Raw genomic sequence first — 115343 nt, forward strand, 5'->3', positions numbered from 1 at the left:
AAGGAGACAGAATTTCCCTAAAAAGACAAACTAAAAAGCCACCAACGGTAGCTTTTTGTCTCCTATAATAAATCATCAATCAAGTCATCAACCTCATCGTGGTCTGCTTGTGGAGTGATTGTTGTTACTTTAATACCTGCAACCGCACGTTCAACAAGCCCTTCAACGTCCATACGTTTTTCGTATTGTTCAACATCTTTGATTTTAGGATTTGTTTTTGGACGGTCAGGTGCAAAAATGGTACAGCAGTCCTCAAATGGTTGAATTGAAATATCGAAAGTATCGATTTTTTGAGCAATATCAATGATTTCTAGTTTATCCATTGTGACAACTGGACGAATAATTGGGGTTGCAGTTACCGCATTAATAGCACGCATGCTTTCAAGTGTTTGACTGGCAACTTGTCCAAGACTTTCACCATTAATAATCACCAAACCATTACGTTCCTCACGGATACGGTCAGTAATACGCATCATAAAACGACGTGTCAAAGTCATCAAGTAAGCTTCAGGTACTTTTTCTTTAATTTCTTCTTGAATTTCTGTAAATGGCACTTCGATAAAATCAATATTACCACCAAATTTAGTCAATTTACGTGTCAAATCTTGGGCTTTTTTAAGAGCACCTGGGCTTGTATAAGGTGGGCTAGCAAAGTGAACTGCCTCGATATCAACCCCACGTTTAAGAGCAAGGTAACCTGCAACTGGTGAATCAATTCCGCCAGAAAGCATCAACATTCCTCGTCCTGCTGTTCCGACAGGGAGACCACCAGCACCTTTGATATTTTCATAGGAAAGGTAAGCTGCTTCTTCACGGATTTCAACTTTTAAATTAACATCTGGACCTTTCATTTGAGCTTGGATATCTGGTAAAACCTCAAACACGGCAGAACCAAGGTATTGGTTCAATTCGCGACTATCCATTTCAAAGTTATGGTCGCTACGTTTACTTGTAATTTTAAAAGTTAGTCCTTCATGATAAACATCTTTCATCACATCTTGAACTGCTTTCTTAATGGTTTCAAGATTTTTCTCAACTTTGTATGATGGCGAGAAGCTTTGAATCCCAAAAATTTGTTTCAATGATTCAGCAACTGGTACGTAATCTGTGCCATTTAAATAAATGTGAGCACGGTCACGGTCAGCAACAACACGCACATCTGGATAAATTGAAAGAACGTGTTTCATGTTACATTTCAATTCATTGATGAAACGCATACGGTTCTTTCCTTTGGTTGATAGTTCGCCGTAACGAACCATAATTTCTGAATACTGCATAGTTTATTAAAGAGAAAACTCTCTTTATCCTTTCTTATTATCTTACTTTTTTGGTTTTTTCGTAAACTTGTTTGAAAATCGTTAGAAATTGCTCAACTTGTCCCATGTCATTATCGTCATCAAGACTGATTCGGACAGCTGATTGTGCTAATTTCGTTGGAACACCCATAGCAATCAATGTTCCAGCAGGTTTTCCAACTTTTGATGAACAAGCTGATGTGGTTGAAATGTAGATTTCATGTTCTTCAAAAGCATGAACCACAACCTCACCACGAACTCCTTTAATTCCAAAGGTTAAGATATTTGGGGCAAATGTGTCATCTTTACCTGAGAAAATGACAATATCTTTGTGCTTAGCTAGCTCGTCATAGATAACTTCTTTCATCTTGGCAATTTTCGGAAGAGCATAATCTTCTTTGTCAGTCACCAAGCGAAGTGCTTTAGCCGTAGCCGCAATTCCCGCCACATTTTCAGTTGTAGAACGAAGGTCACCTTCTTGACCGCCACCAGCTAGTAATGAGTTTAATTTTTTACCTTCTTTTTTATAAATGAAACCAACCCCACGAACGCTGTGGAATTTATGCCCTGAAAAGCTTGCAAAATCAACACGGTCAGTTAAATAATCAGCCACTGGAATTTTTCCGATAGCTTGAACAGCATCCACATGGAATGAAATTCCTAGCTTATCAGCTAATAATTCAGAGATTTCTTTAATTGGTTGGATAGAGCCAATCTCATTATTCACTGCCATGATTGATACCAAAGTTGTATCTGGTCGCAAAAGCGCAGCTAATGCTCTAACATCAACAAAGCCTTGGTCATTAACAGGTGCATATGAAACGTCAAAACCGTGTTCGCTTAGCCATTTTGCTGACTCTTTAACCGCTGGATGTTCGATATCTGAAACGATGATGTGTTTCCCATAACGTTCTTTTTCAAAGGCAACACCTTTAAGTACCCAGTTGTCACTTTCTGTACCACCAGACGTAAAAATAATTTCAGTGCTCTTAACTCCTAATAAATCCGCGATTTGCTTGCGACTAGCTTCTAAAATACGACTAGCCTTTGTTCCTAAATTATGCAAACTTGAGGGATTTCCAAATATCTTGCTAGCAACTTCCTGATAAGTGCGCAACACTTCAGGATAGGGAATTGTTGTAGCTGAATTATCAAAATATATCATCTTTTCTTCCTTCACAAAAATCAATACTACCATTATAGCACAGACTTTTATGAGTGTGAAAGTTTTAATTTTAAGTTTTTTTAAGGTTAACTTTAAGAATTTGGCGTACAATAATTTTTGAAGCAAAAAAATTCTAACGCTGGACATTTAAAAAGAATATTTTATAATAGAGTTATATGCTAAAAAGGAGTTAATCATGTCTCAAAAATACTCAAGAAGTCAAAAATCATCATCAAAAGACGATAAGTCAGCTGCCCCAACAAAACACATTAAGACAGGCTTTTCTGCCCTTCAAAAAACAGTTGCTCTCATTGGTTCTATTCTTAGTATCATTGTGGCAAGTATTACCATTAACAATGCCTTAAAGGGGTCAAACTCAAAGACAACAGACAAATCAACAACGACAACAACTGTTGTCATCAAAGAAAGCGACAGCGATAGTAAAACAGATACTTCCGCTTCGACAACTTATTCAAGTTCTGCTTCTGCTAATAATAACTACAACAGTGGTTCTAATAACAATACTTACAGTTCAAGTTCAGATACCACTTATAGTTCAAGCTCTGGCTCTGCTACAAGCCAAAGTTCAACAACACCATCAAGTTCAGATACAACTTCTGACGATACAACTACAAGTAGCAACACTGAAACAACTGAGTAATCGTTACTAGTGGCAATATCGTTTTCAACGAGCATTTGCTGCCCATATTGATTTTTAGACTGTCTTAATCACATTCAAAAGAGGTAAGTACACTAAGTTCTCACCTCTTTTTTACGAATTTAATCAAAAAGAAAAGTTATGAATTATATTGAAACATTAAACTGGATTCATTCTCATAAAGCCAACGGACGTCGTCCAAGCCTTGAGCGTATGCAGTATTTACTCGCATTACTCGACAATCCGCAAGATAAATTTCCTGCGATTCACGTCGTCGGAACCAATGGCAAAGGTTCAACAACAAGCTTTTTACAACATATTTTAACTGCTTCTGGTTACAAGACTGGGACTTTCACATCGCCATTTATTACTCGTTTTAATGAGCGCATTGCTATTGATAGCGTTGAAATACCTGACCACGATTTGGTCAAAACAGTTCAAGCTATTAAGCCGATTGTCGATAGCGCAGAATTTCAAGACAAGGTCGGCAAAGTGACCGAATTTGAATTAGTCACTGCTCTCATGTTTTATTATTTTGCAGTCATTAATCCCGTCGATATTGCGGTCATCGAAGCTGGGATTGGTGGCACTTACGATTCAACCAATGTTTTCACAGCCAAAGCCGTCATTTGCCCCTCAATCAGCATCGACCACCAAGAAACACTCGGTAATTCCCTAGCTGAGATTGCCCAGCACAAAGCAGGTGTCTTAAAAACAAACGTTCCCTTTATTTTTGGAGAAATGGCAGAGCCCATTCGCCGCATTTTTTATCAGAAAGCCGAAGAGACAATGTCCAGCATTTATGAATTAGGAAAAGGTTTCTCGTTTATGGAAAATGGCAGAGCTTTTGATATGATTTATCATCAGACTATTATTCCAGATATTCAGCTTAAAATGTTTGGTAAACACCAAAAAGCTAACGCTTCTTTGGCAGCTATGACTGCATTGATTCTTCAAAATCAATTGCCAGCTATTACACCAATTACAATCAAATCTGGTCTAGAAGATACTGTTTGGGCAGGACGTTGTGAACTCATCAAGCCCAATCTAATGCTAGATGGTGCTCATAACGAAGATTCTATCGCCAAATTAGTTGACTTACTAAAGAATGACTTTGCTCAACAGAAAATTCACATTTTATTTGCAGGGCTAAATCGCAAGCCTTTAACACAAATGCTGGAAGAATTGTCCGTCTATGACTTAACCGTCACAACATTTGATTTCTACCAAGCACAGGCATTGTCAGACTACCCAGAACAATACCCAAAAGTTGCTGATTACAAAGACTGGCTCTCAATGGTAGATGACAATTTAGAAGACTTATTTGTTGTGACAGGGTCACTTTATTTCATTTCTGACGTTCGAAATCACTTGCTAAATCACTAATCCCACCTGATTTTCCAGATGGGATTTCTTTTTTCTTTAATTTAGACTTTCTGCAAATTTACGTTTAATAAAGTTGGCAGAATTTTGAAGTTTTACTTCTTCTTCTGCTGGTAATGTCAATTTTATTTGCTCGATAATTCCTTCACGTCCAACAATGGCAGGATAGCTAAGGTAAGTATCAAGCGGTTCATAATAATTTGACACTGGTAATTCTTCATGGCTATCTGACACAACAGCCAAAGCTAAACGGATTGCCGCACTTGCAATGCCATAGCTAGTGTATTTTTTACCATAGAAAACAGTATGTCCACCAATCATCGCTTCATGAGCAATTTCATCCAAAGTCTTAGCATCTGTAAATGTTGAAATAGGTTGCCCCTTCACACGCACTTGACTCCATGCTGTGAATTGAGAATTCCCATGCTCACCTAAATTATAGCCATAAACACTACGAGCATCTACACCGAAACGTTCTGAAACTGCACGTTTCATACGTGCTGTATCAAGCAACGTACCCGTACCAATGACGCGTTCCTTAGGAAGCCCTGAATAATGTTGATAAAGGCTAGTCACAACATCAACAGGATTAGAAATCGCGATAATAATACCTTTAAAACCAACTTCTTTTAATTTTTTAGCAACAAGTGGTACTTGCTTTGCTGTAAAAGGCAATTCTGCAAAACGGTCCGCATCTGAATTGTCCTGCAAAGCAATATTTCCCAAAGCTGAAATCACAACATCTGCATCTGCCAACGCTTGATAATCATTAACAACGATATTAGCATGTTGATTGAGATTAGCTGCCGCATCTGAAAAATCAACAGCATCCGCCGTAACTTTCTTTTCATTAATATCTATCAAAACATAATCATCAAATGCACCTTGAGCAATCAAACCATGAGCAACTGTTGACCCAACATGCCCCATTCCAATAATTCCGACCTTACGTGACATACAACATTCCCCCTTATAAAGTTATCACTCATTATAGACCTTTGATTCAGAAAATACGAAAACAACCTAACAAAGAATGTCAGGTTGTAAAATATCATTATTTCAAAAGGTCTTGCAAAGGTCCAAAGACAATTTTTTCAATGTCAGATACATAAACTGACAAAGCTTGTTGCGCATCGAGGTAAGCTTTCAGAACTGGATTAGCTTCAATTTTAGCTCCTAATTCTTGCATTTTAGCTTGTTCATCACCAGTAGGCATTTGTCCAGATTGCAATTTAGCATAAAGCTCTTGTTGAAAATCTGTAAATTCTTTGAAAAGTTCTTTAGCTGCCGCATCTGCTTCAATCGCTGCACGACTTTCTTCAGCTTTTTTATACTCTGGAAGGGCACGAATGCCACGTTCTAATTCATTTGCTAAATCATAAATATTTGCCATAGTAGGTCTCCTTAATTAACATAAACTTTATAATCAGTATTTTCACTGATAACTTTCTTAGCGTGTTCCAAATCTTTGATATTCTTAAAGGAAATTTGTAAAATACCGTTAATATCCTCACGGTTTTCCTCGTTAATATGAATGTTAACCAAAGATGTTCCACGAAGTAATTCCAAGATTTCCAAGATAACATCTTCTTCATCAGGAACGTCAACAAAAATATCAAAGCTGCTTTCAACACCACCACGTCTGTGAATGTTCATTTCCTTACGGGTTTCTTTGGCATGGTTAAAATAATTCCAAATAGCATCGGCGTCATTTTGCGAAATAAGCTCCGCAACGCCATCAAGTCTGTTTTTAAAATCATCAATACGTTCTAAAACCGTAGCCTTATTGGTTAGTAAAATACTAGTCCACATACCTGGTTCGCTTTCCGCAATACGTGTCATATCACGAAAACCTCCAGCCGCAAAGTGGTTAGTCATCTCATGTTCCAAAGCATAATCCCCAGCTTGTTCCATTAAACTAGCTGCCAAAATATGTGGAAAATGCGAAATTTGACTTGTAACACGGTCGTGCTCAGCAGCATCAATTTCAATGTAGCGCGCATGAAGCCCTGACAAAATAACTTTCATGTCAGCAATTGTGCTGGCATCTGTCAGCCTTGACGGTGTGAAAATATAATAAGCATTTTCAAATAAATTGACTTCAGCAGCAATAGCACCAGATTTATGAGAACCTGCCATAGGATGAGAGCCAACAAAACGAACCTTTTTTCCAGCAAGGTATTTTTCACCAGCTTCGACAATTTCACGTTTTGTAGAACCTGCATCTGTAATAATGACATTGTCTTTCAAATCCATATCAGCTAAAGCCTTAATAAATTCGATAGTTTGCTTAATTGGCACAGCTAATATAATGACATCGGCTAAGGGCGCAAATTCCTTAAAATCAGCAGTCGCTTCATCCACAATTCCGCGTTCAAGGGCAACGTTGCGTGATTTATCAGAGCGATTATAACCAAGGATTTTATAATCAGGGTGGTCACGTCTGATTCCCAAAGCAAAGGAACCACCAATCAAACCTAAACCTGCAATATAAATCACTTTGTTTTCCATAGTTACTCCATTTCTGGTTTGCAAATCTTTATAGCAATATTGGAGAGCACACGCCCTCCAATTGTCAAAATGTTATGTTTTTAAAAATGTTTGACATAATCACGATGACGAGCAACAGCTTCTTTTAATTCTTCAAGATTATCAGAAGAGAATTTTTCAAGGATTTCATCTGCCACAACAGTTGCAACAACTGCTTCCATAACAACACCTGCTGCTGGAAGAGCTGTTGGGTCTGAACGTTCAACCGTCGCTTTGTATGGCTCATGTGTTTCAATATCAACTGACATCAAAGGTTTATAAAGTGTTGGAATAGGTTTCATGACTCCTCGAACAACAATTGGTTGTCCATTAGTCATACCACCTTCAAAACCACCAAGATTATTGGTACGACGAGTGTAGCCATCTTCTTCGTTCCAAAGAATTTCATCCATTACTTGGCTTCCTTTGAGGTAACCATCTTTAAATCCTAAACCAAATTCAACTCCCTTGAAAGCGTTGATTGAAACGACCGCACCTGCAATTTTTGCATCAAGTTTCTTGTCCCATTGAACATAAGAACCAAGACCAACTGGAACGCCACCAACAACAGTTTCAACAACACCGCCAATAGTGTCACCATCTTTTTTGATTTGGTCAATATAATCTTTGATTTCTTGTTCACGCTCTTGATTGACAATTGAAACTTCCGATTGACTAGCTAATTCTTTAATTTGTGAAACAGTCAGTCCCTCTGGAACATCAATCTCTTTGCCACCAAAAACAACAACGTGATTAGCAATTTCGATATCAAGCTCTGCTAAAATACGTTTTGCCACCGCTCCAACGGCTACACGCATTGTTGTTTCACGCGCAGATGAGCGTTCAAGAGAATTACGCAAATCTTCAAAACGGTATTTCATCCCACCAACAAGGTCAGCATGCCCTGGACGCGGATGAGTAATTTTACGTTTTGTTTTTAAGCTATCATCAATATCCTCAACTGCCATAATATCAAGCCATTTTTCATGATCTTTATTGATGACATGAAGGGTAATTGGAGCACCAGTTGTTTTTCCGTGACGTACACCAGATGTGATTTCTACCTTATCTGATTCGATTTTCATACGCCCACCACGTCCATAACCACCTTGACGTCGTTTTAAATCAACATTAATATCCTCAGCAGTTAAAGGAAGCCCTGCAGGAACTCCTTCGATAATTGCTGTCAAACGCGGTCCGTGGGATTCACCAGCTGTCAAATATCTCATTTTACTTCTCCAAATACTCTTTCATCTCTTCAAGTGGGATCTGATTGATTGCTGCGCTACCAAGCTCTGGTACAATAACTGTCTTAATCGTTTTACCGCGAGCTTTCTTATCATGTACTAAAGCACCATAAAGTTCGTCAACATGCCATGGTTTGTAATCCGTAGGCAAACCAAATTTTTGGCACATGTCAAAAATTTCTTTTGTAATGCCTTGAGGCATCAAGCCTTTTTTCTCAGCAACACGCGAAATTTGTACCATTCCAATGGCAACAGCTTCACCATGCATGACTTTTCCATAACCAGCAGTCGCTTCAACCGCATGACCAATGGTATGACCAAAGTTAAGATAAAGGCGAACACCGTTATCAAGTTCATCTTCAACAACAACTTTACGTTTGACATTGCACGAACGATAAATGATGCTCTCAGCGTGTTCTAAGATACTTTCAGGAGAGCCATCCATAGCAGATAATTCTTCCCAAAGTTCAACATCATCAATCAAACCATATTTGATAACTTCACCCATACCTTCAATGAGTTCACGTTTACCAAGACTTTGTAAGGTTTCAGGATCAATTAAAACACCATCTGGTTGGGTGAATGTTCCCACCATATTTTTGGCAAACGGCGTATTAACCCCTGTTTTACCCCCAATAGATGAATCAACTTGAGCTGTTAAACTTGTCGGAATTTGCAAGAAATGAATGCCACGCATATAGGTAGATGCTACAAAACCTGCCAAATCTCCTACGACACCACCACCAAGCGCAACAATACCGTCACTGCGTGTCATGCCATTTTTGACAAGAAATTCATAAGCTTTGTTAACTGTTTTTAAATTTTTAGAAGCTTCACCTTCTAAAAAGTCAAAGACAATCACTTCAAAACCAGCATTTTCAATGCTTAGCTTAACCTTTTCAGCATATAAACTGCCAACATGATTATCAGTAATAATAGCGATTTTTTGCGGTTTCCAAAGTTTTTTGACCCAATCGCCAGCTTTTGATAAGACACCTTTTTCAATCACAATATCATAAGGTGTTTGTGGGAGATTAACATTCAATTTCATTCGCGTCACCTATCAGTTGTTCTTATTTCGTGTTGTATTTTTCTTCAAGCGCTGACCAGATTTCAGCTGTAGGCATTGTTTCACCAGTCCAGATTTCAAAAGCTTCAGCAGCTTGGAATAAAAGCATTCCTAAACCATTAAGAGCTGTTAAACCTTTGCTACGAGCTAATTTCAAAAATGGTGTTTCAAATGGTTGATAAATCGTATCAGCAACCAACAAACCTGCTGGGAATTCAAAATCTTCTGTAATAATCATTGATTTTCCGTCCATACCTACGCTTGTAGCATTGACGAAAAGTTGTGATTCTAAAATTTTTTCTTGAATCGTTTTTAAATCTTCAACTGGATAAACAGCGATAGATACACTTGTTTTATCGGCAAACTCTTGCGCTTTTTCACGTGTCGCCTCTAAAAACTGAGTTTGGTTAAAAATGTTAATATGACTAGCACCATTAAGAGCAGCTTGCGCAATGAGTGCTGTGGCAGCTCCTCCACCACCAAGAATCGTCATCGTTTTATCTTTAACATCAAAAACAGCAAACGTCGCTAGACTTCTAAAGAAACCAATACCATCTGTATTGTGACCAATTAATTTGCCATCACGATTGATAACCGTATTAACAGCCCCAATCAATTGGGCAGAATCAGTCAATTCATCGATGTAAGGGATCACTTTTTGTTTGTAAGGCATTGAAATGTTCACACCAAACATATCGTAACGTTTTACATTTTCTAACGTAATTGCCAAATCTTCTTCAGGAATATCCCAAGCGACATAAACACCATTAACACCCGTTTTATCAAAAGCATAGTTATGAATAAATGGTGAAATAGAGTGTTTAATCGGTGTTGCAACAACCGCAGCTAAGCGTGTGTATCCATCAATCTGCATCAAGTACCTCCCTAATATGTTTCATATCTGCAAGAGCAACCTGTCCAGGCGCACTCGCTTGCTCCAAACTAGCAAATGACCACGAAGAGCCAAAAACATCAACAGCAAAACGTGAAACGCGTCCAAGTTTTCCCATAGACATTGTTGCGTATTCTTGCTCTGGATTTAATGTTTTGAAACCACGTGTGTAATTCATCAAATCCAACACATCTTGTTCACTCTGTGGCATAACAGCAACCTTAACCACACGCGGAGCAAGGGATGTTAGTTCAGAAAATGACTCCATCAAGTTCTCAGGTGTTTCATCAAAATTATGATATGACAAAACAAGATTTGGGAAGTCTAACATTTGTTGAAAAGCTTCTTTATGAGAAAAATATTCAAAATCAACATAGTCTGGGTGGTAAATAGCATTAATATTTTTCAAAAGCTCAACATAGTCACCGTCAGATAAGTTAATGTTGCCACCTTCCTTATCCGTACGAATGGTAAAAATAATTTCTCGACCTGAAAATTTTTCAAAAATAGCTGGCGCAACAGTCATAATGTCATCTTTATCTAAGAAATCTGCTCGCCACTCAATAATATCGACTTCATCGAATTTCGAAATATCAATCGACTGTGCCTCTTCTAAATTTTTAGGCATTATAGGTACTACTATTTTCATTTTTTAACCTTTATTGTAAATACTTTCAAATAATTACTGTTGACATCTGCTTTGTTAACCGTGAAATCACTTGGCAATTGTTGCAGACGAACATAGTCATGCTTAACAGAAGCAAAGCCTTTTTCTAACTGCTTTTTAAATTGTGCGACCGTCAGGTTAGCTGCATTGGTTGAAGCAATAATGGTGCCATCTTCTGACAGAACTTCCAAAGCTTGACTAATCAAGCGGTGATAATCTTTAGCTACAGAAAATGTTTGCTTTTTATTCCGTGCAAAACTTGGCGGATCAACAACAATCAAATCAAAAGTCAATTGTTTGCGTTTTGCGTATTTGAAATACTCAAAAACATCCATTACCACAAAATGGTGATTACTCAAGTCAAGACCATTCGCCTCAAAATGTGCTTGTGATAATTCACGTGAGCGTTTTGCAAGGTCAACAGATGTTGTTTCGATAGCGCCACCCATTGCTGCCGCTACTGAAAACGCTGCGGTATATGAAAACATATTAAGGACACGTTTTCCAAGACCAAGTTCATTAATCAAAGTATCACGAACGCCATGTTGGTCTAGAAAAATTCCTGTCATCAACCCGTCATTCATAAAAACACTGTATTTGACACCATTTTCTAAAATGGTAAATGATATTGGTGCCTCTTGACCATAAATGTGAGCTGATTCGTAATCAAGTCCTTTAAAACGAATTTTCTCATAACCGCCTTTGATAGCTGGATAAACTTTTTGGAAGGCATTTATAATGACATCGCGATACTGATAAATAAACGTATTATACCAAGAAAATACAACAAAACCAGCATAACGATCTATCGTCACACCACCAAAATTATCTCCATCTTGATTAAATAATCGATAAGCCGTCGTCAAATCTGAATTTTCAAAGTTTTGGCGTTGTTTTTTAGCTTTCGTAAACAAGTCCACAAAATAAGATTCTGTCAATTCAATTTTTCTTGAACCCAAGAACCAACCAATTCCCTTATTTTGTTGAGACAAGTAAGCTGTCCCTAAAAACTGATGAGAATGATTGTAAACAGCGACTAACTGATTATCAAAATCAAGTTGATGAAAATCTCTTCCATCCAAAAGTTGAATACCACGCTTAATTTTCTTTTCAACGAAAGAATCCACGTATAGTTTGTTCATGAAGCCCATTATATCAAAAATTCAGAATTTTTCCCACTAAATTTTATATTTCTCACACATAACAAAAAAAGTCTTTATGATATAATTGAAACTACGTGCAAAACTGAATCACGTTAAAAGCTGATAGGAGAAAATTAATGAAAAAGAGCGGACTAGGAAAAATCATTCTGATTATCCTAGTAATTCCTTTAGTCATCACTGTTGCTGTACTTTTAATGCCAGTAGCTCTTATTGGTGGTATTGGTGCAATTTGGTACTTTACTAAAAAGAAACCAGATATTAAAAAGAGAAACATCTCTATTGCAGTTGCTGCCGTTGGCTTGCTAGGAACTATCTTTATTACGCCAGCCGTTTTTAAAAGCAACAATAACACTTCAACAACTACTGCTTCTTCAACTATTGCAACATCTTCTAGTTCATCTAAAACCAAAGAAAGTTCTTCTAAGACAGAGGAATCAACTGAGCCAACAACTCAAAACAATGGGCCAGAATACACCGAAGAATCTAATGCAGCATTTGCAACAGCATTCATGAATGCGCTAAATCAATCTCTTGCAGATAACGGTACAAATGTTAGCGTTAGTGTACAATACTACGGCGATAACCTAATTTATGTTATTGTTCCGCAAGACTTCAAATACGAAACGAATGTAAATCTTCAAAAACTAGCTGATACAGTTCTTGATGCCAAAGAAAATTATTTCAATAATTGGGCAATCGAAAACGGTTATGATTTAAGCTATACAAACTCACCAAATCTCTACCTAAAATCCGAAGATGATACTACTTTAGCCGAAGAAAGTGGTATTTTCAGCAAAAAAATGAAATTAAAAGTAGATAATAGCTAACAGTATTTAGAAACAAAAAAATCCCTCACACTCTCCATCGCCAAACTTTGAGTGCAGGGGTAAAAATAATTAGTATAGTAAAGAGCCATTTAATGGGCGCTTTTCTAGTATCCTATTTTATCAAATTAGGAGGTGATGTCAAGAATTTCTCTAAGTTAAAAAGCCTTGTCCAGAAGCTAAATTTTTAACAAGGAGAAACAAATGAAATACATAAAAACAAAATATCCAAATATATATACATATGAAAATAAAAAAGGGCAAACGCTACTACGTTCGCCGAAAATTTAAATTCAGTGGCAAGAAGAAAGAAATCACTAAAAGCAATCTGAAAACTCTTGCAGAAGCTAGACACGCTCTTGCCGAAATAGAAGCTAAAATTGATAACAACGAATACGACCCACGTTTAAACGTGACTGTCAATGAATATTGGGAAATATACAGCGAAAACCGTATCAAGACAGGGCGTTGGGCGCCAGATACGATAGCAAATAAAGATACACAGTACAGACATTGTTTTCAAAAACGTTTTGGTAATATCAGACTAAAAGATATTGAAAGACTTGACTACGAAGAATATATTACACAATTGCTAAATAAATATGCCAGAGTAAGCGTCGTTCAGGCTAACGGTATTTTTGAAGCAATGGTAAATGATGCTGTAGTCAATGGTTATCTTGACAAGAACCCTATTTTAAAAATCTACATTGGCGAAAATGGAATCAAACCAAAGAACAAACAAATTTCTTTGAAGGAGTTCAGAAAATGGGATAGCTGCGCTAAAAAAGTATTATCTCAATACGATTACGTAATGGTGCGACTTACCTACTTTGGAATGCGACGAAGCGAGGTGCTCGGTATTAAATTTAGCTCTTTAGAACTAGTGGGCAATCGTTTTAAAATATTTTTAGACGAAAGTCGAACATATCGCCGTCCAAATGGAAACGGAATGAAAACAAAACATCAAGGCGCTATGTAGTCGTTGATGAAGAAATTAGTGCGCTATTGAAAACGGCAATAAACACTTCTAACGAAATTGCTAAAAAAGCTGGTCGGATTCTTTCAAAAAGTGACTTTCTTTTTTTAGATGCTGGCGAGAGAGTTCGAAAGGACGCTGGAAAACCAGTCGCTTGTAGTCGTATATTTACAAATTTTAAAAAAGTAAACAGAAATTGCGATATTCACGCCACCCCTCATATGATGAGACACTTTTTTGCTACACAAGGACAAATTGCTGGCGTTCCGATTGAGCACATGGCAGCTGCTCTTGGTCACTCAACGTCTTATATGACACAGCAATATACACATATCCAAGACGAAGTAGCAAGCAACGTTACTGATTCATTCTTGCGTGCAATCAAGTAAAAAATTCCCCGCCTTTGTCCACTCCTAAAAATCAAAAAACACCAAAAAATAGCAAAAAGACATCATTTTTATTTTTTAAGAACCCTTTTAAAACGCCGTTAAAATAGGGTACGGCTAGTTATGTTAAAAAACTTTCCTTTATGATATAATTGAAGCTGAGATTTTATCTTTAGGAAAAAAAATAAAGGAAGTTCCTACAGTGAAAAAATTGAAACAGGTTATCTCACACGTGCTAAACACACGCTTGGGATTCATTTTGACGCTTTTGTTTATGTACTGGCTAAAAACCATGTGGGCTTACCACGTTGACTTTAGTCTTGATTTGGAAAATTTATATCAAGTTTTCCTTTCAATAATCAACCCCATTTCGCTTGGTTTGCTTTTACTTGGATTAAGTCTTTATATTAAGAGGACACGTGTTTTTTATGCCGTTAGTTGGATTATTTACACTATTTTAAATATTCTACTTATCGCTAACGCCATTTATTTCCGTGAGTTTTCTGATTTTATTACTGTTAGTGCAATGCTTGCAAGTAGTAAGGTTTCTGCTGGTTTAGGGGATTCTGCCTTAAATCTACTGCGAGTTTGGGATATTGTCTATATCTTTGATTACATTATCTTAATTATTTTATTTGCTACAAAAAAAATAAAAACAGATAAACGTCCTTTCAACAAACGTGCTAGTTTTGCGATTACAGCATTATCGACTCTGCTTTTCTCTATCAACCTTTTTATGGCAGAAATTGATAGACCTGAATTGCTAACTCGTGGTTTCTCAAATGTCTATGTCGTTAGAGCGCTTGGTTTACCATCTTTCACCGTCTATAGTGCTAACCAAACTTATCAAGCTGAAAAAGAACGTAGTGAAGCAACTGCTGACGATTTGACCGAGGTTAAGAAATACGTTTCAGAACATTATGCAGCACCAAACTCTAAGTATTATGGTATTGCTCAAGGAAAAAATGTTATCATTATTCATTTAGAAAGTTTCCAACAATTCTTGATTGACTACAAACTGGAAGTTGATGGACAATCTTATGAAGTAACACCATTCCTTAATTCGCTATATCACTCAAACTCAACTATTTCTTTCTCAAACTTCTTTAACCAAGTTAAGGCTGGTAAGACTTCCGATGCCGAAACATTAATGGAAACATCGCTTTTCGGACTCAGCAGCGGGTCATACATGGTTAACTACGGTGGAGATAATACAGCGTTTGCTGCTCCTTCTATTCTTGCTCAAACAGGCGGATATACTAGCGCTGTATTCCATGGTAATGTCGGTTCGTTCTGGAATCGTAACAATACTTATAAACAGTGGGGATATGACTACTTCTTTGATTCATCATATTTTCAAGAGCAAACTGATGAAAATTCATTCCAATACGGCTTGAATGATAAATACATGTTTGCTGATTCTATTAAGTATTTAGAACACCTTCAACAACCATTCTATACGAAATTTATCACAGTAAGTAACCACTATCCTTACACTAGCTTGGCCGGAGAATCTGATGAAGAAGGTTTCCCACTAGCTCAAACTGATGATGAGACCATTAATGGTTACTTCGCTACAGCTAATTACCTTGATTCTGCTATTGAAGCTTTCTTCAATTACTTAAAAGAATCTGGTTTATATGACAATTCTATTATCGTGCTTTATGGGGATCACTACGGTATTTCAAATTCAAGAAATACTAGCCTAGCTTCCCTACTTGGTAAAGACTCAGAAACTTGGACAGAGTACGATAATGCTATGCTCCAACGTGTTCCATTTATGATTCACATTCCAGGGTACACAGACGGCTTTATTAGTGACACCTATGGTGGTGAGGTTGATGCTTTACCTACACTTCTTCACTTGCTTGGTGTCGATACTAGCAACTATGTTCAACTTGGACAAGATTTGCTTTCTGAGGATAACGATCAAACTGTTGCTCTCAGAACAGCTGGATATTATATCACACCTACATATACAAGTTATAGCGGACAGCTCTACTACACAGCGACTGGTGAAGAAATCACCAATCCAGATGAAAGCACTACTGCGGCAACAAAAGAAATCCGCAATGCCGTTGCTAAACAGCTTTCCGTTAGTGACGAAGTCCAGACGGGAGATTTACTCCGCTTTGACACAGATACTGGTTTAGAAACCGTTGATAGTTCGTCGATTTCCTACTCCAACTCCTTGAAGAGCCTGAAATCGATAGAGAAAAAACTAGGTGATGAATCGACAAGCTTGTATAGCGAAAATGGTAACCAATCTACCGTTGACCTCTTTAAAGCTCCAAGCTATATGCAACTGCACAGTAGCTCATCATCATCAAGTTCAAGTGACGGCTCCTAACCCATAATTAACATAATCAAAACAACCAATCACTATTACATTTAGTGATTGGTTGTTTTTTGCCTTATACCAATAAGTGAAAATAATCCTTTTCTAGTACTCCTACGATTACCTTTCAAGTCGAAGTTACATTCTAATTTCTCTAGCAGACTCAAAATCGAACTCACAAGTAAATAATAAATCCTGTCTTGCCAACAATATCTTATCACCGTTTTTCGACGGTAATCCCGAACACGCTATTTCAAAATTCTTAACGTCTAAATCATAGCGCACCAGGTAACGATATAAATAGTTCACATGTTTTATTCTATTTGAATAATCGAGTAGGGGCTAACTTGTAGTCCCTCTCACACCACCATACGTGCCGTTCGGCATACGGCGGTTCCATTAACTGTTAACATGTCGTTCCATGTAGTAGTCTAAACAGCTGACTAATCCTCGTTTTGTGAGGATTGGTTTTGATATAGCTTGATTAAGGACAGACTGACAGGTTACCAGTTGATAGTGGTTACCCCAACCCGATACCTTGTCTGCTAACCACCTAGGAACACCTAATTTAAGCAATCCCAAACGCCGTTTAGCTTTGGTTTTCCACTGCTTCCAGATAATCACTCGTAAATGAGTTCGCAAATGCTTATCTATCTTGGTGAGAGTTGTTTTCATCACTCCGATACGGAAGTAATTTATCCAACCCCTGATTAGCCAGTTAAGCCGTTGAATTCTCATACCTAGTTCTATACTATGCTTACGGCTGGTAAGAAGTTTTAACTTTTCCTTGAACCATCTAACGCTATCTTGATGAGGACGACTTACCCATTGGTTTATTTTAGGTTGATACCAAAAGCCAAAGCCGAGATAGTTTAGACGAGTTGGCTTAGGGATTTTGGTCTTTCTAGCGTTAACCTTGAGACCGAGACGTTTCTCAATATAGCGAGTAACAGAATGCATCACTCGAATAGCTGATGCTCTACTTCCTACAGCCATAACACAGTCATCTGCGTACCTCACAAAACGTAACCCTCGTGCCATTAGCTCCTTATCCAACTCATTAAGCATGATATTGGATAATAATGGGGAGAGATTACCTCCTTGCGGTGTACCAACTGGTGTATCATGGTACTTTCCTTGTATTATAACACCAGCTTGTAGGTATTTACGGATGAGAGATTCTGTATCTCCGTCATTGGTGATGTTGTGTACATAGGACATCAAGCGGTCTTGGGGAACATTATCAAAGAATTTCTCTAGGTCAATGTCCACTATCCAAGTATAACTGTCATTAAGATAGTCTAATAGCTTCAGGGTAGCCATTTCACAAGAGCGGTTCGGACGAAAGCCATAACTCGTCTCTTGGAAATGTGGTTCACACAAGGGTGTGATAACTTGGACTATCGCTTGTTGGATAATTCTATCCACTATGGTTGGTATACCTAGGTTACGCTTTACTCCCTGTGGTTTGGGTATTTCTACTCGTAAGACAGGTTGTGGTTTGTACTTTCTCGCAAGTATCTGGCTTTTAATCATACACCAGTTCTTATTGAGGTACAAGCCAATATCTGTTACGGTGATACCGTCTACACCAGCTGACTCTTTATTAGCACAAACTTTGGTGAAAGCAGTCATCATATTCTCTTTAGATAAGATTTGAGTTAACAATGGCGACATGTGTGTGATTCTTTTCTTGTTTCGTTACCTACGGGACACCTTGTATTAAGATAGTTCGCTGCCTATACGGGACAGTTACTATACCTATCAGACCGACGTTTCAGGTACAGGCGAAGTGGAAACACCTCTTCAGTTAATAGTTCACCCCTTCGCTCCACTTCCATTACAGAAGTTTCAACGCTACTATGGGTTCGGCTGACTTCTCATTGTTGTTACTAGGATAGTTTCCTCAATGAGACCTCACGGGATAAGTCATACATCTTTCCTCGATTACTCTCGTGATTTACACCAACAGGTTACGACTACCTTCTTGGACTTTAGTGTTTTTGGCCACCTCATCCGCTGTTAACGCCTTGTATCACGTTTCTATTCGTAGAACCTCGATTTCGCTATCCCTTCCTCTCCCCGCTACCTCACGTCCCCGCTACCTCACGATAGTCAGGATGCAGAGTCGCTATTGGGTTCACCGGTAGCAGGTACCCAGAGGACTTGCACCTCAGATGTACGACATGCCCGTCGTACCAAAAAAGCACTAAGCTGTAAGCTTAGTGCTCTTAATTGATTTTAAGTAGAACTTACGTTTGTTTTAATTCTTATTTACCAAGTTTAGCTTTAGCTGCATCTGCAAGAGCTGTGAAAGCTGCTGCATCGTTAACTGCTAAATCAGCAAGCATTTTACGGTTAACTTCGATTTCAGCTAATTTCAAACCGTGCATCAATTGTGAGTATGACAAACCATTCATACGAGCTGCTGCATTGATACGTGTGATCCAAAGTTTACGGAAATCACGTTTTTTCTGACGACGGTCACGGTATGCATAGTAGTAAGAGTTCATTACTTGTTCTTTTGCAGTACGGAACAAGATATGTTTTGCACCATAGTAACCTTTAGCAAGTTTCAATACACGTTTACGACGTTTGCGTGATACAACGCCACCTTTAACACGAGCCATTTATATTCTCCTCCAAATAATTCTTAATAATATTGAGTAAATGCTTTATTCTTATTTAAGACCTGAAAGCATTGCTTTAATACGTTTGAAATCTCCTGGGTGCACCATAGCGGCTTTGCGAAGATGACGACGTTGTTTTTTAGTTTTACCGTGGAAACGGTGTGAAGTAAACGCACGGAAGCGTTTCAATCCACCAGAACCTGTACGTTTGAAACGTTTAGCTGATGCGCGGTGAGTTTTTTGTTTTGGCATTTTAGAATTCTCCTCTTAAAATATTTAAAATTGACAATTATTTTTTGTCAGGAATTGGAGCAAGTTGCATGAACATTTGACGTCCATCCATCTTAGCTCGTTGCTCAATAATAGCAATATCTTGCGTTCTTTCTGCAAATTCCGCCAATACCTTTGCTCCAATTTCCTTGTGAGTAATCATACGACCTCTAAAGCGAATTGAGACTTTCACTTTGTTTCCTTTTTCAAGGAATTTACGGCCATTACGAAGTTTAGTGTCAAAGTCACCTTTATCGATAACTGGGCTAAGACGAACTTCTTTAACAGTCACAACGCTTTGTTTTTTACGTTGTTCCTTACTTTTCTTTTGATACTCAAATTTGAACTTTCCATAGTCCATAATTTTTGCAACAGGTGGCGTAGCTTGTGGCTGAATTAAAACCAAGTCAACATTAGCGTTATCAGCAACAGCTTGTGCTTCTGATAATGGTTTAATTCCTAGTTGTTCACCATCAAGACCAACGAGACGAACTTCGCGAACGCGGATTTCATCGTTAATGAATAGATCTTTCTTAGCTATGATTTTCACCTCTTTATTTTTTTAGAGAAAAACAAAAACGGACTTGACAAACCAAGCCCGTACATACATAGTATTCCCGGAGGAATCTTTGACATGTTGGGCCAGACAACCTTAGTCGCAAGGCGAGAAGTTCTCACTTCTGCTTTTCTCATTGTCTCTATTCTATCATAGAGACTAATCCATGTCAATGATTTTTTCTGCTTTTTCTTGAATAAATTTGACAACACCGTCGATATCAACACCAGTTGTATCAAAAGTAATGGCATCATCAGCAGCTTTCAACGGTGAAACTTTACGATGACTGTCTTTGTAATCACGTTCTGCAATTTCACGCATCAATGTTTCAAAATCCGTTTCAATACCTTTTTCTTGGTTTTCTTTAAAACGACGTTCTGCTCGTTCTTCTACCGACGCAATCAAGAAAATTTTCAATTCTGCATCTGGTAAAACAACCGTTCCAATGTCACGACCATCCATGATGATAGCACCATTTTTAGCAATGCGACGTTGTTGCTCAACCAGTTCTTCGCGAACTTCTGGTATAGCTGCCACCCAAGAAACGTTGTTTGTCACATCATTTTGGCGGATAGCAAGTGTCACATCTTTGTCACCAACAAAAACAGTTTGACTACCATCTTCGGCACGTCCAAAAGAAATAGGGTGCTTAGACAAAGCTTCTAAAATTTCTTGGACGTTGTTTTCTGTTAATCCATTTTGCAAAGCTAGATAAGTTGCTGAACGATACATTGCTCCAGTGTCAAGATAAGTATAGCCAAGATTTTTAGCAATAATCTTGGCTACTGTACTCTTTCCACTTGAAGCAGGACCATCAATCGCAATTCTAATTGATTTCATGATTTCCTTTTCTTCCTAATTAATATAAACTTCATCTCCTGGGTTAGCATACCAATAACCCGATGTCATGTGGTCAGGGTTAAGCTCATAGAGTGTTTCAACTGAAATGCCTGCACGTGCTGCAATAGAAGCTGGACCTTCTCCTGGTAAAACAGTAATAGTGTCGCCGCTACCAGTAGAGCTTGAAGATTCAGTTATATCATCTGAACTTGCATCTGTTGAAGACTCATCAGTCGTTGTTTCAGCAGTTATCTCTGATGATGACGCTTCTGACGACGAAGAAACAACGCTAGATGATGATGCACCATAAAAATTCGATGTTTCTGATGCTTTATCACTATCACGATTTGAAGTGTAAAAAACAACAAACAAAATCGCAACCACAATGACAAAGAAAATACTAAGCAACGCTGTCAACAAAGGCGTACTAATAGCAGAGCCTTTTGTTTTACGGCTGATTTTAATTTCGTTGTCATCGACTACTTTTTCTTCCCACGGTTGTTTTGTCATAATGTCCCCTTGTTAAATAAATCAATTCATATTACAATAATACTATGAAAGTATCAATAATTCCCGAAAAATGTATTGCTTGCGGCCTATGCCAGACATATTCTAAACTTTTTGATTACCATGATGACGGTATCGTAAAATTTGCCGATTCTGAGGATTTAGAAAAAGTTGTTCCTAACTCAGATCAAGACACCCTCACTGCTATCAAATCTTGCCCAACAAAGGCTCTTACTATTTTGTAGGAGCTTTTTTGTTAGCCTTGTAAGCTTCAAAGTAATCCAGCTTGATAAAATTGTCTATCAATTCTACTGCGCCAAGAAAGTCAGGATGAACTGCCAAAGCATCTAAAAAGTATTTCTTAGGCCATTTTCTCATATAAAAAATACGGTCTGGCTGATTTTTAATTTTTATGATAATACCAGATTTGTTGACTTCAATCTTTTTAATCTGTGCAATCGCTACGCTTGATTTTTCAAAAGGATTCAAAGAAACAATCCGTAATCTTCCATTTTCTTCGATAACGAAATACCGATGAAAACCAAGACCAACCAGCACAATAAAGATAGCAAATAAGATAAAAAATTGACTTGGTATTTTTGTCCGCTCAAACAGTAATGATAAGCCGATAAACATTGGCGCTACAGCAATGGACCAATAGATAATTGACCAAGATAACTCAGGTTGCCAGTGGTATCGCATCTTTCCAAAGATTTTAATCATAACAGTCCTCCATTAATCTATTCTAACAAACAATACTTATGTAAAGCTTAAGGTTATTTTTGGACAATACCGATAATAACATCCACAGCTTTTTCCATTGTTTGAAGACTGACAAATTCAAAGCGACCATGCATATTTTCACCACCTGCAAATAGGTTTGGCGTAGGAATTCCCATAAATGAGATTTTTGAACCGTCTGTTCCACCACGAATTGGCTCGATAACTGGCTTGATTTCCAAATCTTCCATGACTTCCTTAGCAAGTTCAACTGGTGTCATGTCTTTTTCAATGATTTTCTTCATATTGTAGTATTGGTCATGAAGATTGACAATAACACTTTCTTTACCTAATTCAGCATTCATCTTATCAGCGATTTCTTGAACCATTTTTTTACGATTTTCAAACGAGCCGTCTTCAAAATCACGGATAATATATGAGCTGTGTGCTTTTTCCACAGTACCTTCCATACCATGTAAATGGAAAAATCCTTCATAGCCTTCTGTATTTTCAGGGCGTTCATTTTCTGGTAATTGGTTATGGAAATCAATCGCTAGTTGCAAAGCGTTAATCATTTGATTTTTAGCTGTTCCTGGGTGAACATTACGTCCCATGAAATCAACTTCCAAAGCAGCTGCACTAAATGTTTCGTATTGAATTTCGCCAAGTGGTCCACCATCGACCGTATAAGCAAAGTCAACGTTGAAATCATCAACATCGAATTTATCAGCACCGACACCGATTTCTTCGTCAGGACCAAAACCAACACGAATCTCACCATGTTTGATTTCAGGATGAGCTACCAAGTATTCAACGGCTGTCATGATTTCAGCGATACCTGATTTATCATCAGAACCAAGAAGGGTTGTTCCGTCAGTTGTTACCAAGGTTTGACCAAGGTAATTATTTAAATTTGGAAATTCTTCTGGGTTGAGGTTATAACCAGATTGACCAAGTTCAATAGCGCCACCTGCATAATTTTCAATAACTTGTGGCTTGATACCTTCAGCGTTAAAATCAGCCGTATCCATGTGTGCGATAAAACCAATTTTTCGTGTTTTTGTTGAATCGTTAGCTGGTAAAGTACCAACAAGATAACCATTTGTCAAATAGTGTACATCTTGCAAACCAACCGCTTCCATCTCAGGCTTCAAAACGTTTAATGCAAAGTCAACTTGAGTCTGAGTTGAAGGTGTTGTAGTACTGTCAGGATTACTACGCGTATTCACTTTCACATAGCTTAAAAAACGATTTAATAAATTTTCGTAAGACATTATTCACCTCTATTTTTTTCATTACCATTATAGCATAAAAAAACAGTCCAGTGGACTGTTTTTTCATGAGTCTTGAAATTAATGAACGAGTTCAGTCCAGTGGACTGTTTTTTTATGAGTCTTGAAATTAATGAACGAGTTCAGTCCGGTGGACTATTTTTTAACGAGTCATAAAATTAATAAAGAGTTCGTTTTAAAATTTAAAACTTTTATTCTGATACATGATAATAAGCTTTGTTAGCGATATCTCCAGAACTAATATCGGCAGAAGAAATAATACGGTCTTTTGATAACTCAGAATTATCACTTTGTCCGTTCAAATAATCACTAGAAAAGCTAGTATTAGCAGGTACAATGTAAAGTGTCACATTTGTTTTTGACCCTGTTTGAACATCTAAGAGTAAGATTCCATTTTGATCAATATCCAGAAAATCAGCCGTCAACCCTTCTGTTGCCAATCCCGCATCATCAAACGTCAAAGTTTCCCCAGAAGCATTCTGCCACGTTCCAGCCATTGTTGAATAGTCTGCTTTCAAAATAGCACCTGTATTAATTGGAGCTAACGTAACTTCTATTGATGATGAACTTTCTGTTGATGGTACTTCTTCTGATTTAGATGAAACAGTTGATGATGTACTTATCTCACTTGAACTTGTCGATTTCTTAACACTACTACTTACTGTAGTTAACGAAGAACTCTGATTGGTACTATTTTGCGAATGCGTAGAACACGCCGCTAGTAATCCTAAAGACAAAAGTAAGGTTAGGTAACATCTCAATTTCTTTTTCATTGGTAACCTCCTTTACCATGTGAAGCGACCAGTATAATCAATGTTTTCATCTAAATCATGTGATAATTTAGGTGATACATTTGTATATTGCCATGCCGCTGCTGATGAATAATAAGCAAGGGATTTAGCTGTTTCTTGGTCTAAATAGGTATATCCATAAACATAGTGAGCTACCCAGAAATTAGACATGCCAAATGTTGATGTGCTAACTTTTCCGCCCTTGATATCCAACCAACTTGCCATTGTATAGTAAACCAAGTCACCATAACCAAGGCGACTCATTTCTTCTTTCCAAGCTCGCGTGCTAACATTAATATCTCCATTTAGCATTTCTGAAGATTCCATATCATTAACCATAACTGTTGAACTTGAAAGTCCTAATGATTTTGCAACCGAAACAAAGTATTGCGCTTCGGCTTTAGCTTCCGCAGCCGTTTCATAATGTGAATAATGATAAGCTGAAACTTTCAAACCAGCAGCTTGTGCATTGCTAATTTGAGAACTTGCATATGGATTGGTATAACTTGTTCCTTCTGTCAATTTAACAACCACACCTGTAATTCCTTGACTCTTCAATGATAGGAATTCAGTAACTGAAATAACGCCATTATGACTACTGATATCAATGAAATAGGACGATTCTTGCTGAACAGGTTGGTCTGCATTAAAAGTATAGCTACCTAGATTATAACCTGATGTTGTCCCATCACTAAAATCAACATAGACATGCACCGTATAATCACCTTTGATGTAATCATGATACTTTTCATCTACTGTTAAGCTTGCGGTGCCATTAGTAATATCTGATGTTGTGTACCAGTAAAGGTTAGATTGATCACTTTCTGACCAAGCCACTACACGAATGAATTTCAATTGCTTACTTGCGCTTGTCTCAGAGACTGTAACAGTCAATACTCCACTATCTTTATCATAATTTGAAACAGTTATTGTTGGTGCTGTTGCACTTGTTTCTGTGACTGTAAAACCTTTGGTTACAGCTAAGCCGATAAACTGATTGCCGAGTTTGCTTTGCCCATAAACGTAAACATTGTAGTCACCTGAATCATAATGATGATCTTTCAATGAAATGGTACCAGTATAAGTTGATGAATCTTCTTTAGTCGCAGTTAACCAATCAATATCATCTTGTCCGTTTACCGTACTCCAAACTGGTAAAGATACTGATTTGATATAAATTGGCACATTTATCACCGTGACTTTGTAGGTATTGTCATCAACTTTGGTAATAGTTGTTTGAACATTTGACTTTTCAATAACAATATCTGTCGCATTCAAACCAACAGCTTTACCTGTTTCAAATGAATACGTGTGAATATGATAAGTTTCATATCCTGAATGATTTTCATATGATGCTAAAGCTGTTCCAGCAAAACTTGCATCAGACCAAACCAAATCATCTTGGTCATTATTATCAGACCAAGCCGCAAATTTTAGAGATTCTCCTGCTGTGATAGTTCCATTATATTGAATGGAAAGCGTATTTCCAGAAACAGAAGCCTCTACTAATGATTTTTGAGTCTGGGTTGAAGTCACTTTCTTTGCTGTTGCTTGCACCAATGACGTCGTAAGACTTGCTGTATTGACTTCAGAAACAGTATCAGTATTCACCTTCAAAGTTTCAGTCTCATTGTCATCTTCCGTAACTTCTTCATCCACAGCACTAGTGATTGTAGTGCTTGTTTCTGCTACTTCTGCTGTTTGAGAATCCTCGCTGACTTCTTCTGCTTTTGTATTGGCACCAAGATTATCAGACGTATCAGACAATGCTGACTCATTAGCTACTACTGTCGCATCTGTTGTGTCTGTAGTTGCTGAAGCTATTGAAGAATTATTTTCAGAAACCGTTGTTTCGTTATTGCTATCTTCTACAAGTGGCTGTTCAGATGACAATTCCGTTGCTTGTTCTACTTCAAATACAGATGTATCTGCAACATTGTTTTCTGTCGTTGATGAAACTTGCTCCGTTTGAACATTCTCAGCTGTTGTAGAAATCGTTGTGTTTTCATCTGCTAAAACTAAACTTGAACTTAGAAAAGCCCCAATAATCACTGGCGATAAAAGACAATTTCGCAGGACATTTTTTCAAATGCTCCCCTCCTCTTTCTTACTTCCTTTTCACCATTGTAACATGATTTTCAATGTCTACAAGCGCATACAAATTCCCTATCACAAATAAGGTAGCGATTTCAAAACCGCTACCTTATGATTAATCTGGATAAATGTAGGTTACACTTCCACCCCAGAATGAATCGAGTGGATTAAACCAACCACGGAAATTCGCTATGTATTGATTTCCAGCGTAATTAGATTCTTTAACTTGAATACGTGTATTACTCGCTACATCTGCCACATAAGCTACGTGACCATAACCGCCACCATCATTTGGCCAAACTGCAATCGACCCCACACGTGGCGTTGAGCCAGTCCTAAATCCCTTAGTTTTGGCATTTGTGGCCCAGCCGCCAGCATTCCCAAGCCAATTCGGAATCCATGGCGCTAGTGTTTTCACCGCCCAAGTACACTGACCAACAGGGTAAGTATTCGTTTCATTAATGTATGTCGTGATACGAGGGGATGGGGCAGCGCTTGGTTTAGAAACATTAACCACATTAAATCCCGATGTTACTCTTAACCCTTCAAAATTGTTACTAATAGCATTTTGGCCATAGATATGGACACTATAGTCTCCTGAAGTATATCCATGATTCGCTAAATTGACTTGAGCTTTATAGGTTCCTTCCCCTATTTTTGTTGTTGTATACCACTTGATATCATCTTGACCATTTACATTCGACCAGACTGGTACTGTAATTGAAGTAATGTATTCTGGTACATTAGTTACTAATACATCATAAGTTGTATCATTAATTTTGTTAATCTGATACGAAACATCTTGCTTATTAATTGTAATGTCTTGACAACTAATCCCCGACATTTTTCCATCTTGTGATACATATGTATGGATATTGTATTTGCCATATCCACTATGATTTTTTAAGTCAGCAATCGTTGTTCCTGTACCATTATCAGCATACCACTTAATATCATCCTGACCATTTTCCTCTGACCAAACAGCATAATATAGCGTTCCATTAGTTGGAGCATAAATATCCGTAGACATTCGAATACCACCATCTTTGAGACTGAGTGTCGGTGCCTTAGGACTGATCCATGTATTCTCCATAACAACACCTGATCTGCTGCCATCAGCGTAGTTAGTATAAACATGCGTGATATAATTTCCCGCATGATTACCATGATTAGCTAAATTAAACCGAACCCTAGCTTGACCATTCGAAATATCGGAAGTTGAATACCACTTAATATCATCCTGACCATTTTCTTCCGACCATACAGCTGCATCTACTTGTTTAATAGTCTTACCATTACTTGATTGTTGAGCAATAACTTCAAAAGTTTTACTCACTGAATCATAATTAGTTTTAGAAATCATAGCATTTCCTTGCTGATCAGCAAAAACTGGATGTGAAAGACAAGTTGCACCTAGTACAACCGTTGACAATAAAGCTGTTTTAAGTTTACTCAAAAAGCTGTTCTCCTTCTTTGTATAATGTGTTTACACTATATAATTCGGAAAAACAGCTATAAAATCTGGTATTATTTAATATAATTTATCCTTTTTCTTTTACGATGTAAACTGGACGTTTTTTGGTTTCAAGGAAAATTTTGGAAATGTATTTTCCAATGATTCCGAGAGCAAGCAGTTGAATACCACCAATGAACAAGATGATACAAACTAGACTAGCCCAACCAGTGACACTACCGCCAATAGTCAATTTTCGAACAATGATAAATAGAATTCCTAAAATTGAGAGTATGAAAGAAAATGTTCCTGCCCAAAGAGATAAATCAAGTGGTGCTTCAGAAAAGTTGATGAACCCTTCCATTGAGTATTTTAATAAACTCCAAAAGTTCCATGATGTTTCACCAGCGACACGCTCACGATTTTCATAAGCTATGTAAGTCACATCGTAACCAACCCATGAGAAAATTCCCTTTGAAAAACGATTGACTTCTCCAAATTCTAAAATGCTATCAACAACTTGTCTAGTCATCAGACGGAAATCACGCGCACCATCTACCATTTCAGTATCTGAAACAGCATTTATTATTTTATAAAACATCTTAGAAAAGAAAGAACGAATGACTGGTTCACCTTTACGGTCGGCGCGACGTGTTCCAACAACATCATAGCCTTCTAAAATCTTCTGATACATATTAATCAAAAGCTCGGGTGGATCTTGTAAGTCCGCATCCATAACAGTAATTAAATCACCATCAGCTGCCTCAAGCCCTGCTAAAAGCCCTGCTTCTTTCCCAAAGTTACGTGAGAAAGATAGATAATGAACGTTAGGAAAACGACTTGCAACATCACGCAATACGTTCAATGTCTCATCTTTTGAACCGTCATTAACAAAAATATAATCAAATACCAAATGATTTTTCAACTTTTGCTCAACTTTTTGAGTTTCTTCCAAAAATGGATAAATTGTTTCTTGCTCATTGTAACAAGGAACAACGATAGATAGTTTTTTCATTTATTTACCTTCAATCTGAATTAACACTGTATAAGTATAGTATACAATTTTTATAAAAATTTCTAAAAACAAAAATAGGAGAACGCTCGCCTTCTCCTATCCCAAACATCTATTTCTGTTTTCTTAACTTTTGTTTAATGCGATAAAGAGAGTGACTAACCTTACGCGCTCCTCTTTCAAGTTTGGTTGGTTCTGTATTCAAAGTAATCAAATCAGAAATGTGACGTAATGGTGTCTCGGATGTTGATGAATCTTGATTTTTAATTTTTTCAATGATCTCTCTATAGGTCGTTTCAACGCTATAAAGTTGTTTGGCTTTTTCTTTATCCTGACTAGCTTGGCTATAAATAGTTTCCTGATTATCCAACATTGATTTAATCATATCAGTTAATTCATCAATATCACCAAGATGGTACATGGAGCCAATTTCAAAAATATCATAAGCTGTTTTATGCCCTAAATTATCTGATAAAATTGTCGGAAGCCCCTTTAAAATAGCTTCAACATAAACTAAACCAAATGTTTCTTGAGCAGACGTAAAAATACAAATATCTTTATCCGTTAAATATTCCCAAGGATTCGATTTGAAACCTAAGAATGAAATATTTTTAAGCTGACGTTTATCAATATAGGTTTGACATACTTTTTTATAATCATTATCCCATGGACCGATAAAAACAAGTTCTAAATCAGAATGTTCTTTTGTTTGCAGACGCTCAAAACTCTTAATGAGTTCAAGTTGATTCTTACGTTCGTTAATTCGACCTACTGAAACTATCCTAACCTTATCTCCCTTAATCAATTCCATATCTGGAATTTGAGTATAAGGAACAAAACATCCAATCTTTCTATTTTGGAACAATTGTTGAAGACTATTATTCAAATTTCCTGATACGCTAAAAATCTCTGTAGAATACTCTGAAATAAAATCACATTTATCAAGATAATAAGAAAACTCTTTTTCAGGGAATTCATGAATCAACCAGTAATGTGGAATACCTGCAAGTTTTGCTGCCACTGCTCCTTGAAAGACATTAACAGTATTTGAAACAACTAAATTAATGGAATATTTTTCAATGATTTCACCAATTTCTTTAATATTTCGGCGATAAGATTCTACACGATGTGCTTTAGAGCCTGGTTTTCCACCAGGTGCATCCTCCCACCACCACTTGGCAGCAGGAAGGTATATCATCTTGATTCCAACTTCATCATAATGTTTTTGATGTTCGTCTTGCCGCGGTGAAGGAATTTCTTGACAGACACTATAAATATTATATCCTTGAGCTACCAAGTATTTCATTAGATAAAAAATAGATATTTCTGCACCATTATCAAATGTTGTTGTCGGTGTAACAAATAAAATATTTTTCATGTTTACCCTTTTATTTCTAAAAAATTCATTTTAATCGCTTTAGTAGTAGCACGTGCCATAATTGTTTGAAAAGCATTTTCAGCTATTTGACTCCGAGAAGCTTTATTGATAATTAGAACCTCTAATTTTTCTTCCCATTCAGTATCTGAAGCCAAAATACCATCAACACCATCATCAATCATATCCTCAAATGAACCTATCCTACTAGCAACGGTTGGCACCTTAACTGCTGCTGCTTCTAACCACTTGATTTCTGATTTAGCTTCATTAAAGGTTGAGTGAACCAGCGGAGCTAAGTTGATATCAATAGCAGAAATTAGTCGTGGTAGTTCTTTCCAATCAACATAGGGATGAGTCACGATTTGCTCACCAAAATAAGCAATGTCTTCAGGAATATCCAGATGACCAGCTAAATGTAATTCCAAGTATGGGTATTTCTTCAATAAAGAAATGATCGCTGGCTTAATCATTTCAAAGTTCTCATTATGAGTTATTGAACCTGAAAAATATGCCATCTTAACTTTATGATTATCTGAATCTTTATGTGGAGTTTTTCGACTAATTTCAACCAATTCTTTTGACAATACATTACGATTGATAATCACAGCCTTTTTATAATTTTTCAACTCTTTTGCCAACTGATTCGTTGAAGTGATGACCGCATCACATTTTTCAAGCATTCTACCATACCCTCGAACACTCTCATCATAATTATTTTTATCTACTGTTGACAAATTTTGAGTATAAGCAAGTTGGTCAGTGTATTTTGTATCAAAAACTAAATCATCAATATCGTAAAAAATTGGAACACCTGTTTTATTTGCTAACTGACAAACTTGACTTAAAATAGGAAGATCTGGCGCACGATAAATAATAATATGACTAGCACCCTTACAGTCTAACAATTGAAGTTTAGAAAGGTTAACGACCTTCACATCATATCCAAGTTTTTCAAGCTGTTCTGCTTTATTTAAGACACGATATCTCGTACACTGAGGAATGATATTTTCAACGCCATCAATGATTAGCACATACTTTTGTTTTGATTTTTTCTTAAAATCATCAATAATATCTGTGATAATTTCAACAGGATAATCTGTTTTTTCTTCAATATATGAGATGAGTTCAGGAATTTCACTCTGACGTTCCAAACCTTGCCAAATAAATTGGTCATCATTATAGTTTGACAAAGCTGAATATTTTACCAATGGAGATCCTTGATTAAGTACACGTAAAGGATGTATGTACATCGCACTATCAGTTGTATCTCTAGTCAAAGCATCATAACGAAAGCCTAAATTAGCAAAATATTTTGTAAAATAAGTCTCATGTCTACCAATAGCTTTTTGACGTGAATCAGTATCTCTTAGTTTCTCCCAATAACGATAGAATGATTTTTGATGTAATAAGCTACGTTCGATAACTAGGAAATAAGTTTGAATATGCTCTGGGATATAACCAAACGGATTCAAGCCAGTAAAATCGGGTTGGATTTCGCCAAGTGAAATACCCCAAAAATCTAACGATTTTGAATCTACTGATGAAAATACAGTTTCTAAATCTTTAAAAGGACCAATATTAGTATCGTTAACCAGTAACAATTGATCATATTCTTTTAAACGTTCTTGACCAAGATTTAAAATTCCAGCTCGAAAAGCTGCCACATCATAACCCTTATTCTCTCTCAGAGTAACCTTACCAATTGCTTCTAGACGTCTAATACCTGACTGAGATAGCTCACCATTAACAACAATATGAACCTCATCAACAATTTTAGCCAACGCTTCTAGAAAAATGACTTTGTATTCTTGAAGAGCTTCCTTTCCTTCGAAAATATTATAAATCAAAATACGTTTTGTACGTGGAAGATAATTGTTATTACGAAATTTATCTCGAAATATTCGTAGTAAAAGACATCTTAATTTTAAGACAGCTCTCCTCCCAAAATGAGCAATTCTTTTAAGAACTTGTGCTATTTTTCGCAATACTGCTTTCAGTTTAACTAAACGTTGTGTTTTACTAATAATCCTCATTTTCATTTCCAATCTATTTGCTGTTATCTATTTTACACTAAAGCTATTAATTTTTCATTAGTAAATCAATTTTTAAGCTGAAAAAAGGAGCCTTTCAGCTCCTAAATTCTTCTTATTTATTCAAATTCAAAGAAATCAGAATGTTTCAAAATATATCCTTTTCCTTCTGTTAAATCATACTGAATCATTTTAAGATCATTAGCAATTTGTTTACCCTCACCATCCAACTTATCTTTATCAACACTAGCTTTATTTAAAACTTCTGTTAACAAAGCATAGTATGGAGTCACACGCGAATTTGTATGAGCCAATAACTCAGCAGGAAAATCACTTGAATTTACTAATGGATAATCATCTTTGACAGTACCGTGATTTGACCAAATAAAGTAATCTGTCAAATACTGCAATTCCGGATTATCTTTAAAAATTGAATTTGGGTAAATACCAGGCAAGTGATCGCCGTAGAAAACAACTGTAATTTTCTTATCAATTCCTTCCAGTTGCTGTAAGAATTCTGCTGTACTGCTATCTGTATAACTCAAAAGTCTTGCGTAATTTATAAGGCTTGCATTTTGGTCACTTGTTAACTCTTCACCACTTGCCGTAATATCTGTCAAATCAGTCGCTAACCAAGGGCCGTGGTTTTGCATAGTCATTACAGAAAAAAATTGACTTTGACTTGTGTCAATTTGAGATAAAATATTGTCATAAGTTGATGTATCACTAGGATAAGCTCCTAAGGTATTAACCTCTTCAGCCTCATCATCTGAACCTGATGTAGCAATAAATTTACCAAATTTTAGTTTTGTATAAAACGAATTTCGAGCATAATGTGTTGTATCTGATAAATGAATAGCCAAGCGATTGTCAGGTTCAAATGCATTACTAATTGATGGAATATAAGTCATATCAGGAACAACTTCTGTATATAAAACAGAAATCATATCGTTAAAATTATACATGGGTAGCCCTGTCAATGTTTGAAATTCCATATTAGCCGTACCACCACCATAACCGTCTGATTTCATTAAACCAGAGGTTGTTTCAAACTGAATCTGTTGAATTTGTGGTAAAACAGGAGCGGAAAGCGACACCCCAGAGACACGTTCTGGATCTGCTAAACTTTCACTTAATATAAAAATAACAGTCTGGTCTGAAATATTTTCCGTTCTTGTTGCGTTTATTTCAGTAGCAATGTTTGTGTATTTTTTATACAATTTCTCAATTTCATTTTTGCTATATTTTGCTGTTTTTTCAATATCAGTAATTGTCATTTGTTTTAGCCAGACAAAGCTTAACGATTGAAATCTTGTATTAGCGTTAATACCTTGCCAATTTACATTATATAAATTGTAAACCGAAGAAAGAACGGGAATATGTTCAGAAATTCTACCATCTTCTTGATTTTTAAATATTAATAGGACTCCTGAAAAAGCCATAACAATAGTAGTTGCAATCGCTAATCGATGCTTCCAATTCTTAAAAATCTGACCAGGTAAGCATTTTTTTCTAATGTAATAGAGAATAATAATTATCCATAAGGCACCTGTTACAGTCAGTAAGAGAGTATTCTCACTGACATATTCTTTGAAGAATCCAATATCATTAAGCCAAGTAAAGTCAGCAACCAATAGAGGCTCACTACGCAATGCAAATTTTTTAGCATTAACAAAACTAACAAGAATGCCAAATACAAAATTAAAAACAGTCGCTGGTAAATAACGATTTATAATAATGTATACGGTCATAAAACAAGCAAAAATCACCAATATCTGAAATATTGGTGCTCCTGAGGCAATATAATAACCATAGGATTCACCTTTCTCAGTAACCCCAACCTGAATCGTAAAATTGAAGATAAAAGCAAACAATAAACTTGTTGCAACTGATAAGGAAGGTGTTGGTTTATTCCTAATAAGATGACTAATTCCCTTGACAGCTACATAAGTGATTAAACTGAAGAAGATATACATTCCAAAAGAATAATTGAACAATTGCACTGCATAAGGCGTCTTTTTAATATCCTCAACAACAAAAAGTGAATTTGAAAGAAAACTATCAATCATTTGATTACTCGTAACAATAAACATTGTTGTGATTTGGCTCATCACCAAAATATCGTAACGCTTCTTTTTCAAAGAAAAAGCATTAATATACCTTTTAGGAAAATAACTCAAGAAGTAATTAAAGACAAGAGCCAATAAAAGCAAACATGCTAAAGCAATTAAAAAGTTAATATCCCAAAAATGTTGGAATTTTGTCCAGTCAAATTTTTCATTGTTAAGATTTAAGGTGACTTTTACAAAATAAGCACCTATCACAAAAAGAAAATAAATGAGTGGAAGATATAACAGCCACCATTTATTATCCATCCTTTCTCGAATTTGAAGGGCGTATGTGACAATAAAAACACCTAATAAAATCCAAATAATCGGCGAAATAATTCTATGATTTTCCAAGCCAATTACTATCATAAGATGTAAATAGGTAATAAGAAAGGTCACTAAATAAGATAGTAAAACTCCTTTGTTCTTTTTACAAAAATCGCCTATTGATTTAAAAAATATCATTTTAACTTTTGAAAATCCTTAACCTTTAAATTTTTTATACAGACCAAGTAACTTATTAAACAAAGCAGCTGCCTTTTCTACTCCTATCCCTTTTGCTACCAAGCCAGTATATTTAAAACTTCTGTTTTCAACCTGTCTAGAATATTGTAACAAATATTCGCAATCTTTTAAATACTTTTTAATATCAAAGTTATTTTTATATAAATGAACAAATGGCAAGATTGAAATATATGAAATTGCAAAATAGACTTTTAATGCCTCTTGTTTTTCAGACGAAAATTTTTCGATATTATCGAGGCCGATTGAAATACTCTTTAAAATATCAAAAACATTTCTTTCTTTAACAACATTCGTTAAACTTCCTGCTCGATTTTGACGATACATATATTGAGGATCATCAAATATTTCATATGTATCTACTGTTTTTAGAAGATTGGCTCCCCAGATACAATCTTCAGCAACCAAAGATGTGTCAAATGATAATTGATTCTCATCAATACAACTTTTTTTAATACATTTATTCCAATTTGGACCATTAAAAAAACCTAATGCCGCATCCTTTACATAACTCCCTGAACTTTTTTTGTAGTGATGTGCTAATTTTTTATCATCATAAAGTTCTGTATAAGGAAAAATGACAATATCTTTTTTATCTGTTGCCAAAACTGCTTCCAGTGAAGATAAAAAGTTTTTTGATGACCAAAAATCATCTCCATCTAAAAAGAGTACATAATCACCGCTCGCCACTTGAATTCCTTGATTACGTGCGCTTGAGGCACCGCCATTTTCTTTATGAAGGACTTTAACTTTTTCAGACTGTTGGGCAAGATTATCAACGATTTGAGATGTTTCATCAGTTGCTCCGTCATCAACAACAATAACTTCATAGTTGTCGTAATCTTGATTTAAAACACTTTCCACACACTCTTCGATATATTGTGCCACATTATATGCCGGTACAATAATTGAAAATTTCATTTTATCTCCTCATATTATTTTTTATTTTTACAATATACTGATGCAAATAGTGGTAACAAGTGGTACTTATCTAAAAGACTAAAAACTAGCACCGCACAACGATTTGAAATTTTTTCACCCTTCAATCGAGGTGACAGCGGTGAAATTTTTCTAGAAATATTTTGCTCACGTAAAAATGCTTTGATTTTCTTATTATAGGCTAAAAATTGTTGCTTACTAGATGAACGCCCAGAAAACAAGAGATACCAGATGTAATATCTATAAATAAAATATGATAAATAATCATCTGGAGATGGATTACTTTCTAAAATTTTCTTCAATAAGACACAAATATCTAATTGATCATCTAAACCACGTTGAGAGGTATTCGATACGCTATCGTCATTAAACATCCATTTATAACCAGAATAGGAAATAATGTCAATCTTGTTTGCCTTAGATAAAAATTGTAAATTAAAGGCAACGTCTTCTCCTATTCCATAATCAAAGAATTCAATTACATTATCCAATAAAACTTGTTTGCGATAAAGCTTTGCCCAAGGTGCCATTACTATGTATTTTGCCCAGTCAGTCTGACTTAGAGACTCTTTAAATAAAACCTTTCCAGAGTAAGTCATTCGAGTATAGCCAGAGAAAACAGCATCAGCTTTTGATTGAGAAATCGCTATATATAGTTTTTCTAAATAATCCGATTCAACTAAGTCGTCATTATCAACAAAGGCAACAAATTCGCCTCTTGCTTTCTGAATTCCTAGATTTCGTGTTTTTGAGACGCCTTCATTTTCTTTATTAATGAAAATGATATTACTATATTGTTTTGCATAGCGTTCACATATTTCTGCAGACTTATCCTTTGAACCATCATTTAAAAGAATGATTTCATAGAAATCACTATCTAATGTTTGATGTAAAATTGAATCCAAACAGTCTGATAAATGTTCTTGAGCATTGTAAACTGGAACAATAACACTAATCATTCAAATTGTACTCCTATACCCAATAATAAGTCCAAATGACAGTTAATGAAATTAAAACATTAATTAAAATTAGAACAGTTGATAAAGCAAGTAAAGATTTCTGCTCCATTTTAATATCAAATTTCGATTTATATGCACTAAATAGTGGTGCTAAATAAATTAAAAATGGTGTAAAGTATCGCCCTTGCGCACCTTGTGAAATATTTGCATTTGGTCCTAAAATCTGTGGTGTCCATGCAAAATACATGCCAACGACAATTGCTAAAACCTGTAATGGAAAAATTAACGCTGAAGCATTTCCCTCAAGTTTAGTTACCTGAAAATCCTCACTTAAGAAAATAATAATCAGCGCTGCAATATCGATAAAAATCAACCACACCGGCAAAGCAGTTGCTAACCAGCCAAAATAACCAAAAATTCCAATCGTCAAGAAAGTATTTAGATGACCATTTTCTTGATTTAAGAAAAATGTATTAAACATCGCCCAGATAAAATGTTGTGTACCACCTCGTGATTTCAGGAAAAAGTATCCCCCCACTACTCCTAATAAAACAGTAGTAATAATAAAATATTTACGATTCTTTTTAAAGAAATCATAAACTGGATTCAATATCGCTAACACTCCTTCAAACTCAAAATCAATCATTGCTAAAAATGGAAGTAACAATAAATTATTATTCTTACTTCCCCATAAAGCAAGGATTAAAATTATTAATTTAATAAATCTTTTATTAGTAAATTTACGATCGGATAATAAATTAACATAAAAAACAAAAAAAGCGGCTATTATAACATAATTTAAAACGTCATATGATAGAGATGCTGCTTGCTGTAACATCATTGGTAATAACGAAATAAAAAGCATCGCTAATTTACCAACTTGTAAATACTTAATCAAAAAGTAAATACCAATGATATACACAAGCGCATTGACCAAACGTCCACACGTCATTATAACACCCAGTGATGGATAAATAACTTTTCCTATTAGCATTCCAATAGCTTGCGGCAAATGCACTATACTTTTAATTGAAAATTTGGGGCTAAATACGTCTGATGAAAAATCTTTTTTCTCAGTAAAAAACTTAATGTATTTATCTTTGTTAACATCTGCAGGTGTCGGAGACTCATTGTTAATAACATCAGTTTGATGAAGTGTCAACCACTCAAAAGTCTTACTGTTATCATAAAAAATATCCCATGCAATTCCAGCATGCATTCCTTCATCTGGTGCCTCAGTTACAGGCATTAGAAAAATGAACAATGCAATACAGGGGACTGCTAAGAATAAAAATAACTTTTCTATTTTCATTTTTTCTCCTTATATGAATCTTTTGCGCTAAAATAAATAACTAGTGATACCAGTAGCCATGTTAACATTGACAAAGTGAACGATATGGAAGCACCGTAAATGCCATAGTGTTCAACCAACGGATTAGCTGAAAGATATGAAACACAAAAACCACTAGCAAATGATATAACCAAGAGCTTTTGCTTACGCAAAACAGTCAAAATATTATCACAAACTGTCGCAAAAGTACTTGCAATTCCTCCAGCAATCAAAATGATAAAGGCAAACAAATACCTATTCAAATTAGTCGAATAAACAATATTTAAAATTGGAACTCCAATAACAGACACTACTGCTAAAATTAAGGATGAAATAACAACTAATGATTGCAATAATTTTCGACGATAATGAACAAATGACTCAAATTCTTTTCTTTCAAGAAAAATAGCCATTTGCGTCATCATCGGTCTAAAGAAAATCATTGTCAAATTCATAGCAAAAACCGGCATAAATAAAATATTAAAATCTGTTTGAACACCTACTTCAAGTAGGCCTCGTTCAAATAAATTATCTAGTGCATATTTTGGTTGGTTGTATATTGAAACTAGCATAAAAGCGTTAATAAATAGCGGACTACTTTCAATTAATAAGCCTTTGATTTGTTTAAATGAGAAATGAAAAACTTTGATTTTACTGAAGTATCGACTTAACCAAAAATCAAAAACAAAAACAAAAGCAAATGATAACACATTCATGATAATCAATGATAACAACAGCTCATGTGTAATAATTAATGCAATTGTAAAACCTACAAAGATAAATCCATTTCTAAAAAAAAGAGATTTTCCAGCAATATCTAGTCGCTCATGCTGTTGAAACATACCTTGAAAAACATCGGATAAAGCATCACTACTTCGATAAAAACAAATCAGTATAACACATAAAGATTTATAAAAATCGTATCCGTGAAGGACAACATAACCCAATGCAACTACTATCATAACAATGATAGTCAATACACGCGCATAAAAATAATTGTTAAAGGAATACTTCTCTTTAATATCTGTTGCTTGAAAGTCACGAACTTGAAAAGTAGCTACTGTAACCAATAGATTTCCAACAGCATAAGCAATACTAAAAACATCGGCATTATAGATATCCAATAAACGAGCTACAGACAACAGCAAAAGCGTTGACATAGCTGCTGAAGCTAAACTTCCCAAAATATTCCAAGCAAAGACTTCTTTTTGAGAGGCTTTCTGCCCTATTTTCAATAATTTAATCATCCTTCTTCTCACTCAATGCAATTTGTTGTGCCAAACTTTTAATTTTTGAGCTTTGAATAGAAACAATGCGAGTTAGTGAGAAAAGAATCCACAAACTTAAGCAAAATCCAACAAAGAAGACCAGATTAATTGGCGAATAGATTCCAAGGACTTTAGCTAAAATAACTAATAAATTTGGGAACCAAACCGCAATCAATAAAATCACACTTAAAATGTACCATGATAACGAATAACGAATAGATAGTTTATCCTTCTTAATCAAATGGAACGAATAAGCAACAAAAAGTACAATAACAATTGAGATAAAAAGGCTCGCTGTTTGTGTCATCTTATTTCCCCCTTAATTTTACAAATAAAATAGCCAATGTCACTTTAATCATATAATAAACGGATTTTGTTGCAGAAATTGATGAAACACCACCCTGCCTTTCATTCATGATGACAGGAATTTCTTTAACATAATAACCTTTATTTAACAATGAAACAATTGTTTCTGGTTCTGGATAGTCATCTGGATAATCACTCGCAAACAGTTCAATAATATTGCGATCTATCATTCGCAATCCTGAAGTTGCGTCTGTGATTTTCTTACCTGTAAGCAAGTGAATCAAACCCATAAAATAGCGAATCCCCAAACGACGCATAAATGATGATTGAAAGCCTTCTTTTTCTAAAAAACGTGACCCAATTACCATGTTAACATCACTTTCTATCAACTCATCAGCCATTTTGGATAAGAAAGCAGGGTTATGTTGCCCGTCACCGTCTACTTGAACAGCTAAATCATAATCATGTTTTTTAGCATATAAATACCCGGTTTGCACAGCACCACCAATTCCAAGGTTAATTGGAAGTGATACAACATTGAAATTATTTTTTAGACAAATTTCAAGTGTGTTATCTGTTGAACAGTCATTAATAATGACATAGTCAAAATCTGGTGCATCTTTTTTAATTGCAGCAACCGTACCTTCAATATTGCTGCTCTCATTGTATGCAGGGATAATAATTAATTTTTTTAACACGCGGCTGCCTCCTATTGATTTGAATTCTGACTTTTTTGATAAAACTTAATCAGTAAGTTAGCGATAACTTTTGGCCAAAGCAATTGATACATTTGTAAATCTTCGTTTGTGCGAGTATTGTTAGAAATCGTCGCTGTCGTTTCAGATTCTTCATGAATACGGTGGAACATCAACGACTCTTTAATATAAGAAAAACGTCCTTTATATTGTGCAGAGATAGTGTACCAAGCATACCAGTCCAAACTTGTTTTCATTTCTTCATCAAATTTAAAATCAGATAGTTTAGACATATTATATGAAACACTTGGGCAACAAATTGGATTACCAAATGATAAAACTCGATTGCGCCACCATTTTGAACCTGAACATACAGATAAAACATTAAGCATCAAGCGTTTGATTTTCAAATTTTGGTTGCTAGCTATATCTTTTACTCCTTCTGCTGTCATTTTTAATTCATGGTAATCAGTATAAACAATTGTTGAATCAGGGTGTTTTTTAAACGAAGCCATTACCTTTTCAGTGAAAGTTTCATCATATAAATCATCTTGGTGAACAATTGTTGCATATGTTGTCTTACAATGTGAGAGTGCTTGATTCCAGTCCGCGCCAATTGATTTACGTTCACCAACATATAATGGAAGATGATGTTTTTCTGCTAATGATTTAATGTAATCGTTTGGTGTTGATGTATACAGATAAACATCAGATGATACTGTTTGTTTCTCAACCGAACGAATACACTCTTCTAAATATGAACTTTCCCCATATGCACAAATGGCAATGGTATGTTTATTTTCACTCATTTATTATGTTTTTCCTTAACTAATTTGATTAAATTTAGACGTTTTAAAAAATAAGTCAGAGTTAATAGCGTTGCTTTTTTAAAGAACCTCAGAACTATTTTTGCACTTACTGGATAGTTAATGTCATCAGGTACCTCTAGTTCTGATGACAAAAGCATATCATTTGCTTTTTTGGCATCAATTAAAGCAGGTAGACTTGCCTTATTTGGTAGCAAAACAAAATCATAGCGCTCTTTCCAATTAAAAATTGGAAGAAGTTTCTCAAAATCTGAAAGCGTTAGGTTACCTTTGTCATTCCATAATTTTTGCAATCCATCTCCCCTAATCCAATAAGCCGACCAAGCTTTTTCTATCATAGAATTTTTTACTTCTGCTCCAGAAATATTGAATCTTTCAAAAACTTCTTTATCAATAGCCATTTGGCTATCTTTATATCTTTCATATGAAAGAAGATCTGGAATAGCTAGACCAACATTTTCATCATCAAGAAATGTTTTCTTAATGGCATTCTCTGACGAAAACATTATCTCAAGTAGTTCTTTTAGGCTATAGGAGTCAACCAAATGATTTTCAAAGAAATCTGAAACATGAATATAAGCTAAGCAATTGCCATCAATTATCTCATAAGAATTACTAATGACTTTTTGCCAATCTCTAACACTTTCAATATGTTCGTAAGCATAACTAATAACATCTTCTCGTTGAAACTGATCTTTTACCTCTTCTAAGAGCTTCTCTGATTCAGCACTAACTAAAGTTGTCATGTTTTTATGACTCTTCAAAAAACTAGTTAAAACTTCTATGCCATTTCGTGTTGAAAAATGTAGGTGCAAAACTGTCTTTGAAGTTTGCTTTAGAGTGTTATCTGACTGATTCAACTTTTTATAAGGTAATAAAAAAGATGTCGTTGGTGGTAATATAGTAGAGAGATGATTAACAATTAAATCACTTGAATACTCACTCTTCTCCTCAATTGCTTTCAAAACAAATGGTGCTAGGTTAGCTGCGTGACTAAACGCCTTAACTTTAACAAATGGAATTCCATTCTCAATGATTAAATCAGGTCTGAAGATAGAAACATTTCCAAGCTCTGGTTTGTTTGACAGGTCAAGCGCTGAATCATAATGAAAACCTGCTTCAACTAATTGTCCTGTTAATTTTGCTTCGTAAGCATCAATAACTTGTTGAACATCCCTGTAACTTTTAACATTTGACCAAAAATCAATAAATGCTTGACTCTCTACAACTTGCTTCTTAAAAGAGAGAAAATATGATTGCAAATGCTCTGCCACATAACTTCCTCCCTTTATTTTACAAGCCGCATGATTAGTTAAGCCCCAAAAATCAATGGCATCATCTGACTCAAATCGATCTATGATAGCTTTAAAATCCCATAATGGGCCAAAGCAAGTGTCATTCATCAAGGTCAATGAATCAAATGTCTTTATACTATCTAATGAAGAAAAAATACCATCTTTCCATGCTGCAAAATCATAACCTTCATTTTGACGTTCAAGTAAATCATCAATGAGCTTAGTCTCTTGTAATTTTTGGACTGCTTCCTTGCTTAACTTACTATTTGAAATGAAATAGATTGATGAAAATGACGGGCTTAGTTGTTCAAGTTGATAGAGAACATGGGGGCTTAGCTCATTAAATTTATTATAATGAACATAAAGTAAGATTCGATTCATCGATTTCTCCTGAATAAATTGATTATCTTAGTTGGAATTATCCAACGTTTAGAATGAACAACTTTGTTGTACTCTTTCAGCCAATGATCCCTTTCAGCGATCTGAACTTTCAGATTTTCTTCAGTTAATCTTAGTTTATTTCTTTCTTCAAGTAAGTTATTGAGAATGATCTGTGCATTATTCATCTGCGTTGCCAATTCCTGCTTATGGAGAGCAAGAATTTTCTCATGCTCCGTATTTTCTAAGAAAAGATAACGTGTTAATGCGTTGAAATCTATGCGAGAGTAATACTTATCAAGGTACTCTTCTTGAGTTTCTTGAAGTTTTTCAAAACGTTTTGACATTTTTTCAACAGATGCTGGGTGTGAATCTGAGCCTTCATGTAAGCGATAAACGGTTGTCGCTTCAGGCAAAAACGTCAACTCAGTTTTCGTAAACAATTCTAGTTGAAGACAAAATGTATCATCAACCGCATCTGGAGAGATAGCTTCATTCACTTCTAACATCAGTTCACGGTCTACTAACCATGTTGATGACATGGTCATTCCTCGAAATGCTAGCATTTCTTCAAAACTAGACATTTTTCGGATAATGCCATTTTTAATAGCTTCCTTATGACGAAGCTCCCCTGACTTAGAGATAATATCAAAATCACTACAAGACCAACTTGATGTTTCTGATTTATCCAAAATCTCAACTTGCTTCTGAAGTTTATACTCATCTGTCCAATAATCATCGCCATCACAGCGTGCAATATAATCACCCTGAGCTAACTTACAAACTTCAATCCATGTTTTTGTAATTCCAAGATTTTCTTGATGAAAAATAGTTTTAATTTTTTCTGGAAATAGTTTAGCATAGCGCTCAATAATTTGAGGAGAATGATCACTAGAAGCATCATCAACTAAAATGATTTCATATTCAAAATTACATTTCTGGTTCAAGAAACTTTGAATAGCTTCTTCTATCCATGCCTCTTTATTATAATTTGTGCAAATAATAGATACTTTCATTCTTTACCTCATTTATTAAACCATTATTTTAAAACTCCCATTGACCATTACGTTGAATGAGACCTGTTGCTGAATCAACTTCAGATTCGTTATTGTAATCAAGATCATCACGTGTTAATAAAATAATTGGTGATTTTTCAGCTGGGACAAAGCCAATCATTTGTCCATCTTTATCTCGAATTGTCACCTCCAATTTCAATTTCAAGTCATTCACATTTGGAATGTGGCAACTATATTTAACAGTTTTTTTACCAGCGCCTGTTGTCATATGTTCTTTTGAGTTATCATTATAAATCCAAATATTGCGGTCAATATCAGTAAATGATAACGCTACATATGTATCCATATCTTGAAGCATATTATATTTGACTTCAAAAGAAATTTCATCTTTTGGTGTTAAGCGTTTTTCAGAAAACAAGTTAATAGAAATATCTGAGATTTTGTCATCTTCTTTAACTTCACGTTCTTCTTGAACATTGTCATCATATTCTTTTTCAGTGTTATCATAACTGTACTGATTAGCGACGTCAAATGGGTTACCATAAGCTTTAACTAATCCATTTTCAATCAAAACGGCACGGTTACAATATTTTTTAACTGCGCCCATATCATGTGTTACAAGAATAGTCGTTTTTCCTGAAGCTTTGCGTTCCAAAAAGTAATCATTACATTTACGTTGGAAAGCTTCATCACCAACTGCAAGGACTTCATCAAGGATAAGCACGTCACCTTGAGCTTTGATGGCTACTGAAAAGGCTAGACGAACTTGCATACCACTTGAGTAATTTTTGAGTTTTTGATTCATGAAATCTTCAAGTTCCGCAAACTCAACAATGTCATCATACATGGCATCTACTTCTTCAGTTGTAAATCCAAGCATGGCACCGTTCATATAAACATTTTCACGTCCTGTTAGTTCTGGATTAAATCCGACACCAAGTTCAATGAAAGATACCATTTTACCATTTACAGTGACTTTCCCCTTTTCAGGAACATAAATTTGAGAAATGATTTTCAAAAGGGTTGATTTACCTGAACCATTTCGTCCAACAATTCCAAAGAAATCTCCCTTGTAAACATCAAATGAAATATCTTTCAAAACATGTTGTTTTCGGTACCCTTTAATTCCTTTAAAACGATTAACTAGCGCTGTACGCAAACTATGTGTTGCTTCCGTTGGCAATTTAAAATACTTACTAACGTGATCAACTTTTACTGCAATTTTTTTATCTGACATTATAAAATCTCCGCAAATTTCTTAGCATTTCTATGGAAAATATTATATCCAATAATAAGAATTAAGACTGGAAGGATATAAGGAATTACTCCCCAAATATGATTATTATAAAGATCCCAGCCACGCATACTACCTGAATAAACAATATAATGACGCATATCTTGAATAATTTGTGCTAATGGATTTAGCATCATCAATTTTGCGACTGTGACTTGACCACGTTGCAAAATAAATGTAAGGGAATAAATAATTGGTGTTGCATACATACCAGCCTGCATCACCACTTCCCAGATAGGACCAATATCTCTATATTTTACAAACAGAGTAGCAAGTACAAAGGCAATGCCCGCTGAGAATAGAAATAACTCTATAAAGAGAGGAAAGATAGTTAACCAACCGAAAGAAACTGTCACGCCATTAACTAATGCAAAAACAAATACAACAATCAAGTTAATACCATAATTAATAGCCGCACCAACAACTGATGAAATAACAATAATTTCTTTTGAAAAGTTCAATTTACGTAATAAATCACCTCGAGATACGATAGACATCATCCCCATATTAGTTGCTTCAGAAAAGAAGTTCCATGTCACCATACCAATTAACAAACTAATTGCATAGTGTGGTGTTCCATCATCGAATCGCAAGAACTGAACAAATACCAAGTACATGATTGTGAAGAGCATCAATGGTTTTAAGATTGACCATAAATGCCCAATTAAACTTCCTTGGTAACGAAGTTTAAAATCTGTTTTTACCATCTCTTTTAATAAGATTTTATTTTCTTTACTAAAGAATTTCATTTATTTCTCCTATAACCAAATTTGGTAATAATTAGTGTTTTAAAGACAAACGTATGGAAGTTTCTGTTCTTACGTAAACCATATTTGTTTAAAGTATGAATACGCTGAGAAAGTGACTTATCCATAATAGTTATAAAATTTTCAACCAATTCTCTGTTTTCTGGTGATAAATTTAAGTCTAGCAGAAAACGTGCTTGTGTTTGACTGGCATCAATTAACCACCAATATTTTTCAACGAGTTTATGTGGTTTTAACCAGTTTTTCATCCGTTTAGACCATGTTCTTGCCCCAAGAACATTAGTGTCATGCTGACGATACAATTCTGTTGGGTAATCGAGGTAAACCAAATGTCCCAAGGCACTAGCAATCAATGCTAAATACCAGTCATGCATTAAGAGATTATCCGTTGTTGTCCAAAGCTCGGCAAGAGCATGATTGATCATCGCTGTTCCACCAGTTACCGTATTTTCGGTTAATTCTTGAACTAGTTTAGTATTGGCATGGTCAGACTGTGTTTTAATCATGCTTTCATGCAAAACATTTAGCTCTCTATCAACAATTTTCAAATCCGTATAAACGAGCAATGGTTTGTCATTGCTATATTTTTCAGCTTCAGCTAAAGTCACCGCTAATTTATCTTCCAACCAGATATCATCTTGGTCAGAAAAGAAATAATAGTCAGCTTTGCTATGTTTTAAAAGCGTATAAAAGTTTTTAATGACGCCAAAATTTTCACGATTATCAGCATTGATAAAGACAATACGTGAATCCTTTTGAGCATATTGCCGAATAATTTCTGGTGTGCGGTCGCTAGAGCCGTCGTCTCGGATATATAATATCCAGTCTTTGACTATTTGTTTTTGAATACTTTTAATCTGCTCAGCCAAAAATTGTTCACCATTGTAGGTGGACATGAGAATATTAATTTTCATTTAAAAATAGTTCCTCATACTCTCCTACTATTTTTTCCCATGTGTAATTTTTTTCAACAATCGCACGGGCACGGTTTCCATATTCTGTAAAATCATAATGACCATCTGCATCATTTATCAAACATGATAAATTACCAGAGGTTTTATTCCAATAAAAGGCACTTGCATCAGCTACTGATTTATTGAAATCAACATTAAGGACAAGATTAAGTTTAGTATGTCCTAGAGCTTCAAGCAGACCTGGATTTGTTCCTCCAACTTCATGTCCATGAATGTAGGCAAATGCATTTTCTCGGATATAATTTAACAAATCACGGTCATAAACTGTTCCAACAAACTTCACACGTTTATCTCTTTCAAAATTCGTCAACCGTTTCAATTTGTCAAAATAAGGATTGTTCTCATGGTTACAAATGATAATCAAATCACGCTTAGTGTTTGATTTCATAAATTCTCGGATTACTGTTTCGTAGTTATTTTCTGAAACAAATCGTCCGACAATCAAGTAATAGCCATTTTCCTTTGTTTGCCAGTTTTCAAAGCATTTTCTAACCTTATAATCATTAGCAGTCAAGCTTGACCTTGTCAAGTCGGTTCCATAAGCAATAAACCGTGTCTTAGCTTCTGGATAAGACTCCTGAATATAAGTTTCAATACCGATATTATCTGAAATCACTAAGTCAGCCGTTTTAGCCATTGATTTTTCAGCATATTTTAAATAAGCTTGAACAGGTTTTGACCATTTAGATCGTTTCCATTCCAAACCATCGGGATTGACAAAAACTTTACCACCGACAGCGTGAATTTTCTTAGCAAAAGGCACGATAAAAGCACCAATCGTATTACCCAAAATATAAAAAATAGGGTGTTCAATGTGTTCTTTTTTTACCATTTGAAGTCCATAATTAATAGCCATCATATCATAAACGATGACCCGAGCAGGACCAATCTTAGGTGCCTTGATGGTAAAACAATCCCCGCTTTCATAGCTAAAGTGCGTTTGATGCTTATCGTCACTCAAACAAGCCACATGATAAACAATGTCTGCGCTCTGCTTATTTTTTACCAACTCCTCAACAAAAGTCTCGAAACCACCGTATTTTGCTGGTAATCCACGACTTCCGATGATGAATACATGTTGCATGGCACACTTCTCCATTCTAAAATACAATCATTTTCATTATACCATAATTTACATAAGCTGGCGAAAGAAAAAGGGAAAGTCTAAGCGACAGAATGTGATGAATTGTACAATTTTTAAATACTACAAAAGCACCTAGGGCATCACAATAAAAAATGAGGTTAGAAAATCTCCTAACCCCATAATCATGTTTTGAAACTGCGACGAACAGTTATTATTTTTTAACGTCTTGTTTGTAAAATTCTTGCAAAGCTTCTTGCCATGTTGGAATAACAAAACCAGTTGCTTTAGCTTTAGCAAGGCTCATTGTAGAGTTAAGTGGACGTTTTGCTTTAGCTGGGAATTGACTTGAATCAACTGGTTTCACCACAACATCAGTATCTTTCAAGATTTCTACTGCGAAATCATACCAAGTTGTATCTTCAGCAGCATCATTTGACAAGTGATAATAACCAAATTCTTTTTGATTTTCTATCAAATAAGTCATAAATTCAGCCAAAGTACGAGTCCATGTTGGACGACCATGTTGGTCGTTGACAACAGTTAATGTGCCATGTGTTTTGGCAAGGTTTTGCATTGTGAAAACAAAGTTTTTACCATAGTTACCAAATACCCAAGCTGTACGGATGATGTAGAATTTATCAGTGTATTTTTCAACAGCTTCTTCACCAAGACGTTTTGTACGTCCGTATTCTGTTTGAGGGTCTGGTGTATCATCAACTTCCCATTCTTGACCAACTGGTTTCTTTCCGTCAAAAACGTAGTCAGTTGAAATGTAAACAAGAGTTGCACCATATTTAGCAGCTGCTTTGGCAACAATTTCTGTACCTATTACGTTAATAGCATAGTTAAGTTCTTTACCTTCATCTTCGGCAGCATCAACGGCTGTATAAGCCGCGCAATGGTAAACAACTGTTGGTTTTACTTGCGCAAATACTTCATCAACTTTTTCAGCGTTTGTGATGTCCATTTCCGCAACATCAACCGCTACGTACTCTTCACCACGTTCATCTAATAAATAGCGTAATTCTGTTCCTAATTGTCCATTGGCACCTGTAACTAAAATCATGTTAGAACTCCTTTAAATTCATTCTCTACTATTTTACATTATTTTTTCAGAAAAAGCACTAGAAAAAGAGAAGAGACTTCTCTTCTCCTTAGTTATATTTTTCTTTTTCAGAATGATGTTTTCCACGCGAAATAGCTGTCTGCTCACTCATTTTAACAACATTGTTAAAGTTTGTATTACTAGGAATATTTTCGATACGATACCAATAAACATCCGAATTTCCACTAATTCATATTCAATAAAAAATTATATTTATTTATAAAAAGATCAACAATCTAATGATTGCTGGTGATATATTTATTAATAGTTATCTAATTCCTAAAGCAATGCGAGCGTAGCGACTCATCTTATCTACCGTCCAAGCTGGGTACCAGACCAGCTTCACTTCAGTATTCGTTACTTCTGGAATTTGGCGCATCACATCATGAATTTGATCTGTAAGAAGATCAGCAAGTGGACATCCCATTGTTGTCAACGTCATATCAATTTCAGTATGACCATTTTGCTCAAAGCGTATTTCATAGATAAGACCTAGATTGACAATATCAATGCCCAATTCTGGGTCAATAACCATTTCCAAAGCTTCAAGGATACGATCTTTGATTTTTGCTACTTCTTCTTCAGTATATTTTTGTTCTGACATAAGCGAACCTCACATTAATAATTAATCTTCGATAAAATCACGGAGTTGTTTACTACGGCTTGGGTGGCGTAGTTTACGAAGAGCTTTGGCTTCAATTTGACGAATACGTTCACGCGTCACATTGAAAACTTTACCAACATCTTCTAGTGTACGCATTTTACCATCATCAAGACCAAAACGCAAACGTAACACATTTTCTTCACGGTCTGTCAACGTATCCAAAACTTCGTCCAATTGTTCACGAAGTACGACACGAGTTGTGTAATCTACTGGGTTTTCAATAACTTCATCTTCAATGAAATCACCAAGGTGACTGTCATCTTCTTCACCGATTGGTGTTTCCAATGAAACAGGTTCTTGAGCGATTTTCAAAATTTCACGAACTTTGTCAGGCGTTATATCCATACGCTCTGCAATTTGTTCAGGCGTTGGGTCTTGTCCAAGTTCTTGAAGGAGGTTACGTTGTTCACGAACAAGTTTATTGATGGTTTCAACCATGTGAACAGGAATACGAATCGTACGAGCTTGATCAGCAATTGCACGTGTGATAGCCTGACGAATCCACCATGTCGCATAAGTTGAGAATTTGAATCCTTTTGAGTAGTCAAATTTATCAACGGCTTTCATCAAGCCCATGTTTCCTTCTTGAATAAGGTCAAGAAATTGCATACCACGTCCAACATAACGTTTTGCAATTGAAACAACCAAACGTAAGTTAGCTTCCGCCAAACGTTGTTTTGCTTGAAGGTCACCAGCAGCAACGGCAACAGCCAATTCTTTTTCTTCCTCGCTAGTGAGCAATGGCACGACACCAATTTCTTTGAGGTACATACGAACTGGATCATTAACCTTGGCAGAATTACTACCAAGTAATTCTTCGTCTGTCAATTCTTCTGGTTTTGGTTCTTCAACGACGTATTTTGTTGATGGATTTCCTTCTTTGTCCGTAATTGAAATACCACCATCTGTCAAACGTTCCAAAAGGTCATCTATTTGATCGGCATCTAGTGAAAATGGAATAACTAATTTTTCAGCTACTTCATCATCAACGGCAGTTCCGTTCTTTTTGTGATTACGAATAAATTCTGCAACTTGAACATTAAAAGTTGTAATTTCTTTTGCCATATTTTCCTCTATTCCATATTTCTTTTTTGGGCAATGAGATCTTCCAAAGCCTCTAAAGCTGCATCAACATCTCCAAGATTGCTAGACTCACGAATGAGTTTGCTTTGCTTTTGCAAATCTCTTTCTCGAAGAAGACGATCACGCTTATCAATAATTTCCTCTATTTCATTATTCGCAATTTCATCTGGTAAATTTTCCTCCAAAACGCGATAATACATCTGGCGTGTTCGGTCATCAAATTGCGCTAAATCATAAGAATTCACCTCACCTTGCTGCACTAATAAATCATACAAAGCTTGCAACTCTTGGGTATCAAAGGTAAATTCGCCACGATTTCTAAATTCATTGAGGAGATAATCGTGTGTCAAAAGTCGGTGCATTAACTGACTTTCTGCTTTGATAATTGCAGATATATTTTTGGAAATAGGTAATTCCACAACAGTCACTCGTTGTTTAACTGCTTCTAATTGCAGATTTGAGCGGTTTTGCAGACGTTCACTATTTACCGATTGCTCGACTTGATAGTAATCAAAGTCAGGCAATAAATCAGCCACCATATTAATATACGAATTTTGTGCTGTAATTGACGGCGATTGCGCAATAATTTTTGAAATTTGCTCGACATAAGCAATCTCTGCTTGGAGATTATCGCTATTTTCAGGTTTCAAGTAATGAATAAGAAATTCTGTACTACTTATCCTGTTATTCTCAAGCAAATTTGCCAAAGCTTGTGGCGAATTTTTTTGGATAAATTCATCAGGGTCCATTTGCTCAGGAACACGCACAATCTCAACGTTAAAGTCTTTTAGAAGCTCCAAAGACTTGGCAATCGCATTTTGACCAGCATTATCACCATCATAAGTCAAAATCACTTTTTTGGCATAACGTTTCAGATGTCTAACATGGTCTGGAGTCAATGCCGTTCCCATAGAAGCGACAGCATTTTCAATACCAGCACGGTAGGCAGCAATAACGTCCATAAAACCTTCCATCAAATAGACTTCATGTTTTTTCGACATTACTGGACGAGCTTTATCTAAATGATAAAGTTCATACGATTTATTGAACAGCGCTGTGGAACGAGTATTCTTATACTTCGCTTGCTTATTTTCAAGGTCCTCTTTGGTCCAAATCCGTCCCGAAAATGCAACAACCTGACCACTGTCATCGGTCAATGGAAACATAATCCGATTTTGAAAAGCATCATAGACACGATTCGTTCTTTCGGACAAACTAAAAAGACCTGAAGCCATTAAAGCATTCTCATCATAGCGTTTTGCTAGAGATTGGTATAAAAAATCAGGTTCGTTTGGCGACAATCCAATATTAAAATAATCAATCAGCTCATCTGTCAAACCACGTTGTGCTAAATAGTTCTTCGCTTCTTGCCCTTCTTTTGTCGTCTTTAAAACAGCATTGTAAAACTTAGCCGCGTCTTTATGAATGTCAATCAATATCTGATTAGGATTTTGTGGCTTTGTTTGTGTCTGTTGAACATCATCTTGCAAAGGGATTCCAGCGCGCTCAGCTACAAGATGAACACTCTCTAAAAAGCTAACCTGTCGATATTCTTCCAAAAACTTATAAACATCACCGGATTTTCCGCAACCAAAACAATGAAAAAATTGCTTGTCTTCTATGACATTAAAAGACGGCGTTTTTTCCTTGTGAAATGGACAAAGTCCAATATAGTTGCGACCAGCACGTGTAAGACTAACCACCTCGCCAATAACATCAACAATATTAACGCTATTTTTTATCTCGGAAATTAATTCTTTGTCAATTGCCAAAAGATCACCTCCACGCACTAATCCCATTTTAGTTTTGTATTTCATTATAACATTTTAAGCGGCATTTGTAAATCTAAAACCCCAAATAGTTGCAATAATTTTAGGAAATTGAATCCCTTTTTTTACTTTAGTTTCTTGACGTTTTCAATCTCAATAGAATCATTTTCAATATAAAAAGTATTTTTTGAAAAGCTCAACATTAACGTTTAATGAATAAGAATGGCATTTTTTGAATATTTCTCTAAATAAATACTAGATTTATTCACATTTTTAGGCAGATAGCTACCTTTTGTATGTTTTTTTTGCTATAATGATACTGTTAACGTTTAAATATAGGAGGTTTTTCTATGATTAAAGAACTCAAAGAGTTTTTGTTCAAGGCCAATGTCCTTGACCTTGCTGTCGCTGTTGTTATTGGTGCAGCTTTCAACGCTATTGTAACATCTCTTGTTAAAGATGTTATCACTCCACTTTTTCTTAACCCTGCTTTGAAAGCAGCTGGTGTGGAAAAAATTGCAGAACTTTCTTGGCATGGTGTTGCCTATGGTAGTTTCTTAAGCGCTGTTATTAATTTTCTAATTGTTGGTACAACCCTCTTCTTCATCGTTAAAGCTGCTAACGCTGCTTCTGCTTTTGGTAAAAAACAAGATGAAGTGGAAGAAGAAGCCGCACCTACACAAGAAGAACTTCTTACAGAAATCCGCGATTTGTTGAAAGAAAAATAATTTTTCAATCTAGAGCATAAAAAGAGACGCTTGGCGCCTCTTTTCTTGTATCTAAATTTAATTAGAATTTTTTACGTTTGCGAGCTGCTTCTGATTTGCGTTTACGTTTTACAGAAGGTTTTTCGTAGAATTCACGCTTACGTGATTCTTGAAGAGTCCCAGCTTTAGTCACAGAACGTTTGAAACGACGAAGTGCATCGTCAAGTGATTCGTTTTTACGTACTACTGTTTTTGACATGTGTTTCACCTCCTCAAGATATTGTAACATTTACACGTTCCTTACTAGGATACCTAATTTATCAAAAAAAGTCAATCCTTACGCGCATTAAAATGCAATAAAAACTAAAAAATACTTCCAAAGAAATTTTCACTATGCTTATGATTTTTTTAAGAATCACTCTCTATACTATAAACAATCCTAATAAACTTTCTTTTTCATAATCTCCTAAGAACGACTGCCTATGGTGGTCGTTTTTCTGGGATAACATAAAATAAAAGGAGCTGACTTTGAACTGCACCCCAAAAGTTAGACAACAAATCTAACTTTTGGGGTGTTTTTCTATGAAATTAAGTTATGAAGATAAAATTGAAATCTATCGCTTACGACAATCTGGTTGGACATGGTCTAAAATCAGTCAAACATTTAATATTAGTAAGTATAACCTTCAATACATGGTCCGTCTTATTGATATACACGGATTGGAAAGCGTTTGTAAAAGGAAAAATAGGTATTATTCTCCTGAACTAAAGCAAGAAATCATAAAAGAAGTTCTGATGAAAGGTAGGTCTCAGCTAGAGGTTTCTCTAGATTATGGATTACCAAATAAGGGAATGCTTCCTAATTGGATAGCGCAATACAAGAAAAACGGGTATACTATTCTTGAGAAATCAAGAGGGAGACCTGTAAAAATGGGACGCAAACCAAAGAAAAAACTTGAAGAAATGACTGAATTAGAGCGTCTTCAATATGAAAATGAGTACCTTAGAGCGGAGAATGCCGTACTAAAAAAGTTGAGAGAACTCCGATTGAGGGACGAAGCAAGGCTCAAAGAGCAACAGAAATCATTCAAGGACTAATCAATGTATTTGATTTAAGAATCCTACTTAATATTTTGAAGTTGTCTCGATCAACCTACTATTATCAGGTTAAACGTCTAACCCAGGTAGATAAAAACAAAGAATTAAAAGAAGCTATTCAAAATATTTATTCTGAGAACAAAGGGAGATATGGTTACCGTAGAATTCACCTCGAACTTAAAAATCGAGGCTATAAAGTTAACCATAAGAAAGTTCAACGTCTGATGACAGAACTTGGTTTGAAAGCTAGAATCCGTGCGAAACGTCGCTATAACTCTTATAAAGGTGAGGTCGGCAAGAAAGCTGATAATCTCATTAAGCGTCAATTTAAAGCTGCCCAACCACTTAAGAAGTGTTATACCGATGTAACAGAGTTTTCAATTCCTGCTAGTGATCAAAAATTGTATCTATCACCAGTTCTTGATGGCTTTAACAGTGAGATTATTGCATACAATTTATCTACCTCGCCAAACTTACAACAACTTAAAACAATGCTTTCCGAGGCTTTTCCTGAACAAACTTATCAGGACACTATTTTACATAGTGACCAAGGATGGCAATATCAACACACTTACTACCATCATTTTCTTGAGGAGCATGGAATGAGACCGTCCATGTCGCGTAAAGGAAATAGCTTAGACAACGGCATGATGGAATCTTTCTTTGGAACATTGAAGACAGAAATGTTTTATGGGTTTGAGAAGGAATTTACTTCTCTCGAAACATTGAAAACAGCTATTTCAGAATATATCAACTACTACAACACTAAACGAATCAAACTTACATTAAAAGGACTAAGTCCTGTGCAATACAGAACTCAATCCTTAACTTAAATATTTAGTCTAACATTTGGGGGTCACTTCACTTTCAGCTCCTTTTATTATTCGTCTTCATCAACCGCATCACCTGTAAGTTGTGCTGCGTCTGAAATGAATTGTTTGTATTTATCTTCTTTGGCTAATTTTTTGATGACTTTGTTAACTGTTTTTACCAATTCGCCGCTATCTTTTGGCATAGCTACTGCTTTGGCGTCACCTTCGCCTGTTTCAAGAGCAAAGCTTGCTAGAGCTAAGTCAGAATTTTGTGAAAGGTAACCTTCTGCGACTGGTTTTTCCAAATCGACAGCTTGAACTTGACCAGATTTTAATTCATTAATAGCTTCGCCCATAGCTGTTAACGAAACAATGTTAGAATCTGATAGTTGGTCTTTTGCCAAATTTTCTTCAATCGTTCCTTTTTGAACTGCCACTTTTAAACCTGACAAACTATCAACTGATGTGTAGGTATCAACATCACTCGCTTTAACTAAAATAGCATTTTCAGTTTCATAATAGGCATCTGAAAAGTCATACACTTTGGCACGTTCTTCAGTATAAGACAAACCAGAGATTGCCATGTCAGCTTTTCCTGTTTGAAGACTTGAAAGAACATTGTCAAAACTCATTGATGATAGTTCTAATTCGACACCAAGTTCATCAGCAATAGCTTGCGCCAATTCCACATCAGCACCAACAATGGTATCTTTGCCATCAACCAAAGCTTTGAACTCAAACGGGGCGTAGTCTGGGCTGATAGCCACAACTAATTTCCCTTTTTTGACAATTTTTTCTTGTAAATTTTCATTTGATGACGAGCCACAAGCAGCTAAAGTCAGCACAGAAATCAGCGCAAGAACCCCTAAAAATATTTTTTTGATTTTCATATTTATTCTCTTTTCTCTTAAACTTATCTCTATTTTAGCTATTTTTTTGCAATACGTCAACGAGTTTTTGAATAAAAATTCAGTTTTTCAGTCGGTTGTATTTTACAAGATTTCCTTAAAATTCTTTCAAACATGCCGATAATAACTGCAAGCCCTGTTTTAGTGTTTCTTGCTGGCAAGAATAGCCTAAACGAACATAACCTTCTCTATCAAAACGATTTCCTGGAACCAATAAAACACCATATTTTTGCAATAACGTTAAGCAAAATGTTTCGCTTGGAACATTAACATCAAGCTTAACAAAAGATGTCGGTACTTCTGCAGGACGAATGTAAGACGCTTTAGGTTCTGAGGCAATCCATTGATCAAGAATTGCCAAATTTTCTCTGACAATATGGCGATTTCGTGCCAAAATAGCTCCTTTATGCTCAAGTGCTAAACTGGCTACCATATCATCAAAAACGCCCGCACAAATCATGGTGTAATCCCGATAATCTCGTAAAATATCAGTTACCTCATCACAAGCTGCTACCCAGCCGACACGAATACCAGGTAGTGAAAATATTTTTGAGAGACTGTTAACCGAGATTCCCTTATCATACAAATCTATAATAGAAGAAACTTTTTTAGTCGTAAACGAACGATAAACCTCATCTGCCAAAATATAAGCCCCACACGATTTCGCAATCGCAACTAACTCTTGCAAATACTCATCGTCCATAACAGCTCCCGTTGGATTGTTGGCATTATTAATGCAAATCATTTTGGTATTTGGGCGAATTAGCTGATGCAATTCATCTAAATCAGGCAACCAATTATTTTCCTCTTTGACTTGCCAAAGGTCAACTTCGGCTCCCAATGATTTTGGAATATCATACAACTGCTGGTAAGTCGGATAGATAGAAATCACATGGTCTTTTGGTTCAATCAATCCATATAAAACCAACATATTCGCTCCCGTTGCCCCATTGGTCTGAAGAATCTGACTTTCTGCTACCGAATGGTAGAGATTACTAACTGCCCTTTTGAATTCAGGTGAGCCTTCAATCCAACCATAATTTAACTTTTTAGTTAATAATTCTTGGTAAAACTCTTCTTGCGAAATGCCAGCCAAGTCAAATAATTCTTGCAAAGTCAGCGCATCAATTGAAACGCCTGCCATATCATAGATTGCTTCCTTTTCATGGACATTAAGCCATTCTTCAACGCCAAAACGTGGTAATTTCATCTCAAACCTCACGGACTTTCTATTACTATCATCATTTTACTATGATGACATAAAAACTGAGAATGAAAAGCTCTCAGTCTTGACATTATTCATCTGAACTTGAACTACTTTGTGTGTAAGTCGCTGCTTTTTCAAGCCAAGCATCAAAATCACCAGAACCTTTAGCTTTTTTGATAACGTCATTGACGGTATCGATTAAGTCTTGATCTGTTCCTTTCGCAAATGCGACTGCGTAAGCATCTGTATCACTTGATTCTAAGGTCATATCTGCAATCATCAAATCGTCATTTTGTGAAACATAGCCTTCGGCAATAGTTTTCTCCAAAACAACTGCTTGAAGCTGATTATTTTTCAATTCATTAATCATTTCGCCGTTTGATGTTAAGGAAACAAGGCTCGAATCCGGCAATTGGTCTTTCGTAATGTTTTCTTGAATTGAACCTTTTTGCGCACCAACTGCTTTTCCTGCCAAACTTTCAAGTGTGGTATAGGTTGCCTCGTCCGATTTTTTTATGATGACAATATTTTCAGCCTCATAGTAAGCGTCCGAAAAGTCATAAGCTTTCTTACGTTCGTCCGTTACTGAAATTCCTGAGATTGCAAAATCTGCTTTCCCAGAAGTAACCGAAACCAATACATTGTTAAATGACATTACCGAAAAATCTGCATCAACACCAAGAGCATCAGCGATAGCATTTCCCAGTTCAATATCGGCACCAACAAGAGTATCTTTTCCATCAATTAGTGTTTTAAATTCAAACGGTGCAAATTCCGACTCTGTTGCAATTACAATTTTCCCTTTATCTTGAATACCTGATTGACTGACACCTGTCGAAGATGAATAAGCTGACAAACTTCCTACTATTATGAGTAAGATAAATCCCCTAAAAAACTTTTTCATACAGTATCCCCTTAGTCGTCAGAGTCACTAGAATCGCTAGAGTCACTTACTGATAATTCGTAAGCCTCTTGAATGAACTGATCAATTTTTCCAGATTCTTTTAACTCCTTGATAACTTTATTAACTTTCTTAGTTAATTTTGTGCTACCTTTAGGAAGAGCAACTGCGTAGGCATCAGCATCATCTGACGTTAACGTGATATCTGAAATAGTAAGGTCGCTGTTATTTGCAACATAACCTTCGGCAATTGGTTTTTCAAGGACGACTGCTTCAATTTGTGAATTTTTTAATTCGTTAATCATTTCACTGTTTTGTGTCAATGAAACGACTTTTGCACCTTTCAATTGTTCAGAGGCAACTGTTTCTTGGATACTTCCTTTTTGAGTACCAACTGATAGACCGTCTAAAGAGTCTGTATCTGTATATTTATCAATATCTGTTTTTCTGATAAGAACAACATTCTCAGCTTCATAATAAGGGTCTGAGAAATCATAAGCTTTCTTACGTTCTTCTGTTGCTGAAATTCCTGAAATAGCAATGTCTGCTTTACCAGATTGGAGACTTGCAAGAACGTTATTAAATGACATTGATGAGAATTTGACATCCACACCAAGTTCTTCTGCAATAGCTTTAGCAATCTCAACATCAGCCCCAACAATAGTATCTTTGCCGTCAATCAATGTTTTAAATTCAAACGGAGCGAACTCTGGGTTCAACGCAACAACAAGTGTCCCTTTGTCTTCGATGTCTGATACTGATGTATCTTCTGAACTGCTAGAACCACAAGCTGACAATAGGAAAAGCGAAGCCACCGCTACTGCTAAACCACCAAATAATTTACTTACCTTCATAATCATCTTCTCTTTTCTTTTTGATATAAATACATTATATTTAATATTTATTCATTTGTCAACTTATATTTTTATAAAAATTCAACATTTTTACATTATTTCTGTATAAAATAGTAAAAAGGCTGATTTATCAGCCTTTTTTGTATTTACACATTGCGCGTTATTGTCTTATTTGCTGTGCCAGATTTCGTTGTTGTATTGTTCAATTGTACGGTCTGATGAGAAGAAACCAGCTTTGGCAATATTTTTAACGACTTTTGTCATCCAAACTTTTTGGTCTTCGTAATCAGCAAGCATTTGTTCTTTAACAGCAATATATTCTTTAAGGTCAATCAAAGTCATGAACCAGTCTTTGTTAATCAATTCATTGTAAAGACGCTCAAGACGTTCTGCTTTACCATGTTTCACTAACTCATCACTAACGATGAAGTCAACAGCTTCTTTGATAACTGGGTCATTTTCATAGTAATCAGTTGATACATAACCTCCCGTTGCATAAAGGTCAATGATGGTATCAGAATCTTTACCAAATGTATAAATATTATCCATTCCTACCAATTCAGCAATTTCAACATTGGCACCATCCATTGTACCAAGAGTCAATGCACCGTTGAGCATGAATTTCATATTACCAGTACCTGAAGCTTCTTTTGATGCAAGAGAGATTTGTTCAGAAATATCTGTCGCAGGAATTAAGTGTTCAGCAACTGTAACGTTATAGTTTTCAACCAAGTGAACATTTAGGTATTGGTTAACTTCTGGGTCGTTGTTAATCACTTCTGACAAGCAAAGAATCAAGTGAATGATATCTTGGGCAATGATGTAAGCAGGTGCTGCTTTACCACCAAAGATAACAGTAAGCTTACGTTCTGGCAAGTTACCACGTTTGATTTCAAGATATTTATGAATGACATAAAGAGCATTCATTTGTTGACGTTTGTACTCGTGGAAACGTTTAACTTGTGTATCAATAATTGAGTTCTCGTCAAGTTCAATACCTTTATTTTCTTTGAGGTAACGTTTAAGAGCAAGTTTATTATTGTGCTTGATTTCAGCCAATTTAGCATGAACAGCTTCATCATCAGCAAAAGCAAGTAATTTTTCAAGCTTAGTCGCATCAGTCAAGTAGTCATCGCCGATAAGTTCTTTGATATAGTCAGCCAAATCTTCATTGGCAAATTCAAGCCAGCGACGGAATGTGATACCGTTTGTTTTGTTGTTGAATTTTTCAGGATAAATATCATAGAATGGTTTCAACTCACTGTTTTTAAGGATTTCAGTGTGAAGCGCAGCTACCCCATTGACAGATGTTGAGAAATGAATATCCATATGTGCCATGTGAACACGGTCAGCTTCGTCAATAATTTGAACAGCTGGGTCAGAGTATTCGCTAGCAATCAATGTATTCAATTTTTCAATGATTGTTACCAAATGAGGAACAACTTCGTTAAGGTAGTCAAGAGGCCATTTTTCAAGTGCTTCTGCCAAGATAGTGTGGTTTGTGTAACCAACCATATTTTTCACGATTGAAACAGCTTCGTCAAAGTCAATGTCATGTTTTTCAGTCAAAAGACGGATAAGTTCTGGAATGACCATTGATGGGTGAGTATCATTGATTTGCACATAAGCATAATCAGCCAAGTCATGCAAGTTTGACCCACGTTCAATAGCTTCATCAATCAATAACTGTGCCGCATTTGAAACCATGAAATATTGTTGGTAAATACGAAGCAATTCACCGTTTTTATCTGAATCATCTGGGTAAAGGAAGAGTGTTAAGTTTTTCTTGATTTCCGTCTTATCAAATGAAATACCGTCATGAATCAAACCATAATCAAGACCGTCAATATCAAACAAGTTCAAATAGTTTTTAGTGTCACGTTTATAACCCAAAACATCGATACGGTCAAGACGAGATTTAAGTGTGAAATCTTTAAATGGCACATCATAACTGATATCAGTTGGAATAAGCCATGAATCTTTTTCAATCCAGTAGTCAGGTTCTGCTTCTTGTTGGTTATCAACGAAAACTTGTTTGAAAAGTCCACAGTGATAGTTAAGACCGACACCTTCACCGTTGATACCAAGTGTTGACATTGAATCGATAAAACATGCTGCCAAACGACCAAGTCCACCGTTACCAAGAGATGGTTCAGGTTCAATATCTTCTACTTCAGCAATTGATTTCCCTGCTGCTGCTAATTCAGCTTTAACATCTTTGTAGATGCCAAGGTTAATAAGGTTGTTTGACAATAGTTTTCCGATAAGGAATTCAGCAGAAATGTAGTAAACTTTGCGTTTTGCTGTGTTTTTTGGTTTTTCAGCCGCCAATTCTTTAACGTAATGTAAAAGCGCTACATAAATATCTTCATTGCTCAATTCAGCAAGCGTTTGTCCTTTTGATTCGAGATAGTTTGTGAAATTAGTTGTCATTTTTAGTTTCCTTTTCTTCTTTAATTGTCGTTTTAAATGTATTTTTGCGGCAATAGAGTGCTGTAATGTCTTTCAAGAAAACTTTTCGCTCATCTGTCAAATCTTCCTTAAGCATACGCCATTGCCAGTTGCCACCAACAGTATTTGGAATATTCATGCGGCTATCAGCTGGTTTATCAAGTAGATCTTGCATTGTCGCAATCGCAACATCACTAACAGTCGCAAACAATGTCCGAAGCATAGCTTCTGTAATCGGTTCGTCTTCACTACGGTGAGTGTAAGCATTCACAAATGCTTTTTGCTCGTCAGTCAAGTTGTCATACCAACCGTTGACGACTTCATTATCGTGTGTACCATTGTAAGCAACACTGTTTTTATTGCAGTTATGCGGTGCATCAATACTCTTTCCTTCGGTATCATAGAAGCCAAATTCAAGAATCTTCATGCCTGGAAAACCTGTATCCGTCAACAACTGTTCAGCTTTTGCATCAATGTAACCAAGGTTTTCAGCAATAATTGGAAGGTCGCCAAGTTCGTCTTTGACAACATCAAACAAAGCACGTCCTGGACCTGGTTCCCAACTACCGTCATTTGCTGTTTCGTAGTCACCACGGATTTCCCAATAATCTGAGAAGCCTTTGAAATGATCAATACGAAGAAGATCATACAATTTGAAGCTTTCTTGAATACGGTAAACCCACCAAGCATAATTCGTCTTAGCATGGTTTTTCCAATCATAAATTGGATTTCCCCAAATCTGACCATCATCACTGAATTCATCCGCAGGAACACCAGCAATGCAAAGTGGATTTTTATCACTATCTACTTTGAACAGTTCAGGCATTGTCCACACTTCAACACTATCAGCTGAAACGTAAATTGGCATATCACCAATAATTTCAATCCCATTTTCATTAGCATAAGCTTTGAGCTTAGCCCATTGTTGATAGAAGAAATATTGAGTGACTTTATGGTAAAGAATAGCGTCTTTTAATTTAGCACGGTAAGTTTCGAGAGCTTTTTCTTCTCGTCTAACAACCGCTTTATCATCCCATTCTTGTAGAGCTTTGTTATCAAAAAATTCTTTAATTGCCATGAAATCTGCAAAATCTTGGAGCCAGCTAGTATCTTTTTCAAATTCAGCTAATGCTTCAACATTTTCCTTTTGGCTTAAGAAGGCTTTGACGGCTTTTTCCAAAATAGGACGGCGCAATTCAAAAATACGAGCGTAATCAACAGACTCTAAATCATCACCAAAATTAACGGTTTCAAAATCTTTTTTATCAAGGTAACCTTGTTCACTAAGGAGTTCAAGGTCAATCAGATGCGTATTCCCCGCAGTAGCTGAGAACGATTGATAAGGGGAATCACCATAACTTGTCGTTGTTAGTGGTAAAATTTGCCAATATGTTTGGTCAGTTTCAACTAAGAAATCAACAAAGTCATAGGCTTCTTGTCCGAATGTTCCCACCCCTTGCTTTCCAGGTAGTGATGTGATATGCATCAATACACCACTTGCACGTTTTTTCATACGTTTTCTCCTTTATCAACTATCTTTACACTGCAAATTATAACGCAACCGTTTGCGTAAGTCAACTGTTTTCTTAAAAAATTTTTACAAAAAATCGCCCTACTAACTAAAAAGCATTAGCTAATAAGGCGGCGATGATATAGGGTATTAAAACAAGGCTAAAAAGTTGTTGAACTCTTTTTAGTTAATCATTGACGTGTAATTGGCGTACACTTTCACGTTCTCTAAGCATAAATGGAACAATAATTTTTTCAGTAATAGCTGTTTTAGGCGATTTAATCAACTCTACTAATCTTCTGAAACTTGTTCGTCCAAGATTTGAAACATTGATATCAAAGGTTGTTAAATACGGGTGAACTAGGGTTGAATACGCTGAGTTATTGAAAGTAATAATCGAAATATCATCAGGTACACTCAATTGATGATAAGATAAAAACTGCGTAATTCTAACCGAAATCGTATCTGCAATAACAATTAAAGCGGTTGCTTTGCTCTCTTCGATTTTTTGAATTAGTTCTTCTAATACCATAGGATCTCTACGGTTAAATAAGAGTGCGGGATTGCTATCAAGCTCTAATTTCTCCATGCCACGTAGGTAACCAAAATAACGTTCTGATGACACTTCAGATTTTAAGTCATCTGTTACAAAAAGAATCTCACGGTGTCCTTTTTGGTAAAGGTATTCTACTGCTTTTTTCCCCATTAATTGGTTATCATTATCAATATAAGTAATGTCGTTTTCAAAACCTTCTGGTGCTCCTACGATAACAAATGGCACATCATTGTCCATTAAATACTTACGAACAGGATCTTCAGGATCAGAATAAAGGATAATAAAACCGTCAACACGCTTCTGACTATACATCAGCTTAACCTGTTCTTCAAGCTCATCAACTGTCATCCCTGTTGCGATTGATACTGTAAAATCATTCAGTTTTGCTTCACTTGTAATTGTTGACAAAATCTGCATAAAGAAAGGTTCATTCAAACGATCTGGCGTCATTAATGGTGGAAAAATCAAACCAACGTTATAAGTCAAACCGCTTGCTAACATTTGCGCAGCAACATTGGGCACATAACCAAGCTCTGCCATCGCTTTCCGAACTTTGTCTTTTGTTTTCTGAGAAATGGATTTATTATCTTTTAAAACACGGCTAACTGTTGAAGGATTCACGCCAGCTTTAGCTGCTACATCTTTTATTGTAACCATCTAAGTCTCCTTTTCACTTTTCATTTTATAATAGATTTACAGTGCTGACAAGGTTTTACTTGCAAAATCTTATTTTACTCCCTATTATATACATAAAAGCAGATTTTCTGCAATTGTTTGCTTTTATATCCTGCAACTCTTTTAACATAACAAAAAAATTTTATCATTATGAAATCGCTTAAATTAAACTTTTGTGACTATTTTTTGTTTAAAAACTCAATTTTTTTAATTTTTTTCAAAAAAAGCTTGACATTATTTGCAAACGGTTGCATAATATAACTGTAAAAATAATATTACTAATCTATCTCTAGGAGGGGAAATCATGAAGAAGAACACATGGAAAAAAATGGTCCTTGCTGGTGCAGGCCTTACACTCGCAGGTAGCGTATTAGTCGCTTGCTCAAATTCCTCATCAAAAAATAGTTCAAGCTCTTCATCAAGCAAGACTATTAAATTATGGGTTCCAACAGGCGCTAAAAAATCTTATTCAGAAGTCGTTAAAAAATTTGAAAAAGAATCTGGCTACACTGTAAAAGTTGTTGAATCAAACGATTCAAAAGCACAAGAAAATGTTAAAAAAGACCCAGAAAAAGCTGCTGATGTCTTTTCACTCCCACATGACCAACTTGGTCAATTAATAGAATCTGGTGTTATTCAAGAAGTTCCAGAAGAATATGCCAACGAAATTGCTAAAAACGATACCGACCAAGCAGTTGCTGGTGCTCGATACAAAGGTAAAACATACGCCTTCCCATTCGGTATTGAATCACAAGTTCTCTTCTATAATAAGTCTAAACTTTCTGAAGAAGATGTTACTAACTATGAAACAATTACAAGCAAAGCTACATTTGGTGCTACTTTCAAATCAATGAATGCTTACGCTACTGCCCCACTTTTCATGTCAGTTGGTTGCACATTATTCGGAGAAGACGGTGAAACAGTTGATGGCACAAACTGGGCTAACGAAGCTGGTGTATCTGTTCTCCAATGGATTTCAGACCAAAAATCAAACAGCGGATTTGTTAACCTAACAGCTGAAAACACTATGTCTAAATTTGGTGATGGTAGTGTTGCTGCTATCGAAACAGGACCATGGGATTTTTCAGCTGCACAAAAAGCTATCGGTGAAGAAAATCTCGGTATCGCTGTTTATCCTACTGTAACAATCGGTGGAAACACTGTTCAACAAAAAGCTTTTCTTGGTGTTAAACTTTTCGCTGTAAACCAAGCACCTGCTGGTTCTGATACAGACCGTATCGCTGCTTCTTACAAACTTGCTTCAATGTTGACTAGCGCTGAAAGCCAAGAAAACCAATTCACTTATGAAGGACGTAACATCATCCCAGCGAACAAAGAAGTTCAAGAATCTGATACCGTTCAATCAAATGAATTGGCACAAGCAGTCATCAAGATGGCGTCATCATCTGACTACACAGTTGTTACACCTAAACTTAGTCAAATGGCAACATTCTGGACTGAAAGTGCTGCTCTTCTCAGTGATGTCTATAATGGTAAAATTAAAAGTAGTGACTACCTCACTAAATTACAAGAATTTGACGCAAAGTTAGCTGCTGCTAAGTAAGACGTAATAAAGTGGGGAGTCACTTCCCTACTTTATTTTTAGGTTAATCATTATAGAAGGAAGTTATTGCTAAGATATTTAAGCTTAAAACTTTTAGCAGCGACTTCCAATAATATTGTAAAAGGAGTTGTGTATGATTAATTCACAATATTTTGACAGTGTACCTGTTAGAGAAGCTTTCAAAAAAGGTGGCTTTGATACTAAACTGTCATTTCTGATTATGGGATTTTCAAATTTCTATCATAAACAGATTATTAAGGGATGTTTATTCTTACTTTCAGAAATCCTATTTTTGATTGCTTTTGTTACTTCGATTATTCCGAGTCTTCAAGGGTTAATCACTTTGGGTACGCAAGAACAAGGACTTGTTGAGAAAACAGTTGGTGGCATTAAGATGAAAGTCGCTGTTGAGGGTGATAACTCAATGTTAATACTAATCTTCGGTTTAGCAGCCTTGATTTTCTGCCTTATCTTCGCTTACATTTACTGGTGTAACCTAAAAAGTGCGCGTAATCTTTATGTTCTAGATAAAGAAAACAAAAAGATTCCAACGTTCAAAGAAGATCTTGAAACACTTGCTAATGGTCGTTTCCACATGACTTTGATGGCAATTCCAATGATTGGTGTTCTGCTCTTTACTATCTTGCCATTAATTTACATGATTTGTTTGGCATTTACAAATTATGACCACAATCACCTACCACCAAAGAGTCTCTTTGATTGGGTTGGTTTCACTAACTTTGGTAATATCTTCAACGGTCGTATGGCAGAAACATTCTTCCCAGTGCTTTCTTGGACCTTGATTTGGGCAGTATTTGCCACAGTAACAAACTTCTTCTTTGGTATTATTTTAGCTCTTATTATCAATACTAAAGGTTTAAAATTGAAGAAAATGTGGCGAACAATCTTTGTTATTACCATTGCGGTGCCACAATTCATTTCACTTCTTATCATGAGAAACTTGCTTAGCGATGCTGGTCCAATCAATGCTATTCTTGAAAAAATTGGACTCGTCTCAGCTGCTAATCCATTGCCGTTCTTATCTGATCCGCTTTGGGCCAAGTTCTCAATTATCATCGTTAACATGTGGGTTGGTATTCCTGTAACAATGTTGGTTGCTACTGGTATCATCATGAACTTGCCACAAGAGCAAATTGAAGCTGCTGAAATTGACGGAGCAAGCAAATTCCAGATTTTCAAATCAATTACATTCCCTCAAATTTTACTGGTTATGATGCCAAACTTGATTCAACAATTTATCGGTAACATCAACAACTTCAATGTTATCTACCTCCTTACTGGTGGTGGTCCTACTAATTCTAATTTCTATCAAGCTGGTAGCACAGACTTGCTTGTTACATGGCTTTACAATTTGACAGTTACTGCAGCAGACTACAACCTTGCTTCTGTTATCGGTATCATTATCTTTGTTCTTTCTGCCGTGTTCAGTCTTCTAGCTTACACAAGAACAAGTTCTTATAAGGAAGGGGTTGCGAAATAATGAAAAACAAAAAACGATTAAGATTGACGTTTGTCTATACTTTACTGATTGTTTTATCAATCATCTGGCTCTTTCCAATTGTTTGGGTTGTCCTTACAAGTTTCCGTGGCGAAGGAACAGCTTATGTTAACTACTTCATTCCAAAAACTTGGACACTGGATAATTACATCAAACTATTCACATCGGATGCCTTTCCTTTTGGACAATGGTTCTTAAACACATTGCTAGTTGCAACAGCAACTTGTATCATATCAACCTTTATCACGGTTGGTATGGCTTACTCACTCAGTCGTATCAAATTTAAACACCGCAACGGTTTCTTAAAAGTAGCGCTTGTGCTTAATATGTTCCCTGGCTTTATGAGTATGATTGCCGTTTACTACATCTTAAAAGCCTTTAACCTTGACCAAACGCTTCTTGCCCTTGTCTTGGTTTACTCAGCTGGTGCGGCACTAGGCTTCTATATTGCCAAAGGGTTCTTTGATACAATTCCTTACTCACTTGATGAATCTGCCATGATTGATGGAGCAACACGCGCTGATATTTTCTTTAAAATTACACTTCCTCTTTCAAAACCAATTATCGTTTATACAGCGCTTATGGCTTTCATCGGACCTTGGATTGACTTCATCTTTGCTAAGGTTATCTTAGGAGATGCGACAAGTAAATACACCGTTGCCATTGGACTCTTCTCAATGTTACAACAAGATACCATCAATGATTGGTTCATGTCGTTTACAGCAGGTTCAGTTATTATCGCCATTCCAATCACATTACTCTTCATGTTTATGCAAAAATACTACGTGGAAGGTATTACTGGCGGTTCTGTTAAATAATCTAAAACTTAGCATTTCCCCTTCTAAATTAATTATCAAAAACAGCTTGAAACAATTGTTCCAAGCTGTTTTATTTTTATTATAATAGAAAATTTTGTTTCTTACCAAAATTCGCGTAAGAAATCATCTTTCAAACGTTCGCGGTAAAAGAGTTCGTTGAGGTCATCTTCCTCGAAAACGCGAAGCAAATTGAGCATATCATAAGCTAAATCTAGTTTTGGTAATTCCTTGCGAGGAACCCATTTAATTACGCCCTCATCAGTCGAATGAATATCACCGATGTAGTCAGAAGCTCGATATAAGAAAACAAGGTAGCGTTCATCTTCTTTAGTATACCAATGTTTCATTCCTACTAATTGTGGATCGTTAATTGTCAAACCAGTTTCTTCCTTAACTTCACGAATAACAGACTCAACCAAGCCTTCATGTGGCTCAATATGCCCTCCAGGAAGCGCATAACCAGACCAACGATAACGTTTTGGGTCACGAATCTGCATGACTACATTCCCCTGACCGTCCTCAATTAAGCACATATTTGTTAAAATCACACTCTGTGCACGTGACATATTTTCCACCGAATTCTATTCTCTACGCTAATACTTAATATTAATTGTTTTTAAGATGTTCTAAAGTGAACTTTTACATGAATCTCAATTCTAATCCATGGCTTTCAATTCTAATACCATATCACGCAATTGGGCAGCAAGTTCGAAATCGAGCATTTCTGCTGCTTCTTGCATTTGTTTTTGAAATTTCTTAATTGTCTCTTGACGTTCTGCTTTCGTCATAGCATTGTAATCTGGAGTATCTTCTGCGACATCTGTATCAGAACTTTTCGAAATGGCAATCAAATCGCGAATATCTTTTTTGATTGTTTGCGGAACAATACCATGTTCTTCGTTGTAATGCATTTGAATTTCACGACGACGCGCCGTTTCGTCCATGGCTTTTTGCATGGATTCTGTAATCTTATCAGCATACATGATAACATGCCCCTCGCTGTTTCGTGCTGCACGCCCAATCGTTTGAATAAGACCACGTTCATTGCGCAAGAATCCTTCCTTGTCCGCATCAAGAATGGCAACCAAGCTTACTTCTGGGACGTCAATTCCTTCACGGAGCAAATTAATCCCAATCAAGACATCAAAAACACCTAGACGCAAATCACGAATGATCTCCGTACGTTCCAACGTTTTAATATCTGAATGCATATACTTGACTTTGACACCCATTTCTTTGAGGTAATCGGTCAAATCTTCTGCCATTTTCTTAGTTAATGTTGTAATGAAGGTGCGTTCGCCTTTTTCAGCACGGCTATTAATTTCACCGAGCAAATCATCCATTTGTCCCATAGTTGGACGCACTTCCACTTCAGGGTCAAGCAAACCAGTTGGACGAATGATTTGTTCAACAACAGTATCAGTTTGTTCCAGCTCGTAATCCCCTGGGGTGGCTGACACGTAAACAATTTGGTGAACATGATTTTCAAATTCTTCACGGCGCAAAGGACGATTATCAAGCGCACTTGGCAAACGAAAACCGTAATTAACCAGCATTTCCTTACGCGAACGGTCTCCGTTATACATTCCTTTGATTTGACCCATGGTCATGTGACTTTCATCAACCATAATAAGGAAATCTTCTGGGAAGAAATCAAGTAAGGTAAACGGCGGCTCTCCTTCTGATCGACCGTCCATATGACGCGAATAATTTTCAACACCATTCGTATAGCCCATTTCACGAAGCATTTCAACATCGTATTCCGTTCTTTGGCGAATACGCTGCGCTTCTATCAACTTTCCTTCTGTCTCAAACTGCTTGACCTGCTCTTCCATTTCTTCCAAAATGTTGTGAATGGCGTGCTCCATATGTTCCTCGTTGGTCATGAAGTGTGTAGCAGGGAAAATCGCTAAATGTTCCACCTCCCCAAGAACTTTACCTGTCAAACTTTCGATTTCTCGAATACGATCAATTTCGTCACCAAAAAATTCCACACGAAAAGCGTGCTCATCACGACTGGCTGGGAAAATTTCGACAACGTCGCCACGCACACGAAAACGACCACGTTGAAAATCAATGTCATTTCGTTCAAATTGAATGTCAACCAAATCGTTTAACAATTGGTCACGTGATATTTCTTGCCCAGGTCGCAAACTAACCACACTATCAGCATATTCTTTTGGTGACCCCAAACCATAGATACACGATACCGACGCTACTACGATAACGTCATTACGTTCTAGTAGGGCTGATGTTGCTGAATGGCGTAATTTATCGATTTCATCATTTACCGAGCTATCTTTTTCAATATAAGTATCGCTAGAAGGCACATAAGCTTCTGGTTGATAGTAATCATAATAAGACACAAAATATTCAACAGCATTGTCTGGGAAAAATTCTTTGAATTCTCCATAAAGTTGCCCAGCCAAAGTTTTATTATGAGCAATGACCAACGTTGGTTTGTTGACCTTAGCAATAACTTGACTCATCGTATAAGTCTTACCAGTTCCTGTTGCTCCAAGAAGAATTTGAGCTTTTTCCCCACCTTCAATATTATCCACCAAAGCCTCAATGGCTGCTGGTTGGTCTCCAGACGGTTGGTATTTTGATACTAATTTAAATTGATTGTTCTCTACTCTATCTATCATGATAATCCTCAAAACTGAAATTTATTACTCTTATTGTAACACAAGTCAGTAAAAAAAGGATTTTTAGACTATTATTGATAAAACTATAGTATTCCATGTAAGGTTTTCTAACATCACTATTTCTTAAATTTGCCTTAATGTCTGAATTTTGGTATAATAATACTATTCTAACCAAAAGGAGACTAACATGAAGCACAAATTGAAAGCTCTTATGCTAGCAATATTCTCTGTATTCTTTGTGTTTGGTGTCAAAGCTCAAGCGGACACAATTAGCATTGTATCTGATACAGCTTATGCCCCATTCGAATTTAAAGATTCAGACCAAACTTATAAAGGGATTGATGTTGATATCATCAAAGAAGTCGCTGAACGAGAGGGATGGGACTACAATCAAACTTACCCTGGTTTTGATGCTGCAGTAAACGCCGTTCAAGCTGGGCAAGCAGATGCTCTTATGGCAGGAACAACCGTTACTGATGCGCGTAAGAAAGTCTTTACTTTCTCTGATCCCTATTATGATACTTCAATTGTTATCTACACCAAAAGTGGTAACACAGCCATTTCAAAATATAGCCAATTAAAAGGTAAAACTGTCGGCGTTAAAAATGGTACTGCCGCTCAAACTTGGCTTGACGAACATGCTGATAAATATAGCTATACTGTCAAAACATTTGATACAAGCGATTTGATGAATAACAGCCTTGATTCTGGTTCTATTGATGCAGCGATGGACGACACACCAGTTGTTCAATACGCTATCAATCAAGGAAAATCATATGAAATCAATATTAATGCAGAATCAATTGGAAGCTTCGCTTTTGCTGTTAAAAAAGGAAGCAGCTACGAATATTTGATTGATGAATTCAATGAGGCTCTTGCTGCTATGAAAGAAGACGGTACTTATGACCAAATCATGCAAAAATGGTTAGGTGATTCATATACATCTTCTTCAACAAGCTCATCATCTAATAGTTCAGCCGCTTCAAATACCTTAACATTAACTGGAGACGCTTCTGCTAAAGCTACACCCGTTAAAAGTACTTACAAAATCGTCATGGACTCTTCTTTCGCACCATTTGAATATCAAAATGATTCTGGTGAATACGAAGGTATCGACGTTGAATTGATTAAAGCTATCGCTGAACAACAAGGTTTCAACGTTGAAATTTCTAACCCTGGTTTTGATGCTGCGCTTAACGCGGTTCAAGCGGGACAAGCGGATGCGGTCATGGCAGGTATGTCAATCACAGACGCTCGTAAGGAAATTTTTGATTTCTCTGATGCTTACTACACTTCAAATATCTTACTTGCTGTAAAATCTGGTAGCAGCGTTAAAAGTTATAGTGATTTAAAAGGCTTAACTGTTGGAGCTAAAAACGGAACATCATCTTACACATGGTTATCTGAACACGCTGACGAATACGGTTATACCTTGAAAGTTTTTGACGAAGCCTCAACAATGTATGACAGCTTGAACTCCGGTTCTATTGATGCCTTAATGGATGATGAAGCCGTTCTACTCTACGCTATCCAACAAGGACGTAACTTTGAAACACCTATCGCTGGGGAAAAATCCGGTGAATACGGATTTGCCGTTAGCAAAGGTTCTAACCCAGAATTGATTGAAATGTTCAACAATGGTCTTGCTGCCTTAGTTGAATCTGGCGAATACGACGAAATCGTCAATAAATACCTTGGTACAAGCGATAGTTCAAGTTCAAGCTCAAGTTCAAGCTCAAGTTCATCAAGCGTTGATGAAACAACAATCTGGGGACTCCTCAAAAATAACTATCCACAATTGCTTTCAGGTTTAGGCAAGACACTTAGCTTAACACTGATTTCATTTGCAATTGCCATGGTTATTGGTATTATCTTTGGTATGATGGCCGTTGCGCCAAACAAAGTTCTTCGTACTATTTCAGCTGTCTTTGTTGACATCGTACGCGGTATCCCATTGATGATTGTAGCTGCCTTTATTTTCTGGGGAATTCCAAACCTTCTCGAGTCTATCACTGGCAAACAAAGCCCAATCAACGATTTCGTTGCAGCTACTATTGCGCTTTCGCTTAATGGCGGTGCTTACATTGCAGAAATCGTTCGTGGTGGTATCGAGGCTGTTCCTCAAGGTCAAATGGAAGCCAGCCGTAGCTTAGGTGTTTCATACGGTAAGACAATGCAAAAAATTATCTTGCCACAAGCTGTTCGCCTAATGCTACCAAACTTCATCAACCAATTCGTTATTTCATTAAAAGATACAACAATTGTATCAGCAATTGGTCTTGTTGAACTCTTCCAAACTGGTAAAATCATCATTGCTCGTAACTACCAATCTTTCCGTATGTATGCTATCTTAGCAGTTATCTACCTTGTAATGATCACCCTTTTGACACGTTTAGCAAAACGTCTAGAAAAGAGGCTTAAATAATGGCAGAATTAAAAATTGATGTACAAGATTTGCACAAATCTTATGGAGATAATGAGGTCCTAAAAGGAATCACAACTCAGTTTCACGAAGGTGATGTTGTTTGTATTATCGGTCCTTCAGGTTCAGGGAAATCAACATTCCTACGTACCCTCAACTTACTTGAAACAATCACAAGTGGAAAAGTTATCGTTGACGGTCATGAACTTTCTGATCCAAAAACTGATGTTGATAAAGTTCGCGAGAATATCGGAATGGTATTCCAACACTTTAATCTTTTCCCACACATGACAGTTCTTGAAAACATTACCTTCGCGCCTATCGAACTAGGTAAGGAAAGGAAAGAAGAGGCAGAAAAACATGCCATGGAACTTCTTGAACAAGTCGGCTTAGCTGATAAACGTGACGCAAAACCCGAAAGCTTATCAGGGGGACAAAAACAACGTGTAGCTATAGCTCGTAGTTTAGCCATGAATCCTGATATCATGCTTTTTGACGAACCTACTTCTGCACTTGACCCAGAAATGGTTGGAGACGTTCTTAACGTTATAAAAAATCTTGCAGAACAAGGTATGACAATGTTAATCGTCACTCACGAAATGGGATTTGCTCGTAAAGTTGCCAACCGAGTTATCTTTACTGACGGCGGTAAATTCCTCGAAGACGGCACACCAGAACAAATCTTCGACAACCCACAACACCCACGTCTAAAAGACTTCCTTGATAAAGTCTTGAATGTGTAACTGAGTAAGAAAACTTGACAGCTAAAGCTGTTGTTTTCTACGCTAAGTGCTATAACACTTAGCTAACCCACTTATTAGCAAACGAGTAGGTTAATATTGAACCTACTCGTTTTGCGTCATAATCTTTTTATATTGGTCGGATGCTAAAGCATCTCGACCTTTTACGTTACCTACTATTTGGTAGGTGACTAGATTTCTTACTAGGTTAAGTTAAAGTTATTAGGTTTCTACGCTAGGTATTACAGCACTTAACTAACTCACTTATTAACACTACTACCTACTATAACCTTTGACTTTTATAGCACCTTTTGATAGACTAATATCAAATTAACGTTCAGGAGGAAAAGGAGCAATGAACAACTAAGAACAGAATTTTTGATACTACCATATCAAGTTTTGTTTTTAGTGTACTCTTTAATAAACTTCCTCAGCTAATAGATGGCTATTTTCCGCCTTTATTAGTGCTATTTTGTTTTTATTAATAGAAAGCCTCACTCTCTACTTGATTTGGTAGAGAGTTTTTTATTGAAAGCGAGGTTCTTATGCTACAAATTAATCATTTAACAATTACACATCTTAAAGACTTAACACAACTTATCTCTGATTTAAATGTAATCATCAATTCTGGGGATAAATTAGCTATTATTGGCAAAGAGAGTACTGGGAAGTCAACACTTTTAAAAGCTATTTTGTCTCCGCAATTAATGGCTAACTACTGCATTCTCGAGGGAAAAATTGATAATCATTTTCCCAAAATTGGATATTTACCACAAGTTTTGTCACAAAAACAAGAAAAGATGACAGTTTCAGAATTTCTTTATGATAATTTAGATTATGTTAGTTTTGATTTCAATGCTTTTTACCAAATGGCTGCGCGATTAGATTTGGATATTCAATCCTTAGAAAATAGAAATCAGAGTTTGAAAAGTTTATCTGGTGGAGAAAAATTAAAGTTACAACTTGCTAAACTGGTTGGTGAAACCAATGATTTACTCTTACTAGATGAACCCTCTAGCGACCTTGATGCGCAGGCAATTAATACTTTACAAGCATTCATTCAATCATCTGACAAAACAATTATTTTTATCTCTCATGATGAAGCTCTGCTAGAAAAAACTGCTACTGCTATTCTACACTTTGAGTTAATAAAACGTTGTCAAGTTGCTCGCGCAAGCTATTTTTCAAGAAGTTACACAGATTATATGACTTATCGTCACAAAGCTTACACCAAACAATTAGAACAAGTCAAAAACGACCGCCGTATAAAAGCTAAAGGAGGCGCTAAAATACAACGGCTTCATGAGGCGGCAGAATACAATGTGCAAAATATTCATGATAGCACTATAGGAAGATTAGCGGCTAAAAAGATGAAAAATGTCTTATCTCTTGAAAAACGTATGCCAAAGAAGAAGAAAAAATGGTCGATTTTCCTGAAGAAATGGATAGTATAAAACTATTTTTCGATGATATTGTTCCTCTAGATAAAAAGAAAAAACTTCTGTCTTGGGACAATCATGATTTATTAACTGGCCAAAAAGTCAGTTTAACCATTTTAGGTCAAGATAAACTGGTGATTACTGGGAGAAACGGTATCGGAAAAACACGTCTGCTCACACAAATTTACCAAGAACTAGATAAAAATCATTTTTCAATCGGTTATATGCCACAAGATTACGATAGTGTTTTTAGCAAAGGAATGACCGCTCTAACATTCTTAACACAAATATCAGACAGCGAAAAAGCTCGAACACCCCTTGCCAGCCTTCAATTTACAAGACAAGAAATCGAACACTCTGTCCTTGAACTTTCAGGTGGGCAAAAAGCAAAATTATTCTTAGCACGTATGGTTTTCGCCCAAAATCATATCTTAATTCTTGATGAGCCGACAAGCCATTTTTCACCAACTAGTCAGCCATTAATCAGAGAACTTTTAAGAATTTTTAACGGCTGGCTGTATTATCAGTGTTTCTCACGATAGAAAATTCATTGACGACATTGCTAATCTACATCATCAATTAACTGACAAAGAACTTTAAAAATATTAAAAAAACTGTCCAGTGGACAGTTTTTTCACGAGCCTAGAAATTGAAAAGCGAGTTAAGTCCAGTGGACAGTTTTTTCACGAGCTTAGAGATTGGAAAGCGAGTTTTATGCAGGTAAGCAAGGCGAGTATTATGATTCTTGATCCTTTGCTTCATCTGCTTTTACTTTAGCTATTTTTTCGCGCTCCAAGCGCAAACGTCGATTTGGATTAAGGGTATTGAAAAGTTCTTCTAGCTTTTCAGCATTCCAAACATCCGCTGCTGATACAAAATTACCATCTTTATCTCGAAAAGATATCGGTTTATCACCCATAAGAACCTCCAGTAAAATGTAATATAAGCTCAATTGTGAATCATCACAATTCCTATTAATCTTTAAAATTTATAATTCTTCCAATTTAAGCAAACCAGCACAGCAATCAAACACGTCGTTAGAACATAAGTTACGACACGGAGTTAGGACAGTCAATACTTAATGCCTTAACGTAGTTAGTAAGTTGATAGCTAGTCCACTGTATAATGGCTAACATAGTAACTGAACACGTCATAATGGCTAACACAGTAACTGAACACGTCATTAAAACATACGTTACGACGTGAGAAAATGATTTCGATAATAAACCATTTTCGAGCTAGTAAGATGCCTAGGCAAACTCCGTATAGTGCTTGTTGTCTTGTCGTTAGATAGCTAAGCTATCAACGACAAGTGGCAGGTTAATCCACAAATTCAAATTCGAAGTTTCCGATTCGGACGATGTCTCCGTCTTTAGCTCCGCGTTCACGAAGGGCTTCATCAACCCCCATACCACGCAATTGGCGAGCAAATTTCATAATAGATTCATCACGTTCCATATTCGTCATGACAAAGAGTTTTTCAAGTTTTTCACCTGACAATACCCAAGCAGCATCGTCATCACGTGAAATTTCAAATGGACGTTCATCTGGGTCAAAGCCATAATAAACTTCTTCGTCAATCATGTCATCATCAGTGTAAAGCAAGAATTCATCTGTCTTAGCAAGCAATTCTGCTGTCGCTTCCATTAGATTTTCTAGCCCTTGATGTGCCAAGCTTGAAATTGGGAAAATCATTGGCATTTCTTCAAAATCATCATAATTCGCTGCCAATTTTTCTTTGAAAATTTTCAAGTTTTCTTCCGCTTCCGGCATATCCATCTTGTTTGCAACAATGATTTGTGGACGTTCCATCAAACGAAGATTATAGGTTTCAAGCTCATTATTAATAGAAACATAATCTTCATACGGGTCACGACCTTCGCTAGCTGACATATCAATCACGTGTAAGATAACGCGTGTACGCTCAATATGGCGAAGGAATTGTGTACCAAGTCCAACACCTTGTGAAGCGCCCTCAATCAACCCTGGAAGGTCAGCCATAGCAAAGCTATCACCTGATTTGGTACGAACCATTCCAAGATTAGGTACGATTGTTGTAAAGTGGTAAGCACCAATTTTAGGTTTAGCAGCTGTCACAACACTCAACAATGTTGATTTACCAACTGACGGGAATCCAACCAGACCAACATCAGCCAAGATTTTCAATTCTAATTGAAGGTCACGTTCCTCACCAGGTTCACCATTTTCGGCAATTTCAGGTGCTGGGTTACGTGGTGTCGCAAAGCGAATATTACCACGTCCACCACGTCCGCCACGAGCAACAACGAATTCTTGACCATTCTCAACAAGGTCAGTGATTACTTTATTGGTTTCCGCATCACGAACAGTTGTTCCTTGTGGAACACGGACAATAAGGTCCTCCGCACCACGTCCGTGCATTCCTTTTGTCATCCCTTTTTCACCAGATTTGGCTTTAAAAATACGATTATAACGGAAGTCCATCAAGGTACGAAGCCCTTCGTCAACTTTAAAGATGACTGAACCACCTTTACCGCCATCACCGCCCCAAGGTCCACCGTTAGGGACGTATTTTTCACGACGAAAGGCAACCATTCCGTCACCACCACGACCAGCTTTCACGCTAATTTGGGCAGTATCTAAAAACATACTCATTATTAATTCCTATTCTTTCATTATTGTAAAAATTGCTTTAAAGTTTGATGGGTTAAAGCATAAAAAAACGCCTCTTCAGCGTTCTTTAAATAATTGAACCAATTGCAGTCGCAATAAGACCACCTACGGTTACTAGAACCATTAAGATAACAACTACTAAAGTCAGTTTTTCAAACGCTGTTTTTTTACGTGGTCCGTTTTCACCAAATGCCACTTTAATACACCTCGCTCATTGAATTTATTACTATTATCTTAACATGATTGCCTCAAATAATCAAATAACTACTGCAGAAATTTACAATTCAACGTCAAATTCTTCAAGGCTTGCTAACTCATCATCTGTTAATCGACGCCACTCTCCAAGAGCCAATTGCTTATCCAATTGAAGTGGACCCATTCTGAGGCGTTGAAGATCTGTCACTTTTTTACCACAAGCCTGTACCATGCGTTTGACTTGGTGAAATTTTCCCTCTTTAATGGTAATTTCAACAACACTTGTTCTTTCTGCTTCATTTGTTTCAAGAATCACTAACTGCGCTGGCTGACATGTAAAATCTTTCAAGTCAATACCGTTGGTAAAAGCTGCCACATCATCGATCGTCATCAGACCAGCAACTTTGGCTCGGTAAGTTTTATCAACATGTTTTTTAGGAGATAGCATGGCATGCGCTAACTTACCGTTATTAGTTAATAGTAAAAGTCCATGCGTATCAATATCCAAACGCCCAACTGGAAAAACTTCCTTATCCCAAGCTGTTTTATCGAGCAAATCTAAGACGGTTTTATGATGATTATCCTCTGTTGCTGAAATCACACCTTTTGGTTTATTCAACATATAATAAACGTATTTTTCATAAGAAAGCGTCTGCCCCTGACAACTAATCTGGTCGGCTTTCTCATCAATCTGTGTTTTAGGTGATAATTCCACTTTGCCATTAACAAGCACTTGTTTTTTCTTTAGCAGTTGTTTGACTTCCGTCCGCGACCCTATGCCTGCTTCTACTAAAAATTTATCTAACCGCATCTTCTTTCCTTTACCTATTCTTACGTTTTTCAAACGATTTCCTATCTATTGTATCATTTTTCAAAGCACAAAGAAAACAAGGCGGGCAAAGCCCGAACCTTGTTTTACATTAATTTGATTGGATCTATTTTTTATATGCGTAAGTGAAATCTACTGACAAACCAGTTGAGTTACGAACAAGTCCTTTAAGGTCTGGATTTTGAAGTCCTTTACCACTACGGAAGTAGATCGGGTTATAAAGCGCATTGTCATAAAGTACTTTTTCAGCAGCTTTATAATCGTCTGCAGCAGCCGCTGGGTCTAAAGCATCTGTTGTGATTGCTTTTTGATAAGCCGCATCATAATCTGCATTTGAGAATTTACCGTAGTTGTAAGATGAGTTAGTAGTGAACAGACCATAGAAAGTAGAACCTTCTGGATAGTCACCACCCCAAAGCACAAGAGCTACATCAAAGTTTTGGTTTTTAGTATCTTCAAGACGTTGTTTGAAAGTAACAAATTTTTCTTGGACTGTCAAACCTGAAAGAGTATTTTCCCAAGTTTCTTTGATATAGTCAACTGCAGCTTTTGAAACTGGTGCATCTGAATCAGCTGTGATTGTCAATGTAACTGAATCAGTACCAAGTTCTGCCAAACCTTCTTTGAAAAGTTTAGCTGCTTCTTTTTCATCATGGCTATAACCTGGAGAAACATATTTAGCCAAATCAGTACCGTCTGGCAATGTTTCAAGACCCGTAGGCACAAGAGCTGTCGCAGCTGTTGAACCAGTATCGATAGCAGCTTTTACAATTCCTTCACGGTCAGTTGCCAAGTTAAGGGCTTGACGAATTTTAGTGTTGTTCAAAGCAGTTACAGTACCTGTTTGGTTATAAACCATGTAGGCTGTTGTAGCTTCTGGAACGTCAACAATATCATCACGATTTTTGTTAGCTTTGTATGTTGCTTCAGTATTTGAGATGTTTGCGTAATCAAGGTCACCATCTTTGTACATTTGCACAGCTGTATCTGGTTTCTTAATCGTTTGGATGTTTACTTTCTTATTTTTAACATCTTTAGCATCCCAATAGTATTTGTTTTTCACAAGAGTGAATGTTCCGCTTGTTCCGTTCCAATCTTCAACGGTATATGGTCCAGAATACAATGATTTTTCAGAAGTTGTTCCGTAATCATCACCAGCTTTTTTAACAAAGTCTTTGCTTTGCGGCATGAAGTTTGAAAATGAAAGCAAGCTCATAAACTGTGGTGAAGGGTTAGACAAAGTGAAAATAAGTTTATTTCCATCTGCTTTGACACCCAATTCATCAACACTTTTAGTTCCAGCAATAACTTCTTCAGCATTCAAAACGTGTGCATCTGATACAAGGTAAGCGTACTCTGAAGCAGTTGCTGGGTCAACAATACGTTGCCAGCTGTACACAAAGTCCTCTGCTGTCAAATTACTACCATCTGACCATTTAAGGTCATCGCGAAGTGTTGCTGTATAAGTCAAGCCATCATCAGATACTTCTACTTTTTCAGCCAAATCAGGTTGTAACTTACCATCTTCATCACGACGAAGAAGGTTACTTCCTGAGTTACCAATAGCAATTGATGAATAAGTATCTGTAACTTTTGAAATGTCCAAGGTACTAATTTCAGTTGGGATAAACCAATTGATTTCATCACTTGAAGAAGATGATGAACCGCTACTATTGCCACAAGCTGCTAGAACAGCCGCTGATAACAAAGTCACAGCTCCTAGACCTACACGTTTCCAATTTTTAATTTTCATGATGGATCCTCCTACCATAAACTTTCTTTCGGTATGTTAACTATTATAACACAGTATTTTCTAAAAATACAGAAAATTTTTAAATTAATTAATTTTTCAAAAAGCTTGGTTCCATTTATTTTTTACTCATTTTACACACTTTTATGAGAATCAATGCCAAAATAGGTAGTGTAAAATAAGTTGTGTAAACACAAAAAGGAATAAATCCGTTATAGTAGAGTTGCAAAACATTACTATAATTGCCATTTTCTCTACAATTGCTGGTACCTTAATCGGTTTGTTAGTCGGTGTATTTCGTAGTTTGCCAAACTCAGAAAATCCACTGGCTCGTTTCTTGCAAAAATTAGTGAATATCTTATTAACTGTCTATATTGAAGTTTTCCGTGGTACACCGATGATGGTATAAGCAATGGTTATCTTCTATGGATTAGCTCAAGCTTTCCAATTTGATTTAAACCGAACTGTAGCGGCCCTATTAATTGTTTCGGTTAATACCGGTGCCTATATGGCTGAAATCGTACGAGGTGGTATTTTCGCTGTTGATAAAGGGTAATTCGAAGCTGCTCAAGCAATGGGGATGACTCACAGTCAAACAATGACTAAAGTTGTCTTACCTCAAGTCATTCGTAATATTTTACCAGCCATCGGAAATGAAACTGTGATTAACATTAAAGATACTACTGTATTGAGCGTTATCAGTGTAGGAGACTTATTTTTCCAAGTAACAGCTGCCTCAGGTACAACGCTATTGTTCTTTGAAACATTTACGATTATCGGTATCATCTATCTAGTCTTGACAATCACTGCTACTCGTCTATTACGCTTAATGGAAAAAAGAATCGATGGGCCATCCGCTTATGTACAAGCTGATGAATCATTAGAAAAACAAACCTAGGGGGGAACGTAAATGTCAGCAATTATTGAAATCAATCATTTGAAAAAAGCTTCGGTAATAATGAAGTCTTAAAAGATATTAACGCAACTGTCAATAAAGGAGAAGTTCTGACAATCATTGGTTCTTCTGGTTCAGGAAAATCAACTTTATTACGCTGCATTAATTTATTAGAAAAACCAACAAGTGGTGAAATTCGTTACGAAGGAACCAATGTCTTAGAAAAAGGCTATAGTTTAACCAAATATCGCACATACTTGGGAATGGTGTTTCAATCCTTTAATTTATTTAACAACATGAACGTCTTAGAAAATTGCCTTTCTGGACAATTGACCGTTCTTAAACGTAATCGCCAAGAAGCCAAAGAAATTGCTTTGGAAAACTTAAAAAAAGTTGGAATGGAGCGTTATGTCAACACCAAACCTTCTCAACTTTCTGGTGGACAAAAATAACGGGTAGCTATCGCTCGTGCCTTGTCAATGAATCCTGATGTTATGCTTTTTGATGAACCAACTTCTGCACTAGATCCAGAAATGGTCAGCGAAGTTTTAGCCGTAATGAAATCTTTAGCTGAAAATGGCATGACTATGGTTGTTGTAACGCACGAAATGGGCTTTGCTAAAGAAGTCTCTGATCGTGTCATCTTTATGGATCAAGGAGTCATCGCTGAAGAAGGAACACCAGAAGATATCTTTGTTCATCCAAAAGAAGTCCGCACCAAAGCATTTCTTCATCGGGTATTAAACGACTAAATTTTTAATAACACAAAATGGAAAAGAAGGACTTCGTGAAGTGACCCCCAAATGTTAGACTAAATATTTAAGTTAAGGATTGAGTTCTGTATTGCACAGGACTTAGTCCTTTTAATGTAAGTTTGATTCGTTTAGTGTTGTAGTAGTTGATATATTCTGAAATAGCTGTTTTCAATGTTTCGAGAGAAGTAAATTCCTTCTCAAACCCATAAAACATTTCTGTCTTCAATGTTCCAAAGAAAGATTCCATCATGCCGTTGTCTAAGCTATTTCCTTTACGCGACATGGACGGTCTCATTCCATGCTCCTCAAGAAAATGATGGTAGTAAGTGTGTTGATATTGCCATCCTTGGTCACTATGTAAAATAGTGTCCTGATAAGTTTGTTCAGGAAAAGCCTCGGAAAGCATTGTTTTAAGTTGTTGTAAGTTTGGCGAGGTAGATAAATTGTATGCAATAATCTCACTGTTAAAGCCATCAAGAACTGGTGATAGATACAATTTTTGATCACTAGCAGGAATTGAAAACTCTGTTACATCGGTATAACACTTCTTAAGTGGTTGGGCAGCTTTAAATTGACGCTTAATGAGATTATCAGCTTTCTTGCCGACCTCACCTTTATAAGAGTTATAGCGACGTTTCGCACGGATTCTAGCTTTCAAACCAAGTTCTGTCATCAGACGTTGAACTTTCTTATGGTTAACTTTATAGCCTCGATTTTTAAGTTCGAGGTGAATTCTACGGTAACCATATCTCCCTTTGTTCTCAGAATAAATATTTTGAATAGCTTCTTTTAATTCTTTGTTTTTATCTACCTGGGTTAGACGTTTAACCTGATAATAGTAGGTTGATCGAGACAACTTCAAAATATTAAGTAGGATTCTTAAATCAAATACATTGATTAGTCCTTGAATGATTTCTGTTGCTCTTTGAGCCTTGCTTCGTCCCTCAATCGGAGTTCTCTCAACTTTTTTAGTACGGCATTCTCCGCTCTAAGGTACTCATTTTCATATTGAAGACGCTCTAATTCAGTCATTTCTTCAAGTTTTTTCTTTGGTTTGCGTCCCATTTTTACAGGTCTCCCTCTTGATTTCTCAAGAATAGTATACCCGTTTTTCTTGTATTGCGCTATCCAATTAGGAAGCATTCCCTTATTTGGTAATCCATAATCTAGAGAAACCTCTAGCTGAGACCTACCTTTCATCAGAACTTCTTTTATGATTTCTTGCTTTAGTTCAGGAGAATAATACCTATTTTTCCTTTTACAAACGCTTTCCAATCCGTGTATATCAATAAGACGGACCATGTATTGAAGGTTATACTTACTAATATTAAATGTTTGACTGATTTTAGACCATGTCCAACCAGATTGTCGTAAGCGATAGATTTCAATTTTATCTTCATAACTTAATTTCATAGAAAAACACCCCAAAAGTTAGATTTGTTGTCTAACTTTTGGGGTGCAGTTCATCGGTTCTTCTTTTTTTATACGAATAATTCCATTGCTATCCTCGCGATAATTTGTTATTTTTATTACAGCTATTTTTAGAAAGTGAGTTTATTATGGAGAAAAAATTACAATTTAAAGATTATCTAACCATTGGCTCGATGTTATTTGGTTTATTTTTTGGTGCAGGAAATTTAATTTTCCCTGTACATATGGGACAAGAAGCTGGTTCAGCAGTGTTTCTTGCCAATCTAGGCTTTTTAGTTACCGGTATCGGTCTACCCTTTTTAGGTGTTATCGCTATTGGAAGTTCTCAAAGCAATGGATTGTTTGATTTAGCTTCTAAAGTCAACAAACGTTATGCTTTTATTTTTACTATTTTTTACTATTTTATTGTATTTAGTGATTGGTCCTTTTTTTGCGCTACCACGTTTGGCCACTACTTCTTTTGAGATTGGTCTGTCGCCTTTTATTCCAAAAGAATTTACAACATTGAGTCTAGCCATTTTTAGTGTTGCTTTTTTTGTTGTTGCTTGGTTATTTTCAAGAAAACCATCTAAGCTATTAGATTATGTAGGAAAATTTTTAAATCCTTTATTTTTAGTCCTGCTTGGTATTTTATTAGTTTTGGCATTTACTCGCCCCATGGGTTCCGTCGCTACTGCTCCTGTACAAACAGCTTACGAAAACACACCTTTTATCACTGGTTTTATCGAGGGATATAATACTCTAGATGCCTTGGCTTCATTAGCCTTTGGAATTATTATTGTTACAACCATTCGACAACGTGGAGTAACAAAACCTAGCACTGTCGCCTTAGATACGATTAAATCCGGTGCCGTGAGTATTTTGTTAATGGGCTTAATCTACAGTCTGTTAGCTTATATGGGAACGATGAGTCTGGGAACTTTCCCTTTGAGTGATAATGGTGGCATCGCTTTGGCACAAATTGCTAATCACTACTTAGGAACTTTTGGCAGTGTCATCCTTGCTTTAATTGTGATTGTCGCTTGTTTAAAAACTGGTATCGGCTTGATTTCTGCCTTTTCTGAAACCTTTATCGAACTTTTCCCTAAACAAAACTATCTCTTTTTTGCAACGGCTGTAAGCATTATGGCTTGTCTATTTGCCAATATTGGACTAACCAAAATCATTGAATTTTCGATTCCCGTTTTGATGTTTTTGTACCCATTAGCAATGACTTTAATTTTATTAGCTATTCTTGGACCCTTGTTTTCACATAGTTCTCGTGTCTATCAAATGACCACCTACTTCACTCTGATTGCTTCAGTCGTGGATGGATTAAATGCTAGCCCAGCTTTTATTTCAACTTCCACAGTAGCAAAAACAATTATTTCATTTGGAGAAAACTATTTACCTCTCTTTTCGATTGGTATGGGTTGGCTACTCCCTGCTAGTATTGGTTTTGTGATTGGATTATTGTGGCATTTTATAAAACGTCGTTAAAAACCGCCAGAAGCTTTCCGACAGACAATGTTGGAATTCTTCTGGTGGTTTTTCTTTTTTGTGAAGTTGATTAAGTTCTGCGTTTGATTTTCCCTCTTTTTCGAACGGTGGATTACAATTCTATTTTTTTCTTAAGAAAAGGTTGTGGCACTAACTTTTTGCTATTAATTAAAAAATCATCGAATAATTTAATTACCACAATTGCTTTTGTTTGACACAAATAAAAATCAGTCTTACAATTTAATTGCAACGACTACATACGTAAACATAAAGGGAGGAATTTACGAATGAATCATGACAACCACAAAAATGATACCAATCAATCACACATGAATCACCAGCATTCAGATAAACACACGCATCACCATGAGGATCATATGAATCATAACCATCATGAAATGCATGATATGGATCATTCCATGCATACAGGCAATAAACAGAGTCATGAAGGACACATGAATCATGATCACCACGAAATGGGTGGGGTGGATCACTCTATGCATATGGGTAACTTTAAACAAAAATTTTGGCTTTCGTTAATTTTGGCAATTCCGATTATCGTTCTTTCGCCAATGATGGGGATGGAACTGCCTTTTCAATTTACTTTCCCTGGTTCTGAATGGGTCGTTTTAGTTTTAGCAACTATTTTATTTTTCTATGGTGGACAACCATTTTTAAGTGGTGCGAAAATGGAATTACAACAAAAAAATCCTGCTATGATGACTTTGATTTCTATGGGGATTAGTGTTTCCTATATTTATAGTATTTATTCATTTTTTAGATACTTTACAAAAAAATTTAGCTCAACAAGGAGGCTCTGATGCCTAAATATACCGTTATTTATAATGAAGATGCTGGAAAAAATGACAACAAATCCATCGCTGAACGTTTTCAGCAAGCGGCTGAACGATTGAAGCGATCAACCACCTTAAAGGCCACGTCTAGTCGTCAAGAAGCGCTCGATTACGTAGTTGATCATATTGATCAACTGGATACAGTTATTACAATTGGCGGAGATGGCTCCATTAATACCGTGTTTTCGGCCTTTCTTAAGGCTAAAAAATCAGTCAAAGTAGGAATTATTCCTGGTGGTACCGTCAATAATTTTGCTAAAGCCCTCGAAATTCCTCAAGATGAGGAGGCTGCTTTTGATACCATTCTTAATGGTCATCCCCTCGCTGTGGATTTGGCCCATACTGAAGACCGTGCCATTATTAGTAGCCTTACGCTTGGAACCCTTGCTGATATGGCCCGCCATGTCGGACAAGATGAAAAGAAAAAATGGGGACCTTTAATTTATTTGAGTAAAGGAATTCGCCAGCTAATTGCTAAAAAATCTTACCAGATTAAAGTTAGTACTGCGGATGGCGACCATGTCTATCGCACGCGCTTCCTATTAGCAACCACTACCAACTCAGTGGGTGGTTTTACTAATTTTGATACATCTGCATCTCCAGCAGATGGAAAAATTCACTTAGTTATCCTGAAACATTTTTCATTCATGCGTCTTTTAGGATACCTAAGTTATTTCTTAACTGGACGTTTTCGGGATACCAAAGATGTTGATCAACTTACCGCTCAGGAAATTGAAATTTCTGCCGTTGATTCACACTTGAAGGTTGAAACTCGAATTGATGGTGATCCTAGTGACCAACTCCCCATCAAACTGGGCGTAGAGCAAGGCTTCGTTCAAGTTATGGTACCTAAATAATTTAACTCAAAATAAAATGGACCAACGCAATCAAAGCGTTGATCCATTTTTTACATTATCGAACCACAGTTACCGTGATGGGAGCATACTTCGCCATGTAGGCTGCTTGGCTACCAAAATGTCGTGCTAACCCTTTTTTAGACTCTGCGCCAACCACTAACAAATCGGGTTGGACAGCTGGAATAACTTCTTCCACAATGGTCTCGCCCGGATCGCCTTCCGTAACGACGCACTTTACATTTTGGACTCCCGCATCCTTAGCCTTTTTCTGATATTTTAAGATATGTTGTTCAAGTTCGGCCCGTTCTCCATGAATAAAGTCCTTATCTAGCGCTTGAAAAACATTCATTTCGTCACTTTCCAAAACTGATACGATTACCAATTCAGAACCCGATTTTTTAGCCAGATTAATTGCATAATCAAAGCCTAAAACGGCATCTTCCGAATCATCTACACCAACTAATATTCTCTTAACATCAAAGGTCATTATGCTTCCTCCTTAGCTTCTGCTTTACTTTGCATTTCCAATTCGTAACGTTGGTTACCTTTATGGAGTTCAAAGATTGTCCAAGCTAAGGAGTGCTAGAACTACTGCCACTAGCATATAGGCAATTATGTGCGCCAGCTCTACTTCACCAGCACTTGGATTAGCTCCAAAGAAGGCCGTAATTGAATTTGGTAAACCAGTCATATTGAGGTAGGTTAGGAAAATAACCGAAATCCAACCTAAAATTTTGACCGCCCAACTATTCTTAAATCGATCACCCATTTCAACGCGACTATCCGTCATCATCAACAATGGAATCATTGAGAATGGTAATGCAAAAGCCAAAAATACTTGAGAGTTATTCATCAACTGATTTAGGGCTTCGTGTTCTTGAAGATCACCTTTACCGCTGGTAATCATGACACAAATCAAAACTGGTACAATTGAAATCAAACGGGTAATCAAACGCCGTGCCCAAAGTGGCATTCGCATGTGAATGAACCCTTCCATGATAACCTGGCCGGTTAACGTTCCCGTGATGGTTGAGTTTTGACCAGAAGCCAACAAAGCTACCGCAAATAATGTCGAAAGTACCCCAGTTTTGGCAACTCCAATCTAAAAAACAGGCGATCCTTATTAAAAGGACTTCCTGTTTTTAATTCAAGACAAACCGTGGGTTTTACCCACACCCACAAGCTGAACCAGCTTGACCGCAGTCATGAGCGGAGTTTCCCCCGCTCAAACTCACTCGCCCACTCGCCGTGTGGCAGGAAAGCAAAGTTGGTGTAACTAACTTTGGCTTTCAGCCGTTTCAGTGTGTCGTTTCATTCCGTCAAGAACGGGTAGTATTTTTTTGAAGCCCACAAAAAAATCTCCACGCCTAGCACTTGACTGCATTCTCACTCCAAGTTCAAAAGACATAACTTAAGAATTCGATCGTAGCCGAAAGAACTATGGTACGCGGAAAATCAAAGTTGCTCTGGCAAAACGTGATATCTTCGTTAGTCGTCGCAAAATCGGTCAAATCATGAACAGACGAGGGTTGAAATCAAATTATACAAAGGCGAATTATCGAAAGCATACATCAAATGTAAATTCCTCCGATATTGGCAACACCTTGAATCGTATCTTCACTGACCGTGAACCTTTGGAAGCAATCATCACGGATCTGACCTATATAAGAATTGGCACAACGTGGTGTTATGTTTGTTTCATTATTGATTTATTCAATCGTGAGATCATTGGTCATTCCTGTGGTTCAAACAAAGATGCAGCGTTGGTCAAACGTGCATTCCAAACTATCTCCCACCCTTTGACTGAAGTCAAAATCTTCCATACAGATCGAGGGAAGGAATTTGATAATAAACTAATTGATACGATCTTAAAGACATTTGCCATCGAACGATCACTGAGCAAGAAAGGTTGTCCTTATGATAATGCAGTGGCAGAATCAACCTACAAATCATTCAAAGTAGAATTTGTTTATCCGAATACATTTGACACATTGAATCAACTCAAACTGCAATTATTTGATTACGTTAATTGGTGGAATTATCTTCGGTTACACGGTTCTTTGGGATATAAGACACCAATCAGCATTCGAAATCGGAGATTGGTGGAGCGGATCCTTGATAATGAGCATGGACGTGGTAGCGTTGCGTAGTGGCCGATACATTTGCTTGTAGCTTCGCCACGGTTGATTCACGTCCATGGAGGCTCGTTGTCAAGGACAATCGGATTAGATAACAAGCACCTGATTTTTACACTTTATAATTTTTGTCAAAAAAGGGTTGCCATTCCATAATATATGATACAATATTCATATATTATAAAGGAGGTTTTTGGATTTGGATAGTATAGTAGTGTTCGAAAATGTGACCTTTAAACCTGGAGAAGAAAGTCTGTTAGAGGATATTTCTTTTCAAATTAAAGCGAATGAAATGATAAGGGTTGAGGGGCCTTCGGGAAGCGGTAAAAGTACTTTATTACGACTGATTTCATCGCTGATCCCGAGAACCAGTGGCGACATAATTTATAAGGATCAAATTTTGGAAGAAGTGAATTATCAAACCTATCGCAAATCCATTTCATATGTTTCACAAAATCCTCATTTATTTGGGCGAACAATTCGTGATAATTTTGAATTGGTTTTTGAAGTACATGATAAAGCTTTTGATGAAAAAATCATTTTAGATTATATGGCGGAATTTGGTTTAGCACATATTGATTTGGATAAATCAATTCATAAAATATCCGGTGGGGAAAAGCAACGGATTGGTTTAATTCGGCACCTAATTTTTCCACCGGCAGTCTTATTGCTAGATGAAATCACTTCATCTCTAGATGAGGACAACCGTCATAAGGTTTGGAATAATTTGTTAGCCTATAAACAAAAACATCAAGTGTCCATTATGTGGGTGAGTCATATCCAAGATGACGCCGTGTTACCAGACCGGATATTCAAAATTCAGGACCACAAACTAAGTATTGAAATGGGTGTATAATATGACAAGTGAATTGACAGTATCACCATTATCACTCGTTTTCTCTTTTGTTCTGGTATTATTTGCCATATCTATCTCTTATAAAGAGAAATTAGGATTGGAAAAAGATATCCTGTGGGCCATGTTGCGGATGGTTGTTCAATTAATCATTATTGGCTATGTTTTAACTTACATTTTTCAAATAGATTCTATAATAGTTACGGCAGTCATTATGATTTTTATGATTATCAATGCGGCTTATAATGCTAACAAACGTGCGGATAAAATACCAAATGCTTTTAAAATTTCCTTAACCGCGATTGTAGTGGGGGTAGTTGCTTCCATTTTAGTCTTAGTTATTTCAGGTTCCATTCAATTTGTACCAGCGCAAATTATTCCTATTACGGGTATGTTGGTAGGGAATGCTATGTCAGTTATTGGTTTGTCATTCCGAAATTTAAATAATGAATTTTCTAAGGCACAACAGGAAGTAAATGAACGTTTGGCTTTAGGGGCATCCATCAAATTAGCTTCTACCGATATTCTGCGCGAATCAATTAAAGGATCACTGCAACCGACAATCGATTCTGCTCGTACAGTTGGTTTGGTACTCCTCCCCGGAATGATGGTTGGGATGATGTTAGCGGGAGCAGTACCTCTAAGTGCGATAATGTACCAGATTTTGATTTACTTCATGTTGGTATCAACCTCAGCTATTACATCTTTAATTGCCGTATATCTTTCATACAAGTACTTTTACACAGACTTTGGTCAATTGAATATTCTAGATAATGAAAAATAAAACTACAATACCTTTAAAGAAAGTTGCGATATGCTCCCCCTGAAGTAGACTTATTTTATTAAGTGTCTACTTCAGGGGGAGCATATCATTTTTAGTCATCAGTCCTTATTGACAAAGAGCCTTTCTTTTTAATTATGGTTTTGGATTTAAATCTTCAATTGAATCAATCTCAACATAACTTGGAACGACAAAACCATTTCTAGCACCATTTAAGTTTGCTCCTAAATCATCAATTTGATCTCCATATTGTTCATAAAAAGATTGATGAGTTAATGGTAACCAAGGTGACACACTAAAATCAGCTTGACCTAAAGCAATTGATTGGAACATGACTACTGGTTCTATATCCGTAATCTTCTAGTACGCGTTTAATGACATGTGCAGAAGCACGTTCTGTATCCCATGGAGTCGAAACAAGACTGATAGATTCTCCATTTCCTTGAGCAGCACCTTGAGTCCATTCTGAAACTCTGTCTTGATTGGCTTCAATCCAGTTTTCAGCAGCCTCTTCATAAGGAATATCTAATGCTTCGCTTACTACTTCTTGCATATCTTCTACTTCCCAATAGAAAGCATCGATAATTTTGTAGGCTTCAGGAAAATCTTCTGCAAATCCTTGTCTTGCAATGGTGCGAATTTCTTCTTCTTCACCGAGTGTAGCTTGTGGATCTTCAAGAATTTTCAAATCAAAGTCTTGGAACATCCAATGAGGTGCCCAACCAGTAATAATGATTGGTTCTTCATTATTAATTGCTTGTTGTAATTCTGCTAACATCCCTGCGGTTGAACTTTCTTGTAATTCCCAACCAGCTAGATTGTCATAAGAAGACAGAGCAGCATGAGCAGCCTCTGTTACACCAGCTCCTGGTTCAATACCAGTGATTGTGTAATTTACAGCTTCTTCAATACTTCCTTCAGCGTTCGCTTGTCCGCGACCACCTGTCCAGCTCTCAACTTTTTCAGGATTTGCATCGATCCAGTCACGAGCAGCTTGCACGGTGTCTGTTCCATCTTCAATTTCCAACATAACACTTTCAATATCTTCTAAATCCCAAGAAAAATTATCTAAGACATAATAAACATCTGGCATATCGTCTTGTAGTCCTTGACGAACCATAGTGTTAATACTTTCTTCACCACCCATTGTTCCTTGAGGATCTTCTAGATATTTTTAAATCATAACGAGAGAACATCCAGTGAGGAGACCAACCGGTAATGACAATTTCTTCTTCGTTGCTAATTGCATGAGCTAACTCAGCAGTCATTGCACCACCAGAAAAGGTAGGCTTTAGCACTTAGTCCATACTGAAGATAAGTCACATCCGTGCACCATTTCTGATTGGGTGCTGTTGCGGTGAAATCACGATTAAGGATATTTTCTTCGTAAAATCTTTCGCCACCTTTGATACAAGACTGTCTAACACGGCGAATAACAGAACGGATACCTAGTATTTTCATCAATCGACGAATACGTTTCTTGTTATAAGTTGTGCCAAGCTGGCGATTGACAAAGTTTGTCATACGGCGATAGCCTAGAATGCCATTGTAGTTCCTATGGAATTCCTTGATTTTCTTCATGAGCTTCTTATTCTCTGTCTCAGAAACTGTTTCTATGTGATTATGCCATTTATAGCCACCAGACCATGACACCTTTAAGAGCTGACATAAGGTTTGAATGGGAATAGCTGGTTCTTTATCGTGATAATCTTTGATGACTTGAAAGTCTTCTAAATGCTTCCCTAACCTCACCAACGGTTGCACCGTTTGACCTCTTCTAACTTTTTTAGCAGGTCAACCTCAATTTCTAGGAGACGATTACGCTCTTCCAATTGTTTAATCTTGAGTTGAAGTTATTCAGCTTCGGTAAGATTGGGTTTACTCTCTAATCCTTTTCCACGTCTATCAAGTAGACCTTGAGAACCATCTTTTTCAAACTTACGCACCCAAGAATAAACCTGTTGGTAAGAAACACCAAACTTCTCAATAGCTGCTTGATAGTCTTTTCCATGGGCAATAGTATAGTTGACAATCTCTAATTTCTCTTCTACGGATTTTGGACTTCTTTTGGACATATGAAAACTCCCCTTATAGTTTCTAGTGAATTTTTGTTTTTTCACTGTCTACTATACGGGGAGTATATCAAAATGGATATGTTGACCCTATTTATTTTTTTCATACAAACTTCCTTTTTAATTTAATATATGAGTTGTATCAAAATACCTGTGAATATTTACGACAAGAAATTGAATTTCAAGTTATATATAAATATTATCTGTATTCAATCTGGAAATTTCTAAAAATTCTTATGTCAATATGATCACACTAAGTTTTAAGATCTAAAAAACGATTAACATTCTAGAATGAGACAGATATATAACCATATCCTAAAACCAAAAAATTAGACATCTCTTAACTTGCTCAACTTTATTCATTTAAATCAGTTCACTAAGTGTAACATTAACAAATAGAGGTTTGAAAAAAATAGTTGTGCTAGTTAAATAGATAAGTTTATAAATGACAATATCATTAGAAATCCGGAACTCGCAATGTATTTGACTATCTTGAAATTATTTTTTGTTAAATTCGATGTAATTTGTTGTTTTAAGAGGGTCTAAATACTTGAGAAAAAGGTCAAGCAATAGAAAAAGCTGCTTGACCTAAAGAATCTATTCAAAGAATAAAAGAATATCTAAAATTCATCAATACTAATCTGTTAGATACCTAATGTATTTACAAATTTTATAATTGATATTCAAAAACTTTTTCTATTCCTTCGTTTGTAATTACGGTGAGTTTAATGGTAGTTTCCCCTACAAAATAGCCTAATTTTGTGGATAATGAAATACCGAAACTTCCATAAGAAGCTATTTTTGTCGCTATGCCCGATTTTTCAAGTTTTTCCTTTGAATATGTGGTTGGCCAGCCACCATCACTAATCTCTACATTTGTCACTGTTAATTCACGCTCATCTTGGCTGTTGAAAGATATTGATAAACTCGTCATAATATTGTTGATAGTTATTTGAGAATACGCTGATAAGTTCCCATTAATTTCATCTGAAACAGTGATATCAAAACTTTTTTTAACGCCATTATTCGTATTTGCAGTAATTGTCACTTCACCTTCTGCTAAAGATGTAACTTTACCACTACTATCAACGGTCGCTACATTAGGATTACTACTTGACCAAGTGAGTTTTTTATCATAAGAATCAACAGGGTACACATTAAAGTTCAATTGATTAACAGTATTCGTTCTCATTAGGTTTTCACCATTGATTTCTATACTGCTAGGCTTTACTTCAAATACTTCAATTTTTCTAGTTATAACAGTTTCATTTCCAACCTTGTCAACTGCTCTATAGGTGAGGCTATTTTCGCCAACTTTGGTAAAATCAATTTTTCCATCAACTGTATAATTAAGTTGGTTTCCATCGCCGTCAATTGCTTGAACACCTGAATTAACATCAAATGAACCAATAATAATATTTACTTTCGAATCTTCTACACCAGAAAATGTAGGTTTCAGATCGTTAATAATTGTTACTTTTTGAACTTTTGTAGCTTGATTACCGAATACATCCTCTGCAGTATAAGTTACAGTATACTCACCAGATTTTGGATTAGTTTTTGGTAAATCTGTTTCAATTTTATAGTTTATTTCTTGACCAGAGTAATCAGTTGCTTTTACTCCTGAATCGTAGTTAAAATTATTACTAGATTTTTTAAACTCAAGATTCTTGATTCCTGTGATGGTCGGATTCGCAACGGCGTTCACTGTTACTTTTCTAGTTTTCGTTGCTTTGTTTCCATAGCTATCCACTGCAGTATACGTTAGTGTGTATGTGCCTGCTACTTTTGTATTCACTTCTCCGCTTACTTGGTAGCTAATTTCTTTTCCTGTTGAATCTTTCGCTACGATCCCTTTTTTCGCATCAAATGCAGCTGTTGTTTGACTTATTGTTGTGTCTGATACTCCTGTGATGGTCGGATTCGCAACGGCGTTCACGGTTACTTTTCTAGTTTTCGTTGCTTTATTTCCATAGCTATCCACTGCAGTATACGTTAGTGTGTATGTGCCTGCTACCTTATAATTAATTTCTCCTGACACAGTGACTTTCAATGTTGTTCCTAGAAAATCAGTTGCTTTTACTCCTTTTAATGAATCAATTGATTCTGTTGTTTGATTTAACACAGTGTCTGTCACACCTGTGATGGTTGGATTTGCTTGTTTGATTCCATACCACGCAATTCCTTCATCTTTCCATCCTACTTTAATCAGGCTTGATTGCTCTTCCCAACTTCGTGTGTAGTTATGGCTTCCCGCTCTGGCATTAGGGTTGTATGCACGATATAATTTTTCACCAGTAGTCGTATCCGCCGAATACCACCCTATCCCTTCATACTTCCACCCAACTTTAACTAGGTTATCTTTTTCTTTTTTACTCAACGTATAATGATGGTCTCCTGCATTGCTGTTATACAAGCGATAAACTGGTGATCCTTCTGTTGGTGCATACCAACCAATTCCTTCATACTTCCATCCGACATTGACTAAATTTTGTTTCTCTGTCCCATCTTTTGTGTAAATACGTGGCTACTGCTTCGAAAATAGTAATTTTTCTCACTTCAAATGAATATCAGATATTTTTCGCGAATTTTATAATCAAGTTAGCCACCTGAAAAATAAAAAAACATCATAGTGAAAAATCATGTATTATTAGGGTTCCAATACCAACTAATAAGGAGATTTTCACTATGACGTATTCAAATTCTACCATAACTCGTTTAAAAGGTCAGCACCTAACAGCCATTGAACGTGGAAAAATTGCCGCTTGGCATAGCGAAGGAATATCCAATCGGCAAATTGCCAAAAGGTTAGGTGTGGTTCCTCAAACAATTAACAATGAGTTGAAGCGTGGAAAATTGAAACAAGTGAAAAAGATCAATGGGAAATGTCATTATTTCTTCAAGTATAATGCAGAATTTGCTCAAAATCGGTATAGAAACAACCGACAACGATGCCATCGGAAAGAAAAAATTTTTCAAGTCCGTACCTTTTTGGCGTACGTTATCGAACGGTTTAAAACAAAGGGCTATTCTCCAGATGTAACGGTTGGTTTTGCACGAGTCCATCGACTCTTTTCTCCAGCTGAAATGGTTTGTACGACCACCCTCTATAAGTATATTGACAAGCAACGTCTTGAAATCAAAAACATTTATTTACTGAGGAAAACAATACGTAAACCAGCACAAACCAAGCAGGTAAAAAATCGAAAAGTTCGAAGACTTTGTTGCAGTGATTGAGACCGGATTTGACCAAACAAAAGAGACGGTGGCGGAATTACAAGGAACAAAAGGGAAAATCACGGTCCCAAACTTCCATCGCCCCGCTTCTTTTACCGTAACGATTGACCAAGAAGACATGATCTGTGATATTGGGTACGAGATCGATGATTTCCATTCAGAGATTCAATCAGTTCACACCGCACTTGCACAAGGACAACTCGAAAATCCCTTGATGTCCTTAACAGATAGTATTGCCTGTATCGCTTTAGCTGATGAACTAAGAAGCTTACTAGATGCAGAAAAAAAGACATTTAAGATCATACCCCATCGTTTTTGAATAGAACTGACCAGTGGCTATCATTCGGTCAGTTTTTATGTGTCAAAAATTGAGCGCTTTCTTTGACGGTTTCGAAATGCTTATATTATATTTATTGAGTATATTTTTATACAAATAGAAAAAGAAAGGAAAGCGCCCATGACACCAGAAATTATTACGTATCTTATTTGTTTATTGACCTTTGCTTATCTAGCTGTGACGATTTTTACTTTTGTAAAAAATCGCCGGACAGGTGACGGTTATCGCCTCCGAATTTTTTACGTGCTGGCAGCAGCCCTCGTCTTTTTGCTTTCCGTTTATGCAATCGCTACCGGTCAAACCTATGACGACTTGGTTACATCGATAAATGATTTTTTTCAATAAAACACCGTTGGCACGAAGCCCTGCGGATCTCTTCGTTTTTGAACCTCTGGTTGAGGGAAGGATCAAAACGGAAACGAGCCAATGAAAAACTGCTATTCGATGGCTTTTTCATCAGGACCTTCTATACCGAATCAATGTCTTTTAACAAATGATGTCTGACTTTTATGGAGGTGTGCATGCTCATTCAGCTTAAAGAAGCGAAGCTTTCCGATGTACTTTCTATCTACTTGATACAAAAAGCTGCCTTCAAAATAATCGTTTACCAAGATATATCGTGGTTTAGACTTTTGTTCTTTTATTGACTGAGCAATCACATCAATCGTAATAACGACATCGCCTTCGATTTCTTCATAGTGAAGTTTGTTCTTAATTACAAATGGTTCACTGTTATCGAATTTTGATTTTGCCCGTGTTATTGATGTTTTAGGAATGTCATACAACGCCAAAAATTGAGTGATGAAATCATCCCCACTATTATTTGCAAGTATTTTTTTACACCATCTTCAATTTCAGTGATGTTTAAAACTTTATTTTTTGCCATTTACTTAACATCCTCCGCGTCTATAACATCAGAACTGATTATTTCACTAAAATCAACATTCAAAGCAGCAGCAATTTTCAATAATGATTCCATCGCCACTAACTCATTTTTCCCAAGTTTTGCTATAACATTAGGGATAACACCTGAAATTACACGGAGTTGAGTTTTGTTCATATTTAAATCAATCAATAACTTCCACAATTTATTATAAGAAATTGACATACTGCACCTCTATTCTACTTCTAACCTTTATTACATCATTTATAAGCTATTAATATTACACGAAACATGAAATATTTTCGCGAACTCAAACTATTATTCAAAAATCAAACATACTAAGAACACTGATGCGTAAACGTGCTCAAAAAGCCCCCTACAGCCTGCCATCTTTCCTGTAGCGACAACCCCCAAAACGCAATCTGGTAGTGACATCCTACCCCAAAATTAATCCTGTAGTGTCACCTCTACCTATTTCAAGTGAGTTGATATGTTTTCGAAAAGAAAAATCGAGATCTCAGACCGATATGACTACCAATCTAAAAATCTCGATTATCCTCAAAACCTTATCTATCAAGTTTTTGTAGCTTATCCTTACTTTTTCCGTGACAGCAGTGCTACTGTCTCAACATGTGTTGTCTATTCCTTGAGAATACAATTTTTTGTCCTCGTCACAGTTTTGAGGACACAATTCATCTGATTCTAGTTTAGCATTTTTACGTTTACTTTTGAATTGTTTGCCATCCTTATTTTGTGTTTCTCCTGTTTTGAAAATAATAGTTAACATTGCAGGATCAATTTCACCATCGCTATTAACACCACCTACAATAATTTTCTCAACGATGCTCTCAAAAACTGTACGATCAAACTCAGTGAGCATTTTCTGTGAAGACAGTAATTGTTTAAACTCAGTTAGTCTTTTCTTAACATCAATTTCTGACTTCAATGTTGTTTCAACATTTACTTTTTCTTCTGCAAGATATTCTTTTTCTAAGGAGAGCTCATTATATTTTTCATTATAAATTGAATCACTTATTTTTCCTTCTAGTTTTAAATTTACAAGATTCTCCTCTTTTTTTAGTAAAGTACGAAGCTTATTAGTTATTTTTTTCAGTTCCTTGTTGAGGCTATTGTCATTTAATTCAGATTCAATCGTTTCAAGTAAATCTGACACTATATTTTCATTTGAATGATAGAGTTGTCTATATGCTTCCATGAAAGCTCCCTCAATAGCCAGTTCCTCTAATCCTTTACTATGTTTACAGTATTTTTTCCCTTTTTTTATCGAAGTAACACAATGCCACACAACTTTTCGATAATCTGAACGACAGTGCCAACTTCTCCTAGACAATAATGAACCACAAAAGCCACATTCTAACATACTACTAAAAGCATACATTTTTGAATAGCGTTCACGTTTTCCATTTACATTCGCAACTGTCTTTTTATTTCCTGCCCTACGCAACCTAATCTCCTGAGCTTTCTCAAAGTCTTCTTTAGATATTATAGGTTCATGATTATCTTTGATGTAGTACTTATCTTCTTCACCAAAATTACTTAAACGTCTCTTGCTTATTGGATCCACTGTAAAAGTTTTGCCCATTAGAATATCGCCTTTATATTTTTCATTCTTTATGATTCCTAAGACTGTTGTATCATTCCAATGATCTAATCCTCTCGGCGATTTGTAACCTAGTTCATCAAGTTCCCTTGCTATGACTTTCCCTCCAATACCTTCTAAGTACCTTTCAAAGATATAACGAACTATTTTGGCTTCTTTTTTATTGATTGAAAGTTGCTTGGTTTCTACATCATAGTCATACCCCAAGCACCCTTGAAACCCTATCAGTTCACCACGTTGCATCTTCATTTTTAATCCCTTTTTCACATGTGCAGATGTATTTTCTACTTCTTGCTGTGCAACAGAGCTAAGAATGGTTAGAAGTAATTCTCCATCCATAGTAAGGGTATCAATGTTCTCTTCCTCAAAATATACTCCAATTTGCATATCCTTTAACATTCTGACATACTTCAAAGTATCTAAGGTGTTTCTTGCAAATCTAGCAATTGCTTTTGTTACAATATAATCAATTTCTCCATTTACACAATCATTGATTAAGCGTTGAAAATCTTGTCTCTTTCCTACTTGAGTTCCTGAAATCCCCTCATCTGCATAGATATCAGCGAGTTCCCAATCTGAACGCTGAGAAATGTAATCTTTATAATGTTTCACCTGAGATTCATAACTGTTCTTCTGATCCTCACTATCAGAACTCACTCGGCAATAAGCAGCAACCCTTTTTAAATGTCTTTCAACATTGACACCTCTACGTCGAACTAAAGAATCAGCTTTTATTATTTCAACATTATTTGTTTTCATAACTGAAATTCCTCCTTTTGATTCTATATTACCGCGTTCAAATAAAAAGGTCAGCTATTTTGTGTACTTAATACGCAGTTTGTTTCTGATTTTTTCATACTCATTTTTAGATAGCATATTTCTTGAGTATAAAAAGTTAAGCATTGATAATTGCATACTATATATTACTACTGATTGTTCCAAAACTTTTCCTCCTGATAACGTGTTACTCTATAATTTCCTCAGTAGGTATGATTGGTTAAATCATTCATGGGCATTTCACCCGCTGTCCTTTTACGATGGCAGCCTGAACGTTCAGAAGTATCATTGTCCTTATTTGTGGTTATGGCAGATAGAGAACCACTCTATTTTATAGCTAATAATTTTCGCTCCTATCACGGCGTATCTCACTAAATTGCTCGACAAATAAGAAAGTCCCACCTCGGTTTATTCAATTGTCAATGAACAAATCAAGGAGAGACTATTTTATTTTATGTTTTATCCTATCTGGATAATCTGTTAACCCTAATAGGTAATCTGTACTAACGTTATAGAGTTTAGAAAGTTGCACTAGAACATCTGCCGTTAAGGCAACCTCTCCTCTCTCAATTTTTGCATAATTTGTATGAGAGAAGGAAAGTAAATTTGCAACAAACCTTTGAGTGAAATCATGATCTTCCCTCAAATCCCTTATCCGTTGGTACATATAGCTTTCTCCTAAGAAAAGTATATGTCACTTTCAGAAAAAAGCTGGGAAATTGTCATAATATGACAGTAATTATTGCGTCATTCCTGTAATTATGATAATAGCTCGTGCAAATTTATCATTTAATTTTGCAAGAAAGTTGTTGTTCTATTCTTTACGTAAATCAGGCTTACTATCATTTCAAGAACAAATCGAAAATCAGCATAGCGATTATTTTATAGATCTGAGTTTCATTTTATCTACTATGTTGAAGAACTACACAAAAAATTTATCATCACGTTATTCATTATTCTCCAATTTCTTAACAGTTAACCAATAAAAAATGAAACTATACAAGGAGTTCACTGTAATAAATAACATAAACTCTAAAAATGACATATCATTCAATGCCCTACTTCGTAAACCAATCATCGGCTGAGAATATGGAAATAATTGATTAATAAAACCACCTAGCATAATAAAAATAAAACCTGAGAAGGAACCAATTGCTGCAACTCCAACCGATTTAGCAAAATTCCTAGTTTTTGCCATAAGATAACTGTGAATCATCAAAACAGAACTTGAACCAATAACTGATAATATTGTAGCTCTCAAAAATAATAATAAATCCTCTATCTGAAATGGAATTTGACTAAGATAAAGAGTTAATAAATAGATAGCAAACAGCACTGCTTGAACTACAGATACCAAGAACAAAGCTAATAAAAACTTACTTAGTACCATCTTCTTAACTGATGCTTGATTAGCTCGTAGCATTTCAAGTGTTTTTCGTTCAAATTCAGGAAGGATAATTAGACCTGAGAATATAGCTAACATAGCTGGAAAAAGTAACTGCCCGTTATAAAAAGTCAGCTGTCCCCAAAGAACCCTACTCATCTGTTCTTCAATCAACACATCGTAGTTCAAGAAAAAATTAGCTAATCCAATAAAACTGGACAAAGCAAGAAAAATAAGACCAATAGCTAAAATAACTACTTTACGATTCTTAATCCACTCAGCTTTAAAATAATCAATCATAGTTTTCCTCCTTCTTTTTAACCACTACTTTACGATTCTTAATCCACTCAGCTTTAAAATAATCAATCATAGTTTTCCTCCTTCTTTTTAACCAATAGGTACTTAATAATAAAATAGACAAATATACAATAAAATAGATAGATAAGATAGTTGAGTGGTACACTCTTGTCCCAAACAAATATGTAATCTAATTTATCTCCAGAATGTAAAACTTTTATGCGATAAAGTGCAAGAAAACTTGAACCCCCGAAAGGAAAGATTAGATTTAACCATTTAGATGCTTCGGATAGAACCATCCCTAAAAACCCTGATACAAATCCAATTCCTAAAACCATACCATGTTTTTCTAATATCATAGATAGAAATAGAAAAAAAGTAATTAAAGTAAAACTAGACATCGTCAAACCTACAACTTGTAATAGTAAATTTGAAACAGCAACATCTATACCGTATCTAACAGCATATAAATATACAATCAATACTTGTACTACATTCAATAATAGAAAAATAGTATTCGTAAAAATAAGCTTTCGTTTGAAAATGGTTATAAGATTTATATTATTCGCTTCTTGTAGTTTAAATGTATTTCCTTCTTTTTCGTTACTAACAATTCGGGATACAAAAAGACTAATCGCAATTGGTAAAAAAATAGGAGTAGCTTGTAAATTATTGAAAAATAATCCAATTGTCCTTAACTTTGGTACACCTATGCTTCTTGATGCTGCTAGTAATGACCAAGTTACTGCTACAAACATCATCAAAAACGATATCATAAATGATTTTGTTCGTTTACTCTTCAATAATTCGATTTGTAATACCTTTATCATTTTAAGCCTCCTTCGTTAACGAAAGGAAAATATCTTCTAGGGTCTCACTTTCTCTAACCACTCGGAAAATACGGTATCCGTTTTCTGTCAAATAGCTCACCACATTAGCTAATTGATTATTATCAATATTACTTAATTTTACATGACTTGTGGATGCACCCAAAATTTCTACAGTCCCTAGTTCAACTAAAGTGTGAACAATATTACTCTGTGAAAAATCACCACCAATCTCAATCCAGGTATTTGATTTAATAGCTTCAATTTCTCCTTCATAAACTAGACGACCATGATTGATAATACCCACTCGATCTGCAATGTGTTCAATTTCTGGAAGAATATGACTAGAAATAAAGACTGTCAGACCTTTTTCTTTGGCTAACTCAACAATCAATTCACGAATTTCATGAATACCTGCTGGATCAAGACCATTAGTAGGCTCATCTAATAATAAGATTTTAGGCTTTTTTACTAATGCAAACGCTAAAGAAAGACGTTGTTTCATACCTAGAGAATAGGCCTTAACTAATTTTTTTCGATTTTTTTCATCAGCTAATCCAACAAGTTCTAATGTTGGCCAGATATTATTTTCATCAAATCCCACCATTTTTTGAAACACTAATAAATTTTCGTAACCTGTTAAATTAGGATAATATGAAGGCTCTTCTATCATAGATCCAATCTGACTCAGGTAATTTTTGTCTTTTCGAATGTCTTTTTTATTAACAAAAATCTCACCTGAAGTCGGATCTACAAGGGATAGAATCATTTTCATCGTTGTCGTTTTCCCAGCACCGTTTGGCCCTAGAAAACCATAAATTTCTCCCTCCCGTACAGTAATTTTTTCAATATCTACAGTAGTAATATCTTTGTAAACTTTTTTTACTTTTTTCAGCTCAATAATATTATTCATCATCATTATCCTTTAGCAATCTATTTTATTAGACTACTCCTTTCTTTACATTAATAATTGTACCTGTTCATCTTAAAGATAACATTAAGAATGTATAACGCAAGTCTCAAATTTTTGAATTAATAAAATTTCTATAGTTTTCGTTACTTTCCATAAGATTAATATGTGTATCCTTATAAACATCACCCATTTCGTTATCTATGTAAATAACATAGTCAACATAGTCGACAATATCTAGATGATGACTAACAATCAACATTGTCCTTTCAGAGTATTGACTGTTCTGAAGAATATTAAGATAGATTCTATTTTTACTTTGTTCATCAAGATTACTGAAAGCTTCATCCCAGAAAATAATAGAGTTTTTTTTCAATAAAGACTTAGCAATTAACATTTTTTGAATCTGTCCTCCAGATAAATTTTTCCCCTGTTTCAATAACTTTGAATGAATTTTATTTGGTAACTGGGCAATAACCTCATCAGCTGAAGTATCTTTTAATACTTGATACAATGGCTCTAAATTATCTGTATCCCATTCTAAATTTTCTAACACGCTTCCTTTTCTTAATGTCATATTCTGTAGAACAACACTCAAACTATCTTCAAAATTTTTAATACCATATTTCAACGATCCACTAAATCGTAGCATACCCGCTAAAAGTAATAGTAACGTTGATTTTCCACTACCTGATTTACCTATGATTGCAATCTTTTCACCTCTATTAATTGTCAAGTTAATATCCTTATAAATCGGACTCATGCCATAAGAAAAATTTAGGCTTTCAGCCTTAATTAAATACTCATCCGAATCTGAACTTTGTACTAAAATTGGTCTACTATCTTTTAATAAATCACTTTGTTTTTCAGCATATATCCCCAACTTTACTACTTCAAAAACTGCACCCTTCACTTGTTCAATTGCAGATATTAATAATGAAATACTTGTTTGATAGACTAGTAAATCCGAGATGGATACTTTAATATATTTATTATAGTAAGTCGCTATAACTATAATTACAGACAAACTAATGTAATTAAAAATCGTGCTAACTAACTGTGATAAGTTTTCAAACTTTAAAATCTGTGAATATTTTTCAGTAACTTGTTGATTAATTTTCATCCACGATGCAAAAGTTAGACCTTCTCGTCTCATTATTTTGATATAATCAATATCATCTAAATCTGTTTGTAACTCTGAATTAAAGTCAATCAAATATTGCAGATAAGTTTGGTTATATTCATTCTGTTTACGATAAAGTATAATAGAAATTACACTGTAAACCAAAATTATTATGATCAAGATTATTGTTAACCTTACAGAAATTGTTATTAAATATGTAAAAATAACAATTGCTGAGATGAAACTTACACAAGAGGGGATAATCTTCAATGTCACATTATCCCTTAAAGTAGACTTGAAATTTATCTTCTCTGAAATACCGCCACTTAAATGATTTCTAAAATATAATAGTGGTTTTTTTAACAATTTTTGGAAAAGTGCTTTACTATAGTTATCATCAAAATCTAAGTTATATTCATTTAAGGCACTATTCTTAATAAAATAGCCTAATAGTTGAAAAAGAACAACACCAAATAGAACTAGTATGTTTGACAAGAATTGAAACTTTTCTGATAACATATATCTTAATAAGATAGAAAATGCTAAAACGCTTATCTGGATTAGTACCAACGAAAGCAAAAATAGAATAATTGTTTTTGTTTTCAAAGTAAGTTTAAAATATTTCCAAAATATCTGTTTGTATTTTTGAGTTTGAAAATTTTCATCCTTATTTATTAACACTATAGTTTCAGAATAGTGGTTTAGAAACTCATCATGACTGTATTTTACACGACCAATAGCGGGATCTACAATCGTAACTTGTTTTTCAGTAATTTTATCTAATACTACGAAATGATCTTGATTCCAGTGAAGAATTATTCTTTGCTTTTTTTCATTGTAGACTTGTAATAAATCTCTAAACGACGCGTGATACGCCTTCAAAGCTACTCCAAATCTTTTGTTTAGAGATAGCAAGTATGATACATTAAGTCCGTCTGCTGGTAATGAGTCTTTATCGTATACTTCATATAGTGGAACTTTATGACCTAAATCATTTAATAACATTGTGTAACACGCTAACAGACAATCCTCTTCGTTGTTTTGTAAAATAATCTTCATACTTGAGTTTTCCTTTCTATCTCTTTTTAAAGAGTAGGGATTAAAATATCCAACGAATCATCTTTTTTTAAATATTTTGCTGTAGAATATAAAATTCCTGACAAACCATTCATTATTCCATAAACATTATATTTAGTATTAAAGCTGCACATCCATCCATTCTCTAAACCAAATGAATGTAATTTTCTATACTCTATATCTAAAATTTTTTCCAATTCTTCTCTTTCATTTCCTGATAGATACGAGCAATAATAACTAAGTGCTAACAAATTTCCACTTGTTCCATGACAAATAGAAAAATTTGTCATATCGAAACCAATTTCAATTATCTGAGATGCTGCATGTTTCATATCAGCCTCTAATTCGCTTCTCTTTGTTTTAGATATAATATGGAATTTTTTATCCAGCTGTAATTGAGCTAATCTTGCAGCTAACACCCCTGTAGAACCATGACACCAATTAGCACTAGTCGAATTATTTCTTTTATCTATCCATCCATTTGATAATTTTTGATGACTATCAAAATTTGTAGCTTGATAGAACAATTCCACTGCTTCAGAACTATTCAATGCCACCGCAAGATAAAGTAATCCCAGTTCTATTCCTAAATTCCCATGTGCTAAACTAACATTATTAGATTCCAATTTATCCCACGCAATATAATCTTCAGAAATAATTTTCAAATCAACTAATTTCTCAAAAGATTGTTGAAGATTTCCAATTGATACATTACTATTTCGTAAGGCTACAATCTCACTAGGAAAACTTGATAGAAAATCTGCACTCTGAACATTCAAATCTAAGATATATTTGTTATTAATATCAAAAATAGATACTGGTATTTCTTGACCAGTAATTGACTGTATTCTAATCATTGCAGATAAAATTCCTAACTTGCCAACATAATACGATTGATTTTGTGTAGAATAATAAGCCTTCATTAAAGTCATGAAAATTCTGCGTAAACAGTTATAAATTCTCTGTTGTCTATCATCATCGACCAATTCATAAACTTCACATAACGCAATAGACAGTCCTGCAATACCCTCATAAATTGATGAATCCATGGGTTCTAGTTGAAATGCATCATAGTCTGTAACTTTCAAAGTTAACCAATTTGTACTTCCATCTAATTTAGAAAATTTTTCATTTTTTAAAATTGTATCAACTATAGTATTAATACCAGTAAATAATATGCTATGATTTGAGTTTGAATTTTGAAAAATTTTATATGACTCTTGCAACTCTGTACTGTATAAAGCATTTGGGGTTTTAATTGAAAATTCTACTAAATCTAACTGTTCTTCCATAGTATCTAAATCAAATTTTTCCAATTTTTCAATTGTATCACTCAGTGAAGATTTTTTTAGTTTCCAAATATTAGTATTACCGTCCTTATCTTTAACATTAATATCACTTGCACAAACGTAAAAATACGGAATATCCATGTTCAAAAGTTGTTTTACTTCAGATTGACATAAATTATGACTATCGTAGTTCGTTAATTTATTTGACATTTTTTCAAACAAAATATTATCCTGGTTGCAGTAAACTGGTGAAAGCAATAATTGTCTAACTAGACTATAATCTCTAGTATTTCTAAATAAAACACGTGTTTTTATATCACTAAAACTTAAGTAAAGTTTCTTCAATGCTTCCTTATTATTAATAATAAATTTACTTAATTCTATGAAGCCTTCTTTAATATATTCTACATATTCTTCAGCGTTTAAATACGTTTTTATTCCCAAATTATTCTCAAAGTATGGTAAGTGATTCTGGTTTTCAGTCTTGTACTTCTGTTTTTCAACATGTATATCATCTCTATTATGATTTATAATAACTTTTGCTTCACCAATAAGCGTTCCTCCTAAAACACCACTCGTATCACCTCCGAAAATTTTGTCAGCCTCAGAAATAGGTAATAATCCCGTAGAAAGAACTGAATTCCGACTATTTTCAACAATTTTTAATGTTGCATCATTTTCAGCTACTGTCTCATATGGATTAGTTGAAAAAACAGTTTCAGCATCTACTAATATAGGTTGGATACTATGAGATATAAGATTTTCAAAGTGTAAATCAGAGATATTAAGAATATAGGAGTAAACTAAAAGATACCCCATTCTCTTATAAAACTCGTTTGCTTCTTTAAGTGAGGATACTGGCTTACTCTCGACAAATACTTCCCAAAAATATTCATTTTTATCTAAAAAATCAGGAATGAACCTAATTTCCTTTTTCAAATAATTACTTGCTTGACTATCTAATTCTTTTAAAAGAATATTTGGTCTTGATGATTTTTTCTTATAAACCAATTTTTGTCTATTATAATCTAGAATACAGACTCCGCTTCCATTGTGAATATCTCCTGTGACTTTTATATCTAAAACATTTAAATCAGGACTCTCATCATTAGACTTTAAAAATTTTAATTTTTTTAATTCTAAGAAATCACTCACAAAGTGCTTTTTCACGCAATTTAGTAAGTCTAAATAGTGTTTAATACTGATAAATACACGCTGATTAATCTTAGGAAATCGTTCCTCTATTTCATCTAAAATAGTACCGTTTCTACATAATACATTATTAAAAAAGTCATATCGAAGTTCTGCTGTTTCACCAACCAATGTCCCATTAATGCGCTTTTCATTAATTAAATAAATCAATGTAGATCTATAATAATCTGAAATTTTTTCCTCAATTTGCTTAATTAGCGAGTCACTTTCATTTAAAACTTCAGGGATGAGCCTTTCAATTACTACTTTAGGAAATTTATCAAACTGACTATATAGTTGCTCTTTCTGATTCATAATATTACCTCTCTAAAAATTAGCAACATGAAAAGATTGCTTGTAAACTATTCCAACGACATTCTGCTGAAATAGTATTTACTCCATGGCCTGCTCCACCTAAAAGTTCATCAACTTCTTCTAACTTAAGTTCTTGTAAGGATTCCAAAGCATCTTGACAAATTTTATTATTATTTTTCATAATTTATCACCTCATATGTTATACCGAGCATAACTCGAAAATATTTTTATTTATGCTTTAATTTTAAAATCGCAACATAAAGAAAAGTTAAAGCTAATCTAAAGCTAATGTTAATTTATTGATAAATCTTGTTAGTTCAGAATCAAACAAGGATAAAGTAACTTCACATTACTAATTTATACCTCTTCTTAATATTTTTTACATAAGTTGTAAATCATATACTTTCTTTAAATACACATCACATTTTATCCTTCATCATTAAATCGTAAACTTTAGTGAATACAACGGAGAATATTTAGTGGGTAGAATCTCGTCTTGACACAAAATACTTTACAAATCTTTACTCCTAGATTCTATTTTTCGATAAGCAATTCTATTATCTTTAAGAATTAAAATTTCTGAATATAAAAAAGAGGTTTCCCTCCTTTTTTAATGTAACATATTAGACACTTAGTCATCCAAAATCAAGAACAACATGTGGCAAGAAACGCCCATGTATTTAGGTGACATTCGTGCGAAATGGTTTTAAATACGCCATTTTTTCCTGCACCGATAATTTGGTCAAGCTCTTCAAGACTAACTTCTTGAATTGATTCAATAATTGTTGTTTCTTTTTCCATAGTTTTCCTCTTTCTAAAATTTCTTAACTTATGAGCAACATGTAGCAAGAAATGCCCATGTATTTAGGTGACATTCATGTGAGATGGTTTTAAATACGCCATTTTTTCCTGCACCGATAATTTGGTCAAGCTCTTCAAGACTAACTTCTTGAATTGATTCAATAATTGTTGTTTCTTTTTCCATAATTTATCCTTTTCTTAATTTTATTTGAGTGCCGTTCTTATTTTGAGACCAAGTGTCTTTATCTTTGTTACAAGTAAATTTTACAAAGTTGACTTTAAGATATATTAAAGAAATCATAAAGTTATTTTAAAGATTTTAAATCTTTGATTTTACTGGTAGTGTAAAATAAGTTGTGTAAACACAAAAAGGAATAAATCCGTTATAGTAGAGTTGCAAAACATTACTAGAAAGAGATTTATTCCTATGACTCAGTTTACCACAGAACTACTTAACTTCCTAGCCCAAAAGCAAGATATTGATGAATTTTTCCGTACTTCTCTTGAAACAGCTATGAATGATCTGCTTCAAGCAGAGTTATCAGCCTTTTTAGGGTATGAACCTTACGATAAATTAGGCTATAATTCTGGGAATAGTCGTAACGGAAGCTATGCACGGAAATTCGAAACCAAATATGGGACTGTTCAGTTGAGTATTCCTAGAGATCGTAATGGGAACTTTAGTCCAGCTTTGCTTCCCGCTTATGGACGTCGAGATGACCACTTGGAAGAGATGGTTATCAAACTCTATCAAACCGGTGTAACGACTCGAGAAATTAGTGATATCATCGAACGAATGTATGGTCATCACTATAGTCCTGCCACAATTTCTAATATCTCAAAAGCAACTCAGGAGAATGTCGCTACTTTTCATGAGCGAAGCTTAGAAGCCAATTACTCTGTTTTATTTCTTGACGGAACCTATCTTCCATTAAGACGTGGAACCGTTAGTAAAGAATGTATTCATATCGCACTTGGCATTACACCAGAAGGACAGAAGGCTGTTCTTGGATATGAAATCGCCCCAAATGAAAACAATGCTTCTTGGTCCACCCTGTTAGACAAGCTTCAAAACCAAGGAATCCAACAGATTTCTCTTGTAGTGACCGATGGCTTCAAGGGGCTTGAAGAGATTATCAATCAGGCTTACCCATTAGCTAAACAACAACGTTGCTTAATTCATATTAGTCGAAATCTAGCTAGTAAAGTGAAACGAGCAGATAGAGCGGTTATTCTGGAGCAATTTAAAACGATTTATCGTGCTGAAAATTTAGAAATGGCAGTGCAAATTTTAGAGAACTTTATCGCCGAATGGAAACCAAAGTATAGGAAAGTCATGGAAAGTCTGGAGAATACGGATAATCTTTTAACTTTTTATCAGTTTCCCTACCAGATTTGGCATAGCATTTATTCGACAAACCTCATTGAGTCTCTTAACAAAGAAATCAAACGTCAAACGAAAAAGAAGGTTCTTTTTCCTAACGAGGAGGCTCTGGAACGTTATTTAGTTACCCTGTTTGAAGATTATAATTTCAAACAAAATCAACGCATCCATAAAGGGTTTGGCCAATGTGCTGACACACTTGAAAGCTTATTTGATTAACATTCTTCAACTCTACTTGAGTGTTTACACATAATTATTGACAGTATCATTTTACTCCATACCGTTAAAATAAAATCCTTTATGATATAATTAAAAAATTAAGGAGGTATTTATATGAATTTTGAAACACAGTTTTTAAACAAACGGATATTAATAATAGATGACGATGTCTCACTTAGTCAATCTATCAAAGAGGTATTAGTCAATAGAGGATTTAAAAATATTAGTAACGCTTATAGTATTAGCGAGGGCATTGATATTTTTTCTGTATCCAAGATTGATTTCATCATATTAGATGTAATGTTACCTGATGGTGAGGGGTATTTACTTGCCAAATATGTTAGAAAAACTTCTGATATTCCAATATTATTTTTAACAGCAAAAAATAATCCTGATGATGAAGTTAAAGGCCTTGGATCAGGTGGTGATGATTTTGTCACTAAACCATTTCTCCCGAAAACCTTAATATATCGTATCATTGCTCTATTAAGAAGAGCATACAAAAATGAATCCGAATTAATTACATTGTCTTCTTGTACCATTGATTTAAATAATGCAAGTGTAAATAAAAATGGAAATCAACTTTCACTAACTCCTACTGAAATACAGATACTACGAAAACTATACAGTAATAAGAACTACATTGTTTCAACAGAAACAATTTGTGATACTATTTGGGGACTTGATAGTTCTGGATATGAAAAGTCATTAATGGTACACATTCGAAATATAAGAGAAAAAATAGAATCAAGCCCTTCTAAACCGGATCATCTTATTACCGTTAAAGGTCTTGGATATAAGCTTGTTGTCTGAGGTAACGGAGTTTTTAATGAATATTTTCAAAAAAAGCGTATTAAAATTTATTCTTTCATTTTTAACCATCATATTTATTGATATTTTTCTATTAGTTATCACTACAAATTATATTCGTAGTCAACAATCAGCTATGGATATTATAAAAACAGTTTCCTCCAACATCATCCCTGAAAATAATACTTATAAAGTTAGTTTAAAAGGAAAAGAACTAATCGAGATGAATAATTTATGGGTCATGATCATTGATCAAGATAGCGGGAAGGAAAAATTTAATATAAATAAACCTACTAATATAAAAAGTAACTTTGATTATGCTGATGTTATCAGGTTCTCTCGATACTATTTAGAAGATTATCCTGTCTTTACCCAAATTAATGAGGAGCAGAAAGATATTTACATTATTGCCTTTCCAAAAGACAGCATTATTCGATATGGTAATAATTACTTTGATTTAAAGAGAGTTCAAATTTTTCCAATTCTTATTCTAGCTATAATTTTTGTCAATTGCTTATTTTGTTTATTTCTATATATGTATAGTATTACGTTCTTAAATCGTAATATACAACCCATTATCAGTGCAATTGGTAACTTACCATTAGGTTTAAATAAGCAGGTTGACTCAGTCAAAGAGTTAGATCGATTGACTTTAGCAGTTAATTCCGCCAACAGGAAATTACGTGAAAATGAAGAGTTTAAGGAAAATTGGATTTCCGGAATAGCACATGATATAAAAACTCCACTTTCAGTTATCGTGTCCAATACATCTTTAGCTATCGAAAAAACAGATAATGAAAATCTTCTAAAACATCTCAAACCCACTTTAGTTGAGAGTCATTACATCCAAAATTTATTGAACGACCTCAATATTTTTGCAAGATTAACAAATGGTAATTTCAAATTGAACTTGGAGATTGTTGAAATTATTCCTTTCTTTAAAGAAATAATTATTCAAATTATTAATCAAGAAATTTGGGAAGAATTTAACTTTGAGTTTTCACACGATTCCAACCTCTTTAGAAAAAAAATGTATGTTGAAAAGGCCCTCATTTCTCGAGTTATCCATAACTTAATCTATAACTCAGTACTTCATAATAGATCAGGATGCAAAATTAGTATAATTCTAGAATGTACTTCAAATAATGAATTTTCTATAACAGTTCTAGATAACGGAGTAGGGGTTTCTCCTGATAGACTCAAGAGTATTAGCATCTCTAATATTGAAGAATTTAATTTTGACATATCAGGCGTTAGAAGAAGTGGTATGGGATTAAAAATTTCTAAACAAATTATTAATCGACACGGAGGCAGTTTTATTATTACAAGTCAGCAGAATAAATATTTCCAATCGAAAATCATACTTCCACTCAAAAAATAATCTACTTCACAGAATTAATAATTAATATTTTAGAGAATCTCTATTAACTCAAATTTAGTTTGTTGAGATTTCCTTATATTTATTCTATCTGAATACCATCCCGTAATTTTGAACCTACATCTCTCCTAGCATTCAACACTTTCACAAACCTTTCCAACCTTCTAGCTAGTCCCTCATACTCATCAAGATAATGACCTAGCTCCTCTTGTAATACTCCTATTTCCTCATTTACCTGTTCTAATGAAATTGATTCGGTTAAATTTAACTTTGAAAAATCATACCTTGCTAGTTTTTGACTGCTCAATTCAGCACCCTTCAGATTGATAAATACTTCCGCCATCTTGTTTAAGGTGGCGATTTTTTCGTTTGTTTGAGTCAGTTTTATATCTAGCTCTGCTATTTCTGCGACTAGTTCGTCTTTAATGTCTTGGTATTTCTTATCAGTTTCAGTTAATTCAATCAAGAGGTTAATCTCAGAAATCTTTTTCTGTAAACTTTCAACTGTTGGTCTTTTGTATGGTATCATCCGACTATCATTGGTCAACTGTCTAATCAAGGTTCGCCCTTTGATGTACTGATTCTTATCCGAGTTTTCTTTGTTATAGACAAAGTATGAAGTTGTCTCACGAATATAAACTTTATATTTTTTCTGTTTGTCTTCTTCAATAATATCTAGTTGATAGTTGGGAATGAAAACAAGGCCACTCTGCTTAATACCAAAAGACACCTTGATATAAATCCCTTCATCAACTAACTTCTCAATTTGGTGTTCTGCAAGCTCCACTTCAAACTCATGAACGGCATCTCGCTTCTTCTTAAATCCCTCAAAGGCTTCCTCAATTTCTTCAGTGGCTACCTTGTCCTTATCTCGTTCTTCTTGAAAAGCATGGTACTGTTCCTGTAAATTCTCTAATCCTTCTGAATCACCAACTTCCATATTTTTAAAGTAATCTTGAAAAAAATTGACATCATATAATTTCTTATCACTTATTTTTTTATGACTCAGACTGAATTGCTTTCCACTTTCTTCAAGTATAAAGATTACATTTTTTTGTTTTAAGTCAATGGTTAGATTCAATTCTTTTGCTTTTGTTAGTAACTCTTCTAAAGAATTAACACGGTTCAACAAAAATTCTAAACGACTTTCAATCTCTTGTTTGGCGAAATGTGTACGAAAAAATTCTTCATCATATAAATATCGTTTACTGAGTTGGCGTCCTCGAATTGGTTTTGTCATTGCTCTATCTGTCATCATGAATCGACTATGCTTCTGACTAAAATCAATATGAACATGCAATTGCTCTGCTTTTTCCAAAAAATCCTCAAAGGACTTTGACTGCCGCATCAAAAAATAAAGACGTTGCTTCAATTCAAATTTATGACTAGACTGCCTATATTTTTGATAGTCACGGTAAGAGAAACGCTTTTCAATAATTTTTGCCCCCGCCATTTTAGAAATACGGTCTGAAATCATACGTAAATTTCGTTCCAAGGCATAATTCCATATCAACTTTTTATCTGAATTACGGTCAATGGCGTTGATTAGGATGTGATTATGAACATGATCTTTGTCTGTATGAGTCGCTACGATAAACTTAAAGCGACCTCCTGTTAATTCCATCATGGTATCATAACCAATGCGGTTTATTTCTTCAGGTGTCAGATTATCCTCAGGAGAAAATGATTGGATGAGATGATGGGCATGAATATTTTGCTGGTGTTTTTCTTGTCGGTCATTTCTAGATTCGTACAACTTGTCGTTATTGGTAAAGTTGACATTGTACATTTCTACCATTTCTTCATAGCTAGGAAAGTCTAAGTAATTGCTCATGCCAAAATCAGATACCAATTTCAAATTGTCCGTTTTATCGGGATTGAGGATATACTTAATCAGACGCCTACGATATTTTTTTCCGTGTGTCGCAAAGTGTTTAGTGACTACCATAGAACTCCTTCAGTCTTTTCACTTCCACTTGAAATTCTTTCTCTACTCCAGTAATCAACTCACTAACTCCCTTACTCAATTCTTGTAACTGTTCCTGAGAAATCAGATAGCTCTGATTGATAGCACGCGCAATTTGATTAATGTTATTTCCGATCCGTCTCAATTCAAATACTAACTGGTCATAGGTATCCGTATTAATGGTGACAAATGACATATTGGGATTCAGCAATACTTTTCTGGCATAGACTGAAAAATTTTGACAGTGACTCTTGTCGATTCGCTCATTCAATTGATGTAACTCTGAATCTGTTAGAAATACTTTTTTGAGATTGGTACGATAACGATAAACCATAGTAGCCTCCTATCTCATGTATTTTTCACGAAACCCACGACTGAGTGGCTGCACTTGATTGACTTCCGCAATCAATTCTTGAACGCAGGTCAATAAGATTGACACGTGCTCTTGAGTCACTTGATGATTCTCTCTTGCGACAACTAGAACTTCATGCACATCTCGACTAATCTGTTCAAACTTTTGAGACTGCCAAAGGGAGAACCAACTTTCAAAAATTCTATCCTGATAATTCTTTTTCAATAAATTTTGACGAAGAAATTCTGAG

Annotated in this window: 99 protein-coding genes, 10 pseudogenes and 1 other annotated feature (1 of these 110 cut by a window edge); of the genes and pseudogenes, 29 read left to right on the forward strand and 80 right to left on the reverse strand. The window is 35.5% G+C overall.

All coding sequences use genetic code 11. The features are described from left to right. Positions 1-62 precede the first annotated feature (62 nt). Both thiI and SMA_RS06280 read right to left on the reverse strand, forming a co-directional pair. Positions 63-1277: a tRNA uracil 4-sulfurtransferase ThiI gene (gene thiI / locus SMA_RS06275; RefSeq protein ID WP_014294761.1), complete on the reverse strand. Its 1215-nt coding sequence runs from the start codon at positions 1275-1277 to the stop codon at positions 63-65. A gap of 37 nt (positions 1278-1314) precedes the next feature. Continuing rightward, on the reverse strand, positions 1315-2460 hold the full coding sequence (locus SMA_RS06280; RefSeq protein ID WP_014294762.1) for a cysteine desulfurase family protein: 1146 nt from the start codon (positions 2458-2460) through the stop codon (positions 1315-1317). Positions 2461-2656: 196 nt separating this feature from the next. On the opposite strand from SMA_RS06280, the gene SMA_RS06285 reads away from it, so the two are divergent. Further along, positions 2657-3121 (forward strand): DUF6556 family protein, encoded by a 465-nt coding sequence (locus tag SMA_RS06285; RefSeq protein ID WP_014294763.1) that lies wholly within the window; start codon positions 2657-2659, stop codon positions 3119-3121. A gap of 138 nt (positions 3122-3259) precedes the next feature. Further along, positions 3260-4504 (forward strand): bifunctional folylpolyglutamate synthase/dihydrofolate synthase, encoded by a 1245-nt coding sequence (locus SMA_RS06290; protein WP_014294764.1) that lies wholly within the window; start codon positions 3260-3262, stop codon positions 4502-4504. Between the two features lie 36 nt (positions 4505-4540). Here the strand turns inward: SMA_RS06290 and SMA_RS06295 are convergent, their stop codons facing one another. The 8 genes from SMA_RS06295 to SMA_RS06330 all read right to left on the reverse strand — a co-directional run bounded on the left by SMA_RS06295 (position 4541) and on the right by SMA_RS06330 (position 12047). Beyond that, positions 4541-5458 carry an L-lactate dehydrogenase gene (locus tag SMA_RS06295; RefSeq protein ID WP_014294765.1) on the reverse strand — a complete coding sequence of 306 codons (918 nt, stop codon included), beginning with the start codon at positions 5456-5458 and terminating at the stop codon, positions 4541-4543. A 97-nt stretch (positions 5459-5555) separates the two neighbouring features. Further along, on the reverse strand, positions 5556-5894 hold the full coding sequence (locus SMA_RS06300; RefSeq protein ID WP_014294766.1) for a YlbF/YmcA family competence regulator: 339 nt from the start codon (positions 5892-5894) through the stop codon (positions 5556-5558). Between the two features lie 11 nt (positions 5895-5905). After that, positions 5906-7012 (reverse strand): prephenate dehydrogenase, encoded by a 1107-nt coding sequence (locus SMA_RS06305; RefSeq protein ID WP_014294767.1) that lies wholly within the window; start codon positions 7010-7012, stop codon positions 5906-5908. Between the two features lie 80 nt (positions 7013-7092). Then, positions 7093-8259 (reverse strand): chorismate synthase, encoded by a 1167-nt coding sequence (gene aroC, locus SMA_RS06310; RefSeq protein ID WP_009854452.1) that lies wholly within the window; start codon positions 8257-8259, stop codon positions 7093-7095. 1 nt (position 8260) lies between these two features. Beyond that, on the reverse strand, positions 8261-9328 hold the full coding sequence (aroB, locus tag SMA_RS06315; RefSeq protein WP_014294768.1) for a 3-dehydroquinate synthase: 1068 nt from the start codon (positions 9326-9328) through the stop codon (positions 8261-8263). A gap of 22 nt (positions 9329-9350) precedes the next feature. Next, positions 9351-10220 (reverse strand): shikimate dehydrogenase, encoded by an 870-nt coding sequence (locus SMA_RS06320; RefSeq protein WP_014294769.1) that lies wholly within the window; start codon positions 10218-10220, stop codon positions 9351-9353. Further along, positions 10210-10887: a type I 3-dehydroquinate dehydratase gene (gene aroD, locus SMA_RS06325; RefSeq protein WP_014294770.1), complete on the reverse strand. Its 678-nt coding sequence runs from the start codon at positions 10885-10887 to the stop codon at positions 10210-10212. Before aroD ends, SMA_RS06320 begins: the two co-directional genes overlap by 11 nt. Then, the gene (locus tag SMA_RS06330; protein WP_044563249.1) at positions 10884-12047 is read right to left on the reverse strand and encodes a class I SAM-dependent rRNA methyltransferase; all 1164 of its coding nucleotides are present in this window, start codon (positions 12045-12047) and stop codon (positions 10884-10886) included. Before SMA_RS06330 ends, aroD begins: the two co-directional genes overlap by 4 nt. 137 nt (positions 12048-12184) lie before the next feature. Here SMA_RS06330 and SMA_RS06335 point away from each other — a divergent pair, with 137 nt between their 5' ends. From SMA_RS06335 to SMA_RS06345, 4 genes are all read left to right on the forward strand, one after another. Then, complete coding sequence (locus SMA_RS06335; protein WP_014294772.1) at positions 12185-12895, forward strand: hypothetical protein; 711 nt, start codon at positions 12185-12187, stop codon at positions 12893-12895. A gap of 241 nt (positions 12896-13136) precedes the next feature. Beyond that, positions 13137-13871: a tyrosine-type recombinase/integrase gene (locus SMA_RS12105; RefSeq protein ID WP_318248485.1), complete on the forward strand. Its 735-nt coding sequence runs from the start codon at positions 13137-13139 to the stop codon at positions 13869-13871. Between the two features lie 26 nt (positions 13872-13897). Continuing rightward, on the forward strand, positions 13898-14257 hold the full coding sequence (locus SMA_RS12110) for a tyrosine-type recombinase/integrase (RefSeq protein ID WP_331462061.1): 360 nt from the start codon (positions 13898-13900) through the stop codon (positions 14255-14257). A gap of 199 nt (positions 14258-14456) precedes the next feature. Next, positions 14457-16604 carry an LTA synthase family protein gene (locus tag SMA_RS06345; protein ID WP_014294773.1) on the forward strand — a complete coding sequence of 716 codons (2148 nt, stop codon included), beginning with the start codon at positions 14457-14459 and terminating at the stop codon, positions 16602-16604. A 387-nt stretch (positions 16605-16991) separates the two neighbouring features. On the opposite strand, the gene ltrA is transcribed toward SMA_RS06345, so the two are convergent. From ltrA to SMA_RS06375, 6 genes are all read right to left on the reverse strand, one after another. After that, positions 16992-18269 (reverse strand): group II intron reverse transcriptase/maturase, encoded by a 1278-nt coding sequence (ltrA, locus tag SMA_RS06350; protein WP_014294775.1) that lies wholly within the window; start codon positions 18267-18269, stop codon positions 16992-16994. A 593-nt stretch (positions 18270-18862) separates the two neighbouring features. Further along, a complete protein-coding gene (gene rplT, locus SMA_RS06355) occupies positions 18863-19222 on the reverse strand; it encodes a 50S ribosomal protein L20 (RefSeq protein ID WP_000124839.1) in 360 nt (119 codons plus the stop codon). 51 nt (positions 19223-19273) lie between these two features. After that, positions 19274-19474, reverse strand: coding sequence for a 50S ribosomal protein L35 (rpmI, locus tag SMA_RS06360; RefSeq protein WP_014294776.1), 201 nt, complete (start codon positions 19472-19474; stop codon positions 19274-19276). Positions 19475-19511: 37 nt separating this feature from the next. Continuing rightward, positions 19512-20042: a translation initiation factor IF-3 gene (infC, locus tag SMA_RS06365; RefSeq protein ID WP_014294777.1), complete on the reverse strand. Its 531-nt coding sequence runs from the start codon at positions 20040-20042 to the stop codon at positions 19512-19514. 14 nt (positions 20043-20056) lie between these two features. Then, positions 20057-20184 (reverse strand) — a sequence feature (ribosomal protein L20 leader region). 23 nt (positions 20185-20207) lie between these two features. After that, complete coding sequence (gene cmk / locus SMA_RS06370; protein WP_014294778.1) at positions 20208-20888, reverse strand: (d)CMP kinase; 681 nt, start codon at positions 20886-20888, stop codon at positions 20208-20210. Positions 20889-20903: 15 nt separating this feature from the next. Beyond that, positions 20904-21398 (reverse strand): SAG1386/EF1546 family surface-associated protein, encoded by a 495-nt coding sequence (locus tag SMA_RS06375; RefSeq protein ID WP_014294779.1) that lies wholly within the window; start codon positions 21396-21398, stop codon positions 20904-20906. Positions 21399-21442: 44 nt separating this feature from the next. Here SMA_RS06375 and SMA_RS11035 point away from each other — a divergent pair, with 44 nt between their 5' ends. Continuing rightward, on the forward strand, positions 21443-21640 hold the full coding sequence (locus SMA_RS11035; RefSeq protein ID WP_009854461.1) for a ferredoxin: 198 nt from the start codon (positions 21443-21445) through the stop codon (positions 21638-21640). Here the strand turns inward: SMA_RS11035 and SMA_RS06380 are convergent. The 26 genes from SMA_RS06380 to dnaG form a co-directional block, all read right to left on the reverse strand. Beyond that, a complete protein-coding gene (locus SMA_RS06380; protein ID WP_014294780.1) occupies positions 21630-22118 on the reverse strand; it encodes an EbsA family protein in 489 nt (162 codons plus the stop codon). The genes SMA_RS11035 and SMA_RS06380 overlap by 11 nt on opposite strands. Before the next feature lie 53 nt (positions 22119-22171). Beyond that, complete coding sequence (pepT, locus tag SMA_RS06385; RefSeq protein ID WP_014294781.1) at positions 22172-23389, reverse strand: peptidase T; 1218 nt, start codon at positions 23387-23389, stop codon at positions 22172-22174. 209 nt (positions 23390-23598) lie between these two features. Continuing rightward, entirely contained in the window at positions 23599-24180 is a 582-nt protein-coding gene (locus SMA_RS06390) for a DUF6287 domain-containing protein (RefSeq protein WP_014294782.1), read from the reverse strand. 12 nt (positions 24181-24192) lie between these two features. Continuing rightward, complete coding sequence (locus SMA_RS06395; protein WP_014294783.1) at positions 24193-26250, reverse strand: GBS Bsp-like repeat-containing protein; 2058 nt, start codon at positions 26248-26250, stop codon at positions 24193-24195. A 157-nt stretch (positions 26251-26407) separates the two neighbouring features. Continuing rightward, a complete protein-coding gene (locus SMA_RS06400; RefSeq protein WP_014294784.1) occupies positions 26408-27748 on the reverse strand; it encodes a GBS Bsp-like repeat-containing protein in 1341 nt (446 codons plus the stop codon). An 85-nt stretch (positions 27749-27833) separates the two neighbouring features. Continuing rightward, positions 27834-28760: a glycosyltransferase family 2 protein gene (locus SMA_RS06405; protein WP_014294785.1), complete on the reverse strand. Its 927-nt coding sequence runs from the start codon at positions 28758-28760 to the stop codon at positions 27834-27836. Between the two features lie 109 nt (positions 28761-28869). After that, positions 28870-30135 (reverse strand): glycosyltransferase family 4 protein, encoded by a 1266-nt coding sequence (locus SMA_RS06410; RefSeq protein ID WP_014294786.1) that lies wholly within the window; start codon positions 30133-30135, stop codon positions 28870-28872. 2 nt (positions 30136-30137) lie between these two features. After that, entirely contained in the window at positions 30138-32168 is a 2031-nt protein-coding gene (locus SMA_RS06415) for a rhamnan synthesis F family protein (RefSeq protein ID WP_257235583.1), read from the reverse strand. Positions 32169-32284: 116 nt separating this feature from the next. Then, positions 32285-34738 (reverse strand): LTA synthase family protein, encoded by a 2454-nt coding sequence (locus tag SMA_RS06420; RefSeq protein ID WP_014294788.1) that lies wholly within the window; start codon positions 34736-34738, stop codon positions 32285-32287. 18 nt (positions 34739-34756) lie between these two features. Continuing rightward, positions 34757-35716, reverse strand: a complete 960-nt coding sequence (locus tag SMA_RS06425; RefSeq protein ID WP_014294789.1) for a glycosyltransferase family 2 protein — start codon at positions 35714-35716, stop codon at positions 34757-34759. A gap of 14 nt (positions 35717-35730) precedes the next feature. Next, positions 35731-36693, reverse strand: coding sequence for a glycosyltransferase family 2 protein (locus SMA_RS06430; protein ID WP_014294790.1), 963 nt, complete (start codon positions 36691-36693; stop codon positions 35731-35733). Between the two features lie 13 nt (positions 36694-36706). After that, complete coding sequence (locus tag SMA_RS06435) at positions 36707-38005, reverse strand: DUF2142 domain-containing protein (RefSeq protein ID WP_014294791.1); 1299 nt, start codon at positions 38003-38005, stop codon at positions 36707-36709. After that, positions 38002-39270 carry an MATE family efflux transporter gene (locus SMA_RS06440; protein WP_014294792.1) on the reverse strand — a complete coding sequence of 423 codons (1269 nt, stop codon included), beginning with the start codon at positions 39268-39270 and terminating at the stop codon, positions 38002-38004. The genes SMA_RS06435 and SMA_RS06440 overlap by 4 nt, the downstream gene beginning before the upstream one ends. Then, positions 39263-39598: a DUF2304 domain-containing protein gene (locus SMA_RS06445; protein WP_014294793.1), complete on the reverse strand. Its 336-nt coding sequence runs from the start codon at positions 39596-39598 to the stop codon at positions 39263-39265. Before SMA_RS06445 ends, SMA_RS06440 begins: the two co-directional genes overlap by 8 nt. A gap of 1 nt (position 39599) precedes the next feature. Continuing rightward, a complete protein-coding gene (locus SMA_RS06450) occupies positions 39600-40295 on the reverse strand; it encodes a glycosyltransferase family 2 protein (protein ID WP_014294794.1) in 696 nt (231 codons plus the stop codon). A gap of 11 nt (positions 40296-40306) precedes the next feature. Next, the gene (locus SMA_RS06455) at positions 40307-41101 is read right to left on the reverse strand and encodes a glycosyltransferase family A protein (RefSeq protein WP_014294795.1); all 795 of its coding nucleotides are present in this window, start codon (positions 41099-41101) and stop codon (positions 40307-40309) included. Further along, positions 41098-42795 (reverse strand): rhamnan synthesis F family protein, encoded by a 1698-nt coding sequence (locus tag SMA_RS06460; protein ID WP_014294796.1) that lies wholly within the window; start codon positions 42793-42795, stop codon positions 41098-41100. Before SMA_RS06460 ends, SMA_RS06455 begins: the two co-directional genes overlap by 4 nt. Next, complete coding sequence (locus SMA_RS06465) at positions 42792-43808, reverse strand: glycosyltransferase family 2 protein (RefSeq protein ID WP_014294797.1); 1017 nt, start codon at positions 43806-43808, stop codon at positions 42792-42794. The genes SMA_RS06460 and SMA_RS06465 overlap by 4 nt, the downstream gene beginning before the upstream one ends. 28 nt (positions 43809-43836) lie before the next feature. After that, positions 43837-45045, reverse strand: a complete 1209-nt coding sequence (locus SMA_RS06470; protein ID WP_014294798.1) for an ABC transporter ATP-binding protein — start codon at positions 45043-45045, stop codon at positions 43837-43839. Then, complete coding sequence (locus SMA_RS06475; protein ID WP_014294799.1) at positions 45045-45851, reverse strand: ABC transporter permease; 807 nt, start codon at positions 45849-45851, stop codon at positions 45045-45047. The genes SMA_RS06470 and SMA_RS06475 overlap by 1 nt, the downstream gene beginning before the upstream one ends. After that, positions 45848-46783, reverse strand: a complete 936-nt coding sequence (locus tag SMA_RS06480) for a glycosyltransferase family 2 protein (RefSeq protein ID WP_014294800.1) — start codon at positions 46781-46783, stop codon at positions 45848-45850. The genes SMA_RS06475 and SMA_RS06480 overlap by 4 nt, the downstream gene beginning before the upstream one ends. Further along, positions 46773-47927, reverse strand: coding sequence for a beta 1-4 rhamnosyltransferase Cps2T (cps2T, locus tag SMA_RS06485; RefSeq protein ID WP_014294801.1), 1155 nt, complete (start codon positions 47925-47927; stop codon positions 46773-46775). The genes SMA_RS06480 and cps2T overlap by 11 nt, the downstream gene beginning before the upstream one ends. A gap of 211 nt (positions 47928-48138) precedes the next feature. Beyond that, a complete protein-coding gene (gene rfbD / locus SMA_RS06490) occupies positions 48139-48993 on the reverse strand; it encodes a dTDP-4-dehydrorhamnose reductase (RefSeq protein WP_014294802.1) in 855 nt (284 codons plus the stop codon). Between the two features lie 307 nt (positions 48994-49300). Further along, positions 49301-49636 (reverse strand): metal-sulfur cluster assembly factor, encoded by a 336-nt coding sequence (locus SMA_RS06495; protein WP_014294803.1) that lies wholly within the window; start codon positions 49634-49636, stop codon positions 49301-49303. A 21-nt stretch (positions 49637-49657) separates the two neighbouring features. Beyond that, positions 49658-50761 (reverse strand): RNA polymerase sigma factor RpoD, encoded by a 1104-nt coding sequence (gene rpoD, locus SMA_RS06500; RefSeq protein WP_014294804.1) that lies wholly within the window; start codon positions 50759-50761, stop codon positions 49658-49660. A gap of 8 nt (positions 50762-50769) precedes the next feature. After that, positions 50770-52578 carry a DNA primase gene (gene dnaG / locus SMA_RS06505; protein WP_014294805.1) on the reverse strand — a complete coding sequence of 603 codons (1809 nt, stop codon included), beginning with the start codon at positions 52576-52578 and terminating at the stop codon, positions 50770-50772. Between the two features lie 320 nt (positions 52579-52898). Between dnaG and mscL the strand changes: the two genes are divergently transcribed. Continuing rightward, on the forward strand, positions 52899-53276 hold the full coding sequence (mscL, locus tag SMA_RS06510; protein ID WP_014294806.1) for a large conductance mechanosensitive channel protein MscL: 378 nt from the start codon (positions 52899-52901) through the stop codon (positions 53274-53276). A gap of 61 nt (positions 53277-53337) precedes the next feature. Here mscL and rpsU read toward each other — a convergent pair whose 3' ends face one another. Further along, the gene (gene rpsU / locus SMA_RS06515) at positions 53338-53514 is read right to left on the reverse strand and encodes a 30S ribosomal protein S21 (protein ID WP_000048058.1); all 177 of its coding nucleotides are present in this window, start codon (positions 53512-53514) and stop codon (positions 53338-53340) included. Between the two features lie 323 nt (positions 53515-53837). Between rpsU and SMA_RS11045 the strand changes: the two genes are divergently transcribed. Next, a protein-coding gene (locus SMA_RS11045; protein ID WP_115266054.1) for an IS3 family transposase occupies positions 53838-55186 on the forward strand; the annotation gives its coding sequence in 2 pieces (ribosomal slippage) (positions 53838-54279 and positions 54279-55186; 1350 coding nt in all). Positions 55187-55233: 47 nt separating this feature from the next. On the opposite strand, the gene SMA_RS06530 is transcribed toward SMA_RS11045, so the two are convergent. The 7 genes from SMA_RS06530 to SMA_RS06560 all read right to left on the reverse strand — a co-directional run bounded on the left by SMA_RS06530 (position 55234) and on the right by SMA_RS06560 (position 64209). Then, positions 55234-56055 carry an ABC transporter substrate-binding protein gene (locus SMA_RS06530; RefSeq protein WP_014294807.1) on the reverse strand — a complete coding sequence of 274 codons (822 nt, stop codon included), beginning with the start codon at positions 56053-56055 and terminating at the stop codon, positions 55234-55236. Between the two features lie 115 nt (positions 56056-56170). After that, positions 56171-57283, reverse strand: coding sequence for an aminotransferase (locus tag SMA_RS06535; protein WP_014294808.1), 1113 nt, complete (start codon positions 57281-57283; stop codon positions 56171-56173). 85 nt (positions 57284-57368) lie between these two features. Then, positions 57369-58184 carry a transporter substrate-binding domain-containing protein gene (locus tag SMA_RS06540; RefSeq protein WP_014294809.1) on the reverse strand — a complete coding sequence of 272 codons (816 nt, stop codon included), beginning with the start codon at positions 58182-58184 and terminating at the stop codon, positions 57369-57371. Between the two features lie 11 nt (positions 58185-58195). After that, complete coding sequence (locus tag SMA_RS06545; protein WP_411198052.1) at positions 58196-59035, reverse strand: ABC transporter substrate-binding protein; 840 nt, start codon at positions 59033-59035, stop codon at positions 58196-58198. A gap of 168 nt (positions 59036-59203) precedes the next feature. Then, positions 59204-61468, reverse strand: coding sequence for a glycogen/starch/alpha-glucan family phosphorylase (gene glgP, locus SMA_RS06550; protein ID WP_014294811.1), 2265 nt, complete (start codon positions 61466-61468; stop codon positions 59204-59206). Beyond that, a complete protein-coding gene (gene malQ / locus SMA_RS06555) occupies positions 61458-62999 on the reverse strand; it encodes a 4-alpha-glucanotransferase (RefSeq protein ID WP_014294812.1) in 1542 nt (513 codons plus the stop codon). The genes glgP and malQ overlap by 11 nt, the downstream gene beginning before the upstream one ends. A gap of 184 nt (positions 63000-63183) precedes the next feature. Then, complete coding sequence (locus SMA_RS06560; protein ID WP_014294813.1) at positions 63184-64209, reverse strand: LacI family DNA-binding transcriptional regulator; 1026 nt, start codon at positions 64207-64209, stop codon at positions 63184-63186. Between the two features lie 322 nt (positions 64210-64531). On the opposite strand from SMA_RS06560, the gene SMA_RS06565 reads away from it, so the two are divergent. The 3 genes from SMA_RS06565 to SMA_RS06575 all read left to right on the forward strand — a co-directional run bounded on the left by SMA_RS06565 (position 64532) and on the right by SMA_RS06575 (position 68128). Further along, on the forward strand, positions 64532-65791 hold the full coding sequence (locus SMA_RS06565; protein WP_014294814.1) for an extracellular solute-binding protein: 1260 nt from the start codon (positions 64532-64534) through the stop codon (positions 65789-65791). Between the two features lie 133 nt (positions 65792-65924). Then, entirely contained in the window at positions 65925-67292 is a 1368-nt protein-coding gene (locus SMA_RS06570) for a carbohydrate ABC transporter permease (RefSeq protein WP_014294815.1), read from the forward strand. Beyond that, positions 67292-68128, forward strand: a complete 837-nt coding sequence (locus SMA_RS06575) for a sugar ABC transporter permease (protein WP_014294816.1) — start codon at positions 67292-67294, stop codon at positions 68126-68128. The genes SMA_RS06570 and SMA_RS06575 overlap by 1 nt, the downstream gene beginning before the upstream one ends. 101 nt (positions 68129-68229) lie before the next feature. Here SMA_RS06575 and SMA_RS06580 read toward each other — a convergent pair whose 3' ends face one another. Beyond that, positions 68230-68694, reverse strand: coding sequence for an 8-oxo-dGTP diphosphatase (locus SMA_RS06580; RefSeq protein ID WP_014294817.1), 465 nt, complete (start codon positions 68692-68694; stop codon positions 68230-68232). A gap of 90 nt (positions 68695-68784) precedes the next feature. Continuing rightward, positions 68785-70776, reverse strand: coding sequence for an excinuclease ABC subunit UvrB (gene uvrB / locus SMA_RS06585; protein WP_014294818.1), 1992 nt, complete (start codon positions 70774-70776; stop codon positions 68785-68787). Between the two features lie 187 nt (positions 70777-70963). Between uvrB and SMA_RS06590 the strand changes: the two genes are divergently transcribed. The 3 genes and pseudogenes from SMA_RS06590 to SMA_RS06600 all read left to right on the forward strand — a co-directional run bounded on the left by SMA_RS06590 (position 70964) and on the right by SMA_RS06600 (position 75977). Continuing rightward, positions 70964-73201, forward strand: a complete 2238-nt coding sequence (locus tag SMA_RS06590) for an ABC transporter substrate-binding protein/permease (protein WP_014294819.1) — start codon at positions 70964-70966, stop codon at positions 73199-73201. Next, positions 73201-73941 (forward strand): amino acid ABC transporter ATP-binding protein, encoded by a 741-nt coding sequence (locus SMA_RS06595; RefSeq protein WP_014294820.1) that lies wholly within the window; start codon positions 73201-73203, stop codon positions 73939-73941. The genes SMA_RS06590 and SMA_RS06595 overlap by 1 nt, the downstream gene beginning before the upstream one ends. A 542-nt stretch (positions 73942-74483) precedes the next feature. Continuing rightward, positions 74484-75977 (forward strand): annotated as a pseudogene (locus SMA_RS06600) (ATP-binding cassette domain-containing protein). A 136-nt stretch (positions 75978-76113) separates the two neighbouring features. On the opposite strand, the gene SMA_RS06605 reads toward SMA_RS06600, so the two are convergent. The 5 genes from SMA_RS06605 to SMA_RS06620 form a co-directional block, all read right to left on the reverse strand. Then, a complete protein-coding gene (locus tag SMA_RS06605; protein ID WP_014294823.1) occupies positions 76114-76296 on the reverse strand; it encodes a hypothetical protein in 183 nt (60 codons plus the stop codon). 401 nt (positions 76297-76697) lie between these two features. Then, positions 76698-78011, reverse strand: a complete 1314-nt coding sequence (obgE, locus tag SMA_RS06610; RefSeq protein WP_014294824.1) for a GTPase ObgE — start codon at positions 78009-78011, stop codon at positions 76698-76700. An 85-nt stretch (positions 78012-78096) separates the two neighbouring features. Next, positions 78097-78225: a DUF4044 domain-containing protein gene (locus SMA_RS11050; protein WP_003065505.1), complete on the reverse strand. Its 129-nt coding sequence runs from the start codon at positions 78223-78225 to the stop codon at positions 78097-78099. Positions 78226-78306: 81 nt separating this feature from the next. Further along, positions 78307-79035 (reverse strand): pseudouridine synthase, encoded by a 729-nt coding sequence (locus tag SMA_RS06615; RefSeq protein ID WP_014294825.1) that lies wholly within the window; start codon positions 79033-79035, stop codon positions 78307-78309. Positions 79036-79159: 124 nt separating this feature from the next. Continuing rightward, on the reverse strand, positions 79160-80806 hold the full coding sequence (locus SMA_RS06620; protein ID WP_014294826.1) for a peptide ABC transporter substrate-binding protein: 1647 nt from the start codon (positions 80804-80806) through the stop codon (positions 79160-79162). Positions 80807-81044: 238 nt separating this feature from the next. On the opposite strand from SMA_RS06620, the pseudogene SMA_RS06625 reads away from it, so the two are divergent. Further along, positions 81045-81701 (forward strand): annotated as a pseudogene (locus SMA_RS06625) (amino acid ABC transporter permease); the annotation flags it as partial. Positions 81702-81713: 12 nt separating this feature from the next. Next, a pseudogene (locus tag SMA_RS06630) lies at positions 81714-82450 on the forward strand (amino acid ABC transporter ATP-binding protein). Between the two features lie 67 nt (positions 82451-82517). On the opposite strand, the gene SMA_RS11055 reads toward SMA_RS06630, so the two are convergent. Then, a protein-coding gene (locus tag SMA_RS11055; protein WP_115266054.1) for an IS3 family transposase occupies positions 82518-83866 on the reverse strand; the annotation gives its coding sequence in 2 pieces (ribosomal slippage) (positions 82518-83425 and positions 83425-83866; 1350 coding nt in all). A 146-nt stretch (positions 83867-84012) separates the two neighbouring features. On the opposite strand from SMA_RS11055, the pseudogene brnQ reads away from it, so the two are divergent. From brnQ to SMA_RS06655, 3 genes and pseudogenes are all read left to right on the forward strand, one after another. Beyond that, positions 84013-85363: pseudogene (gene brnQ / locus SMA_RS06645) on the forward strand (branched-chain amino acid transport system II carrier protein). 287 nt (positions 85364-85650) lie between these two features. Further along, positions 85651-86139: pseudogene (locus SMA_RS12115) on the forward strand (copper-translocating P-type ATPase); the annotation flags it as partial. 44 nt (positions 86140-86183) lie between these two features. Continuing rightward, positions 86184-87074: a diacylglycerol/lipid kinase family protein gene (locus SMA_RS06655; RefSeq protein ID WP_014294830.1), complete on the forward strand. Its 891-nt coding sequence runs from the start codon at positions 86184-86186 to the stop codon at positions 87072-87074. Positions 87075-87129: 55 nt separating this feature from the next. On the opposite strand, the gene SMA_RS06660 is transcribed toward SMA_RS06655, so the two are convergent. Together SMA_RS06660 and SMA_RS06665 are read right to left on the reverse strand one after the other, a co-directional pair. After that, the gene (locus tag SMA_RS06660) at positions 87130-87561 is read right to left on the reverse strand and encodes a universal stress protein (protein WP_014294831.1); all 432 of its coding nucleotides are present in this window, start codon (positions 87559-87561) and stop codon (positions 87130-87132) included. Beyond that, a pseudogene (locus SMA_RS06665) lies at positions 87561-88176 on the reverse strand (NRAMP family divalent metal cation transporter); the annotation flags it as partial. The gene SMA_RS06660 and the pseudogene SMA_RS06665, both read right to left, overlap by 1 nt. Before the next feature lie 313 nt (positions 88177-88489). Between SMA_RS06665 and SMA_RS06670 the strand changes: the two are divergent. The 3 genes and pseudogenes from SMA_RS06670 to SMA_RS06680 all read left to right on the forward strand — a co-directional run. Beyond that, positions 88490-89224: pseudogene (locus tag SMA_RS06670) on the forward strand (IS3 family transposase); the annotation flags it as partial. Between the two features lie 184 nt (positions 89225-89408). Then, positions 89409-90065, forward strand: a complete 657-nt coding sequence (locus tag SMA_RS06675; RefSeq protein WP_145971687.1) for an ABC transporter ATP-binding protein — start codon at positions 89409-89411, stop codon at positions 90063-90065. 1 nt (position 90066) lies between these two features. Beyond that, complete coding sequence (locus tag SMA_RS06680; protein ID WP_014294835.1) at positions 90067-90846, forward strand: ABC transporter permease; 780 nt, start codon at positions 90067-90069, stop codon at positions 90844-90846. Positions 90847-90978: 132 nt separating this feature from the next. Here the strand turns inward: SMA_RS06680 and SMA_RS11560 are convergent, their stop codons facing one another. From SMA_RS11560 to SMA_RS10650, 5 genes and pseudogenes are all read right to left on the reverse strand, one after another. Continuing rightward, positions 90979-91176: a glycine betaine ABC transporter substrate-binding protein gene (locus tag SMA_RS11560; RefSeq protein ID WP_052306977.1), complete on the reverse strand. Its 198-nt coding sequence runs from the start codon at positions 91174-91176 to the stop codon at positions 90979-90981. After that, the gene (locus tag SMA_RS11720) at positions 91145-91753 is read right to left on the reverse strand and encodes a glycine betaine ABC transporter substrate-binding protein (protein WP_409374437.1); all 609 of its coding nucleotides are present in this window, start codon (positions 91751-91753) and stop codon (positions 91145-91147) included. Before SMA_RS11720 ends, SMA_RS11560 begins: the two co-directional genes overlap by 32 nt. Positions 91754-91789: 36 nt before the next feature. Then, positions 91790-92129, reverse strand: a pseudogene (locus tag SMA_RS12120) (glycine betaine ABC transporter substrate-binding protein); the annotation flags it as partial. Then, positions 92125-92933, reverse strand: a pseudogene (locus tag SMA_RS12125) (IS3 family transposase); the annotation flags it as partial. The pseudogenes SMA_RS12125 and SMA_RS12120, both read right to left, overlap by 5 nt. Before the next feature lie 652 nt (positions 92934-93585). Beyond that, the gene (locus SMA_RS10650) at positions 93586-95436 is read right to left on the reverse strand and encodes an immunoglobulin-like domain-containing protein (protein ID WP_448169452.1); all 1851 of its coding nucleotides are present in this window, start codon (positions 95434-95436) and stop codon (positions 93586-93588) included. Positions 95437-95603: 167 nt separating this feature from the next. Here SMA_RS10650 and SMA_RS06705 point away from each other — a divergent pair. From SMA_RS06705 to SMA_RS06715, 3 genes and pseudogenes are all read left to right on the forward strand, one after another. Further along, positions 95604-96128, forward strand: a pseudogene (locus tag SMA_RS06705) (transposase); the annotation flags it as partial. Positions 96129-96180: 52 nt separating this feature from the next. Beyond that, positions 96181-96471, forward strand: coding sequence for a hypothetical protein (locus SMA_RS06710; protein ID WP_257646443.1), 291 nt, complete (start codon positions 96181-96183; stop codon positions 96469-96471). 138 nt (positions 96472-96609) lie between these two features. Then, on the forward strand, positions 96610-96834 hold the full coding sequence (locus tag SMA_RS06715) for a hypothetical protein (protein WP_014294841.1): 225 nt from the start codon (positions 96610-96612) through the stop codon (positions 96832-96834). A gap of 412 nt (positions 96835-97246) precedes the next feature. On the opposite strand, the gene SMA_RS12135 is transcribed toward SMA_RS06715, so the two are convergent. From SMA_RS12135 to SMA_RS06765, 12 genes are all read right to left on the reverse strand, one after another. Then, entirely contained in the window at positions 97247-97375 is a 129-nt protein-coding gene (locus SMA_RS12135; protein WP_265685062.1) for a hypothetical protein, read from the reverse strand. Then, on the reverse strand, positions 97376-97597 hold the full coding sequence (locus tag SMA_RS06720; RefSeq protein ID WP_014294842.1) for a helix-turn-helix domain-containing protein: 222 nt from the start codon (positions 97595-97597) through the stop codon (positions 97376-97378). A 400-nt stretch (positions 97598-97997) separates the two neighbouring features. Further along, positions 97998-99752: a recombinase family protein gene (locus SMA_RS06725; RefSeq protein WP_014294843.1), complete on the reverse strand. Its 1755-nt coding sequence runs from the start codon at positions 99750-99752 to the stop codon at positions 97998-98000. Positions 99753-100212: 460 nt separating this feature from the next. Then, positions 100213-100437 carry a helix-turn-helix domain-containing protein gene (locus tag SMA_RS06730; protein WP_014294844.1) on the reverse strand — a complete coding sequence of 75 codons (225 nt, stop codon included), beginning with the start codon at positions 100435-100437 and terminating at the stop codon, positions 100213-100215. A gap of 279 nt (positions 100438-100716) precedes the next feature. Further along, positions 100717-101454, reverse strand: a complete 738-nt coding sequence (locus SMA_RS06735) for an ABC transporter permease (RefSeq protein ID WP_014294845.1) — start codon at positions 101452-101454, stop codon at positions 100717-100719. 62 nt (positions 101455-101516) lie between these two features. Then, entirely contained in the window at positions 101517-102281 is a 765-nt protein-coding gene (locus tag SMA_RS06740; protein WP_014294846.1) for an ABC transporter permease, read from the reverse strand. 1 nt (position 102282) lies between these two features. Next, positions 102283-103191 (reverse strand): ABC transporter ATP-binding protein, encoded by a 909-nt coding sequence (locus SMA_RS06745; RefSeq protein WP_014294847.1) that lies wholly within the window; start codon positions 103189-103191, stop codon positions 102283-102285. Positions 103192-103297: 106 nt separating this feature from the next. Then, positions 103298-105370, reverse strand: coding sequence for a cysteine peptidase family C39 domain-containing protein (locus SMA_RS06750; RefSeq protein WP_014294848.1), 2073 nt, complete (start codon positions 105368-105370; stop codon positions 103298-103300). A gap of 26 nt (positions 105371-105396) precedes the next feature. Beyond that, on the reverse strand, positions 105397-108183 hold the full coding sequence (locus SMA_RS06755; protein WP_014294849.1) for a type 2 lanthipeptide synthetase LanM family protein: 2787 nt from the start codon (positions 108181-108183) through the stop codon (positions 105397-105399). A 19-nt stretch (positions 108184-108202) separates the two neighbouring features. Continuing rightward, on the reverse strand, positions 108203-108364 hold the full coding sequence (locus SMA_RS11065; RefSeq protein ID WP_000794682.1) for a lacticin 481 family lantibiotic: 162 nt from the start codon (positions 108362-108364) through the stop codon (positions 108203-108205). Between the two features lie 464 nt (positions 108365-108828). Beyond that, the gene (locus SMA_RS06760) at positions 108829-108984 is read right to left on the reverse strand and encodes a lacticin 481 family lantibiotic (RefSeq protein WP_000410306.1); all 156 of its coding nucleotides are present in this window, start codon (positions 108982-108984) and stop codon (positions 108829-108831) included. 28 nt (positions 108985-109012) lie between these two features. Beyond that, entirely contained in the window at positions 109013-109168 is a 156-nt protein-coding gene (locus SMA_RS06765; protein WP_000410306.1) for a lacticin 481 family lantibiotic, read from the reverse strand. 243 nt (positions 109169-109411) lie between these two features. On the opposite strand from SMA_RS06765, the gene SMA_RS06770 reads away from it, so the two are divergent. The 3 genes from SMA_RS06770 to SMA_RS06780 all read left to right on the forward strand — a co-directional run bounded on the left by SMA_RS06770 (position 109412) and on the right by SMA_RS06780 (position 112778). Continuing rightward, positions 109412-110587, forward strand: coding sequence for an IS256-like element IS1191 family transposase (locus tag SMA_RS06770; RefSeq protein ID WP_014294850.1), 1176 nt, complete (start codon positions 109412-109414; stop codon positions 110585-110587). Positions 110588-110701: 114 nt separating this feature from the next. Then, on the forward strand, positions 110702-111400 hold the full coding sequence (locus SMA_RS06775) for a response regulator transcription factor (protein ID WP_014294851.1): 699 nt from the start codon (positions 110702-110704) through the stop codon (positions 111398-111400). Positions 111401-111416: 16 nt separating this feature from the next. Next, positions 111417-112778, forward strand: a complete 1362-nt coding sequence (locus SMA_RS06780; protein ID WP_001019996.1) for a sensor histidine kinase — start codon at positions 111417-111419, stop codon at positions 112776-112778. Between the two features lie 79 nt (positions 112779-112857). On the opposite strand, the gene SMA_RS06785 is transcribed toward SMA_RS06780, so the two are convergent. The 3 genes in view from SMA_RS06785 to SMA_RS06795 are tightly spaced (at most 9 nt apart) and all read right to left on the reverse strand, a layout consistent with a single transcriptional unit that may run on beyond the window. After that, entirely contained in the window at positions 112858-114723 is a 1866-nt protein-coding gene (locus SMA_RS06785) for an SAG1250 family conjugative relaxase (protein ID WP_014294852.1), read from the reverse strand. Next, positions 114710-115075: a plasmid mobilization relaxosome protein MobC gene (gene mobC, locus SMA_RS06790; RefSeq protein WP_014294853.1), complete on the reverse strand. Its 366-nt coding sequence runs from the start codon at positions 115073-115075 to the stop codon at positions 114710-114712. The genes SMA_RS06785 and mobC overlap by 14 nt, the downstream gene beginning before the upstream one ends. A gap of 9 nt (positions 115076-115084) precedes the next feature. Then, positions 115085-115343: the 3' portion of an SAG1252 family conjugative relaxosome accessory protein gene (locus SMA_RS06795; protein WP_014294854.1), read on the reverse strand. Its footprint extends 101 nt past the window's final position; the window shows 259 of its 360 coding nt (coding positions 102-360); its start codon lies off the right edge, out of view; its stop codon occupies positions 115085-115087.

Source organism: Streptococcus macedonicus ACA-DC 198, from assembly GCA_000283635.1.
GTDB lineage: Bacteria > Bacillota > Bacilli > Lactobacillales > Streptococcaceae > Streptococcus > Streptococcus macedonicus.

Bases quoted from the DNA above. Each gene is read 5' to 3' on its own strand.
- thiI (WP_014294761.1), bottom strand. From the start codon at position 1,277: ATGCAGTATTCAGAAATTATGGTTCGTTACGGCGAACTATCAACCAAA.
- SMA_RS06280 (WP_014294762.1), bottom strand. From the start codon at position 2,460: ATGATATATTTTGATAATTCAGCTACAACAATTCCCTATCCTGAAGTG.
- SMA_RS06285 (WP_014294763.1), top strand. From the start codon at position 2,657: ATGTCTCAAAAATACTCAAGAAGTCAAAAATCATCATCAAAAGACGAT.
- SMA_RS06290 (WP_014294764.1), top strand. From the start codon at position 3,260: ATGAATTATATTGAAACATTAAACTGGATTCATTCTCATAAAGCCAAC.
- SMA_RS06295 (WP_014294765.1), bottom strand. From the start codon at position 5,458: ATGTCACGTAAGGTCGGAATTATTGGAATGGGGCATGTTGGGTCAACA.
- SMA_RS06300 (WP_014294766.1), bottom strand. From the start codon at position 5,894: ATGGCAAATATTTATGATTTAGCAAATGAATTAGAACGTGGCATTCGT.
- SMA_RS06305 (WP_014294767.1), bottom strand. From the start codon at position 7,012: ATGGAAAACAAAGTGATTTATATTGCAGGTTTAGGTTTGATTGGTGGT.
- aroC (WP_009854452.1), bottom strand. From the start codon at position 8,259: ATGAGATATTTGACAGCTGGTGAATCCCACGGACCGCGTTTGACAGCA.
- aroB (WP_014294768.1), bottom strand. From the start codon at position 9,328: ATGAAATTGAATGTTAATCTCCCACAAACACCTTATGATATTGTGATT.
- SMA_RS06320 (WP_014294769.1), bottom strand. From the start codon at position 10,220: ATGCAGATTGATGGATACACACGCTTAGCTGCGGTTGTTGCAACACCG.
- aroD (WP_014294770.1), bottom strand. From the start codon at position 10,887: ATGAAAATAGTAGTACCTATAATGCCTAAAAATTTAGAAGAGGCACAG.
- SMA_RS06330 (WP_044563249.1), bottom strand. From the start codon at position 12,047: ATGAACAAACTATACGTGGATTCTTTCGTTGAAAAGAAAATTAAGCGT.
- SMA_RS06335 (WP_014294772.1), top strand. From the start codon at position 12,185: ATGAAAAAGAGCGGACTAGGAAAAATCATTCTGATTATCCTAGTAATT.
- SMA_RS12105 (WP_318248485.1), top strand. From the start codon at position 13,137: ATGAAAATAAAAAAGGGCAAACGCTACTACGTTCGCCGAAAATTTAAA.
- ltrA (WP_014294775.1), bottom strand. From the start codon at position 18,269: ATGTCGCCATTGTTAACTCAAATCTTATCTAAAGAGAATATGATGACT.
- rplT (WP_000124839.1), bottom strand. From the start codon at position 19,222: ATGGCTCGTGTTAAAGGTGGCGTTGTATCACGCAAACGTCGTAAACGT.
- rpmI (WP_014294776.1), bottom strand. From the start codon at position 19,474: ATGCCAAAACAAAAAACTCACCGCGCATCAGCTAAACGTTTCAAACGT.
- cmk (WP_014294778.1), bottom strand. From the start codon at position 20,888: ATGAAATCAATTAGAATTGCGATTGATGGTCCTGCTTCAAGTGGAAAG.
- SMA_RS06375 (WP_014294779.1), bottom strand. From the start codon at position 21,398: ATGACAAAACAACCGTGGGAAGAAAAAGTAGTCGATGACAACGAAATT.
- SMA_RS11035 (WP_009854461.1), top strand. From the start codon at position 21,443: ATGAAAGTATCAATAATTCCCGAAAAATGTATTGCTTGCGGCCTATGC.
- SMA_RS06380 (WP_014294780.1), bottom strand. From the start codon at position 22,118: ATGATTAAAATCTTTGGAAAGATGCGATACCACTGGCAACCTGAGTTA.
- pepT (WP_014294781.1), bottom strand. From the start codon at position 23,389: ATGTCTTACGAAAATTTATTAAATCGTTTTTTAAGCTATGTGAAAGTG.
- SMA_RS06390 (WP_014294782.1), bottom strand. From the start codon at position 24,180: ATGAAAAAGAAATTGAGATGTTACCTAACCTTACTTTTGTCTTTAGGA.
- SMA_RS06405 (WP_014294785.1), bottom strand. From the start codon at position 28,760: ATGAAAAAACTATCTATCGTTGTTCCTTGTTACAATGAGCAAGAAACA.
- SMA_RS06410 (WP_014294786.1), bottom strand. From the start codon at position 30,135: ATGAAAAATATTTTATTTGTTACACCGACAACAACATTTGATAATGGT.
- SMA_RS06415 (WP_257235583.1), bottom strand. From the start codon at position 32,168: ATGAGGATTATTAGTAAAACACAACGTTTAGTTAAACTGAAAGCAGTA.
- SMA_RS06420 (WP_014294788.1), bottom strand. From the start codon at position 34,738: ATGATATTTTTTAAATCAATAGGCGATTTTTGTAAAAAGAACAAAGGA.
- SMA_RS06425 (WP_014294789.1), bottom strand. From the start codon at position 35,716: ATGAAATTTTCAATTATTGTACCGGCATATAATGTGGCACAATATATC.
- SMA_RS06430 (WP_014294790.1), bottom strand. From the start codon at position 36,693: ATGATTAGTGTTATTGTTCCAGTTTACAATGCTCAAGAACATTTATCA.
- SMA_RS06435 (WP_014294791.1), bottom strand. From the start codon at position 38,005: ATGAAAATAGAAAAGTTATTTTTATTCTTAGCAGTCCCCTGTATTGCA.
- SMA_RS06440 (WP_014294792.1), bottom strand. From the start codon at position 39,270: ATGATTAAATTATTGAAAATAGGGCAGAAAGCCTCTCAAAAAGAAGTC.
- SMA_RS06445 (WP_014294793.1), bottom strand. From the start codon at position 39,598: ATGACACAAACAGCGAGCCTTTTTATCTCAATTGTTATTGTACTTTTT.
- SMA_RS06455 (WP_014294795.1), bottom strand. From the start codon at position 41,101: ATGAGTGAAAATAAACATACCATTGCCATTTGTGCATATGGGGAAAGT.
- SMA_RS06460 (WP_014294796.1), bottom strand. From the start codon at position 42,795: ATGAATCGAATCTTACTTTATGTTCATTATAATAAATTTAATGAGCTA.
- SMA_RS06465 (WP_014294797.1), bottom strand. From the start codon at position 43,808: ATGAAAGTATCTATTATTTGCACAAATTATAATAAAGAGGCATGGATA.
- SMA_RS06470 (WP_014294798.1), bottom strand. From the start codon at position 45,045: ATGTCAGATAAAAAAATTGCAGTAAAAGTTGATCACGTTAGTAAGTAT.
- SMA_RS06475 (WP_014294799.1), bottom strand. From the start codon at position 45,851: ATGAAATTCTTTAGTAAAGAAAATAAAATCTTATTAAAAGAGATGGTA.
- SMA_RS06480 (WP_014294800.1), bottom strand. From the start codon at position 46,783: ATGAAAATTAATATTCTCATGTCCACCTACAATGGTGAACAATTTTTG.
- cps2T (WP_014294801.1), bottom strand. From the start codon at position 47,927: ATGCAACATGTATTCATCATCGGAAGTCGTGGATTACCAGCAAAATAC.
- rfbD (WP_014294802.1), bottom strand. From the start codon at position 48,993: ATGATTTTAGTTACAGGTGCCAATGGACAATTAGGAACAGAATTACGC.
- SMA_RS06495 (WP_014294803.1), bottom strand. From the start codon at position 49,636: ATGTCAGAACAAAAATATACTGAAGAAGAAGTAGCAAAAATCAAAGAT.
- rpoD (WP_014294804.1), bottom strand. From the start codon at position 50,761: ATGGCAAAAGAAATTACAACTTTTAATGTTCAAGTTGCAGAATTTATT.
- dnaG (WP_014294805.1), bottom strand. From the start codon at position 52,578: ATGGGATTAGTGCGTGGAGGTGATCTTTTGGCAATTGACAAAGAATTA.
- mscL (WP_014294806.1), top strand. From the start codon at position 52,899: ATGATTAAAGAACTCAAAGAGTTTTTGTTCAAGGCCAATGTCCTTGAC.
- rpsU (WP_000048058.1), bottom strand. From the start codon at position 53,514: ATGTCAAAAACAGTAGTACGTAAAAACGAATCACTTGACGATGCACTT.
- SMA_RS06530 (WP_014294807.1), bottom strand. From the start codon at position 56,055: ATGAAAATCAAAAAAATATTTTTAGGGGTTCTTGCGCTGATTTCTGTG.
- SMA_RS06535 (WP_014294808.1), bottom strand. From the start codon at position 57,283: ATGAAATTACCACGTTTTGGCGTTGAAGAATGGCTTAATGTCCATGAA.
- SMA_RS06540 (WP_014294809.1), bottom strand. From the start codon at position 58,184: ATGAAAAAGTTTTTTAGGGGATTTATCTTACTCATAATAGTAGGAAGT.
- SMA_RS06545 (WP_411198052.1), bottom strand. From the start codon at position 59,035: ATGAAGGTAAGTAAATTATTTGGTGGTTTAGCAGTAGCGGTGGCTTCG.
- glgP (WP_014294811.1), bottom strand. From the start codon at position 61,468: ATGACAACTAATTTCACAAACTATCTCGAATCAAAAGGACAAACGCTT.
- malQ (WP_014294812.1), bottom strand. From the start codon at position 62,999: ATGAAAAAACGTGCAAGTGGTGTATTGATGCATATCACATCACTACCT.
- SMA_RS06560 (WP_014294813.1), bottom strand. From the start codon at position 64,209: ATGGTTACAATAAAAGATGTAGCAGCTAAAGCTGGCGTGAATCCTTCA.
- SMA_RS06565 (WP_014294814.1), top strand. From the start codon at position 64,532: ATGAAGAAGAACACATGGAAAAAAATGGTCCTTGCTGGTGCAGGCCTT.
- SMA_RS06570 (WP_014294815.1), top strand. From the start codon at position 65,925: ATGATTAATTCACAATATTTTGACAGTGTACCTGTTAGAGAAGCTTTC.
- SMA_RS06575 (WP_014294816.1), top strand. From the start codon at position 67,292: ATGAAAAACAAAAAACGATTAAGATTGACGTTTGTCTATACTTTACTG.
- SMA_RS06580 (WP_014294817.1), bottom strand. From the start codon at position 68,694: ATGTCACGTGCACAGAGTGTGATTTTAACAAATATGTGCTTAATTGAG.
- uvrB (WP_014294818.1), bottom strand. From the start codon at position 70,776: ATGATAGATAGAGTAGAGAACAATCAATTTAAATTAGTATCAAAATAC.
- SMA_RS06590 (WP_014294819.1), top strand. From the start codon at position 70,964: ATGAAGCACAAATTGAAAGCTCTTATGCTAGCAATATTCTCTGTATTC.
- SMA_RS06595 (WP_014294820.1), top strand. From the start codon at position 73,201: ATGGCAGAATTAAAAATTGATGTACAAGATTTGCACAAATCTTATGGA.
- SMA_RS06605 (WP_014294823.1), bottom strand. From the start codon at position 76,296: ATGGGTGATAAACCGATATCTTTTCGAGATAAAGATGGTAATTTTGTA.
- obgE (WP_014294824.1), bottom strand. From the start codon at position 78,011: ATGAGTATGTTTTTAGATACTGCCCAAATTAGCGTGAAAGCTGGTCGT.
- SMA_RS06615 (WP_014294825.1), bottom strand. From the start codon at position 79,035: ATGCGGTTAGATAAATTTTTAGTAGAAGCAGGCATAGGGTCGCGGACG.
- SMA_RS06620 (WP_014294826.1), bottom strand. From the start codon at position 80,806: ATGAAAATTAAAAATTGGAAACGTGTAGGTCTAGGAGCTGTGACTTTG.
- SMA_RS06655 (WP_014294830.1), top strand. From the start codon at position 86,184: ATGCCTAAATATACCGTTATTTATAATGAAGATGCTGGAAAAAATGAC.
- SMA_RS06660 (WP_014294831.1), bottom strand. From the start codon at position 87,561: ATGACCTTTGATGTTAAGAGAATATTAGTTGGTGTAGATGATTCGGAA.
- SMA_RS06680 (WP_014294835.1), top strand. From the start codon at position 90,067: ATGACAAGTGAATTGACAGTATCACCATTATCACTCGTTTTCTCTTTT.
- SMA_RS11560 (WP_052306977.1), bottom strand. From the start codon at position 91,176: ATGTTCCAATCAATTGCTTTAGGTCAAGCTGATTTTAGTGTGTCACCT.
- SMA_RS06715 (WP_014294841.1), top strand. From the start codon at position 96,610: ATGACACCAGAAATTATTACGTATCTTATTTGTTTATTGACCTTTGCT.
- SMA_RS12135 (WP_265685062.1), bottom strand. From the start codon at position 97,375: ATGGCAAAAAATAAAGTTTTAAACATCACTGAAATTGAAGATGGTGTA.
- SMA_RS06720 (WP_014294842.1), bottom strand. From the start codon at position 97,597: ATGTCAATTTCTTATAATAAATTGTGGAAGTTATTGATTGATTTAAAT.
- SMA_RS06725 (WP_014294843.1), bottom strand. From the start codon at position 99,752: ATGAAAACAAATAATGTTGAAATAATAAAAGCTGATTCTTTAGTTCGA.
- SMA_RS06730 (WP_014294844.1), bottom strand. From the start codon at position 100,437: ATGTACCAACGGATAAGGGATTTGAGGGAAGATCATGATTTCACTCAA.
- SMA_RS06735 (WP_014294845.1), bottom strand. From the start codon at position 101,454: ATGATTGATTATTTTAAAGCTGAGTGGATTAAGAATCGTAAAGTAGTT.
- SMA_RS06740 (WP_014294846.1), bottom strand. From the start codon at position 102,281: ATGATAAAGGTATTACAAATCGAATTATTGAAGAGTAAACGAACAAAA.
- SMA_RS06745 (WP_014294847.1), bottom strand. From the start codon at position 103,191: ATGAATAATATTATTGAGCTGAAAAAAGTAAAAAAAGTTTACAAAGAT.
- SMA_RS06750 (WP_014294848.1), bottom strand. From the start codon at position 105,370: ATGAAGATTATTTTACAAAACAACGAAGAGGATTGTCTGTTAGCGTGT.
- SMA_RS06755 (WP_014294849.1), bottom strand. From the start codon at position 108,183: ATGAATCAGAAAGAGCAACTATATAGTCAGTTTGATAAATTTCCTAAA.
- SMA_RS11065 (WP_000794682.1), bottom strand. From the start codon at position 108,364: ATGAAAAATAATAATAAAATTTGTCAAGATGCTTTGGAATCCTTACAA.
- SMA_RS06760 (WP_000410306.1), bottom strand. From the start codon at position 108,984: ATGGAAAAAGAAACAACAATTATTGAATCAATTCAAGAAGTTAGTCTT.
- SMA_RS06765 (WP_000410306.1), bottom strand. From the start codon at position 109,168: ATGGAAAAAGAAACAACAATTATTGAATCAATTCAAGAAGTTAGTCTT.
- SMA_RS06770 (WP_014294850.1), top strand. From the start codon at position 109,412: ATGACTCAGTTTACCACAGAACTACTTAACTTCCTAGCCCAAAAGCAA.
- SMA_RS06775 (WP_014294851.1), top strand. From the start codon at position 110,702: ATGAATTTTGAAACACAGTTTTTAAACAAACGGATATTAATAATAGAT.
- SMA_RS06780 (WP_001019996.1), top strand. From the start codon at position 111,417: ATGAATATTTTCAAAAAAAGCGTATTAAAATTTATTCTTTCATTTTTA.
- SMA_RS06785 (WP_014294852.1), bottom strand. From the start codon at position 114,723: ATGGTAGTCACTAAACACTTTGCGACACACGGAAAAAAATATCGTAGG.
- mobC (WP_014294853.1), bottom strand. From the start codon at position 115,075: ATGGTTTATCGTTATCGTACCAATCTCAAAAAAGTATTTCTAACAGAT.